Here is a 115343-nt window from a genome sequence, read left to right as displayed (position 1 = left end):
AAATAACGAGGTTTCAATGCCTTGTAATTGTGGTAGCGGTAGCTCGCATAAGGCGATAAAATATTCAATTTCTACGAGTACACGATATTTGATTAAGGCTTCTTCACTAAAAAATGCACTAAGAGATTTGGTCTTTGATGCGTAACGCCCATCTATAGGTGAGATTGCTTGCAAAGGAAATAATGACATAATTTTCTTTTTTTTGAAGCTGCAAAGATAATTTAATTAATTGCGAATTACGAAGTACAGGCTATGAATTTTGAAAGTTTGAGGTTTCCGCCACCCTGAGTTTGTCGAAGGCCTGATTCCTTTACCCAATTTTTTTCAAGACCATTCGAGAGCGTGCTTTATAAGCTGCGCTACCTGTATTGTAATTATTCTCTAGTGTTATTTTAAGTTCGGGATGTACCCATTCGAATTCTGTACCCAATAGATATAAGGATGTCATGGCATATGCTTTTGGAGCCACTTTTTGATCTGTGATGATCCAGTCGAAGCATAGTTCTGTTATTTTTTCGCGATGTACCTTAGTTAGGGATGCTCTCACTTTAGGATTCTTTTTTTGGTAATAGGCAATGCTTAGATATTCAAATATTTTTGCCATTGGTCTTACAGCAGGATGTTGATATACATTAGGCACAATGCTAATCAACCGATCAAGATAAGGGAGGATAGCTATAAGATCGTGCTTACATAAAAATTCGAGTCCCCAGGAAGCTCTACACGAGATTTCATCATCTACCTGGGCACATATGTTTAATAAATCAGGAAGCAATGCCGGATTCTCAAGGATTAAATTAGCAAAATGCTTCCTCTTTTCACGAGAATGATCTACGGTAGTTAATACGTCTTCGAGCAATATCATAAATAATAGATGTCTTCAGAATAGAAGATTATTAGGTACTTTGATGATTCTTTTCAATTTCAAAAATAAGCGAACTCATTTAAATTTTTTGGTTTTAAGTGAAAATTAAATGTTTTTAGTTTTGTTGAAGGCTTTTTTGATTTGCATAGCAGGGCTACGGAAAGAAAAAAAAATAAAAACAGGGCTGAAAACAACAATTTTTTAGCAAATCGAAAAAGTTTAAATGAGTTCAATAAATAAAAATATGGATCCCAAATGCGATCAGCATTCGGTAAGTTAAATACTCTAAAATTGAAACCTTGATCTGGCCTGGGATGATAAGGGGGATTAATCTTCTGCAAACCCGAATTAATAATAATTACTTGTTAAAACCGTTATGTCTTCTATAACAGACAATTATCATCTCATTGGGGTTAAGCCCATATGGAACACTTGTTTTTGGTAAGTGTCTTTTTAAAGAACAACAAAATGATAAAAAGAATTCTTTTTCTATTCGTGTTGGTTTTTTTGATATCACAGTTTTTAAGACCAACTAAAAACGAAGCAAGCTACGATAGTATTGCTACGTTCGAAGCGACTACAACCGTTTCTGCAGAGGTTAAATCAATTTTGCAGAATCAATGTTATGATTGTCATAGTAATGTCACAAGATATCCCTGGTATATGGAGGTTAGTCCTGTTTCGCATTGGATGGCCTATCATATAAAAGAGGGAAAAGAACATTTTAATGTCTCTGAGTGGGAGTTCTATACCGATAAACAAAAGGATCATAAGCTAGAAGAGTTTATAGAAATGATAGAGAAGAAAGAAATGCCTTTAGAATCTTATACCTGGATGCATGGTAAACTACCCGCTAATGATGCAGAAAAACTAATCAATTGGGCCAAAGAAACCCGTGAGACAATAACCAAAGGTAAAGAGAAACCACAGGAAAAAGCAACAGATTCGTTGCCTGTAAAAGTATCAGATTCGACTGTATTGGATAGTATTTAGCACTGTGTTTTGTTGTTTATGTGTCATCAAACTCAGGATACACACTATATTTCATTATTCTTGTCATTCCAGTGTAGACTGGAATCCACTTAGGAATATACAAAATATGGATTATGATCTTTAATTTACCCTGAACTCCTCGACAGGCTCAGGGCAAGGAAAGAAAATGAAAATAAAGTTGAATCAAAGTTATTTAATTTAAACAGGAATAAATAATCACCCTAACAACTCTTCTACCACTTTAGCAACTCCTGTAGTAGCTTTCTCTGATAATATGGAAAGATGCTCTGTTGGAGAAATTGCCGGATTGGGATCGATAAAATAAACAGGTGTTTGATGCCTGGCATATTGTAATAGTCCAGCAGCCGGATATACCTGCATAGATGTGCCAATAATCATAAGAATATCTGCCTGCTCTGTAATCTCTATAGCCAGATCCATCATAGGCACAGCTTCACCAAACCATACAATATGAGGTCTTAATTGAGAATTATGCTCACAATGATCCCCGAGAATCAGGTCGTGTTTCCAGTCGAGTACTAATTGTTCATCAAACTGACTTCGCACTTTTAGTAATTCGCCATGCAGATGTATAACATTATTGCTTCCTGCTCTCTCATGTAGGTCATCTACATTCTGAGTGATGATAGATACGTTAAACTTGTCTTCTAAAGCTACCAGATCAAGATGTGCTTTGTTGGGGGTTACTGTATGAAGTTGGCTACGTCTTTTATTATAGAAATCAAGAACTAATTCTGGATTATTTCTCCACCCTTGCGGAGAAGCCACTTCCATAACATCATGTCCTTCCCAAAGCCCATTGGCGTCTCTAAAAGTATTGATCCCGCTCTCTGCGCTAATTCCTGCTCCTGTAAGTACAACTATGTTTTGCATAAGGTTGATATGATTTGTGATTTTATTGTAACCGCGTTGTGCATTTGAGATTTTTAACTTGAAATTCGTCAATTCGAGTGCTTCGACCAGAGGTAGAAGTGTATCGAGAATAGAATTTTAAATCAAAAAAGCTATTCTCGATAGTCCTGCTGAGCTTGCCGAAGTGCAATTTTTCTTCATTCTATTCCAAAAAACCACTAGAATTGACACTTTTTTATACTATTAATTTCTAAATGTACAACGGATTAATATAATGTAAATCTAATATAAAAATACGTTAATTCGGCTGCCGAGCTTTAGTGCTACACTCTAATTAATGCCTTTTCTTATTTCAAAAACCTTATGTTAAATTCATAAATAGAAGTTAAAAATAAACAGATTTAAGTGATTTATCCTCAAAAAAGAATAATCCACAAGTATTTTATCGCAATTTTTTGACTTCTAAACGTGGTTTTTTGCTTTTTTTAACAAATCCATATGTGTATTGTTAAATTCCTTCATTTAGTTTATTTACAATTTTATCCGATAAAGAGCGTTTATGTATCGATAAAGAACATTATGTAACCCCCTGACACCAAAGGGCTTCCGTAATTTTATTACGGTTTTACCGTATACAATAAAAGTGTAAATACCCTATCTTGTAAGTAGAATAATTCAGCATATATTAACCGACACAAATTTTTTAACTCATACCCTATGAAATATCCTTATGTAATCATTGATAATGATCAGAAAATTGCAGATTCTATCCAAATCTCTTTAGAAGAGCAGCCAGATTATATCTGCACAGGAATAGCAAAAGACGAGCAGGATGCATTGGATTTAATTTTAGAGAGAAGACCCAGACTTGTTTTTTTAGAGCCAGAAGTACCAGGAATAGATACGGTAACGACAAAATATTCTTTGATGACCGAGCTTTCTAAATATATGACTCGGTTACCAGAGTTTATTGTAATCACCAAAACATCAGATTATGCGATAGAAGGCATACGTAATAGAATCATGGATTATATCCTGAAACCTTTTAGTAAAGGGCAGATAAACAGAACCCTAATGAGGTTTGAAAAAGACTTTGGCCAGAGCGGGGATAATACCCTGTGTTTTAAGTCTTATGGAGATTATCGATTTGTAGATGTAGATGAAATATTATACCTAAAAGCAGATAATAATACCACAGATTTTATCATGAGTAACGGTACTAAGGTAGAGGCGTTTAAGACCTTAAAACATTTTCAAAACCTGTTACCAGATCATTTCGTACGTATACATAATAGTTATATTATTAATACCGATTATGTATCCAGGATACATTTTGGAAAAGCAAAATGTGCCATCAAAAATACAGATGATTTGATTCCCTTCTCAAAGTCCTATAAAAACAATGTAGAAGAAATCAAAGACTCCTTAGCAAAGAAAAGTTTGATCTATATATAAAATAGATTGGATTCGTATATATAGCAACCGATAAATTGTAGGATTTATCGGTTTTTTTATGGGATAAAGCCAGTAATAGTATTATAAAACCGTTAGTACTGCGTTTCCTACAAAAAGGGTGAATTTAAAAAAAGGTTCATTTACCCGTATAATCGGTTCATGTACATCTCATAGACGACCAGTTACTAAACACACCTTAATATATTAGGCGCGAGGGAGGTATCGAGCTACATTTGTAGTGTACAATTAGAGATACACATCATAAAAAATGTATATAAAAAGAGTACTCTAAAAAATAAAAGTCGTCTGCGCAACGACAACCAATAATTAAATAAAAATAAACATACCCCGTTAAAGACTTAATGTCTTTTGAAAAGTAAATAAATATTCAAACTAAAAAAACTAACATTATGAAAACTATAAAAACAATATTCGCTATACTATTCTTAAGTACTATGTTTATCGCTTGTGAAGCAAATGCCGTAAATGATGAAGTAGGGATTGAGCTAAATGATACTGTTGGTGATGAAAGTGATGAAGATCATGTAGCACCTGAGAAGGGATAACAAATAAAAAAGATTTTAAAAATATATTTTGATAACTAAAAAGCTAACACTATGAAAACTATAAAAACACTATTTGCCATATTATTTTTAACTACGATGTTTATGGCTTGTGAAACGGATACTATAAATGAAGAGGTAGGATTAGAAATAAATGATCAACTTGCTGATGAAAGTGACGAGGATAATGTTGTGCCGGAAGGTAATCCAACTCCGTAAATAATATATATATATATAAATAAAAAAAGAGCTTTAACTTTAAAGCTCTTTTTTTATACTATTTTTTTGTTGAAGTTAAATTGATTAATTTAGATTGAAAATAACTTAACTATTATAATGATTAAAGGTTTCAATAAATTACTTGGAGTATTTTTGATATTTGTTCTATTATCTTGTGGTAAATCAAATGAAATTATAGAAGATGAAGAATTGAAATCTAATTTGATAACTTCCTATATGGAGGAAGCTCAGAATAGTGAATTTTCAATTGATAAAAGAAAAGCTAATTTAGATAGAGCTTATAATATGAGCTCCACACTTGAAGATGGAGTTTATAAGAGAAGTACAATTCAAGATATTTCCATAGTTTATTATGCATTAAAAGACTATGAAAACTATAAAAAAATGAATCAAAAAGCATTGAGATTATCAATTTTGATTAATGATTCATTAGGTATTGCTACATCGTATGGAAATTTAGGGATTTATTATAGAGCATCAAAAATTGACAGCGCATATTATAATTTTGAGCAATCAGAACAGATTTATTTAAAAATGACTGGATACGATTATAATCATGGAAAGGTACTAATTGATTTAGCTCAAATATTAAGAAAAACTAAAGATTATACTGAGAGCGAGTCTCTAACGGTAAAGGCAATTGAGAAGTTTGAGTCATCCGGGAATAAGAAATATTTACCTTTATGTTATACGAATCTGGGAATACTAGCTAAATCTTTAGAACATTATGATAAGGCTGTTGAATATCAACAAAAGGCAATAGAATATGCTAAAGGAACAAATAAAGAGGTATTACAAACCTTAATATCACTTAATAATATAGGCACGGTTTATAAATCTCAAAAAAAGTATGATAGGGCTAAAGAAACTTATCGTAAAGCATTATCGTATACAGAGTTTTTGAGTAAAAACCCGAAGCGACATTCTCTATTGTTAGATAATTTGGCATATGTAAATTTTTTATCTAAGGATACAGTTGATATCCCTGATTTGTTTTATAAAGCTTTACACATACGAGATAGTATTAAGAATCAATATGGTATTATTACTAATACTTTACATTTGGCAGAATACTATCAATCGATTAATCAAGATAGTATTGCCAAGATATATGCAGAACAATCCCGAGATTTGTCATTAGAATTACAAAATAACGAAGAATTGTTACTGGCGTATCAGCTGCTATCGGAAATTTCAGATAGCAAAGAAGGCTTGGGATATGCTCAAAAATATATAGCATTAAATGATAGTTTGGTCAAAGAAGAACGTTTGTTTAGGGATAAATTTGCTCGTATTAAATTTGAAACAGAGGAAATCGTAGAAGAAAACCAACAAATTAGTAGAGAAAATCAAATTCTAATTATTGCGATCCTGGGCTTAACCGCCTTATTTTTATTAGGGTATATTATCTTTAGACAACAGCAGAGTAATAAAGAACTACTGTTTGCACAAACCCAGCAAGAATCTAATGAGGAGATCTATCGTTTACTGCTTAATCAACAGATCAAACTAGAAGAAGGTAGACAGATGGAGCAGCAACGTATGTCTGAGGAGTTGCACGATGGGGTACTGGGTCGATTGTTTGGAGTACGGCTAAGTCTTGATGGGATCAACCAACGTGCCAATGATGGGTTTACAGAAACCAGGAATAAATATATAGATGAACTTAAAGCCATAGAAAAAGAAATACGATTGATCTCTCATGATCTGGGTGCAGAAACCTTACCGTCTGATGTGGCTTATATCGATGCAGTAGAAAACCTGATCAAGGATCTGTGCGAAGTGCATAAAATAAAGTTTGAGTTTAATAATGATGAGGATATCGATTGGGAGGGCATAGACGACCAGAAAAAGGTAAACTTTTTTAGGATTTTACAGGAGTCTATGCAGAATATCTTTAAACATGCGCATGCAGATCATATAAAAATTAATTTCGAATATGTGGATAGTACCATAAATCTTACTATTTTAGATGATGGAATAGGATTCAAAACAAATAAGGTTAAAAAAGGAATTGGTTTAAAAAACATTACATCAAGGGTCAGTCAGATGAATGGAGAAGTTCAGTTTCTTAGTAATGAAGACATGGGGACAACAGTATCGGTACATGTACCCATAGAAGTCAAAGTCGAAGAAGTGTACTAAATAATCTATGCTCATACTATTTTGAGTAGAATCAAGTTTAAATAGTAAGGGGCTAATTTTAAAACCTAAAACAATAAATTTTAAGATGAAGAAAAAGCTAAAAGTTCTTATGATTGATGATCATCCTATGATTATCGAAGGGTATAAAAATACCCTATTAGGAGAAAATCAAAAAGAATATCAAATTAAGATTGACATCGCGTCTAATTGTGATGATGCATACGCCAGTATTGTAAAATCTTCAGAGACGGTTCCTTATGATATGCTTTTTGTAGATATTAAATTACCTCCTTCTTCTGATGGGTCGATTACCTCTGGCGAGGATTTAGCAAAGCATGCAAAAGAGCTGTTGCCTAAATCAAAGGTGATTATCTTAACTATGCATAGAGAAGATCATAGAATACATAATATACTTAAGAATATTAATCCGGCAGGATTCTTAATCAAAAGTGATCTTACTTCTAGCGAATTGTTATTAGCCTTTAATAACATCTTAAAAGGTAAAGCATATTATAGTGCTACGGTAAATGATCACTTTAGAAAAATGATGACGAACAAATTTTCTTTGGATGAGAAAAACCTAAAGATTTTATATCATTTATCTCGTGGTGTTAAGACCAAAAACTTACCTAATTATGTAAGTTTATCATTAAGTGCAATCGAGAAAAGAAAGAATCAGATTAAAGAGATGTTTTCTATTGCCAAAGCAGATGATCAAATGTTATTAGAAGAAGCTCGAAAAAGAGGATTTATATAAAAGAAATAACTAATACGATATAAAAGAGGCCGAATTCTAAGTTAAAACTTAGAATTCGGCCTCTTCTTTTTATAAGGTGTTTAATACTATAGATAGTTTCAGCGTCAGGTCGAGTGATTTTTCGTAGTATAACGAAGAAAAATAGTACTTCGACGGCCTGTCCTGATTTTATCGAAGGGCTCAGCAGGGCTATCGAGACCCTTTTATGATTATTAAGGATTACCTGTGTTTAACTGGAATCTACATTAAAATAAAATGATTATTTGTAAATACGTATCCTTCTTATTTTTTGGATTTTACTTGTATTCAAGCATATAAATATATGATATACGGTTTTACCCTACTTATTTTGAGGGTTTAAATTGCTCTTAATCAAAGTTTTATACATACATTTATAATGTTAAAAAAAACTTAACATAAATATTGATATCAGATAGTTCATTTAAAGACAATAGTATCTACCCCACTATATAAAGTCTTTTTTTAAGTATGCTATATCATCTGGTATCCAATACAATTGTCATAATGTAAATAATACTAATCATGTACCCAATCTCATGTTTAGGTTAATGAGCTAATTTTTAGATATTAATTAAATTATTCTACTTATGACTAAATTTACTTTTTTCTTAGTAAAGATGATGCAAATGCTTTTTAAGTCATCTTTTTACCTCGTATATAACATCTATGCTATTTGTATTAGATCTGATTCTTTTTCGGATCTAAAAGCAATTGATATGACCGATTATAGCACCTCTTGAAGAATATGAGAGTGTACATGCAGAATTAGAATATGAACCAGTTTGTTATAATTATATAGTGTTAAAAAACAAGATATAAAAAACACTGCAACTGTAAAACTTTGGCGAGCCGACAAAAGCAGTGTCTGGAATAGAAATACTATTTACAATTTTAGAAGTAATACACATCACATGATGTCTTCTAAAAAATAACTCAGATTATTTTTTTGAGTTAGTGGTTTCCCAGACCTGATAATGATTTTCCTTTCTAAGTATAGAATCCTCCCAAAGATCAGTATGATAATATGTTAGTATAGAAGTTACAAGGACTTCGTTTACTACTGCATATACTATTAGTATAAGACTTTGATAAAAAACAAAATACATAAACAACTAATCTATCCAATCATAACGATTGTAAATTTTAAACCATTAATCTATGAAAACAACAACCAAATTTTTATTACTCCTACTCTGTATTGGCATTAGTAGTTCAATCTATTCTCAATCTCCAAATATTGTGGTGATTATTGCCGATGATATGGGGTGGTCACAAGTGAGTACGGGAGCAACTAACCTTAACAATCCCAGTGATTTTTATGAGACACCAACTTTAGAAACACTGGCTACTCAAGGTATTGCTTTTCCACAGGCCTATGTAAACGGAGCAAATTGCGCACCGACCAGGGCAGCAATTTTAAGTGGACAATATGCATCAAGACCAGATAATAATGTATTTGCAGTAAACGGTTTAAATAGAGGAGGAAATTCTACACTATTAGTAGGGCCTAGTCAAGGGCTTTCTAACGGAGAAGATGAAATTCCTGCTAGCGCGATTACCATAGCAGAGACCATAAAAGCAAGTGGATATACAACAGCTCATTTTGGAAAATATCATTCTGGAGGAAGCATGAGTAATGCACCTACCGATCAGGGGTTTGATTTTAATTATGGAGGAGGTTCTCCCGGAAGCCCGGGAAGTTACTTTGCTTCGCAATCTGGTGGGGTTTGGACTTTTCATAATAATATAGGTCCAGAACTGGATCCATACGCAGCACCATATACATTAAGTGAATCGATGGCACTTGCCGGAGATAGCTCTCTAGACGGAACAGCAAAACATGTAACCGATGCAATGGCAGATGCTGCAATCGATTTTATGAATACAAATAATACATCTCCATTTTTTATGCATTTTAGTAACTATGCAATACATGGTCCATGGGGTCAGGCAAACGCAAGGCCTGATTTATATGCCAAATATGTGGCTAAAAACAATACGAACCCTAGCCAGATGGGACATACAAATATTGCTCAGGCGGCAATTGCAGAAGGAATGGATCAAACAATAGATAGACTTGTTGATTATCTAAAAACAACAGCAGATCCCAGAAACCCTGGTCATATGTTATCAGAAAATACATTAGTATATTTTATTTCTGATAATGGTGGTGCGATAGGAACAGATGATAACGGCCCTTTACGAGGAATGAAAGGAGAGCATTATGAAGGAGGAGTACGATCAGTTACTATAGCGTGGTCAGAAGGTTTATTGGCAAATACAGGAACAGTTAATGATACTCCTATTATTGCTTTTGACCTGTACCCAACACTTGTAGAAGCTGCAGGAGGAACATTACCAGTAGGATATGATATCGATGGTGTAAGTCAATGGTCTATGTTAACCGGTACGAATCCTAATCTAAATAGAGATGCTATCTACTGGCATTTTCCCGGATACCTGATTGACTCTAAACGAGATCAAAGACCTGTGTCTATCATACGAAAAGGAGACTACAAATTGATTCATAATTTTGAAACAGCTTCTTATGAAATGTATAACCTAATCACTGATATTAGCGAAGCCAATAACTTATTATCAGGAAGTCCTGATAATGCAACATTAACTATAGCAAATGATTTAAGTACAGATCTTCGTAACTACCTTATTAATATATCGGCTCCTTTACCAACGTATCGAAGCAGTGGACTTACGGTTCCGTTACCAGAAATTATCCAAATCAACCCACCGGTTGTGAGTTGTGTTGAGCCTGATACGTATTTGGCACTTTGGAATTTTGACGTTGGAGTAGATGCAAATGATGCTTCTTCAAATAATAATGATCCCCTTTCTACTATAGGAACATTAACTTATGATGCAGTAGATTTTAAAGAAGGAGATCGATCTTCGGTATTTGATGGAGCAACCAAAATACAGTATAGCCAGAACCCTGGCCCATTTTTGATCGCATCGATGTCGCAAAGAAGTGTTGCTATGTGGATAAAACCAACAGCCTTGTCTGGTATCCAGAATCTTTTTGAAGAAGGAGGAGGGGTTAGTGGAGTTGTATTGAGATTAAATGGATCAAACCTGGAATCTATAGTAAGAAATAGTGCTACTGTTTCTGATAGTCATAGTGTAGCTTTTCCAAATGATGGAGATTGGCATCATGTTGCTGTTGTATATAATGGCGGGAGTACCAGCCATAACCTATATATAGATGGTGTTTCTGCTGCTTCTAGTAGTGCAGCTCCAAGTTCTGTTCCTACGCACATAGGATCTGGAGGAATTGGTGGTGTACAGAAAAAAGATAGTTATGGAGAAACTTTAGATAATTTCTATACAGGAAAAATGGATGCAGTTGTTGTTTATGATTTTGCACTTTCTGCTGCACAAGTTATCACATCAGGATGTCTTCCAGATCCGAACCCTTCACAATGTACATATGCTGTTATTAACTCAGAAGATTTTGAATCTGGATGGGGCGTATGGTCCGATGGCGGATCAGATGCAAGAAGAAGTTCTAGTGATGCAGCTTATGCAAATTCGGGAACATACTGTATAAGATTACAAGATAATACGTCTACATCGGTGATGACTACTTCTAATTTTGATATGACAAGCTATGAAGAATTAACGATTAATTTCTCGTACTACTGTAGAAGTATGGATAATAGTAATGAAGATTTCTGGCTTCAGATATCAACAGATGGTGGAGCTAATTTTACGACTGTAGAAGAATGGAACCAGTCTGATGAATTTGTAAATGACCAACGTTATAATGATCAGGTAATAATCCCAGGTCCTTTTACAACAACTACTCAAATTCGATTTAGAGCCGATGCATCTGGTAATTCAGATTGGGTATATATAGATGATGTGGTGATTAATGGATGTAGTACTCCAGCAGCTTCTATGACTAGTACATCAATAGTTAACGATGTACAACCAGAAGCAGAAGTACAACCAGAAGCATTAGTCGATGAGCAGGCGGTAGAAGAAGAAGAAATGATATCTAAAGAAGATATGTTTTCGATATACCCTAATCCATTTGGAAACCAGATCTATATTACTTCAAAACAAAATAGTGACCAAAATACAGAAGTAGAGATATTTAACAATTTAGGACAATCAATATTCTTGAAATCATATACGAATCAAGAAAGAATAAAAGTGCCTACTCAGGATTTATCTACAGGACAATATTTTATAAAAATAAGTGTTGGCGATACTATAATTCAAAAACGATTGATCAAGATGTAGTGTTAATTATATCTGATCATATGATCCGTAAGGTATGAGTGTGAAGTAAAAGAGGTTATCAATTTGATAACCTCTTTTGTTATTTGATAATTGAACTTCTAATATGTGACTTGAACAACATAATTTAGTTAATAAAATTAGTGTTAGACAGGACCCTTCGATAAACTCGGAATAAGTTTTTTGGAGACCTAATAAAAACTAAATATTAAATACATTTTGATAGCCTTAATTTGGCAATAATAATTCAAAATCTCTTAACTAATTGACATTAAATACGTGTAGATTACTTTTTTTAAAAATAGATCATGAATTCGTAGGATTGCTTTAAATTCTTGCCTTTTATCCCGAAAATTAGTGATTTCAACCTGTTTTTATGGTAAAACCGTAATTATTTTGGTGTTTTAAAACACTCATAATCAAAGTTTTATGTATACATTTATAATGTTAATAAAAGCATAACGTAAACACATTACTTAAAATAGATATTGCTTATAGAAAAAATTACGCTAGACATTTTATTTCTTACCCCTCGATGTCCCAAATGTGTTATTTTTTTGATAGCTATTTAGAACAGAAAATTACAGCAATATGACTGTGATGCATTATAGTATTTATTTGCCCGTAGATATTATAGTTAGTGAACTTTATCAATAAAATAAATTGCTTATGGATAGCACTACTTTTATTTCATTCGTGAAATGTGTGATGATGTTTTTCTCATCTGATTTTTTCATACGCAAAATGTATACTACTATTTTGAAAACACAATATAGGTGATTTTCAAAATCTGTTAATGAACAATGCTTTGTTGTATAGTAATGTAGGAAAAAAAGATATTTTTTGTATTGATAATATACCTAAAATAATAATGAGAATATAGAATAACAAAATAACAATCCCGGAATTGTAAAACTTTTGGCGAGCCAGCAATACCAGGGATCTGAATAACGATCAATTTAATACTAAATTAACCATTATGAGGCTTCATTTTTTTACATCAAAAGATGTTCAAAGGTCTTCTTCTACGAAAGATAGTTTTTCTGGTGTCTATACGAATTATGTTCGAAAAATAGATACCCTATCCAACTACAATATCATAATTTTGATAGGAGCGATTACTCTTCTATTAGTATTATATTCCTTTATTGCATACTCCTTTTTAGAGTCTTCTTCAGTTCTTTTACTTAAAAGCGATTATCGTACCAATATACATACAGAAAATAGTACTGCCTTTAAGGATAGTATAGATACTCATCTATATACGTATAGACATAAAAATAATACATATAGTACTACTCGTATCTTAAAAAATAATGCAGTAGGTACTGTTCATACTTCTTTTCAGAAATATTTAAGATCAATTCAGCTAGACTACACATCGGTGGAGAGGATCAAACTATTATGTATTTCTAAAAGAATAATAGATGTGGATTCTAATAAATCCCTCCAGAATAATAATAAAACAATTTTATCATAAATAGCTTATGAAAATCAATACACGATTCTTGTTTCTAATACAACTCATATTCATCTTGATAAATAGATTGTTAGGTTTTTGTTTAGTGCAAAAAAACACTTTTGAACATAAAAAGAGTAGCAATTTATCAATAGTATATGGAGTTGTCTTTATGCTTGTAGGTTCTTTGGGGTATGGACAGTTTAGCTGTCCTTCTACATTTTATCAGGTCATTAGCGGGGAATTAAAAAGTTACGATGCAATTACAGGTCAATATTCAGCTGCAATTAGTACAAATGATCTCTATAACGCTACTGGTTATAATAGAGTTGACAATTTTGTATATGCTATAGGAAAAGCAGGAGCCATAACGGACCACTTGATACGTATTGATTCAGATGGATCTATAGCCGATCTTGGACTATTAACAAATAAAGGATCAGGAGGTAGATCAGGTGATGTAGATGAAAGTGATAATTTATGGATCGATAGGGGTGATCACTACGACAGGATTGAAAATCTATCAACCCTTCCAATCGGAGGATCACCAGCAGTTGTAACCGTTAACTTTACAGGACCGGTAGGAGAGACTAATGATGTCGCTTTTATTAATGGAAAACTATATGGAGTTAATAATAATGGTGAACTAATTACCTGGGATGTTGGCACTTTAACCAAAACGATAACGGGTGGATTAAGTACTCCCACAGCTACCAATTTTGGAGCAGCATTTACAGATGATCAGGATCGTTTGTATGTGGCATATAATGACGGAGGGTTATATTTAATCAATGATTATACAACAGGAACACCAACAGCTTCTTATTTAAACTCTACAGTGGCTACGCCTAGCAATGATGGATTTTCATGTCCCACAGCATCGTCAGCTATAGATCAGGATGGCGATAATAATCTGGATCCATTGGATTTGGATTTAGATGGTGATGGCCTTACCAATATAAATGAATCACCTTCAGACCCTTTTGCCGATGGTGATACAGATCTGGTTTTTGCATATTTAGATGATGATGATGCAGATGGAGCAACGGGTAATGTGGATGGAGTGGTTGAAGCCGCTTTTGATACCGATGGAGATGGAGTTCCCGATTTTTACGACCTGGATAGTGATAATGATGGAATCTACGATGTAGTTGAAGCCGGACACGGTTTAGCACATACCAATGGTAGAATTACCGGTCAGGATACAGGATCAGGAGCTAATGGACTTTTTGATGGAGTAGAAACTGTAGCAGAATCAGGAACAATTAATTATACAATAGCAGATACAGATACGGTAGGAAACCCTAATTTTCAATCTACAAATAGTGATGGAGATACATGTAGTGATGTTCGAGAAGCTGGTTTTACAGATGAAAGTAGTGACGGTATTTTAGGGCCTCTTGTCGTAACCGTTAATGAAGACGGAGTAGTGACTAGTGCAGTAGATGGATATACCACTCCTAATGCAGATTATATTAATGGTGGAGTAGTGTCAGCATCATGCTCACTTACTCCATTTAGCTGCCCTCAAAACTTTTTTCAAATTATCTCTGGAGAGTTAAAAAGTTACGATGCCATAACAGGAGAATATTCTGATCCCATTGCAGTGAGTCAATTATATAACGCAACAGGGTATAATAGAATTGATGATTATGTGTATGCCATTGGTAAAGGAGGAGGCTCAAGCCCTATTAATAATCATTTACTTCGTATAGGAGTAGATGGAGCTTTTCAGGATTTAGGAGCATTAACTAATATGGGATCCGGCGGTATATCCGGCGATGTTGATGCTAGTGATAACCTATGGATTAATCGAGGAAAGCATTATGACAAGATAGAAAACTTATCCACCTTACCAGTTGGAGGTTCACCCGCAGTAGTTACGGTTACTTTTACAGGAGGAACAAATAAAAATACAAATGATGTAGTTTTTATCAGCGGAAAATTATACGGTGTTAGCAACAATGATAAATTAATTAATTGGGATCTTACTTCACTTGTTAAAACAGAAATATCAGGTCTGGGAACGCCTACAGCAACCAATTTTGGAGCTGCATTTACTGATGCAGAAAACCGCTTATATGTTTCCTATAATAATGGAGGGATGTATCTGGTTAACGATTACACCACTGTAACCCCTTCTGTAACACTTTTAAATAATACAATTGCTACGACCAGTAACGATGGATTTGCTTGTCCTACAGCATCTTCTGCTTTTGATTTGGATGGCGATCTCGTTTTAGATCCATGGGATCTGGATGTAGATAATGATGGAATTCCTAATTTAAATGAATCCCCATCTGATCCATATGCAGATGGAGATACAGATAATATCTTTGCTTATCTTGATGATAATGATGCCGATGCAGGAACAGGAAATGCAGATGGAGCAGTCGAAACTGCATTTGATACCGATGGAGATGGAGTTCCTGATTTTTATGATCTGGATAGTGATAATGATGGTATCTACGATGCTATAGAATCAGGTCATGGATTTGCTACCAGTAATGGAAGAATCAATGGAGCAGATACGGGATCAGGAAATAACGGGCTTTACGACAGTATAGAGACGGTTGCAGAATCCGGAATACTTAATTATACAATAACAAACACAGATGCAGCTGGAGACTTTGATTTTGAGTCTCTTGATAGTGATGCAGATGGTTGTAGTGATGCCAATGAAGCATATAATAACTGGAATGCAGATGGCGCAAATGGAGGGGTCTATAATCCATGGAATGCTGCTACAGAACCACTTACAGTAACTGCGAATACTGTGAATCATGACGGTCTAGTCGTCGCAGCAGCATATACTACAGGAGCAGTAGCTGCTGTAACAAATAATGCAATAACTACAGGTTGTGAGGATGGTGATGGAGTTACGGGAACAGTAGAAGATGCAGGACCTAATGGAGGAGATGGAAATGGAGATGGAATATTGGATTCTTCACAAGGAAATGTAGCTACTATACCAATAGCAGATGGTACAGGGTATGTAACAATAGAAACCACAGGGATTTGTTTTCAGATCTCAAGCATCAGCACTGTATTAGAATCAGAGTTGGCAGCTAATGATGCAACATATCATTATCCTTATGGATTGGTAGATTTTACTTTAGATTGTATAACTCCGGGAGACGATGTAACAGTTACTTACTATTGGCATATCACTAATTCTTTAGCAGGATTTACATATCGTAAATATGGACCAAATACTCCGGGAGGAGCCTCAGATATTTATCAGGATTTTACAACGGCATTAAATACTACTACAATAGGAGCAAGAACAATAGCTACAGCTTCTTATAATCTTACAGACGGTATATTTGGTGATGATACAGTTTCAGATGGACAAATTATTGATCCAGCCGGACCAGCTCTTTTAACCGTAAATTCAGATGGTGATGGTATTATGGATTCTGTTGATTTAGATGATGATAATGATGGAATTCTTGATATAGACGAATGTAATCTGGGCGGAGGATCATTTGGAGTCGAATTAGTAGATGACGCAAATACAACTTTTGAAATTACAGCAGAAAATAATGCTACTACTTTAGCTAATTTATTATTTGCTCCCAACTCTGACCTTACTTTGGTATCTGCTACTGTCAATGAAGGTAGCGGAGCAGTAACACAAATAGGTACATTTAATGATGGAGATCGGGTGACCGATAGTGGAGGAGCTTTAAATGCATTTCTTGGGTTTGATCGGGGAATTATCTTTTCTTCGGGTAATGTTCTTGAATTAGATGATAATTTGTCTAATCAATTCTCATCACCTAATGCATTAGGTGATGGAATTAATGGGACAGGTGCTGCAGGGGGTGGTAAGGATGCTGATTTTGGTGGAGGTAGTACAGAATTTGATGTCTCTAGCCTTGAAATAGTAGTTAATATTCCCGCAGAAACAGTAATCTCAGGTCAGTTTGTTTTCGCTTCAGAAGAATATAATGATTATGTAAACACAGGATTAAACGATGCTCCTAAAATATTTATAAATGGAACCAACTTAGCATTAACGCCTTCTGGTGCACAACTAAGTATTGATACTGTAAATAATACCGTAGATAGTGGATCATATACAGATAATGAAACGGTTCCTACGGCTATAAACATAGAAGCAGATGGTTTTACATCTACAATAACTTTTTCTGCAGTGTTAAATGCAGGAAATAATACAATCAAAATTGGTGTAGCTGATAATGGAGATAATCTTTTTGACTCCTGGTTAGCTTTTAAGGCAAATTCTTTTGTTTTATGTTTTGATAGAGATACTGATGGTGATAACATTGTAGATCGTCTGGATTTGGATAGTGATAATGATGGAATTTATGATGCTGTTGAGGCAGGTCATAATCAAACACATGTAAATGGAGTAGTTTCCGGAGCTGTAGGTGGAGATGGAGTACCAGATGCGGTTCAGGCACCTGGAAGTGAAAGTAGCGGAACCATAAATTATACAATTGCTGATAGTGATACAGATAGTAATTATAATTTTTTAGAATTAGATAGTGATGCCGATGGGTGTAATGATGTTATTGAAGCTGGATTTACCGATGGTGATAATAATGGGTACCTGGGTACCGGTACTTTTGGAGCTGGTCTTACAGTAGATGGAAATGGAGTAGTCACCTCGGGAACCGATGGGTATACTGGTACTAATGCCAATGTGACTACAGCAGGAACAGCACCATCAATTACTACACAACCGTCGAATTCAGCTATATGTACAGGAGCAGATACTACATTTGCAGTGGTGACTTCTAATGCTGATACATATCAGTGGCAATTGTTTAATGGTAGTACCTGGGATGATTTAACAGATACAGGAATTCATAGTACTACCACTACAGCTACATTAACCATTACAAATGCTTTGGTAGCAGATAGCGGTAATCAATACCGTGTTATTGTTTCTAGTTCAACATATGTATGTAATCCAGTAACTTCGGAAATAAGAACACTTACGGTAAATGCTTTACCAACCGCAGCGGCCATCACTGGCCCAACAGCAGTATGTTTAGGATCGACTATAGATTTAACAGAAGGAACAACCGGTACAATAGCCTGGAGCTCTTCTAACCTGGCAGTAGCCACTATAGATGGAAGTGGAGTAGTAACAGCAGTAAGTGCTGGTACGACAGATATTACCTATACCGTAACAGATGGTAATGGGTGTACATCAACGTCTTCAGCGGTGCATACGGTAACGGTAAATACTTTACCAACCGCAGCGGCGATCACTGGCCCAACCGCAGTATGTTTAGGATCAACCATAGATTTAACAGAAGGAACAACCGGTACAATAGCCTGGAGCTCTTCTAACCTGGCAGTAGCCACTATAGATGGAAGTGGAGTAGTAACAGCAGTAAGTGCTGGTACGACAGATATTACCTATACCGTAACAGATGGTAATGGGTGTACATCAGCGTCTTCAGCGGTGCATACCGTAACGGTAAATACTTTACCAACCGCAGCGGCCATCACCGGACCAACAGCAGTATGTTTAGGATCAACCATAGATTTAACAGAAGGAACAACCGGTACAATAGCCTGGAGCTCTTCTAACCTGGCAGTAGCCACAATAGATGGAAGTGGAGTAGTAACAGCAGTAAGTGCTGGTACGACAGATATTACCTATACCGTAACAGATGGTAATGGGTGTACATCAGCTTCTTCTGCGGTGCATACGGTAACGGTAAATACTTTACCAACCGCAGCGGCCATCACTGGCCCAACCGCAGTATGTTTAGGATCAACCATAGATTTAACAGAAGGAACAACCGGTACAATAGCCTGGAGCTCTTCTAACCTGGCAGTAGCCACTATAGATGGAAGTGGAGTAGTAACAGCAGTGTCTGCTGGTACTACAGATATTACCTATACCGTAACAGATGGTAATGGGTGTACATCAACGTCTTCAGCGGTGCATACGGTAACGGTAAATACTTTACCAACCGCAGCGGCGATCACCGGACCAACCGCAGTATGTTTAGGATCAACCATAGATTTAACAGAAGGAACAACCGGTACAATAGCCTGGAGCTCTTCTAACCTGGCAGTAGCCACTATAGATGGAAGTGGAGTAGTAACAGCAGTAAGTGCTGGTACGACAGATATTACCTATACCGTAACAGATGGTAATGGGTGTACATCAGCGTCTTCAGCGGTGCATACCGTAACGGTAAATGCTTTACCAACCGCAGCGGCCATCACTGGCCCAACAGCAGTATGTTTAGGATCGACTATAGATTTAACAGAAGGAACAACCGGTACAATAGCCTGGAGCTCTTCTAACCTGGCAGTAGCCACAATAGATGGAAGTGGAGTAGTAACAGCAGTGTCTGCTGGTACTACAGATATTACCTATACCGTAACAGATGGTAATGGGTGTACATCAGCTTCTTCAGCGGTGCATACCGTAACGGTAAATGCTTTACCAACCGCAGCGGCGATCACCGGACCAACAGCAGTATGTTTAGGATCAACCATAGATTTAACAGAAGGAACAACCGGTACAATAGCCTGGAGCTCTTCTAACCTGGCAGTAGCCACTATAGATGGAAGTGGAGTAGTAACAGCAGTAAGTGCTGGTACGACAGATATTACCTATACCGTAACAGATGGTAATGGGTGTACATCAACGTCTTCAGCGGTGCATACGGTAACGGTAAATACTTTACCAACCGCAGCGGCCATCACTGGCCCAACCGCAGTATGTTTAGGATCGACTATAGATTTAACAGAAGGAACAACCGGTACAATAGCCTGGAGTTCTTCTAACCTGGCAGTAGCCACTATAGATGGAAGTGGAGTAGTAACAGCAGTAAGTGCTGGTACGACAGATATTACCTATACCGTAACAGATGGTAATGGGTGTACATCAACGTCTTCGGCGGTGCATACGGTAACGGTAAATGCCTTACCAACCGCAGCAGCGATCACCGGCCCAACAGCGGTATGTTTAGGATCGACTATAGATTTAACAGAAGGAACAACCGGTACAATAGCCTGGAGCTCTTCTAACCTGGCAGTAGCCACGATAGATGGAAGTGGAGTAGTAACCCCAGTAAGTGCTGGTACGACAGATATTACCTATACCGTAACCGATGGTAATGGGTGTACATCAGCTTCTTCAGCGGTGCATACCGTAACGGTAAATACTTTACCAACCGCAGCGGCCATCACCGGACCAACAGCAGTATGTTTAGGATCAACCATAGATTTAACAGAAGGAACAACCGGTACAATAGCCTGGAGCTCTTCTAACCTGGCAGTAGCCACTATAGATGGAAGTGGAGTAGTAACAGCAGTAAGTGCTGGTACGACAGATATTACCTATACCGTAACAGATGGTAATGGGTGTACATCAGCTTCTTCTGCGGTGCATACGGTAACGGTAAATACTTTACCAACCGCAGCGGCCATCACTGGCCCAACCGCAGTATGTTTAGGATCAACCATAGATTTAACAGAAGGAACAACCGGTACAATAGCCTGGAGCTCTTCTAACCTGGCAGTAGCCACTATAGATGGAAGTGGAGTAGTAACAGCAGTGTCTGCTGGTACTACAGATATTACCTATACCGTAACAGATGGTAATGGGTGTACATCAACGTCTTCAGCGGTGCATACGGTAACGGTAAATACTTTACCAACCGCAGCGGCGATCACCGGACCAACCGCAGTATGTTTAGGATCAACCATAGATTTAACAGAAGGAACAACCGGTACAATAGCCTGGAGCTCTTCTAACCTGGCAGTAGCCACTATAGATGGAAGTGGAGTAGTAACAGCAGTAAGTGCTGGTACGACAGATATTACCTATACCGTAACAGATGGTAATGGGTGTACATCAGCGTCTTCAGCGGTGCATACCGTAACGGTAAATGCTTTACCAACCGCAGCGGCCATCACTGGCCCAACAGCAGTATGTTTAGGATCGACTATAGATTTAACAGAAGGAACAACCGGTACAATAGCCTGGAGCTCTTCTAACCTGGCAGTAGCCACAATAGATGGAAGTGGAGTAGTAACAGCAGTAAGTGCTGGTACGACAGATATTACCTATACCGTAACAGATGGTAATGGGTGTACATCAGCTTCTTCAGCGGTGCATACCGTAACGGTAAATGCTTTACCAACCGCAGCGGCGATCACCGGACCAACAGCAGTATGTTTAGGATCAACCATAGATTTAACAGAAGGAACAACCGGTACAATAGCCTGGAGCTCTTCTAACCTGGCAGTAGCCACTATAGATGGAAGTGGAGTAGTAACAGCAGTGTCTGCTGGTACTACAGATATTACCTATACCGTAACAGATGGTAATGGGTGTACATCAGCTTCTTCGGCGGTGCATACGGTAACGGTAAATACTTTACCAACCGCAGCGGCCATCACTGGCCCAACCGCAGTATGTTTAGGATCGACTATAGATTTAACAGAAGGAACAACCGGTACAATAGCCTGGAGTTCTTCTAACCTGGCAGTAGCCACTATAGATGGAAGTGGAGTGGTAACAGCAGTGTCTGCTGGTACGACAGATATTACCTATACCGTAACAGATGGTAATGGGTGTACATCAACGTCTTCAGCGGTGCATACGGTAACGGTAAATGCTTTACCAACCGCAGCGGCGATCACTGGCCCAACCGCAGTATGTTTGGGATCAACCATAGATTTAACAGAAGGAACAACCGGTACAATAGCCTGGAGCTCTTCTAACCTGGCAGTAGCCACAATAGATGGAAGTGGAGTAGTAACACCGGTAAGTGCTGGTACTACTGATATTGTCTATAGGGTTACTGATGGTAATGGGTGTACATCAAATTTTTCAGCCGCTCACACCGTAACGGTAAATGCTTTACCAACCGCAGCAGCGATCACTGGCCCAACCGCAGTATGTTTAGGATCAACCATAGATTTAACAGAAGGAACAACCGGTACAATAGCCTGGAGCTCTTCTAACCTGGCAGTAGCCACTATAGATGGAAGTGGAGTAGTAACAGCAGTAAGTGCTGGTACTACAGATATTACCTATACCGTAACAGATGGTAATGGGTGTACATCAGCTTCTTCAGCGGTGCATACCGTAACGGTAAATACCTTACCAACCGCAGCAGCGATCACCGGACCAACCGCAGTATGTTTAGGATCAACCATAGATTTAACAGAAGGAACAACCGGTACAATAGCCTGGAGCTCTTCTAACCTGGCAGTAGCCACTATAGATGGAAGTGGAGTAGTAACAGCAGTAAGTGCTGGTACGACAGATATTACCTATACCGTAACAGATGGTAATGGGTGTACATCAACGTCTTCAGCGGTGCATACGGTAACGGTAAATGCTTTACCAACCGCAGCAGCGATCACTGGCCCAACCGCAGTATGTTTAGGATCAACCATAGATTTAACAGAAGGAACAACCGGTACAATAGCCTGGAGTTCTTCTAACCTGGCAGTAGCCACTATAGATGGAAGTGGAGTGGTAACAGCAGTGTCTGCTGGTACGACAGATATTACCTATACCGTAACAGATGGTAATGGGTGTACATCAGCGTCTTCAGCGGTGCATACGGTAACGGTAAATACTTTACCAACCGCAGCGGCGATCACCGGACCAACAGAGGTATGTTTAGGATCAACCATAGATTTAACAGAAGGAACAACCGGTACAATAGCCTGGAGCTCTTCTAACCTGGCAGTAGCCACTATAGATGGAAGTGGAGTAGTAACACCGGTAAGTGCTGGTACTACTGATATTGTCTATAGGGTTACTGATGGTAATGGGTGTACATCAAATTTTTCAGCCGCTCACACCGTAACGGTAAATGCTTTACCAACCGCAGCAGCGATCACTGGCCCAACCGCAGTATGTTTAGGATCAACCATAGATTTAACAGAAGGAACAACCGGTACAATAGCCTGGAGTTCTTCTAACCTGGCAGTAGCCACTATAGATGGAAGTGGAGTGGTAACAGCAGTGTCTGCTGGTACGACAGATATTACCTATACCGTAACAGATGGTAATGGGTGTACATCAGCTTCTTCAGCGGTGCATACGGTAACGGTAAATACTTTACCAACCGCAGCGGCGATCACCGGACCAACCGCAGTATGTTTAGGATCAACCATAGATTTAACAGAAGGAACAACCGGTACAATAGCCTGGAGCTCTTCTAACCTGGCAGTAGCCACTATAGATGGAAGTGGAGTAGTAACACCGGTAAGTGCTGGTACTACTGATATTGTCTATAGGGTTACTGATGGTAATGGGTGTACATCAAATTTTTCAGCCGCTCACACCGTAACGGTAAATGCTTTACCAACCGCAGCAGCGATCACTGGCCCAACCGCAGTATGTTTAGGATCAACCATAGATTTAACAGAAGGAACAACCGGTACAATAGCCTGGAGTTCTTCTAACCTGGCAGTAGCCACTATAGATGGAAGTGGAGTGGTAACAGCAGTGTCTGCTGGTACGACAGATATTACCTATACCGTAACAGATGGTAATGGGTGTACATCAGCGTCTTCAGCGGTGCATACGGTAACGGTAAATACTTTACCAACCGCAGCGGCGATCACCGGACCAACAGAGGTATGTTTAGGATCAACCATAGATTTAACAGAAGGAACAACCGGTACAATAGCCTGGAGCTCTTCTAACCTGGCAGTAGCCACTATAGATGGAAGTGGAGTGGTAACAGCAGTAAGTGCTGGTACTACAGATATTACCTATACCGTAACAGATGGTAATGGGTGTACATCAGCGTCTTCAGCGGTGCATACGGTAACGGTAAATACTTTACCAACCGCAGCGGCGATCACCGGACCAACAGAGGTATGTTTAGGATCAACCATAGATTTAACAGAAGGAACAACCGGTACAATAGCCTGGAGCTCTTCTAACCTGGCAGTAGCCACTATAGATGGAAGTGGAGTGGTAACAGCAGTAAGTGCTGGTACTACAGATATTACCTATACCGTAACAGATGGTAATGGGTGTACATCAACATCTTCAGCGGTGCATACCGTAACGGTAAATGCTTTACCAACCGCAGCGGCGATCACTGGCCCAACCGCAGTATGTTTAGGATCAACCATAGATTTAACAGAAGGAACAACCGGTACAATAGCCTGGAGTTCTTCTAACCTGGCAGTAGCCACTATAGATGGAAGTGGAGTAGTAACAGCAGTAAGTGCTGGTACGACAGATATTACCTATACCGTAACAGATGGTAATGGGTGTACATCAACGTCTTCAGCGGTGCATACGGTAACGGTAAATACTTTACCAACCGCAGCAGCCATCACCGGACCAACCGCAGTATGTTTAGGATCGACTATAGATTTAACAGAAGGAACAACCGGTACAATAGCCTGGAGTTCTTCTAACCTGGCAGTAGCCACTATAGATGGAAGTGGAGTAGTAACACCGGTAAGTGCTGGTACTACTGATATTGTCTATAGGGTTACTGATGGTAATGGGTGTACATCAAATTTTTCAGCCGCTCACACCGTAACGGTAAATGCTTTACCAACCGCAGCAGCGATCACTGGCCCAACCGCAGTATGTTTAGGATCAACCATAGATTTAACAGAAGGAACAACCGGTACAATAGCCTGGAGTTCTTCTAACCTGGCAGTAGCCACTATAGATGGAAGTGGAGTGGTAACAGCAGTGTCTGCTGGTACGACAGATATTACCTATACCGTAACAGATGGTAATGGGTGTACATCAGCTTCTTCGGCGGTGCATACGGTAACGGTAAATGCTTTACCAACCGCAGCGGCGATCACTGGCCCAACAGCAGTATGTTTAGGATCGACTATAGATTTAACAGAAGGAACAACCGGTACAATAGCCTGGAGCTCTTCTAACCTGGCAGTAGCCACAATAGATGGAAGTGGAGTAGTAACAGCAGTGTCTGCTGGTACTACAGATATTACCTATACCGTAACAGATGGTAATGGGTGTACATCAGCTTCTTCAGCGGTGCATACCGTAACGGTAAATGCTTTACCAACCGCAGCGGCGATCACTGGCCCAACCGCAGTATGTTTAGGATCAACCATAGATTTAACAGAAGGAACAACCGGTACAATAGCCTGGAGTTCTTCTAACCTGGCAGTAGCCACAATAGATGGAAGTGGAGTAGTAACAGCAGTAAGTGCTGGTACTACTGATATTGTCTATAGGGTTACTGATGGTAATGGGTGTACATCAAATTTTTCAGCCGCTCACACCGTAACGGTAAATGCTTTACCAACCGCAGCAGCGATCACTGGCCCAACCGCAGTATGTTTAGGATCAACCATAGATTTAACAGAAGGAACAACCGGTACAATAGCCTGGAGCTCTTCTAACCTGGCAGTAGCCACTATAGATGGAAGTGGAGTAGTAACAGCAGTAAGTGCTGGTACTACAGATATTACCTATACCGTAACAGATGGTAATGGGTGTACATCAGCTTCTTCAGCGGTGCATACCGTAACGGTAAATACCTTACCAACCGCAGCAGCGATCACCGGACCAACCGCAGTATGTTTAGGATCAACCATAGATTTAACAGAAGGAACAACCGGTACAATAGCCTGGAGCTCTTCTAACCTGGCAGTAGCCACTATAGATGGAAGTGGAGTAGTAACAGCAGTAAGTGCTGGTACGACAGATATTACCTATACCGTAACAGATGGTAATGGGTGTACATCAACGTCTTCAGCGGTGCATACGGTAACGGTAAATGCTTTACCAACCGCAGCAGCGATCACTGGCCCAACCGCAGTATGTTTAGGATCAACCATAGATTTAACAGAAGGAACAACCGGTACAATAGCCTGGAGTTCTTCTAACCTGGCAGTAGCCACTATAGATGGAAGTGGAGTAGTAACAGCAGTAAGTGCTGGTACGACAGATATTACCTATACCGTAACAGATGGTAATGGGTGTACATCAGCGTCTTCAGCGGTGCATACGGTAACGGTAAATACTTTACCAACCGCAGCGGCGATCACCGGACCAACAGAGGTATGTTTAGGATCAACCATAGATTTAACAGAAGGAACAACCGGTACAATAGCCTGGAGCTCTTCTAACCTGGCAGTAGCCACTATAGATGGAAGTGGAGTAGTAACACCGGTAAGTGCTGGTACTACTGATATTGTCTATAGGGTTACTGATGGTAATGGGTGTACATCAAATTTTTCAGCCGCTCACACCGTAACGGTAAATGCTTTACCAACCGCAGCAGCGATCACTGGCCCAACCGCAGTATGTTTAGGATCAACCATAGATTTAACAGAAGGAACAACCGGTACAATAGCCTGGAGTTCTTCTAACCTGGCAGTAGCCACTATAGATGGAAGTGGAGTGGTAACAGCAGTGTCTGCTGGTACGACAGATATTACCTATACCGTAACAGATGGTAATGGGTGTACATCAACGTCTTCAGCGGTGCATACGGTAACGGTAAATACTTTACCAACCGCAGCAGCGATCACCGGACCAACAGAGGTATGTTTAGGATCAACCATAGATTTAACAGAAGGAACAACCGGTACAATAGCCTGGAGCTCTTCTAACCTGGCAGTAGCCACTATAGATGGAAGTGGAGTGGTAACAGCAGTGTCCGCTGGTACTACAGATATTACCTATACCGTAACAGATGGTAATGGGTGTACATCAGCTTCTTCGGCGGTGCATACGGTAACGGTAAATACTTTACCAACCGCAGCGGCCATCACTGGCCCAACAGAGGTATGTTTAGGATCAACCATAGATTTAACAGAAGGAACAACCGGTACAATAGCCTGGAGTTCTTCTAACCTGGCAGTAGCCACAATAGATGGAAGTGGAGTGGTAACAGCAGTAAGTGCTGGTACGACAGATATTACCTATACCGTAACAGATGGTAATGGGTGTACATCAGCGTCTTCAGCGGTGCATACGGTAACGGTAAATACTTTACCAACCGCAGCGGCGATCACCGGACCAACCGCAGTATGTTTAGGATCAACTATAGATTTAACAGAAGGAACAACCGGTACAATAGCCTGGAGTTCTTCTAACCTGGCAGTAGCCACAATAGATGGAAGTGGAGTAGTAACAGCAGTAAGTGCTGGTACGACAGATATTACCTATACCGTAACAGATGGTAATGGGTGTACATCAGCGTCTTCAGCGGTGCATACGGTAACGGTAAATACTTTACCAACCGCAGCGGCGATCACCGGCCCAACCGCAGTATGTTTAGGATCAACCATAGATTTAACAGAAGGAACAACCGGTACGATAGCCTGGAGCTCTTCTAACCTGGCAGTAGCCACGATAGATGGAAGTGGAGTGGTAACAGCAGTAAGTGCTGGTACTACAGATATTACCTATACCGTAACAGATGGTAATGGGTGTACATCAGCGTCTTCAGCGGTGCATACGGTAACGGTAAATGCTTTACCAACCGCAGCGGCGATCACTGGCCCAACCGCAGTATGTTTAGGATCGACTATAGATTTAACAGAAGGAACAACCGGTACGATAGCCTGGAGCTCTTCTAACCTGGCAGTAGCCACGATAGATGGAAGTGGAGTAGTAACAGCAGTGTCTGCTGGTACGACAGATATTACCTATACCGTAACAGATGGTAATGGGTGTACATCAACGTCTTCAGCGGTGCATACGGTAACGGTAAATACTTTACCAACCGCAGCGGCGATCACTGGCCCAACCGCAGTATGTTTGGGATCAACCATAGATTTAACAGAAGGAACAACCGGTACAATAGCCTGGAGCTCTTCTAACCTGGCAGTAGCCACTATAGATGGAAGTGGAGTGGTAACAGCAGTAAGTGCTGGTACGACAGATATTACCTATACCGTAACAGATGGTAATGGGTGTACATCAACGTCTTCAGCGGTGCATACCGTAACGGTAAATACTTTACCAACCGCAGCGGCGATCACCGGCCCAACCGCAGTATGTTTAGGATCAACCATAGATTTAACAGAAGGAACAACCGGTACAATAGCCTGGAGCTCTTCTAACCTGGCAGTAGCCACTATAGATGGAAGTGGAGTAGTAACAGCAGTAAGTGCTGGTACGACAGATATTACCTATACCGTAACAGATGGTAATGGGTGTACATCAACGTCTTCAGCGGTGCATACGGTAACGGTAAATACTTTACCAACCGCAGCAGCGATCACCGGCCCAACCGCAGTATGTTTAGGATCAACCATAGATTTAACAGAAGGAACAACCGGTACAATAGCCTGGAGCTCTTCTAACCTGGCAGTAGCCACTATAGATGGAAGTGGAGTGGTAACAGCAGTGTCCGCTGGTACTACAGATATTACCTATACCGTAACAGATGGTAATGGGTGTACATCAGCTTCTTCGGCGGTGCATACGGTAACGGTAAATACTTTACCAACCGCAGCGGCCATCACTGGCCCAACAGAGGTATGTTTAGGATCAACCATAGATTTAACAGAAGGAACAACCGGTACAATAGCCTGGAGTTCTTCTAACCTGGCAGTAGCCACTATAGATGGAAGTGGAGTGGTAACAGCAGTAAGTGCTGGTACGACAGATATTACCTATACCGTAACAGATGGTAATGGGTGTACATCAACGTCTTCAGCGGTGCATACCGTAACGGTAAATGCTTTACCAACCGCAGCGGCGATCACCGGCCCAACCGCGGTATGTTTAGGATCAACCATAGATTTAACAGAAGGAACAACCGGTACAATAGCCTGGAGTTCTTCTAACCTGGCAGTAGCCACAATAGATGGAAGTGGAGTAGTAACAGCAGTGTCTGCTGGTACGACAGATATTACCTATACCGTAACAGATGGTAATGGGTGTACATCAACGTCTTCAGCGGTGCATACGGTAACGGTAAATGCTTTACCAACCGCAGCGGCGATCACCGGCCCAACCGCAGTATGTTTAGGATCAACCATAGATTTAACAGAAGGAACAACCGGTACAATAGCCTGGAGTTCTTCTAACCTGGCAGTAGCCACGATAGATGGAAGTGGAGTAGTAACAGCAGTGTCTGCTGGTACGACAGATATTACCTATACCGTAACAGATGGTAATGGGTGTACATCAGCGTCTTCAGCGGTGCATACGGTAACGGTAAATGCTTTACCAACCGCAGCGGCGATCACCGGCCCAACCGCAGTATGTTTAGGATCAACCATAGATTTAACAGAAGGAACAACCGGTACAATAGCCTGGAGTTCTTCTAACCTGGCAGTAGCCACAATAGATGGAAGTGGAGTAGTAACACCGGTAAGTGCTGGTACGACAGATATTACCTATACCGTAACAGATGGTAATGGGTGTACATCAGCGTCTTCAGCGGTGCATACGGTAACGGTAAATACTTTACCAACCGCAGCGGCGATCACCGGCCCAACCGCAGTATGTTTAGGATCGACTATAGATTTAACAGAAGGAACAACCGGTACAATAGCCTGGAGTTCTTCTAACCTGGCAGTAGCCACGATAGATGGAAGTGGAGTGGTAACAGCAGTGTCTGCTGGTACGACAGATATTACCTATACCGTAACAGATGGTAATGGGTGTACATCAGCTTCTTCGGCGGTGCATACGGTAACGGTAAATACTTTACCAACCGCAGCGGCGATCACCGGCCCAACCGCAGTATGTTTAGGATCAACCATAGATTTAACAGAAGGAACAACCGGTACAATAGCCTGGAGTTCTTCTAACCTGGCAGTAGCCACGATAGATGGAAGTGGAGTGGTAACAGCAGTGTCCGCTGGTACTACAGATATTACCTATACCGTAACAGATGGTAATGGGTGTACATCAACGTCTTCAGCGGTGCATACGGTAACGGTAAATACTTTACCAACCGCAGCAGCGATCACCGGACCAACAGAGGTATGTTTAGGATCAACCATAGATTTAACAGAAGGAACAACCGGTACAATAGCCTGGAGCTCTTCTAACCTGGCAGTAGCCACTATAGATGGAAGTGGAGTGGTAACAGCAGTGTCCGCTGGTACTACAGATATTACCTATACCGTAACAGATGGTAATGGGTGTACATCAGCTTCTTCGGCGGTGCATACGGTAACGGTAAATACTTTACCAACCGCAGCGGCCATCACTGGCCCAACAGAGGTATGTTTAGGATCAACCATAGATTTAACAGAAGGAACAACCGGTACAATAGCCTGGAGTTCTTCTAACCTGGCAGTAGCCACAATAGATGGAAGTGGAGTGGTAACAGCAGTAAGTGCTGGTACGACAGATATTACCTATACCGTAACAGATGGTAATGGGTGTACATCAGCTTCTTCAGCGGTGCATACGGTAACGGTAAATACTTTACCAACCGCAGCGGCGATCACCGGACCAACCGCAGTATGTTTAGGATCAACCATAGATTTAACAGAAGGAACAACCGGTACAATAGCCTGGAGTTCTTCTAACCTGGCAGTAGCCACAATAGATGGAAGTGGAATAGTAACAGCAGTAAGTGCTGGTACTACAGATATTACCTATACCGTAACAGATGGTAATGGGTGTACATCAGCTTCTTCGGCGGTGCATACGGTAACGGTAAATACTTTACCAACCGCAGCGGCGATCACCGGCCCAACCGCAGTATGTTTAGGATCAACCATAGATTTAACAGAAGGAACAACCGGTACAATAGCCTGGAGTTCTTCTAACCTGGCAGTAGCCACGATAGATGGAAGTGGAGTGGTAACAGCAGTGTCCGCTGGTACTACAGATATTACCTATACCGTAACAGATGGTAATGGGTGTACATCAACGTCTTCAGCGGTGCATACGGTAACGGTAAATGCTTTACCAACCGCAGCGGCGATCACCGGACCAACCGCAGTATGTTTAGGATCAACCATAGATTTAACAGAAGGAACAACCGGTACAATAGCCTGGAGTTCTTCTAACCTGGCAGTAGCCACGATAGATGGAAGTGGAGTAGTAACAGCAGTGTCTGCTGGTACGACAGATATTACCTATACCGTAACAGATGGTAATGGGTGTACATCAGCGTCTTCAGCGGTGCATACGGTAACGGTAAATACTTTACCAACCGCAGCGGCGATCACCGGCCCAACCGCAGTATGTTTAGGATCGACTATAGATTTAACAGAAGGAACAACCGGTACAATAGCCTGGAGTTCTTCTAACCTGGCAGTAGCCACGATAGATGGAAGTGGAGTGGTAACAGCAGTGTCTGCTGGTACGACAGATATTACCTATACCGTAACAGATGGTAATGGGTGTACATCAGCTTCTTCGGCGGTGCATACGGTAACGGTAAATACTTTACCAACCGCAGCGGCGATCACCGGCCCAACCGCAGTATGTTTAGGATCAACCATAGATTTAACAGAAGGAACAACCGGTACAATAGCCTGGAGTTCTTCTAACCTGGCAGTAGCCACGATAGATGGAAGTGGAGTGGTAACAGCAGTGTCCGCTGGTACTACAGATATTACCTATACCGTAACAGATGGTAATGGGTGTACATCAACGTCTTCAGCGGTGCATACGGTAACGGTAAATGCTTTACCAACCGCAGCGGCCATCACCGGACCAACCGCAGTATGTTTAGGATCAACCATAGATTTAACAGAAGGAACAACCGGTACAATAGCCTGGAGTTCTTCTAACCTGGCAGTAGCCACTATAGATGGAAGTGGAGTAGTAACAGCAGTGTCTGCTGGTACGACAGATATTACCTATACCGTAACAGATGGTAATGGGTGTACATCAGCGTCTTCAGCGGTGCATACGGTAACGGTAAATACTTTACCAACCGCAGCAGCGATCACTGGCCCAACCGCAGTATGTTTAGGATCAACCATAGATTTAACAGAAGGAACAACCGGTACAATAGCCTGGAGCTCTTCTAACCTGGCAGTAGCCACTATAGATGGAAGTGGAGTAGTAACACCGGTAAGTGCTGGTACGACAGATATTACCTATACCGTAACAGATGGTAATGGGTGTACATCAGCTTCTTCAGCGGTGCATACGGTAACGGTAAATACTTTACCAACCGCAGCGGCGATCACCGGACCAACCGCAGTATGTTTAGGATCAACCATAGATTTAACAGAAGGAACAACCGGTACAATAGCCTGGAGTTCTTCTAACCTGGCAGTAGCCACAATAGATGGAAGTGGAATAGTAACAGCAGTAAGTGCTGGTACTACAGATATTACCTATACCGTAACAGATGGTAATGGGTGTACATCAGCTTCTTCGGCGGTGCATACGGTAACGGTAAATACTTTACCAACCGCAGCGGCGATCACCGGCCCAACCGCAGTATGTTTAGGATCAACCATAGATTTAACAGAAGGAACAACCGGTACAATAGCCTGGAGTTCTTCTAACCTGGCAGTAGCCACGATAGATGGAAGTGGAGTGGTAACAGCAGTGTCCGCTGGTACTACAGATATTACCTATACCGTAACAGATGGTAATGGGTGTACATCAACGTCTTCAGCGGTGCATACGGTAACGGTAAATGCTTTACCAACCGCAGCGGCGATCACCGGACCAACCGCAGTATGTTTAGGATCAACCATAGATTTAACAGAAGGAACAACCGGTACAATAGCCTGGAGTTCTTCTAACCTGGCAGTAGCCACGATAGATGGAAGTGGAGTAGTAACAGCAGTGTCTGCTGGTACGACAGATATTACCTATACCGTAACAGATGGTAATGGGTGTACATCAGCGTCTTCAGCGGTGCATACGGTAACGGTAAATGCTTTACCAACCGCAGCGGCGATCACCGGACCAACCGCAGTATGTTTAGGATCAACCATAGATTTAACAGAAGGAACAACCGGTACAATAGCCTGGAGTTCTTCTAACCTGGCAGTAGCCACGATAGATGGAAGTGGAGTAGTAACAGCAGTGTCTGCTGGTACGACAGATATTACCTATACCGTAACAGATGGTAATGGGTGTACATCAGCGTCTTCAGCGGTGCATACGGTAACGGTAAATGCTTTACCAACCGCAGCGGCGATCACCGGACCAACCGCAGTATGTTTAGGATCAACCATAGATTTAACAGAAGGAACAACCGGTACAATAGCCTGGAGTTCTTCTAACCTGGCAGTAGCCACAATAGATGGAAGTGGAGTAGTAACACCGGTAAGTGCTGGTACGACAGATATTACCTATACCGTAACAGATGGTAATGGGTGTACATCAGCGTCTTCAGCGGTGCATACGGTAACGGTAAATGCTTTACCAACCGCAGCGGCGATCACCGGACCAACAGAGGTATGTTTAGGATCGACTATAGATTTAACAGAAGGAACAACCGGTACAATAGCCTGGAGTTCTTCTAACCTGGCAGTAGCCACAATAGATGGAAGTGGAGTAGTAACACCGGTAAGTGCTGGTACGACAGATATTACCTATACCGTAACAGATGGTAATGGGTGTACATCAGCTTCTTCGGCGGTGCATACGGTAACGGTAAATACTTTACCAACCGCAGCGGCGATCACCGGCCCAACCGCAGTATGTTTAGGATCGACTATAGATTTAACAGAAGGAACAACCGGTACGATAGCCTGGAGCTCTTCTAACCTGGCAGTAGCCACGATAGATGGAAGTGGAGTGGTAACAGCAGTGTCTGCTGGTACGACAGATATTACCTATACCGTAACAGATGGTAATGGGTGTACATCAACGTCTTCAGCGGTGCATACCGTAACGGTAAATGCCTTACCAACTATTATTGTAACTAGTGAACCGATTTGTTCTGAAGATTCGGCGACATATTCATTAGAAGTAACTGTAAGCTCAGGAACAGTCACAAGTACTTCGGGTACCGTGACTAATACTTCTGGTAACATATGGAGAATTGCTGGAGTGACATCAGGAGTAAATATTGATATTACCGTAACTTCTCCTAATGGTTGTCAAGGAACGATATCAGTAAATACTGTATTATGTATTGATGCCAATCATGATATTGTAAATATTGATGGAGATATAGGAGGTAGTTCTGTTAATATAGTTGAAAATAATGATACAATAAATGGAAATGTAGCTATTTTAGGTACTAATGTTACGATAACGATTAATGATACGAGTCCTGGAGATGGTGTTAGTTTAGATCCTGTTACTGGGATAGTAACAGTATTACCAAATACTCCCCCTGGAGAATATACAATTACCTATACTTTGTGTAGTGTAGCTACTCCGGTTGTTTGTGATGATGCTATAATAGTTATTACGGTAACAGGTACGAACGATATTTCCAATTTAGCATTAACCAAAACTGCTACTTATGTAGATGCAAATGGTGATGATATCCCTAATGCAGGAGATGAGATACAATACACATTTACAGTAGAGAATACAGGTAATGTAAGTATAACCAATATTATTCTTACTGATCCGCTGCCAGGAGTTGAAGTGACAGGAGGCCCAATTAATTTAGCTGTGGGAGAAATGGATACAGATAGTTTTACGGCAAGATATACTATAACAGAAGAAGATTTACTTTCTGGAAATGTGTCTAATCAAGCTACTGTAACAGGACAGAATCCAAGTGGTCAGGATGTATCAGATATATCTGATGATCCATTGAATGATACCAATGTCGACTTAGATAATGATGGGGATTTTGAAGATGAAACGGTTTTTGTTATTGAATCAGAAGAAATCATTATTTATACTGGAATGTCACCTAACGGAGACGGAGTCAATGATGAATTCAGAATAATGGGATTAAGGGATTTTCCTAAGAATACTTTGGAAATATTTAACCGTTGGGGTGTTAAAGTGTTTGAACAGGAAGGATATGAACAACCAGGTTCAAGATTCTTTAGAGGAGCCTCTAATGGACGACAAACCATAAAAGGGAATGAGGAGTTACCGGTAGGAACTTATTATTATATTCTGAAATATGAAAATGCTATTGGGATTACTAAATCTAAAGCAGGATACTTATACATTAATAGATAATTATCAAAATAAAACATCCACGAGTACGATCAGATCTGCTCGTGGATTATAATTAAAACATTCTACCAAAGCGGATGAAAAAAATAAAGATAATAGTTGTGACATCGTTTTTAAGCGTTATGTTTTTTAATAGTTATGCACAACAAGATGCTCAGTACACTCAGTATATGTATAACACCATAAGTGTTAACCCTGCTTATGCTGGTAGTCGAGGAGTAATGAGTATTATGGGTCTTCATCGTAGCCAATGGGTTGGTTTAGATGGAGCTCCCCGAACCCAGACTCTTACTCTTAATACACCTATTGGCGGGAATGAGCGAGTTGGTTTGGGCTTATCTATAGTTAATGATCAAATTGGTCCTACCGATGAGACGTATTTCGATATTGATTTTTCGTATACGATTCCTACTTCGGAGATTGGAAGGTTAAGTTTAGGTATAAAAGCAGGAGGTCATTTACTAAATGTTGATTTTCAAAAGCTATCACAATTCAATACTAATGATGCTTTGTTTGAGAGTAATATAGACAATAAGTTTAGTCCAAATGTTGGCGTTGGTATTTATTATCATACTGATAAGTTTTATGTAGGTTTAAGTGCTCCTAATTTATTAGAGACGAACCATTTTGATGAGAGTACTACCACAAGTACTAGTGATGCTGTTAGTTTTTTGGCAGAGGAACGTATAAATTATTATTTAATAGCAGGTCATGTTTTTGATTTGAGTGATGATGTAAAGTTTAAGCCGGCAATTTTAGGTAAGTTGGTATTTGGCGCACCATTACAGGTAGATATTTCTGCTAATTTTTTATTGTACGATCGTTTGACATTGGGAGCTGCTTATCGATGGAGTGCTGCATTAAGTGGTTCTATAGGATTTCAGATTTCAGATGCTATGATGATAGGTTTTGCTTATGATCGTGAAACTACCGAGTTAGGTGAGAGTCAATTTAATGATGGGAGTTATGAAGTCTTTCTCAGATTCGAACTCTTCAAAAAATACAATAGAATGTTAACACCTCGTTTCTTTTAACAAAAATAACATTGTACATCAATTATTGTTTTAACTTGATGGGAAAGAGGTTTTTAATAAAGTAAATTCAAAATGTAAATGAGATAGCATCTATTATAATTTTTTAAAACCCAGCCCTCTTTTTTATCAATATTCAATTACATAATATTTATAATGACATTATTGTTAAAATTGTATAATTATATTCCAGTGTTTTTCTTTCCAAATTGAATACACATAAATTATTAATTAAAATATACAAAAAATAACCTAGCAATTGTAAAACTTTTGGCGAGCTAGTAATTGTAAGGGTTTGAATAACGATAATTTTAAACTAAACGACCATTATGAGGTTCTTTTTTTTAGATCAAAAGATATATCTTCTTTTATTTATAATATCTACACAAATTGCATTCAAAAGCAAGTTGATGACTCACCTAATTACAGATCACTATTTCTAACAGGAATGATTACCATTTTATTAGGAATATATTCTTTTATAGTGTACTCCTTTTTAAAAATTTATTGGGTATTAATAGAGGATAGGAAACTATAATAATTTACAGAGAAAAACAGAAAAAATCACTGCTAATTTCAATGATGAATTTGCTTATAGATTTCTTTTGAGATCTAACCTTCACAAAGAGAGTTTTTTACAATAATTCACCAATTTTCCCAAATATTTTACAAGCAGAGTTGTATACCATTTATCGAAAGAAAACTGACTTTCATCGATAATAAATATCTGTTCAACGTAGAATGTTGATTTTTTAACAAAAATAAATGTTAATTCGTATTGATTTAGTCTATTAATCTTTGTGATTTTATTTTAAGTCAATTCAAACAAATATTACAACCAATTTTACCCTAAATGCCTATGGAAATTTCTACTCTTTTTAATTATAAAAAACAAAAAAGAACTCTTTCGGGATTACTCTTTTTTATGCTATTGTTTGTAGGATTAAGTTTTTCTTACGGGCAAGCGACATATACAGCAAATCCTACAGCAGCAGCAATTGCTGCCGAATTACAATCATCTGGTATTATTATAAGTAATCCTGTAATTACTTCAGGAACTGGAACACAAATGGGAATATTTTCTGATGGTGTTTCTAATGGTGCTTTTGAAGTTGATAGTGGGGTTGCTTTAACGACTTCGTCTGTAGCAACAGCTTTTGATAATAGAAATGTGGCGGCTTATACCTCGGAAGGTTTTGATGGTGGATTTCCATATAACGATGAAGATTTGGTAAATATAAATACATCTGCAAATAGAGATGTAGTTGTATTTGAGTTTGATTTTGTTGCACAGCCTAATTATTTAGGAGTATTAGTTGAATACCAGTTTGGTTCAGAGGAATATCCCGATTATGTTGGTTCTGTGTTTAATGATGTATTTGGTTTTTTTGTATCTGATCCTACAGGTTCTGATCCTACTGTACCAGATGGTGATGTGAATAATAATAATGTATATGATTTTGGAGAAACACCTGCTTTAAACTTAGCAGTTGTTCCCGGTACATCTAATTCAGTATCTATTAATAATGTAAATGCTGGTTTCAAAGGATGCGCACAAGATGGTTTTACACCTGTTGATTTAACTCAAAGTTCTTTATTTATTCAAAATGGACATAGTAATGATGATGATGCAAATCCTAATAATTCGGCAGCTTGTAGCTCGAATGACCAAACGAAACCTGTTCATGTAGAATTTAACGGTATAACAAAAAAGTTTTCTGCAAATATATATTTAACGGTAGGAGTTACTTATCGAATGAAAATAGCAATAGCAGATGTAGGAGATCAAAGTTTAGATTCGGGAGTATTTATTTCTAGTGTAGGAGGATTACCTCTTATAACATCTAGTGATGATTCTGGTTCAGTTATTACTACATCAGGAGGAGCTGCTGTGGCCAATGTCTTGACAAATGATATAGTTGGAGGGGTAACAAACCCTTCTGTAGCTGATGTTGAACTGGCTCAGGTAAGTTCTACTCATGCAGGAGTAACTTTAAACACAAGCACCGGAGCTGTAAATGTTACTGCTGGTACCCCGGCAGGTATATATACATTAGTATATAATGTATGTAAACCAGCACCAACTAATTGTGATACTTCAACAGTTACTGTTACTGTTTTAGCAGATATTGATGGAGATAATATAGCAGATATTATAGATTTAGATAATGATAATGATGGGATTTTGGATATAAATGAAAGACCTTGTTATGCTTTTTCTGATAATTTCGGTACAGGTACAGGTAGCCCTGTCACAAGTCATCCTAATGTTCCAGCGGCAAATGTTCAAAATGTTAGGGTTGGAACAAATGCCGATTTCGCCGGTCAATCTTGGTATCAACCAAATTCAGGATTAGATGCTATTGGTGATGCCGAAGGGAAATATTTAGCATTAGACAATCCTATAGGAGTTGCTCCTGTATTGGTTTATCAAGAAAATATTACGGTTCAAGCTAATGAACAGTATTCCTATAGTCTTTTTGCAGTAGCTGCTAAGGAAGAAAGTGGACAACCGGCAAGTGCCTATCCAGATGTTAGAATGCAGGTTAAAGATGGGTTTGGTACTGTTTTACAAACCATTAATACAGGGACTTTAACATTAGCTTGGCAACGGTTTGAATTTTTGTTTACTTCAACAACTACTACAGTTACAGTTGAAATATATAATAATAATGCTAGTGCTTCCTATAATACACTTTTGTTGGATGAAATATCTATTTCTTTAATTTCATGTGATTCGGATGATGATGGAACACCTGATTACCTGGATTTAGATAGCGACAATGACGGATGTTATGATGCTATTGAAGCAAATGAGAACGTTATAGCAAGTCAATTAGACGGAAATGGAAGAATAAATATAGCGAGTCAAGGAGGAGTAGATGGAGATGGAGTTCCAGAATTGGTAAATTCAGGAGGAATAGCAGATATTGGTGGAGATCAAGGACAAGGAATAACAGGAAACGAAATAGAGGCAACCAAAATTCAGATAGATACACAACCGACAAGTAGTACTATATGCTTAGGAAGTAATGCTATATTTACAGCCGTTGGTTCTTCTTTGAGTACTACAACATATACAGGAACACCACCAGCAACATTTCCAGATTATAGTGGTAGTACAGCAACAACGACAGGATTAGAATATCAATGGCAAGAACAGGTAGGTGGAGTTGGACTATGGAATAACATTAGTGGAGCCAATTCGGCTAGTTTAACATTAACAAGCCCAGCACTAAGTGCCTCAACCAATAAATATAGGTTAATATTAACCAGTACAAAGAATTTATGTGTGAGTGTAACCTCAGATGAAGCTACTTTAACCATTGATCCAGTAAATGTTGGAGGAAGTATTGCAGGAAGTACAAATGTTTGTACCGGAACCAACAGTACGACTCTTACCTTAAGTGGTCATACGGGTAGTATTGTAAGATGGGAAAGTTCAACAAATAACTTTGTAACAGATACAGATATAGCCAATACGACGACTAGTTTAACAGCAACGAATCTAACGGCAACTACAAAATATAGAGCAGTACTTCAAAGCGGAGTATGTGCAGCGGTTACATCTTCAGAAGCTACAATCACGGTAGATCCAGCCAGTGTTGGAGGAAGTATTGCAGGAAGTACAAATGTTTGTACCGGAACCAACAGTACGACCCTTACCTTAAGTGGTCATACGGGTAGTATTGTAAGATGGGAAAGTTCAACAAATAACTTTGTAACAGATACAGATATAGCCAATACGACGACTAGTTTAACAGCAACGAATCTAACGGCAACTACAAAGTATAGAGCAGTACTTCAAAGCGGAGTATGTGCAGCGGTTACATCTTCAGAAGCTACAATCACGGTAGATCCAGCTAGTGTTGGAGGAAGTATTGCAGGAAGTACAAATGTTTGTACCGGAACCAACAGTACGACTCTTACCTTAAGTGGTCATACGGGTAGTATTGTAAGATGGGAAAGTTCAACAAATAACTTTGTAACAGATACAGATATAGCCAATACGACGACTAGTTTAACAGCAACGAATCTAACGGCAACTACAAAATATAGAGCAGTACTTCAAAGCGGAGTATGTGCAGCGGTTACATCTTCAGAGGCTACAATCACGGTAGATCCAGCTAGTGTTGGAGGAAGTATTGCAGGAAGTACAAATGTTTGTACCGGAACCAACAGTACGACCCTTACCTTAAGTGGTCATACAGGTAGTATTGTAAGATGGGAAAGTTCAACAAATAACTTTGTAACAGATACAGATATAGCTAATACGACGACTAGTTTAACAGCAACAAATCTAACGGCAGCTACAAAATATAGAGCAGTACTTCAAAGTGGAGTATGTGCAGCGGTTACATCTTCAGAAGCTACAATCACGATAGACCCAGCCAGTGTTGGAGGAAGTATTGCAGGAAGTACAAATGTTTGTACCGGAACCAACAGTACGACCCTTACCTTAAGTGGTCATACGGGTAGTATTGTAAGATGGGAAAGTTCAACAAATAACTTTGTAACAGATACAGATATAGCCAATACGACGACTAGTTTAACAGCAACGAATCTAACGGCAACTACTAAGTATAGAGCAGTACTTCAAAGCGGAGTATGTGCAGCGGTTACATCTTCAGAGGCTACAATCACGGTAGATCCAGCTAGTGTTGGAGGAAGTATTGCAGGAAGTACAAATGTTTGTACCGGAACCAACAGTACGACCCTTACCTTAAGTGGTCATACAGGTAGTATTGTAAGATGGGAAAGTTCAACAAATAACTTTGTAACAGATACAGATATAGCCAATACGACGACTAGTTTAACAGCAACGAATCTAACGGCAACTACAAAGTATAGAGCAGTACTTCAAAGCGGAGTATGTGCAGCGGTTACATCTTCAGAAGCTACAATCACGGTAGATCCAGCTAGTGTTGGAGGAAGTATTGCAGGAAGTACAAATGTTTGTACCGGAACCAACAGTACGACCCTTACCTTAAGTGGTCATACGGGTAGTATTGTAAGATGGGAAAGTTCAACAAATAACTTTGTAACAGATACAGATATAGCCAATACGACGACTAGTTTAACAGCAACGAATCTAACGGCAGCTACAAAATATAGAGCAGTACTTCAAAGCGGAGTATGTGCAGCGGTTACATCTTCAGAAGCTACAATCACGATAGACCCAGCTAGTGTTGGAGGAAGTATTGCAGGAAGTACAAATGTTTGTACCGGAACCAACAGTACGACCCTTACCTTAAGTGGTCATACGGGTAGTATTGTAAGATGGGAAAGTTCAACAAATAACTTTGTAACAGATACAGATATAGCCAATACGACGACTAGTTTAACAGCAACGAATCTAACGGCAACTACAAAGTATAGAGCAGTACTTCAAAGCGGAGTATGTGCAGCGGTTACATCTTCAGAAGCTACAATCACGGTAGATCCAGCTAGTGTTGGAGGAAGTATTGCAGGAAGTACAAATGTTTGTACCGGAACCAACAGTACGACTCTTACCTTAAGTGGTCATACGGGTAGTATTGTAAGATGGGAAAGTTCAACAAATAACTTTGTAACAGATACAGATATAGCCAATACGACGACTAGTTTAACAGCAACGAATCTAACGGCAACTACAAAGTATAGAGCAGTACTTCAAAGTGGAGTATGTGCAGCGGTTACATCTTCAGAAGCTACAATCACGATAGACCCAGCCAGTGTTGGAGGAAGTATTGCAGGAAGTACAAATGTTTGTACCGGAACCAACAGTACAACCCTTACCTTAAGTGGTCACACGGGTAGTATTGTAAGATGGGAAAGTTCAACAAATAACTTTGTAACAGATACAGATATAGCTAATACGACGACTAGTTTAACAGCAACAAATCTAACGGCAGCTACAAAATATAGAGCAGTACTTCAAAGTGGAGTATGTGCAGCGGTTACATCTTCAGAGGCTACAATCACGGTAGATCCAGCTAGTGTTGGAGGAAGTATTGCAGGAAGTACAAATGTTTGTACCGGAACCAACAGTACAACCCTTACCTTAAGTGGTCACACGGGTAGTATTGTAAGATGGGAAAGTTCAATAAATAACTTTGTAACAGATACAGATATAGCCAATACGACGACTAGTTTAACAGCAACGAATCTAACGGCAACTACAAAGTATAGAGCAGTACTTCAAAGCGGAGTATGTGCAGCGGTTACATCTTCAGAAGCTACAATCACGATAGACCCAGCTAGTGTTGGAGGAAGTATTGCAGGAAGCACAAATGTATGTACCGGAACCAACAGTACGACTCTTACCTTAAGTGGTCATACGGGTAGTATTGTAAGATGGGAAAGTTCAACAAATAACTTTGTAACAGATACAGATATAGCTAATACGACGACTAGTTTAACAGCAACAAATCTAACGGCAGCTACAAAATATAGAGCAGTACTTCAAAGTGGAGTATGTGCAGCGGTTACATCTTCAGAAGCTACAATCACGATAGATCCAGCCAGTGTTGGAGGAAGTATTGCAGGAAGCACAAATGTTTGTACCGGAACCAACAGTACGACTCTTACCTTAAGTGGTCATACGGGTAGTATTGTAAGATGGGAAAGTTCAACAAATAACTTTGTAACAGATACAGATATAGCCAATACGACGACTAGTTTAACAGCAACGAATCTAACGGCAACTACAAAATATAGAGCAGTACTTCAAAGTGGAGTATGTGCAGCAGTTACATCTTCAGAGGCTACAATCACGGTGGGAGGTTTAGTAAATATAACAATAAACAGCATTACTTTAGATAACATCTTAAATGCAGCGGAAGCTTTAGGTACAGTTGCAGTGACAGGAATTGTAGGAGGAGATTTTAGTACTGGTGACCTCGTTACCTTAACAGTAAAAGGAAATAGTTTTACAGGAACAGTAGGTGTAGGCGGAAACTTCAGTATTAATGTACCTGGAAGTGATTTAGCTGCTGATGGTGATACTACAGTAGATGCAAGTTTTACCGCAACGGGTACTTGTAGTGCAGTAGATACACAATTATATAGTATTGATACGACTGCACCTACTGCAGATACGTTTACTACCAATGACATTACCCCAACTTTAACCGGAACAGGAGAAGCAAATGAAACCTTAACGATTACTGTTGATGAGAACGGAGATGGTACCCCAGAGGTTACCTATACAGTAACTACAAATGCATCAGGAGACTGGAGTATTGATACCGGAGTTGTTGTTCCTACAAGTGGTAGTTTACCAGTATTAACAGATAATGATACTTTAGATGTTGTATCTACTGATGCCGGAGGCAATAGTGGAAGTGGAGTAGTTACAATTGATACGACTGCACCTACTGCAGATACGTTTACTACCAATGACATTACCCCAACTTTAACCGGAACAGGAGAAGCAAATGAAACCTTAACGATTAGTGTTGATGAAAACGGAGATGGTACCCCAGAGGTTACCTATACAGTAACTACAAATGCATCAGGAGACTGGAGTATTGATACCGGAGTTGTTGTTCCTACAAGTGGTAGTTTACCAGTATTAACAGATAACGACACTTTAGATGTTGTAGCTACTGATGCCGGAGGCAATAGTGGAAGTGGAGTAGTTACAATTGATACGACTGCACCTACTGCAGATACGTTTACTACCAATGACATTACCCCAACTTTAACCGGAACAGGAGAAGCAAATGAAACCTTAACGATTAGTGTTGATGAAAACGGAGATGGTACCCCAGAGGTTACCTATACAGTAACTACAAATGCATCAGGAGACTGGAGTATTGATACCGGAGTTGTTGTTCCTACAAGTGGTAGTTTACCAGTATTAACAGATAATGATACTTTAGATGTTGTAGCTACTGATGCCGGAGGCAATAGTGGAAGTGGAGTAGTTACAATTGATACGACTGCACCTACTGCAGATACGTTTACTACCAATGACATTACCCCAACTTTAACCGGAACAGGAGAAGCAAATGAAACCTTAACGATTACTGTTGATGAAAACGGAGATGGTACCCCAGAGGTTACCTATACAGTAACTACAAATGCATCAGGAGACTGGAGTATTGATACCGGAGTTGTTGTTCCTACAAGTGGTAGTTTACCAGTATTAACAGATAACGACACTTTAGATGTTGTAGCTACTGATGCCGGAGGCAATAGTGGAAGTGGAGTAGTTACAATTGATACGACTGCACCTACTGCAGATACGTTTACTACCAATGACATTACCCCAACTTTAACCGGAACAGGAGAAGCAAATGAAACCTTAACGATTAGTGTTGATGAAAACGGAGATGGTACCCCAGAGGTTACCTATACAGTAACTACAAATGCATCAGGAGACTGGAGTATTGATACCGGAGTTGTTGTTCCTACAAGTGGTAGTTTACCAGTATTAACAGATAACGACACTTTAGATGTTGTAGCTACTGATGCCGGAGGCAATAGTGGAAGTGGAGTAGTTACAATTGATACGACTGCACCTACTGCAGATACGTTTACTACCAATGACATTACCCCAACTTTAACCGGAACAGGAGAAGCAAATGAAACCTTAACGATTACTGTTGATGAGAACGGAGATGGTACCCCAGAGGTTACCTATACAGTAACTACAAATGCATCAGGAGACTGGAGTATTGATACCGGAGTTGTTGTTCCTACAAGTGGTAGTTTACCTGTGTTAACAGATAACGACACTTTAGATGTTGTGGCTACTGATGCCGGAGGCAATAGTGGAAGTGGAGTAGTTACAATTGATACGACTGCACCTACTGCAGATACGTTTACTACCAATGACATTACCCCAACTTTAACCGGAACAGGAGAAGCAAATGAAACCTTAACGATTACTGTTGATGAGAACGGAGATGGTACCCCAGAGGTTACCTATACAGTAACTACGAATGCATCGGGAGACTGGAGTATTGATACCGGAGTTGTTGTTCCTACAAGTGGTAGTTTACCAGTATTAACAGATAACGACACTTTAGATGTTGTAGCTACTGATGCCGGAGGCAATAGTGGAAGTGGAGTAGTTACAATTGATACGACTGCACCTACTGCAGATACGTTTACTACCAATGACATTACCCCAACTTTAACCGGAACAGGAGAAGCAAATGAAACCTTAACGATTACTGTTGATGAGAACGGAGATGGTACCCCAGAGGTTACCTATACAGTAACTACAAATGCATCAGGAGACTGGAGTATTGATACCGGAGTTGTTGTTCCTACAAGTGGTAGTTTACCAGTATTAACAGATAATGATACTTTAGATGTTGTAGCTACTGATGCCGGAGGCAATAGTGGAAGTGGAGTAGTTACAATTGATACGACTGCACCTACTGCAGATACGTTTACTACCAATGACATTACCCCAACTTTAACCGGAACAGGAGAAGCAAATGAAACCTTAACGATTAGTGTTGATGAAAACGGAGATGGTACCCCAGAGGTTACCTATACAGTAACTACAAATGCATCAGGAGACTGGAGTATTGATACCGGAGTTGTTGTTCCTACAAGTGGTAGTTTACCAGTATTAACAGATAACGACACTTTAGATGTTGTAGCTACTGATGCCGGAGGCAATAGTGGAAGTGGAGTAGTTACAATTGATACGACTGCACCTACTGCAGATACGTTTACTACCAATGACATTACCCCAACTTTAACCGGAACAGGAGAAGCAAATGAAACCTTAACGATTACTGTTGATGAGAACGGAGATGGTACCCCAGAGGTTACCTATACAGTAACTACGAATGCATCAGGAGACTGGAGTATTGATACCGGAGTTGTTGTTCCTACAAGTGGTAGTTTACCAGTATTAACAGATAACGACACTTTAGATGTTGTGGCTACTGATGCCGGAGGCAATAGTGGAAGTGGAGTAGTTACAATTGATACGACTGCACCTACTGCAGATACGTTTACTACCAATGACATTACCCCAACTTTAACCGGAACAGGAGAAGCAAATGAAACTTTAACGATTACTGTTGATGAGAACGGAGATGGTACCCCAGAGGTTACCTATACAGTAACTACAAATGCATCAGGAGACTGGAGTATTGATACCGGAGTTGTTGTTCCTACAAGTGGTAGTTTACCAGTATTAACAGATAATGATACTTTAGATGTTGTAGCTACTGATGCCGGAGGCAATAGTGGAAGTGGAGTAGTTACAATTGATACGACTGCACCTACTGCAGATACGTTTACTACCAATGACATTACCCCAACTTTAACCGGAACAGGAGAAGCAAATGAAACCTTAACGATTACTGTTGATGAGAACGGAGATGGTACCCCAGAGGTTACCTATACAGTAACTACAAATGCATCAGGAGACTGGAGTATTGATACCGGAGTTGTTGTTCCTACAAGTGGTAGTTTACCAGTATTAACAGATAACGACACTTTAGATGTTGTGGCTACTGATGCCGGAGGCAATAGTGGAAGTGGAGTAGTAGACATAAAACTTAGTGATACTGATGGGGATGGAATTAATGACCTTGACGAGGAAAATGATGGTACAGATCCATTAGATCCTTGTGATCCAAATCCAGGAGCTGTTTCTTCAGGTGATTGTGATGGGGATGGAGTAATAAATGAATTTGAAATAGGAGATGATCCAGATAATCCTCAAGATACTGATGGTGATGGTATTCCTGATATTCTGGATACCGATGATGATGATGATGGAATTTTAACAGAAGATGAAAATCCTGATCCAGATGGTAATGGTAACCCTGATGATGCTTTTGATAGCAATGGTAATGGTACTCCCGATTATTTAGAACCTAATGGGCCTACTGAAGAAGAAGATAATATTACAGTTTTTTCAGGAATGTCACCTAATGGAGATGGAATTAATGATGTGTTCATAATCAGTGGAATTGAAAGATTAGAGAATACCTTAGAAATTTATAATCGCTGGGGAGTTAAAGTGTATGAATCCAAAAACTATGGAAGAGATGATAATTTCTTCAGAGGAATATCATTAGGAAGAACTACAGTACAAGGGAATGACCAATTACCTGTAGGAACTTATTATTATGTTCTTAATTATACTCTAGAATCAGGAGAACAAAAAAATAGAGCAGGATACTTATACATTAACAGGTAATTATCAAAATAAAACATCCACGAGTATGATTAGATTTACTCGTGGGTGAAATAAAAATATTAAATTAGAGCAGATGAAAAAAATAAAAACAATAATTGTGGTGGCGTTTTTAAGCACTATGTTTTTGAACAGTTATGCCCAACAGGATGCTCAATACACTCAGTATATGTATAATACTATAAGTGTTAATCCAGCTTATGCAGGAAGTCGAGGAGTGATGAGTATTATGGGACTTCATCGTAGTCAGTGGGTTGGTTTAGATGGTGCTCCTCGTACTCAAACCTTAACTATTAATACCCCCATTGGAGGAAATGAGCGAGTTGGTTTAGGATTATCTATAGTAAATGATGCAATTGGTCCTACCGATGAAACATATTTCGATATTGATTTTTCCTATACGATTCCTACATCAGAAGAAGGTCGACTAAGTTTTGGGGTAAAAGCTGGAGGTCATTTATTGAATGTTGATTTTCAGAAATTATCACAGTTTAATACTAATGATGCTTTGTTTGAGAGTAATATAGACAATAAGTTTAGTCCCAATGTTGGAGTAGGGGTGTATTATCACACCAATAAGTTTTATGTAGGATTAAGTGCTCCTAATTTGTTAGAAACTGATCATTTTGATGAGAGCACAACAACAAGTAGTAGTACAGCAGTTAGTTTTTTGGCAGAGGAACGTATAAATTATTATTTAATAGCAGGTCATGTTTTTGATTTGAGTGATGACGTAAAGTTTAAGCCAGCAGTTTTAGGTAAGTTGGTATTTGGTGCACCATTACAGGTAGATATTTCTGCTAATTTTTTATTGTATGATCGTTTGACCCTGGGAGCTGCTTATCGTTGGAGTGCTGCATTAAGTGGTTCTATAGGATTTCAGATTTCAGATGCTATGATGATAGGTTTTGCATATGATCGCGAAACCACCGAGTTAGGTCAGAGTCAATTTAATGATGGGAGTTATGAGGTCTTTCTCAGATTCGAGCTTTTCAAAAAATACAATAGAATGTTAACTCCTCGTTTCTTTTAATTATTATTTAAGGATGATAGACCTTCAAAAAAAATAAAAGCAAAAGATAAGAACCTTAATAAAACCTAGTTTTAGAATTAAGTAAAAACGAAAAACTATGAATTTTACCAAATATTTTATAAATATATCCTTAAGTATACTATTGTCTGGTATTGCTTTTTCTCAAGAAAAACGTTTAGCCAAAGCAGATGAAAGTTTTAGTCGATATGCTTTTGTTGACGCCCGAAAAATTTATCTTCAGGTAGCTGAAAAGGGATATGAATCTGCCGATTTATTTAAAAAAATAGGAGATTCTTATTATTTCAATGCAAGACTCGAAGATGCGATTCCCTGGTATGAAAAACTCACTACGACTTATGTAGATGATATTGATCCTGAATATTTATTCAGGTATTCTCAAAGCTTGAAAAGTGTACAACGATATGACGAAGCTGATAAAATAATGGAACGTTTCAACACTTTAATTGGAAATGATCAGCGAGCAGAATTTTTTATGAATACACGAGATTATCTAAAGTTTATCGAAATGCAATCGGGTAAATATAAGTTGTCAAAACTTAGTGTGAATTCTAAATATTCTGATTATGCTCCAAGTTTTAATAATCAAGGGCAGTTAGTGTTTGCATCTTCTCGTGGTGGTAATAGTGGGATAAGCAGGATTGTACATGAATGGGATGAAATGCCATTTCTGGATTTGTATTCTTCGACTATAACAGAAGAGAAAGGTACTTTACAAGCTCCGAAAAAAATAAAAGGAAAAATAAATACCAAATTTCATGAATCATCTACTTCATTTAGTAATGATGGTCAAACCGTATACTTTACTCGTAATAATTATACCAAAAGAAGATTAGGCTCTAATGAAAAAGGTACAACATTATTAAAATTGTATAAAGCTATAATCGAAAATAATAAATGGGATAATATAGAAGAATTACCTTTTAATAGTAACGAATATTCTATGGCACACCCTGCTTTAAGTGCAGATGGAACCAAACTTTATTTTGCTAGTGATATGCCAGACAGTAGAGGGCTTTCTGATTTATATGTGATTGATATAAATGAAGATGGAACTTTTGGAGAACCAAGAAACCTTGGAGATAAGATCAATACCGAAGGAAGAGAAACTTTTCCATACGTTAGTGATTCGGGACGATTATATTTTGCTAGTGATGGGCATGTTGGTCTGGGAGGGTTAGATATTTTTGTAACCGTTCCCGAAGAATCAGGAACATTTTCTATACCATATAATGTAGGGAAACCAGTAAATAGCTCTGAAGACGATTTTACTTTTGTGTTGAATGAAGATACAAAAATTGGATATTTTTCTAGTAATCGTACTGGAGGAAAAGGAAATGATGATATTTATAGTTTTAAACAAATTGAAGAATTGATCACCACTTGTAATCAATATGTTACAGGAAAAGTTACAGATGCAAATTCAAAAGAAGTTTTGGTAGATGCCGAAATATTTTTATTAGATGATACCAATAGTGAATTACAACGTACTGTAACAGATGCAAAAGGTATGTATAGATTTGATCTGGAGTGTGAAAAACAATATGTTGTAAGAGCAAACAAAACAACATATAACCCTACCGAAACACTTCTTACAACTAATAGTGTATTAGAACATGAATATGACGTTGCTTTACAACTTGATAAAGGTGGATTAGTCGGGAAAGAAGCAAAACCAGGTGATGATTTAGCTAAATTGCTTGATCTGGAAATTATATATTTTGACTTAGATAAATCTTTTATAAGACCTGATGCCGAGGTAGAGTTACAAAAAATCATTGCAGCACTTAAAGAATATCCTAACCTGAAAATTGATATTAGATCTCACACTGATAGTAGAGCAAATAATCAATATAATATGTCTTTAAGTGAACGAAGAGCAAAAAGTACTATTAAATATATTATAGGAAAAGGTAAAATAGATAAATCTAGGATAACAGGTAGAGGATATGGCGAAACGCAATTAGTCAATGCCTGTGCCGATGATGTATCTTGTAGTGAAGAGCAGCATCAACGTAATCGTAGAAGTGAGTTTATTATTCTACAATAGCCATATTATAAAAAGTATTTTGGCTTTGAATTGATTTAATATACCTTTGCTATTCTAAAATTGTATCAATTGTAGCTATATTTTTTATTGTTACAATATTTCAACACAAAATAACACAAATTATAATGGAGAAAGCTCAAGAATGGTTCAATTACGGTATTGAACTGGCAAAAGAATTTGGCCCTAAACTTATTACAGCCATCCTTATTTATATTATAGGATCGTGGGTTATTAAGAAATTAATTAATAGTGCTAGGCAAGTAATGTCTAAAAGTAAGTATGATGAATCTTTACAAAGGTTTTTATTAAACTTAGTGACCTGGTCGTTAAAAGTATTCCTTATCATTATTGTAATTTCAAGATTAGGAGTTGATGTAACTACTTTTGCTGCGGTAATTGCAGCTGCCGGTTTGGCAATTGGTTTGGCATTACAAGGATCTTTATCAAATTTTGCAGGGGGAGTACTTATTATGATTTTTAGACCATATAAAATAGGAGATCTTATAGAAGCACAGGGCGTATTAGGTGTAGTTAAAGAAATTGAAATTTTTACAACCAAATTAACTACTCCACAAAATAAGTTAGCTATCGTTCCTAATGGAGCAATGGCAAATGGTAATATAATTAACTATACAGTAGAAGGAATGATGAGAGTAGATATCACGATAGGTATAGGTTATGATGAAAATATAAAAGATGCAAAAGAAGTATTGCTAGGAGTTTTGACATCAAACCCTAAGGTAATGAAAGATCCTGCACCTTCTGTAAATGTTAGTCAATTAGGGGAAAGCTCTGTTGATTTGGCTGTTCGACCATACTGTACCCCCGAAGATTATTGGGATGTGTATTTTGCTACATTAGAAAACTGTAAACTAGCCCTTGATGCTGCTGGTATAGAAATTCCTTACCCACACGCGGTAGAAATTCAAAAAGAAGGCTAAGCGTAAAAATAAATTAAAATTAAAAATCACTTTCTATTTTCTATAGAGAGTGATTTTTTTGTTTTTGTAAACTGTTTAAGTTTAGAGAGTTAAAAATATCAGAGCCGAGGATAATAATATAACATTTCAAATCTATTATCTATTTTAGTATTGAAAAACAAGATGGATACTTTTATCTTAATAAGAAATTACAGTTTATCTATCAATAATTGACGTTTTTGCAACAGTCTAAAAACAGTTAAAAAGCTTATTATAGCAGTTAAAAGGCAGTATTTGTATAAATTTTATAGAATATTCCTACTTTTTTTAAAGATTTACAACCTTTTATGTGATTTTTTATTAAGTGTAAATATTTGATTATTAGGTAATTGCTGTTTTTTGAACTAATGTAAATGTTAATTTTGTTTACCTTTTTGCAAATATGATTAATCATTTATTTTTTTACGGTAAAACCGGAATAATTATGTGGTATTTCAGTGTTCGGTTTTAACAAATAGTAACTATCTTTAAGTATTGTTTTTGAACAAAACATAATGTAATAATTAAAGAGTAAAAAACTTATTTTCTTACCCCTCCCTGAGTTTTATATTCGATATTGTTTTGTAAAAGAAATATGTAGTTTTTCATCTAAGTAGTAGTTAAATACTTTTGTGAAGAAACAAGCACTTTTATTGTCAAACTGAATTAATAAGAAAATAGAAATGTATTACTTTTATTATATATAAGAGAATACATAATAATTAATATAAAATCAAAAACTTCTGTTTTTGGAAGTGTTTTGATCGTAGTGCTAAAAAAAGAAGTTATAATAAATAAATGTGTAAAGACTGTAGATTTTTAATGTTAGTTTCTTTTATAAATATGTATCATTAAAAATTAAGGTTAAGACAAAAACAACCCCGCAATTGTAAAACTTTGGCGAGCCAACAAAAGCAGGGTCTGAATAGCGATTAATTTAAAATAAATCAATCATTATGAGTAGACTATTATTTCATGTATCTAGAAATTGTCAATTTCGATTTTCAATTGATGGGATGCTTCTTTCCCTTAAGGAAAAATGCATATCGTTTTTCTCCTCTTTTCAAAGGGTGAAATATAGTAATTCTTTATCTTTTTTACGGACTTACCGTACATTTTTTATCACTTTCTTAACACCACATAATACCAGAAAAACTAGCCTTTTATCTTTAGTTAATCTCGTATTTAAGTTTAATGTGCACAGCTACAAGTTGTTAAGATCTTTTTTGATATTTATTTACCACGCCATACAGTATAGTAATGCCAAATTTGATTTTGAGCATAGCTACACTGATACTAAAACCTATTACTATAAATAGCATAACAACAGCATTATAAAGTATGAATTAAGAAATAATGAAAAAGAAAAATTAGGCTAATTATGATACAAATAATTAGTCAGTAAGAAACATTTTGACAATGTGTTTACTTAAACCTTCCGTTTTTAGGGGTAATTTCGGGAGGTTTTTTTTATCTAAAAAAGAATGATTTAATGTGTAGATAGTTATAAAAAAATGTTTGATAGACGATATCAAATTTTAAGTGTTTTTAAATCTGAATTATATATATACTTGAGCCATGTTGTGAATACGTCATAAGTTTTACAACTAAGAAAGCTACGGTGTATGTATTTAAGTTAAATTAAGTAGATTGTAAAAGAGCTATCAGGTATATTATACCAGGTAGCTCTTTTTTTATTTAAAAATAGTCGACGTTTTCATATTTTAGCGGTTATGATAGATATAAAACTTCTCGAATATTTAGAATCATTTCTTACTCCAAGACGACAAGGTTTAAATAAAAAAGTTTTGGAACAACGAACAAACCATTTTACGGTTGCAGTCGAGGATGTGTATCAATTGCATAATACAAGTGCGGTGATACGTAGTTGTGATGTGTTTGGAGTCCAAAATGTGCATGTAATTGAAGAAATAAACGCAAAACGTATAGATCGTGAGATTGCAATGGGCGCTCAAAAATGGGTAGATGTCAATCGATACTCAACTACCAAAGAGTGTCTTGCTACATTACAAAATCAAGGATATCAAATTGTTGCGACTACTCCACATGATGATTCTAAAGTTTTACAGGATTTTAATGTTGATAAACCAGCTGCATTTTTCTTTGGAAGAGAGCAACAAGGGTTAAGTGACCAGGTTCTGGAAATGGCAGATGCCAGATTGCATATCCCAATGGTTGGATTTACCGAAAGCCTTAATATTTCAGTTTCTGCAGCAATCATTTTACAGCATGTTACCTCTACACTTAAAGAAACAAATATCAATTGGCAGTTATCTGAAGAAGAAAAATTAGAAAAACGAATGGAGTGGGCAAAGAAGGTGATTAAAAGTCATGAGCAAATTATTGCGCGATATCATGAGAAAGAGTAACTTTCTAACATCTAACATCTAACATCTAACATCTAACATCTAACATCTAACATCTAATATTATGGTTACTTGGTTCGAAATTCCCGTTATAGATATGAAAAGAGCTAAAACTTTTTATGAAACAGTTTTTGATATTGAAATTAACCTTCAAGATATGGAAGGTGTACAGATGGGGTGGTTTCCCAATCAAAATCAAGTCGGAATTGCTACCGGAACATTAATCTATGCAGGAGAACATTATAAACCTAGTAAAGATGGAGTTTTGGTATACTTTTCTTGTGACAATGTTGCTAATGAAATGAGTAGAGTGGCAGATGCAGGAGGGAAAGTGGTTTTAGGCAAAAAGCAAATCTCTGAAGAGCATGGGTATATGGCATACTTTATAGATTCTGAAGGAAACAGAATTGCATTACATTCGTTACGTTGATAATATGCTCTTGTGTATAGATTACTTTCTGTCTAGTATTTTGTATTCCTCATAACATTCGCTTATCGCATCGAGGATTTGAAGATCGTTTGCAAATTTTATAAAATCAACAGAATAATTACAATTTCGTAAAATCTCATCTATATCCAACCGTCCTACTTGCAGAAGAGCCATTAAAGTCGCACGATCAAATTTAGTCTCTAATAGATTTCTAATCTCATCGTCCTTCTTCATTTTGCGAAGCTTTCTTAATTCCTTTGATCGTTTGCTAAATATATTATATAGAAAATCTGCAGGGTTAAAAATAGCACCCAATACCTTGTTTACAGCTCCAGGCTGCCTGCTACCACCTTCATATCCAGAATTTAACCCAGAAATACTATATCTGTAATTGTTATAGACAGGAATTCTCTTAGCATCGATCTCCAGATAACCAGTAAGTTGTACATCGGCTACAACTACCTCTTCTAGCGCAATTCCTAACTCTGTCATCTTGATCTTAACTTCTCCAAACTTAACCCAATCATTAGTTACTCTAACCTGTAATGGTTTATATCCAATATAAGAGAAATATAGAGTGTCATTTACTTTGGCAGGAATATTAAAATCTCCTTTTTCATTGGTAATTGTTCCTATTACCTGGCTAAGATTAACAATGTGAACATTTTCTAATATCTGATCATTGGCAGCATTTAACACTTTTCCTGATACAGTATTTGAATCATTTACCTGAGCATAAGTAGTTATACCTGCTAATAGTGCTATGTAAAATAATACTCTCTTCATGTATATAATATGACGTTCAATTTTAAATAATATAACATAAAAATCGCGCCAAAAATCATATTTATTTGTTAAGTCTTTATATTCAATGATTTACTGGGGAAATATTTCTTGAATATACAAAGGACAAAACCTCTGATTTATCTACGATCACTACGTTTTCTACGATCTCTTTTTTGATTACCTCCGCTACCTCTATCTTCTTTTGAATCAAAACGTTTTTTACCCTTAGGTTTAAATCCGTCGCTTCTACGTTTTCCTTTAAAACCACCACCATCATTATCACGACGACGTCTTCCTCCTCTACGGCCAGAATCTTTAGATATTTCTACATTAACCTTTCTTCCTTCCATTCTGAAATCTTCAAAAACCTGAAGAACTCGTTCCTGATGCTCAGTATTGGTATTGAAAAAAGAAAAGCTTTCTTTTACATCTACCCGGCTTAAAGAATCACTTCCTATTTCTAACACTTCTTTCAGGAAATCCTTTAAAGTCATCCAGTCAAATCCATCTTTTTCTCCTACATTAATAAAGTAACGCGTACTACCATCTCTGCCAGAATTACTTTCTCTTTCGTTTACAGCATTTAGATCTCTAGATTTTTTGTAATAATTATGAAAACGAGAAAACTCTACCGAAAAGAATTTTTTGATCAATTCTTCTTTAGAAAATTCTTCTAAAACCTCATTAATAGATGGTAAATAACTATCAATTTCATGATTTATTTCTGCTTTTCCGATATCACTGGCTAAATGAAATAGTTGAACTTGGCATATTTCTTCGCCACTAGGAATTTCTTTTTTCTCGAAACTCTTCTTAATAATCCGTTCTACAGATTTAATTTTTCTAACTTCACTTTTAGATACGATAACCATAGAGACACCACTTTTTCCGGCACGTCCTGTTCTTCCACTTCTATGGGTGTAGGTTTCTATCTCATCTGGGAGTTGATAGTTGATTACATGGGTAACATCATCTACATCAATACCACGTGCAGCTACATCTGTAGCAACTAGCATCTGTATTTGGCGATTTCTAAAACTTTTCATCACCAGATCACGTTGATTTTGACTTAAATCACCATGTAATGCTGCGGCATTGTATCCATCACCAATAAGGTTTTCTGCTACTTTTTGAGTATCTCTTTTTGTACGGCAAAAAATCACCGAAAAGATATCAGGATTTGCATCTGCTAATCGTTTAAGGGCAGCATATCGATCACGAGAGTTTACCACATAATATTCGTGAGAAACATTTTTAGAACCGGTGTTTTTATGCCCCACAGTAATTTCTACCGGTGTTTGCATAAATCGTTTTGCAATGGTAGAAACTTCTTTTGGCATTGTAGCAGAGAAGAGCCAAGTACTTTTATCTTCTGGGGTATGAGATAAAATGGTATTAATATCTTCATAAAATCCCATATTTAACATCTCATCGGCTTCATCCAATATACAATAACTAATATTGGTAATGTCTACCATTTTACGGTTGATCATATCCTGCATTCGCCCAGGAGTTGCCACTACGATTTGGGCACCACGCTTTATTTGTTTTGCCTGATCTGTTATACTTGCTCCGCCATAAATTGCTACTGTGTGCAATCCAGGAATATATTTAGAGTAGTTTTTTAGTTCGTTAGTAATTTGTAAACAAAGTTCACGGGTAGGAGAGAGGATTAATCCTTGTGTAATCCTACTGCTACTATCAATCTTTTCGATTAAGGGAAAACCAAAAGCTGCTGTTTTTCCTGTACCGGTTTGTGCTAAAGCAACAATATCCGTATCTTCTTTTAATAAAATAGGGATTGCCTTTTCCTGTACTTCACTAGGGGTTTCAAAACCCATATCATTCACCGCCTTAATAATGGCTTCACCAAGACCTAATGCTTCAAATTTATTCATATAGCTAAAAATAAGCCGCAAAGGTACGGTTTATTATCTGTCTATTACAATAACGAGGAACTTATTATAGTGTTGCAGAAATTTATTGAAAAATGAATCTTTATTGTATCAGAAAATTGAAATATAATGATCAATATTTAATGGTGTATGATTGGTTTTTCTCGAAAAACGCTATGGTTTTTTAATAACTTCAATTTCAAAAAGTTTATCCCAGTTTTTGCCAGTAACAAATAACCGTTTGGTGTCTTTATTATATGCTATACCATTTAGTACATCTAATTTTTCATGTTGGGTTACTTTTTTACGAAGACCACTAAGATTAATTACAGCTTCTAAAGCACCACTATCGGGATTAATTATAGCAATCCCATCCTTTTGCCAGGTATTGGCGTAAATTTTTCCGTCTACCCATTCTAATTCATTAAACCTGGATTTAACACCTTTGTTTGTAGTAACTTCTATATAATCTTCTTCTGCAAGTGTATTAGGGTCAAGTATCCATATTTTTTCTGTACCATCGCTTTTATAGATCTTATTTCCGTTATTACATAATCCCCAACCTTCTTTACTTTGATTATATGCAAAACTTCCAGTTTTCTCTAAGGTACTAAGATTATAGATAAATCCTTCTTTAGATGTCCAGGTCAGTTGAAATATTTTATCATTCATAATCGTAATTCCTTCAGCAAAATATTCCTTTGCGATATCTATTTTTACAAGAACTTCTCCAGTTTTATAGTTAAGTTTTCTTAAAGAAGACATTCCTTTTTTGCCAGTGCTTTCATATAATGTATCCCCAAAAAATTCTAGCCCCTGGGTAAAAGCTTCTTTATCATGAGGATATTCTGCAATAATTTTATAAGAATACAATTTTGGAGATATATTATTAAGAAAAGCAACTTTTTTGCTTATTGTATCTATATTTCCGTCATAAAAAACTTGAGCGGTTAGGATATGATTTCCTAATTTTTCATTATCTATTTTTTCTTCATAACTAAAATCTTTTTTAGAAGCTACTTTTTTATTGTCTAAAAGAAAGGTGACAGAATCAATTTTTATATTTTGAGCGTTTATAATGTTTGCTTTTATCGTCTCACCAAGCATAAATTTTGTTTTATTATCCTCGGTATTGATAGAAAAATATTTTTTTTGCTTATTCTGATTACTTCCACAAGAAAAACTGAGTATGCTTAAAATAATGATGACGAAGGAGTTATGGATCTTCATTGTGATAATTAAATTTTAAGCAAGATATTTATTTTAATTGGGTTTAAAAAATCATTGTTTTATATCCTAAAGATTGTATCTTTGCATCGGCAAGTCCTACACAACTAGCTCCTGTTGAATCCTCCAGGGCGGGAACGCAGCAAAGGTAGACGGTTGTAGCAGTGTGATGTAGGTAGCTTGCCTTTTTTTGTGCCCTAATTTTTGATATTATTTACTAAATATCAACACACAAATCACCATCATCGTTTCCTATCATTTTATATTTTGAGATTAGTAGATCGTTAATCAGAATTGTATATTTGCGATTATGAGCACGAATCAAAAAGATACTGTAGTTTTAATTACAGGTGGGTCTTCTGGGATAGGGAAATCAATAGGAATATTTTTAGCAGAAAGAGGATATATTGTATATGGTACAAGTCGTAATCCATCTCGATTTTCTGATTTTGAGTTTTTTACACTTTTGGAACTAGATGTTGCTAATACCAATAGTATCAAATCTGCTATCGCAACAATAGAACAAAAACATGGGCGATTAGATGTACTAATCAATAATGCTGGAGCAGGTATTACTGGTCCGATAGAGGAAATCCCTAATGAGGAAATAGTACGAAATTTTACTACAAATTATTTTGGTCCAATTAATGTTACTAAAGCTGTTTTGCCAGTAATGCGAAAACAGGGTAGTGGTTTAGTTATTAACATCACCTCTATAGCTGGATATATGGGGCTACCATATAGAGGAATTTATAGCGCTTCTAAAGCTGCATTAGAGATGACTACAGAAGCATGGCGGATGGAATTAAAGAGTTTTAATATTAGAATGACAAATGTGGCTCCTGGTGATTTTGCAACTAATATTGCTGCAGGACGCTACCATGCCCCGGTTATTGAAAATTCTCCATATGAAAAACCATATGGTGATACACTAAAACTAATGGATAGCCATGTAGATTCGGGCAATGACCCTTTAGAAATGGCTGAAGCTGTTTTTAAGATTATAAAAAATAAAAAACCAAAGGTGCATTATAAGGTTGGAGCATTTATGCAAAAATTTTCTATTGTACTAAAAAGAATATTACCAGATAGAGTATATGAGAAAATGCTAATGAATCATTATAAATTATGATTTTTACTTCTGTAATTGAATATAAGAGTTTTATAGATAAAAGATATTTTTTTAATTAACAAAAAGATTTTATTAGCCTACAACGATTATTTTTATATTCGCGATCTATAAAAGTGCAAAATTTATACACAACAATTTTAAAAACAATACTATGAAATTTTTTATTGATACTGCAAATCTTGATCAGATTAAGGAAGCGCAAGATTTAGGAGTTCTGGATGGAGTAACTACAAACCCATCTTTGATGGCTAAAGAAGGTATCACCGGTAAAGAAAATATTATTAATCACTATAAAAAGATATGTGAAATCGTAACCGGAGATGTAAGTGCAGAGGTAATTTCTACAGATTTTGACGGTATTATTAAAGAAGGAGAAGAGCTGGCTAAGCTTCATGATCAAATTATTGTAAAAGTACCAATGATCAAAGATGGTATAAAAGCAATAAAATACTTTAGCGATAAAGGAATTAAGACCAATTGTACTTTGGTATTTTCTGCAGGGCAGGCTTTACTTGCTGCTAAGGCAGGAGCTACATATGTTTCTCCGTTTATTGGTAGATTAGATGATATTTCTACAGATGGACTTAATCTTATCGCAGAGATTAGATTGATTTATGATAATTACGGATTTGATACGCAGATTTTGGCAGCTTCGGTAAGACATACGATGCATGTAATTGATTGTGCTAAGATTGGTGCAGATGTAATGACTGGACCTCTTTCTTCTATTGAAGGATTACTTAAACACCCATTAACCGATATCGGTCTTGCAAAGTTTCTTGCAGATTATAAAAAAGGAAATTAATTTAGTTTTTCCTTGTCCATAAAATTTATAAAAAGCTGCTCTATTGAGTGGCTTTTTAATTTTCTAAACTTGCCAATTGCGTATATTGCATGAGTTGCTTCTCAAAAACAGAAGCAAATAAATCTGTGCTGGGGTTTATTATCTTACCTTCTTGATCTACAAGAATAACTTTATTTCTATAATGAATAACCAATTCTTCTGAAGAACATTTTGGGTATTTAAATTCGTATTCATTATCCAAGTTGTAGTGATGTCTTTTTATAGTTTTTAACCAATTTTTTGTTTGATCAGGGTCAATATTTACAGCAACAAAATCGATACCAGGATACAAAGAACTAAGATATGTTGCTTTTTCATGGGCCTTTACATAATGATCTTTGCTTTCTATCGACCAAAAATATAAAGCAGTAACTGGTTTGCTAAAAAGTGATGATAATTTCACAGTTTCACCTTTTGAAGTAATTAAATCCTGATCAGGAATAATTTTGTTTGGCCTTAATTTTGAAATATGTCTGGCAAGTTTTTTTAATTCCTTTTGCGATCGATTACTGGTGCTTACTGATAGGTAATGTTTTAAAGCTATGTCTGATTCTTTATTATTTTCACTATCATCCAATAAAAAACGAATAGTAGATCTCCTTAATAAGTTATTTTTGATATACGAATGCTCTACAACATTATCAATTAAGTCCAATTTATAAATAAAATTTTCTAAATCATCATTATGTCGTAGTTGATTATCGATATTAGAAAGAGAAGCATTAGTGAAATAACAATTTAAAAACCAATTATAAGAATATAGTCTCTTTAATTCATCATCATTAAAATCAATCTGGTTTCTATAATTAAAAAAAGAAGGAGATAATTCTTTAGTTGCATTGAGACCTCCCATTTCATAACGGCTATTAAAATACAATTCATGCCTCATATAATATTCAAATATAAAACTCGCTTGAGTAAGCTTTTTTGCCAAATTACTCAACTCATTTTTGTTGACTAACTTTTCAAAAGCAGTAGATTTTATATTTAGTAAAGAATCTTGATTTTTTTTAAAATACGAAGAAGACTGCCTAAAACTTGTTCTTTTTAGACTTTCACGCTCAATTTCGTTCTGTAAAAATAAATCGATTAAAAAATTATTTTTTCCCGAACCTTCGCCTGTAAAAACAAGAGATTCGTCAAATTCTAAAGTATTTAATCGAATCAGTACACTATCTCCTTTTTCGAGAAGTACCACCTGGTATTCTGGATTATGTTTAAAAGAATATAACCCATCTTCTAAATTTTCTATTTTGTGTAGAAACCTATTGTTTTTATCCAGCCGAATAGTATCCCTATAATCATAACCCTTAGATAAAATAACATAATTAGTATTTGGGTTTACAATTTCACCTCCAAAATAAGTATATTCTTTATTGTCTTTTTCAGAAGAACCACAGCTACATATAAAGCATGATAAAAAAGAAACTTGAACAAAATATCTTAATACGGAAAACTGCATTTCTGACGCTATAAAATTAACTTACTATTTGCCCAAAAATAAAGGGAAACACCTACTGCGGTTGTTAATTATAAGTTAATTCTATACATATTAACGATTTGGAGCATTTAAATTTTCCAATTTCCAATTTTTTGATGACAAATAGGCTATAGAATAAGTCTTTGAAATTAATGATATATTGTTTCAGGTTCTGAATCCATTTATCTACTTTTGCGGCAAATTTAAATCTTACAATTTTTCATACTCATGCTATCAGTTTCTAATCTTTCTGTTCAATTTGGTAAACGAATTCTTTTTGATGAAGTAAATACTTCTTTTATACAGGGCAATTGCTATGGTATTATTGGCGCCAATGGTGCTGGGAAATCCACATTTCTTAAAATTCTTTCTGGAGTAATGGAAGCTACATCTGGGCATGTACATTTAGAACCAGGGAAACGAATGTCTGTTTTAGAACAGAACCATTATGCATATGATGAGTATACGGTACTAGAAGCTGTAATTATGGGGAATAAACCTCTTTATAAAATAAAGAAAGAAATAGATGCCCTTTATGCAGATTATACAGATGAAAATGCAGAGAAAATAGGTGAGCTACAAGTACAATTTGAAGAAATGAATGGTTGGAATGCTGATAGTGATGCAGCAGCAATGCTTTCTAATTTAGGTATTAAAGAAGAATTGCACTATACCCAGATGTCTGACCTTGATACTAAACAACGTGTTAGAGTATTGATAGCACAATGTTTGTTTGGTAATCCAGACGTTTTAATAATGGATGAGCCAACAAACGACTTAGATTATGAAACCATTTCATGGTTAGAAAGCTTTTTGGCAAACTTTGAGAATACTGTTATTGTGGTATCTCACGATCGTCACTTTTTAGATGCAGTATGTACACATATTTCGGATATTGATTTTAGTAAAATTAATCACTATAGTGGTAATTATACGTTCTGGTATGAATCTTCTCAATTAGCAGCAAGACAAAGAGCCCAGCAGAATAAAAAAGCAGAAGAGAAGAAAAAAGAATTACAAGAGTTTATTGCACGATTTAGTGCGAACGTAGCAAAATCTAAACAAGCTACTTCTCGTAAAAAAATGATAGAAAAACTTAATATCGAAGATATTAAGCCATCAAGTCGTCGTTATCCTGCTATAATATTCGAAAGAGATAGAGAAGCAGGTGATCAAATCCTGAATGTAGAAGGATTAACAGCAAGCCAGGATGGTGATACACTATTTAAAGACATTGATATTAATTTAAATAAAGGAGATAAAGTTGTTATCTTCTCTAAAGACTCAAGAGCCACAACTGCATTTTATCAGGCACTAAATGATAAGCAAAAAGTAGACTCTGGTAAATTTAACTGGGGGATTACTACTACTCAATCATATTTGCCAGCAGATAATAGTGAATATTTTCAAAATGACCTTACACTAGTTGATTGGTTACGTCAATGGGCAACTACAGAAGAAGAAAGAGAAGAAGTATTTATTAGAGGGTTCTTAGGAAAAATGATTTTTAGTGGTGAAGAAGCATTAAAAAAATCAAATGTACTATCTGGAGGTGAAAAAGTTCGTTGTATGTTATCCAAAATGATGATGACAAGAGCAAATGTATTGATGCTGGATGAGCCTACAAATCACCTTGATTTAGAGTCAATTACCGCTTTTAATAATTCATTGAAAAAGTTTAAAGGTACAGTCTTATTTACTACTCATGATCACGAGTTTGCTCAAACCGTGGGTAACAGAGTAATAGAACTAACACCAAACGGAGTTATCGATCGTTATGCTACATTTGACGAGTATATGAGTGATCCAAAAATTAAAGAACTACGAGAAAAAATGTATGGCGTGAATGTTTAATTTTATTGCCAAAATCAGTAAATAACAAGTTAATTTTAGAGTTGTATCTTATAATTCTATACATCTTTCCATATATAGTATTCCCTAATAAGGAGATTAATTAAAACTATTTTAGGAGTATAACTCTGTTTTGAAAAATATAAAAGATAATTTCAAAATACGAGGTTAGCTCTGCTTATAACTTAAGTTGACAAGTGCATTAGTATGATCTTGAAACTATAGTTATGACCATTTGGCAACATATATGTTGTTGAATATTTTGCATGTCTAGATTTTAAATTAAAAAATCACCGTTCAAAAACTTACCTATAGACATGAAATTGAACTACACTTATTTTGTTAAATCAGGTAGTAAGTAGTTGATTTTTAAAAAAATAAAAACTATTTTAGAGGTATGTTATGCGGTTGTCTTTTATTATTTATATAAAAGTATAAGCTTTCACCATATTCTTTCCCCAAAAACCGAAAGTAATTACCGATTTAACGAATAGTTAATAAAACTTTCACAAGCGATTTATAAAATAGTATCGATGTTATTGAGAAAAATTATAAGTATCCTTTTTTTTGGTTTAACCATATTTTCTTTTGCTCAGTGTAAAACTGTAGAAAATAAAACTACGCAAGATAAACCATCACATCAGCCTGTTACACCTATGAAAAATGATATGATTATTTCAAAGCTAAACAGAAATAAGTCGATGGAGCTTCATGTTAAAAAGATAATGAAGCCAGGAGATCCAGCTACTCATTTTGAATATACTGTATATAACGCTGTAACAAAAAAAATTATAAAACAAGGATATTTTAGAGGGTCTAATGTTGATTGGAATGATGATACCTCTATAAAACTTGTTCCTTACATCGGGATGGAACAAAAACCGACTTCTGAAAATCCTGATGATCTACTTCAGTCAAAGACTCAAACACAAATAACAATTATTAATTTAAACAACTAACTCATGACACACAAATTTTATTTTCGAAAATTGGCTGTTCTTATCTTTCTACTAATCGTTTATTCTTCGTGCGATAAAAACCAAGAACAAAAACGCACAGAAATAAGCACTGTAGAAACTTCTAAAAAACTCAAAAAAAAGAAAGATTATAACAAGAAGAAAGGAATTGAAATCATAGCAGAGTATAAGGCAAACCTTTTAAAACCTATAGGAGCCGAAGAATCTACATATAAAGATGGTTTCTTGATGACAGAGCATCAAAAAGCGATGAAAAATAGATCTACTGCTAAGAATTCTAGTATTATTAAATGGACAGAAAGAGGACCTGTGAATGTACCAGGCAGGATACGTGGTATTGTAGTGGCTCCTGATAATGATGATAAGTGGTATGCAGGTACTGTTGGTGGCGGACTTTGGGTAACCGAAGATGCTGGAACTACCTGGGAAAATCTTACAGATTATAAAATACCTAACCTGTCTACATCTACAGTTGCAGTGGGAACAAGTGATCCCGAAACATTGTACCTGGGAACAGGAGAACCTTTTAACAACCTAGATGCAGTTGGAGGAGTTGGAGTTTTAAAAAGCGTAAACGGAGGCCGTAGTTGGGAATATCTTAATAACACCAAAAATTTTGGAGGAATTGGCCGATTAGCCTTAAATCCTGAAGATGAAAATAATCTTGTTGTTGCAAGTAGAAATGGTATATATGTAACCACAGATGGAGGAGTAACATGGCAGAATACGTATAACACAGGAAATGTTCAGGATCTTAACTATGACCCTACAAATTTTAATACGCTTTATGGCGGTGTAAATAGTGTTGGAGTTATAAAAAGTACGGACGGTGGACTAACATGGGATTTAGTGTTGAATAGAGATGATTACAACTCAAACCATTCACGTTTTGAACTTGATGTTTCTCCAGCTAATCCAAATAGAGTTTTTATTTCGGTGTACACAGGTAGTGGTGGAGCAACTACTGCAGTGAATACTGATTTTTACCTTACCAGTGATGCAGGGGAAACGTTTAGATTAATTGGTTATGAAGGAACTCCCGCAGCAGGAAATTTGATTACTGGACAAGGATGGTATGACAATATAATAAGAGCACATCCTTTTAATGAAAATGTTTTTTATGCAGGAGGAGTAGTGATGCATAGAGTACAAATAGTTAAAGCAGGAACTGGAACTAAAACTAAAAGTAAAGATGGGCCAGTGAGTTATACTTTTCAGCCTATCGCAGCAGGTTATAATGGCGAATTAAATAATTATGTTCACGTAGACCAACATGGTTTAACATGGATAAAGAAAAGAAAAGAAAAGAAGTTTAAATTAATCCTTGCTAATGATGGAGGGATATATCATACAGATTATTTATATGAACCGGGAACAACGCTTAATGACTGGTCTACTTCTGCCGTAGGGCTTAACTGTACACAATTTTATGGAGCCGATAAACGTAATGGAACAGAAGATTATATGGCTGGAGCGCAGGATAATGGAACCTGGATATCATTAACGGAAAATGGAGCAAACGATGAAACCGCATACCAGTTTGTCATTGGGGGAGATGGGTTTGAAGTATTATGGAATTATGACAATCCTGATGAGTTTATAGGTGGTTCCCAATTTAATGGTTTTGTACGTTACGAAAATGGTGAAGGATTTAATGCCAGACATGGAGAATCGGGAGCAGGAACATCACCTTTTTATTCAAAAATCACAAATTCAAATAATAACCCTAATGCGCTTTTCAGTCCTTCTATTAGTGGAGTATGGAGATCTCTTGATTTTGCAAAATCATGGGAATTAACTTCTATCCCAAACAATTTTTCAGTAGGAGCTTCAAGTTCATTAGATGTTTCTGTGTCTACAGCTAATCCAGATGTTGTATGGGCTGGTAATGCAATGACAGAATCAGGAAGTTATGTGATTCATGTCTCTAAGAATAATGGAGTGTCTTATGAACCTACGGCGTTATTCTCTGATCCAAGAGATGGTATTAATCATAATTATTTTATTTCCGGAGTAGAAACTTCTTCTACAAATGAGGATAGAGCGTATGTATTATTTTCTGGACAAGGAGCAGCTAAAATATTGAAAACAGAAGATTTGGGACAAACCTGGGTAGATATTTCAGGGTTTTCTACAGGAGAAGATAGAGGATTTCCAGATGTCGCAATTCATAGTTTGGTAGAAATGCCATTTGATGAAGATAGAATTTGGGTAGGAACAGATATTGGAGTATTTCAAACATTAGATGGAGGAGAACATTGGTCGCTACTGGCTGGATTGCCAGCTTTTTCTGTATGGCAAATGAAAATCGTAAATGATGAAGTAGTTATGGCAACTCATGGTAGAGGAGTCTGGACCGCTACTCTTGAAGAACTTGAAGGATATGAGCCACCTAAGTACTATGCACCTCCAACAATTATTGCTGCAGCACAAGAATCTGTAGAAAATCAAAATGCAGAGATTACTTATGTACAGGAAAATGAGGATATTGAGAAAATAGTAGTGTATTTGGGAGGAGAAGAAATAGCTCAAATTACGGATAATATCGAACAAGGTACTGAGTTTTCTTATGTGATAGAGAATTTAGAAGAAGGAAACTATATTGTTGGAATGCAGGCTATTGATAGCGCAGGGGATACTTCTGTTATTTCTTCAGATTCATTTGATATTATTGATTATACTGTTCCAAAAAACCTTGTCTCTATTGAAACTTTTGAGCTATCTGATGTATATACTTTTGGAGGAGAATTTGTGATCAATACAATTAATGAAACGGTAAGTCAGGCAGTTCTCAATAATTCTGCACATCCATATTTAAACGATTCAGAATATCGCACTGTTTTAAGGCATCCTATTATTGTTAATACAGAGAATGGAAGTTTTACCTATGAAGATGTTGCAATTACAGAATTTGATCCTGCACCGGGTCAATTTTATGATTATGTAACGATAGAAGCTTCTAGCGATTTAAAAGATTGGATACGATTAGATACCTATGATGCACAAAGATTTCCAGAGTGGACAGATGCTTTTAACTCTGGGCCCTCTCCATCAATAAGTGATGAATTGTTTAAAGAACAATCTATCAATTTATTAGACTTCTTTCAGGAAGGAGATATTATTGCAGTACGTTTTCGGTTAGTTTCCGATCCTTTATTTACTTCTTTTGGTTGGGCTATTCGCTCTATAAATGCTCCAGAAAAACAATTGGTAGCAGAAGAAGTGGAAGAAGTAGAAAAACCTCTTCGAAGTTCGGAAGGAGCTCTTTTATATCCAACGATTTCTAATGGAGAAGTGCAAATTTCATCCGGAACTGTAATTAACAATAGCGTGGTCGAAATATATGGCATAAGTGGTAGACTTGTATACTCAAAAAATATAGGAACACTCAATGATTCCCAACAAACTTTGTCTTTAGAAAATCTTAAATCTGGAATGTATCTAGTTAAGGTTTTTGGAGATGGAGGAATAACAAATACAACCAGAATTGTGATCAGGTAATCTTATTATGTTAAAACGCTAAAGTAATGGTATACCTATAAGTCTCTACTTATAGGTATACTTATTATAAAAGACAATCTTATACCATTTACACTTTAAATCTACTGAAACAAAAAAATCTTAATTTTCTTTACCAGTAAATTCAAAATACAAATGGTATTATTTTTTTAATCCTTCAAATTTTAAATACATATAGTCTCTCATTGTAGATTCTAATGTTTCTTCGGTCTGGTCAAAGAAATTATCGTCAGTAATTAATTGCCTGATAAAGTATTCATCTAGTTTGATAAGAAGCTCAGATGATATAGGTTTGAAGATATTGTTTTCTATTCCTAAGATGTAAAATTGTTTTAAATCTTCAAGTAATGCGCACAAAAATTCTTCAATAATTTTCCATGCTGTGGGATAATGTTCTTGCAATTGTCTTAAAAAAAATGAAGAAACATCCTTAGCTCCCTCCATAAGAATACGCCCTAGAGTTTCACATCTGTAATCTAATTTCAAAATTTCTTCTGTAATCTGATTTTTATAGGTGTACAAATAATCTATTCTTACTTGTGTGATATATTCAAAAATCTCTTCTTTTGTAGTAAAGTATTGATAGATAGTAGATTTGCTTTTCTTCATTAGCAAAGCCAGATCATCCATGGTTAACTCACCTAAATCAGTAGTCTTTAATTTTGGGAGTATAGCCAGAGTCCATTGCTCTACTTTTTTGTTCTTTTCTTTTCTGTTTTTGAGTACCGACTTTCTTCCCACGTTTGATAAGTTTATCAAAATCAAACTACTTTGTGAAAAGTAGTTCTAATTTTTGTTTTCCATTCCTCAAACTTAATTGTTTAGAACATAAATAACCAAAAAGTTAAGTGAAAATATGTATGGATAATGGCTAATCCTTGTATTGTTTTTGATGTAAACTATATGAAGAATCACAGGATTTACAACAACATAGGATATTATTCATGAGAGAAAATCCAATTCTCATAGTACTTGATGAGTTCAATACTTGTAACAGAACAATATAATTTTAATGATCAATGCCGTAGAAATAAAACTATTTATTTTGACTATTTTATAAGGTTGATTTTTAATTGTTTATGTTTTTTTTGAAATTTTATCATTCTTTAGTTACGTGTCACTTCTTTTCTATACGTCATAGTAATGATTGAACAAAGATGAAGCATAATGCTTTATTCTCTAAAAAGTATAACATATAATTTTTATTAAAATGAAGAAACTTTTATTGGTATTTACATTAATTGGCGTTTTCGGTGTTACTTCAGCACAAAAAAAGACATCTTTTGGATTAAGAGGTGGGGTTAATATTTCTAATCTTTCTGATTCAAATTTAGAAACTAAACCAGGGGTTTATTTAGGAGCACTATTAAATATTAGATTTTCAAAACTTTATGCTCTTCAACCCGAAATAGGATATTCAAATCAAGGAGGTAATACTAAGTTTTCAACAGGGAGTGATGTCGAAATTCATTATCTCTCAATATCAGCAACAAACAAATTTTATGTTAGAAATACAGGTTTACATTTTATAATTGCGCCAAGTATAGATTTTGATGTAGACGATACTCCAGTAGGTATTATAAATAGGGATGAAGGCAATGATATTACTTTTGTAGATGTTTCGATTGCGGTTGGTTTAGGTTATGAATTTAAAAACGGAATAGGAGTAGAGGCCAGATATAAACGAGGAACAGTGGATGTTTTTGATGGTGATTTCCACAACTTTTCACAACAATCCATTTATAAAGAAAAACAACAATTTAATGAAGTTTTGCAAGTAGGTATATCGTATAGATTTAATTTCTAATTGTTTAGTATTAGAGGGGTGTTAGAAGAGGTAAATTTCAATAACCCCTTTATGCTTTGTATAGATTATGAAATAATAAAAGAAGAGGTTGTTTCTTTAATTTTTGTAACATATGGTTGAGTTTTTCGTTCTTTGAGAATAGCAATGTAATTTTATCTTTGTAAGATATTTGATAGCATAATTTTCAAAACTAACGTTTGGGTGATCAACTTATCATAGAACAAATCAAAAACAAAAATGTCAAAGTTTTTGAGTCTGTATTTAGGGAATATTTTAAAGTACTTACGATATATGCAAAAAAATATGTTCAGGATCTTGATACAGCACAAGATATTACGCAAGAAGTGTTTATAAAGTTGTACGAAAGAAAAGATGAGCTTATTATCCATACCTCTTTAAAATCGTTTCTATATACCTCTGTAAAAAACCGATGCCTTGATCATATCAAAATTCATAATATTCGTCAACAACATAAAGATATCATTCAAAAAGAATCTTCTATTCTTGTAGAAGAAGATGATGAAGAGATAGGGAAAACAGAATTACAAGAAAAAATTTACAAAGCCATCAGGGCTCTTCCTGATCAGAATCAAAAAATATTTATTCTAAGTCGGTTCGAAGGAAAAACCAATCAAGAGATTGCCGATGAACTTAATATAAGCAAGAGAACTGTCGAAACTCATATCAGTAATGCCCTTAAAAAAATAAAATCATTAGTTTTGTTTGTTTTTATAATTCTGATTATCAGTTATTTATAATTTATTTTCATTTTTTTTACTTTCCGGTTACGTGTAACTTCTTTTCTATTCGTCATATACATAACTATACAGAGATGATTCAAAACGCTTTGTTATAGTAGAGGAATAACATATAATTTTTATTAAAATGAAATCTGTTATGAATATGCACAACCAAATTAACTTAGAATATGCTTTGATTAAATATTTTTCGGATAAAGCAACTCCAGAAGAAGAAACGTTTGTACAGCAATGGGTTTCTCAGAGTTCTGACAATACTTCATATTATCATAAGATTCAACGATTATGGATTCAAAGAATAGTATTGTGATATAGTTTATAAAATAAAAATTCATGACTTGGTCATAATCGGTATTTTGAATATATAATCATTAAACTTTTTAGAAAATTGAAAACAAGACAAGTAATTCTTGCCCTTTGGGTAGTAGTTATGGGCTTTAGTAAAATATTTAGCCAACAAAAAACATCAGAAAAATATACAATTAGTGGGTATGTAAAAGAATCAGGTAGTCAGGAATATTTACCGGCTGTTTCAATTTATATTCCAGGTAGAGGAGTGGGGACCACTACCAATGACTACGGATTCTTTTCACTTACTATTCCTGGGGGAACACATGAATTAATTGTGTCTTATATAGGATATGGTACCATTAAACAATCGATTGATCTTAACAATGATCTCGCACTTAATTTTGATATGGAGCTAGAAACCGAAAGCTTAGATGAAGTTATTATAGATGGAGACAGAAGAGTAAATGAAAGCCAGGTAACTCAAATGAGTGTCGTATCCATAAAACCTTCAGAAATAGAGGATATACCTGCTATTTTGGGGGAAAAGGATGTGATCAAAGCATTACAGTTATTACCTGGGATTCAGCGAGGTAATGAAGGAAGCGCAGGATTCTTTGTAAGAGGAGGGACTCCGGATCAGAACTTAATTATATTGGATGAAGCTCCGGTATATAATTCTAACCACTTATTTGGTATATTTTCGGTATTTAATGGAGATGCTATTAAATCTATAGAAACCTTTAAAGGAGGGTTTCCAGCAAGATTTGGTGGTAGATTATCTTCTGTACTCAAAATAGACACAAAAAATGGGAATAAAGAAAGGTTGAGTGGTAAAATAAATGTTGGATTAATATCTTCATCTCTATTGGTAGAAGGACCAATCAAAAAAGGAAAAACTTCCTTTATTTTTAGTGGCCGAAGAACATATGCAGATCTATTATCTAAGCCTTTTCAAAAATCAGATTTAAAAGCAGGATATTACTTTATGGATCTTAACTTCAAAATACACCATGTTTTTAATGAAAAAAATAAATTATATTGGAGTAATTATTTTGGACAAGACAAATTTCATGCAGTTGAAAAGGAAGCAGGAGATGACTTGAAAACAAAATTGTTCTGGGGTAACATTACCTCTACGTTACGATGGAATCACCAATTTAGTGATAAGTTTTTTTCTAACACTTCTTTAATTTTTAGTAATTATAATTTCGGGATAAAGGTTGATGAAAAGTTTAATGATGAAATTTTTAAATTAAAAACAAACTCAGGAATCAATGACTATGGTGTTAAAGCAGATTTTGATTATTATCCAAACCCTAAGCATTCTATACGTTTTGGGCTGGCGTCTACGTATCATAATTTTGTGCCAAAACAGTCCAGGATAAGAGAAACAGGAGAAAGTAATTCTGATATTACACAAAGGATTGAATCTCTGGAGAGTGCTTTATATCTAGAGGACGACTGGAAAATCACCAATACATTAAGTTTCTCTCCCGGGTTAAGATTAACTCATTTTCAGTTTAAATCAACAGATTACCTTAATCTGGAACCAAGAGCAACCATTGCCTGGAATGTAAAACCTGATTTGGCATTAAAAGCTTCTTATTCCAAAATGAATCAATACATTCATTTACTTTCGAATTCGGGAATAGGATTACCAACAGATCTTTGGGTATCTTCTACTGATAAGTTGAAGCCTCAGGTTTCTGAACAATATGCATTAGGAGTTGCTAAAGATTTTATGGATGATGGATATTCTATTACTGTCGAGGGGTATTATAAAAAAATGGATGATGTGATAGCATATAAAGAAGGAGCCTCATTCTTGTTATTAGAAGACTTGGGAACAGGAAAAGAAATTGATTGGGAAGAAAATATTACCACAGGCCAAGGGTGGGCTTACGGTACAGAAATACTATTACGTAAAAAAACAGGAAAGCTTACCGGTTGGTTAGGGTATACATTATCTTGGTCAGAAAGACAATTTGATGAACTAAATCAAGGGCGCAAGTTTTTTTCAAAATATGACAGAAGACATGACCTTTCTTTGGTTGGTATATACAAACCTAGTGATCGTATTACACTATCGGGAACATGGTTGTTTTCTTCGGGGAATAACTTTAATCTTCCGGATACCGAGTCTTTATCAAATACAAGTACCTTTCCGATAACAATCCCAGACCTTTCTAATGGTGGAACACCTTTTAGCACAGAGCGAAATAATTTTAGAGGAGAGAACTATCATCGTTTGGATTTAGGAATTCAATTTCATAAAAGATTTTCAAAGAATAGAGAACGTACCTGGGGATTTTCAATATATAATATTTACGGAAGAAAGAATCCTTTCTATTATTATTTTGATGATGCTAAACTTAAAAAAGTATCAATCCTGCAATTTATTCCATCAATTAATTACACCTATAAATTCTAAAAAGTGAAATCAACAAGGTCAACATTATTAGAAAAATATAAAGATACACAGATGAAATATTTTCAAAATATAATATTAATAATTCTAAGCATTTGTTTAGTAAGTTGCGAGACAAGCGTAGATGCAAGTGATTTATTAGAAAAACAACAGCTTGTTGTTATTAATGGCTACTTATCACCACAAGATACAACACTAAAAGTACAAGTGTCAAGGTCTAAGTCAAGAGCATCTAGTACCAATGTTAAGGATATGGTCATTAAAGATGCTACTGTAGTGATAACAGACGAAGAAAAAAATGAGGTAGCACTTACATATATGGATGCATCTTTAAATTATGAAGCACCGGCAAGTGGTTTAACAATCACACCTGGTAAGAAATATTTTTTAAAGGTTACGGCTCTAGGTAAAGAATATAAAGCATCTTGCACAATACCAACAGAATCCGTACAAAGGATAGAGAAGAATATTAAGATAAAAGAAGACGAATTCTCTGGTAATCGCTTATTAAAAGTTACCATAGGAGATATTAAGGATCAAAATAATTTTTACATTATAGGTGCTGTAGTTACTCAGTCTTTTGATAATGGAGGAGGCACAATTAATGACGGAGTAGAAAATGTAAATTTCGAGTTTAGACAGTTTGCAACAGATGTAAGTAGAGAAAATTCTGTAATCACGGCAGAAGGTTTTTTTAACTTATCTGCAAATGCATTACCTAATCCAAAATTAAAAATTAAGGTGGCCAATGCAGAAAAAATATTATACGGAGCTCTAAGGGCAACATACTTAAACGATTTTAATGACGGAGACCCATTTGCAGAATCAGTTATTGCTCCTACTAATATAGAAGGAGAGAATGGATTTGGTGTTTTTGCAGGATATCAATTAGCAGAAGTAGAAGAAACTTTTTAGACAAAAAGATAAAATCGATTAAACTATTATTTAAAAAACGAACTTAAAGTTGTTTTGACAACATAATCTTAATAATTTATTACTTTTAGAGCCAGATTTTAATTTCAGAAATGAATATCGAACAAGAAGATCATATACTACAACTTTTAACACGTTATTTACAAAATAACGTACAAGATGATGAACGAAAGTTTGTAGAAAATTGGATTGCTGAGTCCGAATCGAATACAACCTATTTTGAAAATGTTAAACGCATATGGAATACTTCAGAAGATATAGGGGATTTTGATAAAATTAATGTAGATGAACAATGGGACAAATTTGAATCTGGCATAATTGCTTTAGAAAAGAAAAAACCAAAATTTAATAAGGTTTATCTTAGGATAGCGGCGTCTATTGTGTTATTAATAGGTTTAGGTTTTTATTTTAATTCATTTTTTAATACAGAAGTAACTTTAATAGCAAAGGCAGGAACCGAAAATAGATTTATATTACCTGATAACTCTACAGTATGGCTTAATGAAGGTAGCCAACTTACATATAAAAAAGGCTTTAAAGGAGATAGTAGACTGTTAAATCTAAAAGGAGAAGGTTTTTTTGAGGTTACAAAAAACCCTGATAAACCGTTTGTTGTTATTGCAAATACAACGCAAACTAGGGTTCTAGGGACATCATTTAACTTAAAAAATAACGTTAATACAAAAGAAGTCGAACTTGTATTAGTAACGGGTAGTGTTGAGTTTTTATCAAATAATCATAAAAAAATCTTAGTTCCGGGAGATAAGATAACGGCAATGGCAAGTGGTAAATTGGTAAAAGCTGCAAATGAAAATCTAAATTTTTCTTCCTGGAAATCGGGGATGCTTAGATTTGAAAAAACTTCTATCGAACAAGTAATTAAAGATATAGAACTGTATTACAATAAGAATCTAATCATCGAGAGTCAGGAGTTTGCTAATTGTACGTTAACGACTATCTTTGACAACGAATCGTTTGAAAATGTTCTGGAAACACTTAAAATATTATTTGACCTTACCTATGAAAAAGTAGATTCGAATACTATTACCATAAAAGGAGGGGAGTGTAACTCATAAAAAAACAACATTCTTTTTGCAAAAATCAAATTGCCGGTTCAGTCTAATTGTGAAAATAAAAATGATTTGGGTACTTTTTATAGTGCTCTTTATTGGATTGTTCGATAGTTTTGCCCAGGAAACTATTTTAGATCAAAAAATTAATTTAATTAAAGAAAATACATCTATTGCAAATGTGCTTTCTGAATTAGAAGCTAAATTAGATTTTACAATAGGATACTCAGATAGTGCAATTGATCTTACCAAAGTGATATCTATTAGTGTTAAAGAAAAAACTTTAACTCAGGTTTTAAAAACCCTTTTTCCTTCTAAATTATATCAATTTAAACTTTTAGGTAAAAAGTTACTGATTTATAAACGACCAAAAAAACATACAATTAGCGGTTATATTTCAGAAAAAGGAAGCCAGGAATATTTGAGTAGTGTGTCTATTTATATTCCCGAGCTTAATGCCGGTACAATAACCAATGATTATGGATTTTACTCTCTTTCTATTCCAGAAGGTAGTTATCAAGTATTAATCTCGTTTGTAGGATATAAAAATGTTAAGGAAAATATAGATCTTGTTTCTGATAGAGTGATAAATTTTGATTTAGAATTAGATACTCAATACCTGGATGAAGTTATTATAAGTTCTGATCAGGAAACAAATAAAAGCCAGGTTACACAGATGAGTTCTGAGAGATTAAATCCTTCAATTTTTGAAGATATCCCTACAATTCTTGGAGAAAAAGATGCTATTAAGACCTTGCAATTATTACCTGGGGTACAATCTGGTAGTGAAGGTTCTACCGGGTTTTATGTTCGTGGCGGAACACCTGATCAAAATTTGATCATACTAGATGAAGCCACAGTTTATAATTCAAATCATCTTTTTGGGATTTTTTCCATATTTAATGGAGACGCCATTAAATCGGTAGAAATATTTAAAGGAGGTTTTCCTGCACGGTATGGCGGAAGACTATCTTCTGTAGTAAAAATAGATACTAAAAATGGGAATAAGGAGAAATTTGCCGGCAAAGCAAATATTAGCTTGATTTCATCATCTTTATTGTTAGAGGGGCCTATAAAAAAAGGAAAAACATCCTTTGTAATAAGTGGTCGCAGAACATATGCAGATCTACTACTTTTACCATTTATGTCTAAGGAGTACAAACTTGTTTATTATTTCACCGATGTCAATGCTAAGCTTCATCATGTTATAAATGATAAGAATAAACTGTATTGGAGCACATACTATGGGCAAGATAAATATAGGTATAAAACTGCTGCCGAGAATGAGAAGTCTAAGCAGAAAATTCTTTGGGGTAATATAACCTCTACTTTACGTTGGAATCATGAATTTAATAATAAACTCTTCTCTAATACATCACTAATATTTAGTAATTATAAATTTACAGTTAGTAATAAAAATACAGGGGCAGCAAATCGTATTTCTACTTTTAAGACTAGCTCTGGGATCAACGATTATGGAGTTAAGTTCGATTTTAATTACTACCCTAATCCCAATCATACATTTAGGTTTGGTCTGGGATCAACTTATCATGATTTTACGCCAAAAGAAATTGATATTAGAAATATTAGTGATGATGAAATTGTAAATACACAAAAAATTAAAACCTTAGAGAGTGCTGTATATATTGAAGATGATTGGAGGATTAATGATAAAATTAGCATATACCCGGGTTTGAGATTTAGTCATTTTCAGCATAAATCTAAAGGTTATTTTAAACCAGAGATGAGACTTTCTGTAGCTTACAAGTTATTTCCTTTGTTTACATTAAAGGGATCGTATGCAAAAATGAATCAGTATATACATAGACTATCTAATAGTGGTCTGGGTTTGCCAACAGATCTTTGGGTGTCTTCGACAGAACGGTTAAAACCCCAGCTTTCTGAGCAAATTGCTTTGGGATTGGCCAAAGATTTTGGCAATAATAGTTATGAATTAACGATTGAAGGCTATTATAAAAAAATGAATGATATCATAGCGTTTAAAGAAGGAGTTTCTTTTGCAGGTCTCGGAAGCGAAAAAGAAATCACAGGATCAATCCGAACCGTAGATTTTGTAAATGGTATTACTACTGGGAAAGGTTGGGCATATGGAACAGAATTTTTGTTTAGAAAGAAGAAAGGGAAATTAACAGGTTGGTTGGGGTATACGTTATCATGGTCGCAAAGACAATTTGAAGACTTAAATGGAGGAAAGATATTTAATGAGCGCTATGATAGAAGACACGATTTTTCATTAGTTGGTATATATAAGCCCAGTAAAAAGATAACGATTTCTGGTAATTGGCTATTTTCATCAGGAATTAATTATAACCTTCCAAATACATTGGGAGTTGCTGCTGGGGATAATTTTCCGATAGAAGATGTAAATAATAATGATAATATATTACTGTTTAATACAGAAAAAAATAATTTTAAAGGAGAAAACTTTCATCGTTTAGATTTGGGAATTCAATTTCATAAAATCACAAAGCGTAAGAGAGAAAGAACATGGGGTTTTTCGTTTTATAATGTATATGCCAGAAAAAACCCTTTTTATTATGAAGTTTCAAAGAATGAAGAAAATTCTCGGAATGTTTTATACAGAAGGTATTTATTTCAATTCCTTCCATCATTTAATTACAGTTTAAAATTTTAGCTTATGAGATCTTACATTTTATTTATAATTGGTGGTTTTATCATTTTAGGTTGCGATGATCTAAAAGAAGAAATAAAAAACAAACCAGAAGGAGAGAAGTTAGTTTTGATTAACGGGTTTTTATCTCCTGAAGAAAAAGTGATTAAAGTAAAAGTCTCTAAAACGATATCTGTATTTGATGAACCATTACAAATTGAGCAAGCAGATTTTGAAAACACTCTGCTTATTAAAGATGCTGTTGTAACTATTAGAAATGAAAATCAAGAAGAGATTGAATTGATCTATTCTAATGATAATAAATTATACGAGATTTCATTTGATAATTTTTTGATAGCACCGGGAAAAAGTTATACATTAAACGTTATAGCCGAAGGAAAAGAATTTAAAGCCACTTGTACTATTCCTACTGCCAGAGTAGAAAATGCAATTGTTACAAAGGGGTTAAAAATTTATGAAGGTAACGTTCGGGAAAACCTTATCGTAAGTTTTGATGACCTTAAAGGAGAAAATAATTTTTATATTATTGGTGCTTTGTTTAATACAGTGAACAATACTGGAGAAGACCCCACTATATCAGATTTTGATATTGAAAGATTTGCAACAGATGTAAATGGAGATGGACTTGGTGTATCTGCAAACGGAACGATTTTTAATATAAATACAACTCAGGAAATAACTGTAAAAGTTGCAAACGTAGATGAGATTATTTACACTACTTTAAAAGCATCGTTTCTAAATAAAGATCAAACATCAAACCCTTTCTTTCAGCCTATTATACCTCCTAATAATATACAAGGAGAAGGTGGTTATGGTGTTTTTGCTGGTTTTAGATTATTAGAAACAAAACTAACTCTCGATCCGGTTAACCCTTAGATGAGTTTTGAAAATGTCTATAGATCAGATATCCACCATATCCAATAAACAATATAGTAATAATAGATCTAAAATCCCATTCTGTTTGAGCCTGTAATCTGTTGTATAATCGCAAACTTCCAAATAAGACAAGAGCAATCCCGATCATCAGATCCCAAGTTCTACGAGGTGATTTATTTTCGTTTTCCATAATTTTAAGACAAATTATTGTTGATAATTGTAAAGGTATTTTCTTTATCAATAGAGAAAACCCGAAGTAATGAATTGTACATTTTGTTGGTAATTGGCTTTTATTGATTTGAACTCTCTTCAACTATTTTCCATGTTTCCAAAATTTGATTCAATCTTGATTTAAATTCTGTAGAATCTTTGCTTTTTTCTATGACAGCAAAAACATCATGTAATTCTCCACGAAGTAACGGATATTTATCCGATATTTTTCTAAAATCCAGCCACGCATCAATATGTTTAGAAAATGCTGATTCAAATCCTTCCGGGCAATTAGAATAATCTAATGATTTTGAATTCTTTGAGTAATTATTAATAGCTTCAGTTAATGAAACTTTTTCGGAAGCGTGATTTCTGATGTTGCCAAAAATGCTGTCTTTTTCAAAAATCTGTTTTACACAATTTATACTTTTTCTTTCGATATCTGAAAAGGAACGATTTTCTTTTTTATTAGGACCATTACATCCTAAAAATAAGAGAGACAAAAAAAGATTATAGGTTTTATCATGATCTTATTCAATTTATATTCTAATTGCAGTTAAGGTCTCGTGTATGGTAAGTTGTGTGTTAAATTTACTAAATCTTGGAGAATCACTAACCTTTATAACTCAATTATTAACTTTGATTTACAAGGAAATAGTAATTAGTTACGCATTTTGTAGCCGTTTTACTGTTTTTCAGAGTTAGTTTTATTCGATTAAATTCTGTTTTCCATTTTTCAGTGTTAAAGCAAATTCAGTTTTATTATTTAAAATAGCCCAAAGAGCAGTAGTAATAAAGCAATTGTTGTTAATGCCAAGTATAGTAATACGTTGCCAAATAATTAAGGATTTAATTGTAATTTTAGTGTGTTCAATTAATCAATTAAGAAAATGAAATCAATAAAAAAAATAGCCTTTATATGTTTTCTTACAGTTTGCCTTTTTTCCTGTAAAACAGAAAAGAAACCAGCAACCGAAACTAATACTTATAAAGAGTTTTTGAATGAGCTTCACAAAAAAGGCATAACAACAGGAAACATCTTAGTATACAAAAACGGAGAAGTTGTTTTTAAAAATACTTCGGGATTAAGAAGCATCAATCCTAAAGATTCCTTAACCTTAGATTCACAATTTCGTTTAGCATCAGTTAGTAAGCAGTTTACTGGTATGGCTATCATGAAATTAAAAGAAGCGGGAAAGTTAGATTACGATCAAAAAGTAAATACTATTCTTCCCAATTTTCCATATAAAAATATAACTGTCAAGCATTTATTACACCATACCTCGGGGTTAACCGATTATGAAAGGCTAATTGATTACAATTGGAAACCTGCAGATTCTACTAAAAAGTACATTTTAGGAAACGATGAAATCATTAAAGAAATATATAGAGTCAATCCGGGATTAGATTTTGAAACAGGAGAGAAGTGGGAGTATAGTAACACTGGTTATTTGTTTTTAGCTTCGATAGTAGAAAAAATATCAGGACAGCATTTTAGCACATTTTTAAAAGAGCAAATTTTAGAACCTCTAAAAATGAATAATACCGTTTTGTATAAATACCAAGAGGCAGCAGACCCAAACATGCCAAATCGTGTTTTTGGTTACCAAACTGCATTAAACCAAAAAGATTTAGAACTTAATGATTATAATATTGTTAATGATGTAAGAGGCGATGGTGGTATTTACTCAACATTAGAAGATTTAATGAAATGGAATATGGCACTTTCTAATCATACAATTATTTCAAAAGCATATCTGGATGAAGCATTTACACCAGGGAAATTAAATAGTGGAGAAGAAACTAACTATGGTTTTGGTTGGTTTATAGAATCTAAAACCGAACCAAGGATTGTTTTTCATTCTGGTGGTTGGGTAGGTTTTGGTACTTATTTGTATAATGAAGTCGATGCCAAAAGCGGTTTAATTTTACTAACTAATAATTCAAATAGTAATCTTCGAGATATAGTTGGTGGTTTTGTCAATATTAATAGAAATGAATCATATAAGGTTCCAAGATTAAAAGCCGAAACTGTTTTGGCTAAAAAAATATTGAATGAAGGCATCGATAAAGGTATTGCTCATTATTATGAGATAAAAAAGGATACAATGACTTATGAAGTTAAAGAAGGTAATATTAATCAATTAGGATATTTGTTATTGCAAAATGGTAATCTAGAAGAGTCGTTAAAAATATTTAAGTTAAACATAGACGAATATCCAAACTCTGCAAATGTATATGATAGTTATGGTGATGGATTATTAGAAAAAGGAGATTCTATACATGCTTTAAAGAATTTTAAAAAGTGTTATGAGATGGATAATACTCTAGAATATGCTAAAGATAAAGCTCAGAAATTAGAAATATGGCTTAATAAAAACAAGTAGTTTTTAAATTACAATTTTTCGACTCAGAGTTCGTTTTGCAATGAATGGTAACTTTTAATATGTGTGTCGCAGCAAGGCAAAATATTAACTTGTTTTTCTGTTTTTTTTGGACATTGTTTGCTGTATTTTATTTCCAGATAATTGAAACAACTTTAGAGTTATTGTTTTTAATGTCTTCTAATGAATATTCTTCTTTATCTGGGCCATTAAATTCTCTAATGACATTTGGTATACAATATTAGAGTCTTCTTTATATACATGCAATCTCGATTAAGTACAAAACGTCCTATGTTTTTTATACATTGTTGGCAACTGGCTTTATTCTTTCTCGATTATTGCTGGTAATATATATTCAATCATCATTTTGTCTGCATTAGAGTGGGCACTTGGATTGTTATATGCAGAAGAAGTAATAACGACAACAAAAGGAATGTCTTTGAAGATGAAGATTTTATTTCCACCTCTACCACTGCAAAAAGAAACTTGATGATTTTTACCATTGACGGTATATGTTTTATTCCAGAAAAGGTAGCCATAATACCCGCCTTCTATTCCAGCATAGGCTTGTGATACTTGTTTTGATAAACTTTTTTCTACCCACTTTTCAGTTATAATTTGTTTGCCATTCCATTTTCCTTTGTTTTTGTATAACTGTCCATACTTAGCAAAATCAATTGCTCTTAGCTGTATTCCGCCAGCAGTATTTCCTACTTTTTGTGGTGTATATTGCCATTTATAATTGGTAATATCAAGAGGTGCAAATAATTTTTTATCTGCATATGAAACTAACCCTTCAGGAACAGATTTGTGAATGACATCCCCTAGAATCACTACTCCAGCTGTAAAATATGTAAAGTCTTTTCCTATTGTTTTGTCTTTCTGCATAGGTAAATTAAGTGAAAATTTCACCCAATTATTTGTTGGGTACATGTTTTCTTCATTTCCAGGGCTACTGTAATCACTATCATCACCAAGAAATCCGGAACTCATCGTTAAAAGAGATTTTAATGTTATTGAATCTTTTTTCTTGCTATAATTATTAAAAGATTTTAATTCGTAAAAATCTTTTAATAATGTATTTTCACTTTTAATGTGATTTTCTTCAATAGCAATTCCGAGCATTGTAGAGGCAAGTGATTTCCCTACAGATCTTGAATCATGTAAACTATTTCTATTTTCACCATTAAAGTATTCTTCTATTAAAAGCTTATTTTCTTTTATAACTACAACGCCATTAATATTTTCAAATCTTTTTTCAGCTATTTTTCTATTTAGAGCTTCTATTTTGGGACTATTAAAATTATCTTTAGATAATTCCCAACCACTATTGGGTTGTATTTTTTGAACAGGTATTAGAGTTTCATCTACAAGGATTTTTGCCACCTCTACAGTAATATTTCCTTTGGCTAGAATGGTACCAACTTTTAATGTTTCTTCTTTTATATAAGGCCTTACTTCAATACTTAAAGAATGGTTCCCTTCAGCAAGAACATCTTGTCCCCCTCCTAATTTCATAAACTTTAACCACATAAACCAACCCCAAAAGTCAATTTGTTTGGGATAAACTAAAGGAATCATATGTTTAAGTTGAGTTGTTTTAGAATCAATTGTTCCTGCACCTTTGTTTAAATTTTCTACATAAATTATTTCTCCATCTACTAAAAACGAAAATTGAAAATTCCCTTTATTTAATAATTGGTCTTGTGTTAAGTTTGGAGCCAATAACTTAAGACTCTCGATAAGAGGTTTGTCTAATGTAAAGTGAATGTTTAGAAATTCATCTTTGTTTAGCGTAAAACTATTTGAGTAGTTATCTGATGTTGGTTTATTTTTTTTAAAGTCAATTTTTGAAAAATATAAATTTTCAATTTCTTTTGTTTGAGAATTTTTTTTGGGCGAACTATTGATGGTATTGCAAGATATTATTAAGCAAGCAATAAGTGCTAAGTAATAATTTGATTTCATATTTGATTGTATAAATTGGATTATTCAACAAACATATACTTACTAAGATTACCGAAAGCCCCATATTATAGAATGGTACCCATTTATAGCTATTCAGGGTTGTTTTTTATTGATTTTTTATAATTTATAGGAGTCACTCCTTTGATGTTTTTAAAGACTCTATTAAAAGTTGTTTTTGAATTGAAACCACATTCAAAAGATATACCTAATAAAGTTATGTGATCATAATTACCACTATGTAACTTTTCAATAATAGCATTTACACGATATTCATTTACAAAATCCGAGAAATTTTTATCTAAACCATCGTTTATTACTTTGGACAAGACATTTGGGTGCATATTAAGGTTATCTGCTAAAGACTTTAAGGTCAATTCTGAGTTAAGATAAAAAAGATTAGTTACCATTTGTTCTTTTAACCAAGATGCTTTTTTAAAGATCTCTTCAGATGGTTTTTCTTTGTCAATACTATTTTCTCTATTAGCCTCAAGTAAAATTATTTCTGGCCTTAAAAAAGCTTCAGCACTAATCCAAATAGTTATAATAGAAAGTAATACATAAATTGGATAATAATCACTTATGTTTAACTGGAAATCAAATATTACATAATCAATAATTGTATAAGGTGTCCATAAAAACCAAAGCACAGCGAACACAATAATCAACCTATATAACCATCTTAAACTATATGCGTCATTGTTGCTATAATTTTTGTTTAACCAAGAATGATATGCTTTAATTGCTTTCAGTGCATATAAACAATAGGTTACAACAGAAACAATAGCAAAAAACTGAACGATGGGCATTAATTTATAATAAGTATCAGTTTCAATACCAATGATATTATTAACAAACGCATCACGACTTATAATAAAATGTATAGTGAGTTCAATTACTAATGGCAAAAAATGAATGCTATCTTTTTTAGAAAGATGATAACTAAAGTTGGTTATTTTTTTAACATATAAGTATAATAATGGCCCAAGAGCCAAAGAGTAATTTAATGGTATTAAATAAAAATGTGGTAGATAATTAGTTATTTGAAAATCCAAACTCAATATCCAAATATTCCAAAAAACAATAATGAAAGTAACTAAGCCAAGTAGTACATTAGCTTTTCTGTTTATCCGCCTAGTAAAAATAAGTAGTAGTCCAAATGTTGTTCCTATAAATACAGATGCTATTATTATAAAATTAAAAACATTTAAATTGAATTCGCACATTAATTACATTTTTTTATTCAGTTCATTTGATAAATACTTTGCTTCGACATCATCAACTGCAAGTCCAAAATAATATGTTTTAGATCCAGAATCAAATTTAACAAATACAAACCGAAAAGAAGATCCGCTAAGATTTTGGTAAGTAGGTGAGTGCGAGGCAATAAATTATATACTGGTCTTTTAATTCAAAAGTACGGGAAGAATATACTCTTTACATGCTTTCTTATTTACGTCTAATCCAAATCTATTCTATTATTATCGAATCGTTTTTTTTTTGAAATTCTAGATGAAAACCATTAGCATTTTTAGAATCTATTTTAGAATGAATAGAATAACTTTTGGAGTTAAAAATCTCTCACAAAACTTACAGCACTTATGAGCCCTTTTTCGACTTTATAAATAGAAATATACTTAGTCTTTTTACCATTATTAGAGACTATTTCATGATTAATAACATAAGGACCATTATCCATTTGATTTACAATTTTTACTGCTACTGATTTACTTTCGAAATCTGATTTAAATATAGAAGCCAGCCTGTCTGAACCTGTCCCCATTAAGTTATCTGGATATGTATATACTTTAACATCAGTATTATAAAGTTTAATGAACTCATCATAATTATGTTCATTAAAATAATTCATTCTTTTGTTTACAACTTCTAGTGGTGTTAGGTTTGAATAATTTTGTTTTGTTGTTGATGTATCATTACTCGTACCTTGGGTGTTTTCTTTACATGATGCAACTATAAAGAGAGTGATTAAACTAATCATTGTTATTTTTTTCATCTGTTTATTATTTTTTTGGAAAATTTATGTTTTCTTTAATTTCTTTAATTTGTTCGATATGGCGTTCTGTATGTGCAGACATGTATAGAAAAATTTGATAAGCATCCACAGTCCCAAAAGCCATGAAATGATTCCTTAGATCATCTTTAGTGGTATTGATGTAGTTTATATGTTTTTTTCGTTTGGCTATAAACTCTTCAATAGTGGAGTTATGATTTCCATATGTTCCATTTGGTTCAAGGTCTTCTTGTGTAGTCGCTTTATCTGTTCGATCTAGTATACGAGCCATAAGTTCTTTGTCGGTGTTTTTTACACCTTCTCTTCTTTCTGGATTTGCAGGTAATTCTAGAGATTCTTCAAGTATTTCAAATACTTGATTCTCAAAGATTGTAATATGTTCTGTACATTGAGCAATAGACCAAGATGATTCATCACTTTTATAGTTAAGTTGTAATTCATTCAAATCATCTACGACACTTAATAAATTGTTTTTTGAATTAGTTAACTCATTGATTGCAAAATTTCGTTCTTCTTTCGTAAGTTCATTATTAGAAGTTGAAGTGCATTGTACAAGTAATATTAAAAACGGTATTATCTTTTTCATAATTTTTTTATCTAATTTTTATCATTTTTTTGGTTAACCCTTTTTCCTTAAAATAGTCTTCGAGTTCTAAACACTCACCAATTTGCGCATGATGAAGTAGCGTAAGACCATGAGCGCCTTTTGCAAAAAGTAATTCGGGATACGTCTCGATAACTGGTTTTACTAAGGATGTTTTGCCTAACATTGTTAATACAAAAAGATTAGCTCTTGATCCTTTAGATATAAAGTAGTTTACAATCTCTTTGTTTCCTAAATGGGCCGCACCTTCAATCGCTTCTTCAAAATCACCATTTCCCCAATCATAAGATGTATAAATTAAGTTTGGATGCTCATTAAGCATCTCTTTAACCAGATTTAGTTTTGAATGCCCAGCAATTACAAAATCTTTCACTAATTTTTCATCTAATTGATCCGAATCTTTTTTGGATTGTTGAGCGTTTTCTTTTTGTGGTTTTGTGAGTAAATATGCAGGTATGGCGATTGCTGTACCAAGCCCTACAATTGAACCATAAATGAATTTCTTTCTGTCCATGTATTGAATATTTTAATGATATAATTAAAAATCATTACAAATTTGTATTTGACAATATTCAATAATAAATTGTTAGAATAGTTTAATATACGTGCTTCCTTGAACGAAAAATCTAATTTTTTATCCTTTTCTATAAGCTGAAGGGGTTAGTCCGGTTTTTTTCTTAAAGGCAACATTAAAAGAAGTAACATTTCCAAAACCAGACTCGTAAGCAATTGTAGCTATTTTTTCATTTTTGTATTCTGAATCGTTAAATAATTGCTCTGCTTTTTCAATACGTTGCTGGTTTACAAAATCATAAAAATTTTGTTGGGTGTTTTCATTAATGGCTTGCGAAATTTCTCGAGTTTTCCTGTTTAATTTTTTAGAAACAACAAGTAAAGTTAGTTGGTCATCTAAAAAAAGTTGTTCGGTTTCAAAGAGTTTTTTAATCTCCAAAAATAGATCTCTAGAATTGTTTTTGTCCAAATTAGAATTGCTATATTTCTGTAGATTAAACTTGTGCCGGTTTAAGAAAATGAAACTAAAAGCATATATTAGAAAAGAATAAAATATAGGGCCTCTGATATAGTACATCGTAAAATCAAAAAGATTACCAATATAATGAATCAAAACAAATGTAGTACCAATTAGTATATTACGATACCAAAAGAATATGTTTTTGGATACTTTTACCCGATTTTTATATAGATACGTCCAGGATAGTATTAAATAAAAAAGTAAACAAAAAACAACTATTCCGTAGTTCCAAAAAGATTCAAAATTTCCATTTCTTGGTACAAATGGAATTAAAAAAAGAAACAATATAAAAGGAACAAAATGAAGGTAATCTTTTACTGATAGTATTCTTTTTTTATCAAAAAGTGTAATTCCATACAGCCATAAAGAAGGTGCGGCAAACAAAATGCCTGAAATACCAATGTTGTTTTGCCAATTCTCTAAAGGGATGTAATAATTTAATACAGATTTACCAATTCTAATGGTTAGACCTAATAAGAAAAGTGCTAGAAAAATATTAGATTTTACATCGCCTTTTTTAAGTGTGAATAAGTAAAAACTTAAAAAAAGACCTTGAGCCAGACCAAGAGAAGCAAGAATAAGAATTAATCCCGTTGTTAACATGTAATAAATTTACGGTTTTTGATAACATTGTATTTAGTAATTGTATTAATTCATCAATGATTGATACGAATTTATAATTGGTAAAATAGGAGATTATAGTATTAATATACTTTAAAGAACATGTTTCCTTGAATAAAATATTAGATACTAAGGGTTTTCTGAATGCATTATGACGTTAAGTGTAAAATATGTTTTTATTACATTTTTATATCTTCCTTGTGTGTTTTTATTTTAATTTGTAGTAATGTTTAATATATGTGTTGTAGCAGGGTAAATTGTTACCTAACCCTGGACTTCTGCGCAGATTTCATACCTTATTTAGCTTTAAAATTGCTATGCCATCATAAATATACAAGAACCAATAGATTAATTGCTATTCAGCTATGATCACATTTATAGTGTTAGCTACTGTTTGTTTTTAACAAATACTTTATCCAATTCCATATACATCCTTAGAGATTTATCTCCTTCCGATTTAATATTTTCGTAAAGCGAATTTGCAATTACTCGTATTGCATTTCTTTCAGTTTCATTCAAATTGGGGTATTTGAATTCACCTTCGTTCATATGATTTAAAATTTTATCTCTTTTAGATTCAAAAGTATTCATAGTGTCATTTTCAAGACATATTTCTAACAAGTGATCCTCCCAATCTAAATATTCTTTTTTTTTGTTTTTCCTTCTTTTGTTACAATCGTTACAGACAGGGACAACATTCCCAGGGTGATGTAAACCAAATTGAGTTCTATTGAACATTATTAAGTGTTCAATTTGAAGTTTGGAATTTTTATCTTTGCAATAAGCACATTCTCCATTAAAAATTTCATCTCTAATAGATTCCCATATTCTTTTCGATTTTCCTGAGCCAGTATTAAATGATTTACCCCAATAATATTCTCCGATTTTAGTTAATAATGCTCTTACAGCAGTATTAGAAGAGTCTGAAACAGTATTATATATTGCCATTAAGATTTTTAAGTTGTATTTAATTGTAGTTAACGGTTTTGTGTATGGAACGTAGCGTGTAAAAAGACACTAACTTTTTGGATTAACACAGAGCCGAATTTTTATATTTTGTTTTTAATTTTATCTTTTTTAAAAGCCAAATTAAAAATTTGGCGGACTTTCTAAATATACACAAACCTTTCGGTTTAGAACTTATTAGCTATGTTTTATACACCGTGTTGTAAAACGTTTTTATTCGTCAAATAATCCACGAGCAGTAAAAACTCCTTTCTTTTTGTCTATAAAAAGCTGTTCAATACTTTCACCTTTCAATCCTTTCCAAGTTCCGTTTCTTGTTTTTTCAACTGGGTCAAATTGATATTTTTGATGATAGTAATGTTCTTTTTCTTTGTTAAAGGAAATGTATAAAATCACATTGTCATAATTTTCAAATCCTGGTCTTCCATAATGGTCATAAGCTAGAAATTCAATTGTGTCAGTTTTTATGTCATTAAATACGTTTCTTACTATTTTGTATTTAGCTTTAAATCCGTTATCCATAATATAACTTTTCCGAATCAAAGTATCTCCTGTTATTGAGTCAACTATCTTTCGTTCGTTATTTTCATTTGGGTTAAATTCCGTGACTGATATTTTTTTTCCAATGAACGCATATAAATTTATAGACTTATTATTAATTTCAGATTTTGATGTTACTACATATCGATTGCTTGATATATCCCAACTTTTCTTTCTTTCATTAAATACAAAACGAATGTCCGGTTGATATCCGTTTGTTCCACCGCAACCAATTGTAAATTCCGCTTTTTTAAATTTCAATCCATTATTGAAATGTATTTTTCGTTTGGCTGTCACATTTACCAATCCAAAATTTATATCAATAGTGTCTTTCGCCACAATTTTATGTAAAACTTTAATTACACTAATTGTTTTCTTTTTTTTAATCGATAAATCAATCAATTCATCATTAGTTAGAAATTTGTATCGGTCAGAAACATTCAGACTTTTTATTCGATTGCCATATTCGTTTAGTTCTATGTATTTCCATCCGCTTGATAGTAACAAGTCAATTCTGCTATTAAGTGCACGAACATATAGACTATCTAATTCTGTTGATTTGATTGGATTATTTTGTCCGTTAACCGAAGAACTAGTTAACATTAGAAATAATATGATATTGAATAATCTCATTCTTTTATTTTTAATTACTCAATATTAATTACTTTTTATATTTAAGAAAAATAACAATGAGTGAACTATTCTTTTCGTTGAGTAAAGTTTCTCTTCAAATGTTTTACAACGTTAAGTGTATGTTTTGTTTGGCGATAATCGTTTGCGCAGCGATAGCGAAGACAAACTATTTGCCAAATGGAATATACACAGTGTTGTGTGCTTTATACTTTTTAATTTAATTTCCCTACAAATTAAAAAAATAAAGGCACAGTAGTTCAGATTCGGCAACATTTTTAACTCAACTTTTTCGGGGCTACCCAAACCCATGGAATATACAGAGCTCTGTATGATCTGTTGGTGAAGGGAACTTTAAAATCCGTTTTCCATTCTGATAAGCCACTCCACAATTTCGCCTCAAATTTGACTTTGTAAAAAATTTTCGCGACCTTGATCAAGTATTTATAAACGTGCTAGCGTTTGGATAGTATAACTCTCCACGATACCATCGCTAAATACTTGGCAATTCCTTTTCGCAAAGCATTTGTCCGCCGTTGCTTATCAGAAGAAAACTCCGCAATCCCTGCGTACCCCTCCGAAAAAATTGTCTCCTCGAACTGGACTATTGCATCACAACAATGATATATGTGTACCAGTACACATATATCCATTATATTTTTTCACAAACCTAGAGGGTTTCTAATGAACTTAGAATCATTTATAGCAATTTTGTATTACTATGCGTTTTGAGGAAACATAGTGTTGGTGATTTAAGCATTAAAATATTTACTATCCCATATAGCAGTATTAAAGTTTTTTCCAAGTGCAAACCCATAAAATAATACCACCGCTGCTACTGATTTAAACATAAAGAATAAAATCATGATAAATGTTGATGTAGTATTATGTTTTGTGAACATACCTTCTGGAACCATAAAAGTGAGTAAAAGACTTACTAAAAAGGTGAGTATAAGTAAATTTTCAAAACTTTTAAAAAACCACATCATCAATTTACGCAATGGGTGCAAATCATTTCCCCACTTATGAACTAAATAAAAATAGTCATTACCCATAGGGGCAAAGAGTAGGGGGTCATCAGCATTTTCTAATTTAAATAATTTAGAAGGTGCAATGATTTTAAATCCTTTGAGTTCCGTTTGATGCTTTTTCTCAAGATTTTTAATAGCAGAAACTGCAGATAGCGGTAACTTTCCTTTAAAATATTTAGAATCCAAAAAACGTAACCGATAGGTAATACAGATTTTTTTGATTTGATCCAGATGATAGATTCTTTGTGTTTCTACATGATCAAGATCAAAAATATTCTGAACTATGTGAGAAGAGGTTTCTAAGTTTTTAAGAATTTGATTCTCGTGTTTCTCTTCTTTCAGGAAGACTTTAAGTACTTGTTCTTTCCAGGTAGAGGCATTACATTCTTTATCCCGTAATTTACCAAGTTGTTGCTCTATGTTTGTTCTGGGAAATAACATCTTCTTTTTTTAGCTTTACTAAATTAGTAATTAGGGTTAAGTTATACAAGATTAAAGAGATAGTGTTAAGTTAAAATATAGTTGACAATAGTATATGAAAGTATTTTTTACTGTGGTTTAATAAAAAAACTACAACACGCGATTAACAATGATTCCGGTATTGTTTTTTATCTTTTTAAGATAATCAACCAATGGCAGCGTAGAAATCTCTACCTGGCCTTTTGAAGAGGCATGTAATAAATGAATTCTCCCATCTTTTTTACGTATGGCAATTCCTGTATGTGTAATATCTAATCCTTTAATTGAAGTTGTTAATGCTATAATATCACCAGACATCATTGATTCTTCATGTTCTTTAATCTGACCTTTTGGTAAAAAACATACCGATGATTGGCTAATATTAGTTTCAGATTGTTGTATGCCTTTAAAGTTTTTATCGTCTTTAAGAAAGGGATAAAGTTCTCGATGTGTACTCATAAAATTAATATCTTTCTCTATTTCTATTCCGCCAATATCTCCTGTAATATTTTTTAAAATACCCTTTTGTTCGTTATTGGTAATCCACTCAGAGAAATAGTGTAGTCGTGAAGCGTAACCATCTAATTTTCCATTTTTGTAACGTATCTTTTCAAGGTAAGTGGTATAGGTGTCAAAATCATCTTTTCCATTTTTAAGCATTAGACTTAAAACCAATACATTTTCTACAAAAGTAGTACAATCTAACCCTTGAAAATTGATCACTAGCGACTCTTTTGATCCTATCTCCAGAGTTTTGGCGGCATAAGGAGTTCCTAAAAAAGTTTTTCCGACAAACACCAGAGTTTCTCCAAAAGCAGTTTTTGGAGTATATTCTTTTTTTAGGGTAGTAATCCTTGTGGTAAAGATTTCTTTATCCTTTGCAGAACAGGTAATTTCTTGTGCTTGAATAGAGCATGCTATTAAAAAGAAAAAAAGTATGAGACGTTTACTGTTCATTTGATATATGTGTTAAGTAGGCTTTGTTTTATTTCTATTATTTTCTAAAATACAAAAAGCAACTATATCTGCTGGGGTTTTATTAGATAAGATTTTATGAAGACTAAAAAGAATATCTATTATGATATGAAAAATTATATGGTTCTTAATTATTTTTATTCGCAATTACACATTTTGTAGGAAATATCAAAAGGCTTGATTATGATATCATAATCAAGCCTTTTGATAAAAGGAAATTTAAAGTTTTAGTACTTAAGAATTCTTAATGTTTCCATTTTTGTACTTGTTTGTATTTGAACAAAATAAATCCCGGAAATTTTAAGCTCACTTCCTAAAATTATAGCAGTTGGGTTTTTTGTATATTCTTCTTGTATCAGAAGTTTTCCGTGTATGTCAAATACTTTGATTGTGATATCAGTCTTATCAAGTTTTGAAGTATTGACCACAAATGTATCGGTAAAAGGATTAGGAGACGTAAATGTTTTGTTTTCAGAAATTCCTTTATTTGCTATACTATTTATTGCATTTGAAGATCGGGTATAAATGATCTCATTTGCTTTTTTATTATAAGCATAATCCAGTATCGTATAAGATAAACCATCGCTGGCCACAGATATGTGAAACCATCCATAATGTGTATTTCCATTGATTTTAATCGTAAACCCTATAAATCCTGATTTCCCGTTCCAATTTGTATATGAAGCTGAACTCACGGTATAATTGCCAGATTTCGTGACAAAATTATCAGAGCTATCAATTCCTTCTCCTTCTCCAATAAGTGTTATATTACCTTCATTTCCTTCACACACAATATCTTTGTTATAAGTAACCAATCGTACCGAATTACTAGAGTACCAGGCACCATAATCTTTATCATCTCCAACTTCGATACGGAAAAACTCCCAGGTATTAGAAGAAGTAACTGTAAGGTCTTCGATATCGACATAAACGATTCCATCGGTATTGTTACAAGGAGAGCAAGAACTTCCGCCGCAATCTATCCCGGTTTCATCTCCATTTTGAACCCCGTCAGTACAGGTAGGATTAGATATCGTTCCTTCTATAGAAACAGTATAGTCTTCTACCTCTCCATAATCTATAGCGCCACAAGGAGCAGGGATTTTATTGTACGCCATTGATACTCTCATTCTGGTACTTCCATTTTTTGTTTCATCTGGCACAGTAAACTCTCCTTTTATTGAAGTATCTTTTGAAGGGGTTTTACTAAATACTTGCTCACCAGAATCTTCAAAATCTCCATCTTGATTATAATCAATCCATACACTGTATCCTTCTGAGTATACAGTTGATGACCATGTTGGAGTAATCGTAATGGTTTGAGCCACTCCTTTGGATAATATTGTGGATTCTGATGTGAAATCACTATATCCACCATTCCCAGCTGTTGAAGTTTTATCAATATTGCCTAATTGTACACGACTGATATATTCATCAGAAGTGGTAGTACCATTAGATGAACAATAGGTAGAAGTATTACAGGGCTCACAAGAACCTCCGCAATCTACTCCGGTTTCATCTCCATTTTGAATCCCATCTGTACAAGTTGGATTTGGTTCGCTAGAGGTGGTAACATTTACAGTGCTACTAAACTCAGAAGTGTTACCCGAAGCATCTTTAGCTTTTATCTTATATTGATATGCTGTATTTGCAGTCAACCCGGTAATATTAGCAGTTGTTCCTGTTACAGATGTAGCTATTGCATTATCCTGATATATATCATAGCCAACTACTCCTTCATTACTTGGAGCTGGATCCCAGGATAATGTTAATGACGTTTCTGCTACATTAGAAGTTAATAACCCTGTAGGTATAGACAACGCTACAGCATCAAATGCGAGTTTTATATTATCGATCCAAATTCTGGTTCCATAACCTGAGATATTTTGTAATTTGATCAATACATTAGGGTTTCCTTTAAATTGATCTAAGGATACTTGTTCTGTTCTCCAGTGAGAATCTTGTGTGGGTACCCAAAGGTTGATTTCATTGATCCAGGTATCGGGATCATCTGTTGTTGCTACTGTTTCAAGTTCTGTATGTGTTTTTGAATATACTTCTGTCCACGAACTTCCGCAATTGATAGAAACCAAAATTTTAAGTTGATCTTTACTGTCATTATCAAATTTGGTATATGCCAGATCAAAAGAAAAACTTACTTCACCCGACGACATATCCAAAGGATTTAGTATGATTTCATCTATTTCCCCTATCTCTTTGTTATCTGTATTGTTTATGATCATACAAGAAGAAGAGTTACGACCTGCAGCATTACTTTTTTCCCAGGCTAATTCTCCGTCATTATCTATGATTTCCCATCCCGATGGAGGAAAACTCTCTTCAAACCCTTGTGAAAAAGAGTTTTTTGTTGGACTCGTTACAGTGATATATCCACTTTTTGTTACTGTATTACCTGTTCCATTGGTATTACTTGTTGTAAGTGTTACGGCATATGATCCCGGGTTATTATAGGTTACTTTAGGGTTTTGACTTGTTGAAGAAGAGGGTGTAGCTCCTTCAAATGTCCAATTCCAGGAAGTAGGTTTTCCGGTAGAGACATCTTTAAAAGAAATCTCTGTAGTGTTACAATTAGAAATTCTTTTGCTAGAATAAAAATCAGAAACGGGGACGTTATCATTATTAATTAGAACATTAATATTATCTACCCATATTCTGGTTCCGTATCCTGATACATTCATAAATCTGATTGCTACTTCAGATTCACCTTCATATGCGCTAAGATCAATAATTTCTTTTCTCCAATCAGATTCTTGTTTAGGGATCCAATCGTTAGAAAGGCCTGTGGTTACACTTTTGGTTTCTAATTCTGTATGTGTTTTAGAGTAAACATCTGTCCAAGAATTTCCGCAATCTTTAGATACCTGTACCTTTAACTTATCGGGACTGGCATCATCAAACTTTGTATAGGCAAGGTCAAAATACATTTGACTGTTTTTTGCTGAAGAAAAATTATAATACGGTAATCTAAGGAAATCTTCTTCTCCTACAATAGCATTGTCAGAGTTGTTCATTATGATACAAGAACTATCTCCGTTTCCGGCATCATTTCTCTTTTCCCAGGAAAACCCTTTGTCGGGATTAATGACATCCCACTTGGTTGGAGGGAATTCTCCTTGAAAACTTTCTGATACTCCCGATGACGCTTTTTGATTTATATAAACGTAACTGGTTTTTTCTTCTGTGTTTTCTCCAGAATCATTACTTGCAACAAGGCGAACCTTGTATATTCCAGAGTTATCATACCGTATTACAGGGTTTTTTCCTGTAGACTCAGACGGTGTTCCTCCTTCAAATTGCCATTTCCAGGTAGTAGGTAAACCTAATGAAAGATCTTCAAAAGTGATAGATTTGCCATTACAAACTGCTGTATAATCACTAGTGAAATCTGCTATTGGTGCCCTTTTTAATATTCCTACAGAACTTAGATTGCTATCTTGCCAAAGTAAACGCCTTGAGTATAGGGCTTCATTACTATCTTCTAACCAATAATCCATTGCTGTTACTTGTCCTTTTGTGAACATATTCTGGCAACTGGTATTGTAGTCCATATGGTTCTCAAGGTTTGCGTATACACCACAATTGTTTAGTTTGTTTCTTTCACAGCCTTCTGCTTGCGTAGTTGGGGGAGTATCATCAATTCCATCATTAGTGACATCACAACTTTCATAAAATGTATGTCTCAATCCAAAATAATGACCAAATTCGTGAGTCATTACCTTTTCAAAGCCAGGAGCAGATTGTGATCCACAAGTACTGCCAACGTATCTCCAATTATAAGTTACGTGAGGTACTACATCCTGTATGGGGAGAAATGCATGTCCCGATCCATTAGTGCCCCCTTTTTCATTAGGAGCATCTACAACTACTACATCTAAATAGTACTTGTTTTTTTTACCCCACCACATATACTTATAGATATTAGGGTCGTAACCATATTCGATATTGGCATTAGCTTGCCAATCCATACCTGGAGTATCCATGATATTTCCTTCGGGATCTACAGAGGCAGGGATAAATTCAATATTCATTTTGTCTTTAATAGATTCAAACCTGGGATCGATTTGATTAAACCCAGGAAATGTTCCATTAAAATCCCCATTGATTGTTTTAAAAACATCATCAACCCTACATTTCATATCTGCTTTACTAACAGATCCCCCTCCGTTATGTAAAATATGAAACACTACAGGGATTACATAAGGAGCCGCTGCCGACTTACTTTGTATACCCGTTTTTTTATACCTTTTTATTTTATTGATCGTTTTTTTAAAATTAACTTCTTCTTCGGGAGATAATTTAGTGCCACATCTGTTTTGCGCATGGCTAAAGCTTACCAACATACAAAATAGTATGAGGGTAAATACTGATTGGAGTTTGTGTTTCATTGTAATTTTAAGTTATAAAATTGAAAATATTAGAGTTAGTTTGTATTAATATTAACAATAATACCATCAAAATTATAGGGAATAAAATATGGGGTAATATAGTGTTAGTAATTGATAATTTCGTATTGTTTTAACATGTGGAGCTGTATTTTCGGTGTTTTTTTAGTGTTTTATATATGAATTTATTAATAAGAAGAAGTAGTTGACAATGTTTGGAAATCAAACAATTTGAATCATATTTGTTGAAATAATGATGTGTAGAAAAGCTTTTTTGGAAAGTATTGATAAAACTTCAATTCGAACTATGATTTTATCTGTATAGAAGAAGGTTTATTAATTGAATATAATAAGTTTCATCGTATGCTTATTGTAAGGATTATAAAATCGAAAAAAGCAACCAAAGACACCTCTTTGATTGCTTTTAAAACAGAATCATTATTTAAAATTTATATAATCGTAGATTGTCCTACGTGTATATTCTCAAAATTGATATTAGAATCTTCAGGATTCAATATGTAATCTGAAATAAAATCTCCTACTTTTTCTGTGGTAAGCGGATTGTTAGGGTTTAAATCAGAAGTAGTAAGATTTAATTCTAATGCTTTTTCTACAGCATCTCTAATCGCATTGGCTTCTCCCAATAAATTAAAATGTTCTAATAACATAGCGGCAGATAGAATTGCAGCAATTGGGTTAGCTATTCCTTTTCCTGTAGCCTGTGGATAAGACCCATGAATAGGTTCAAACATGCAACAGGTATTCCCAATAGAAGCAGATGCTAAGAGCCCAATAGATCCACCAATAACACTAGCTTCATCAGAAATAATATCACCAAACATGTTTTCAGTAAGAATTACATCAAATTGACTAGGGTTTAGTATCATTTGCATTGCAGCATTATCAACAAATAAAAAATCTAAAGCTACATCGCTATAATCTTTGGCGATCTCGGTAACTACTTTTCTCCATAGGCGAGATGATTCTAATACATTGGCTTTATCTACCAGAGTAAGTTTTTTTCTTCGCTTTTGGGCAGCTTTAAATGCCAAATGAGAAATACGTTCAATTTCTTCTCTAGAATATTCACAAAGATCAGAAGCAACATTACCATCATCACTTAATTCTTTTTTACCAAAATAGATCCCACCAGTTAACTCACGATAGATAGAAATATCTGTTCCTTCAATAATCTCACGTTTAAGAGGAGATTTATCAATTAAAGTAGAGTAGGCCCTTACAGGACGAATATTAGCATAAAGCCCAAGTTCTTTTCGTAATTTTAATAGTCCTTGTTCTGGGCGAACTGGAGCACTAGGATCGTTATCATATTTTGGAGCGCCAATAGCACCAAATAAAACAGCATCTGTTTGTACACAGAGTTCTAATGTTTCATCTGGTAATGGGTTTCCGGTTTTATCAATTGCAATAGCACCTACTAATCCTTCTTTAAAAATAAAGGAATGATCAAAGTTATGTGCAACTGCTTCTAATGCTTTTATAGCCTGTGCGGTTACTTCTGGGCCAATACCGTCTCCTGATAATACTGCGATATCTAATTTCATAAGTTTTTTCTTTTTGTCACACTGAACACTTGTCGAAGTGTTTTTGTTCTTGATTATAGTTTATAAGGCTTCGACCAGCTCTGCCTGACAACTTATATGTGTTTATATTTTTTCGTTTTCAAATTCTTTTATTTCTGCCTTGTTACTGATTAAAAAATCAATATCATCATATCCATTAATAAGGCAGGTTTTTTTGTATGGGTTAATCTCAAAAGTTGAAGAGGAACCAGTAGCGAGAATAGTAATTTTCTGAGCCTCAAGATCTACTTCAATTTGTGTATTGGCATCTTTTTCGATTTCATTAAATAAATCCTGTAAATATTCGGGAGTTACTTGAACGGGTAATACCCCATTATTAAGAGCGTTTCCTTTAAAAATATCTGCAAAAAAACTAGATATAACTACTTTAAAACCAAAGTCGTTGATTGCCCATGCGGCATGTTCTCTACTAGAGCCACACCCAAAGTTATCTCCTGCAACTAATATTTTACCTTTATAAGTAGTATCATTCAGTACAAAATCCTGATTTATCTTTCCATCTTTATGAAAGCGCCAATCTCTAAATAAATTTTCTCCAAATCCATCACGGCTAGTAGCTTTTAAAAACCGCGCTGGTATGATTTGATCTGTATCTACATTTTCTATAGATAATGGTATAGCAGAGGATGTTAGTTTGGTAAACTTATCCATAATCAATTTAATTGTTTAGTAATATCAATAATTTTTCCTTCTATAGCTGTAGCTGCAGCAACCAGAGGGCTTGCTAAAATTGTTCTTGCACCTTGTCCTTGTCGTCCTTCAAAATTTCTATTAGAAGTAGATACGCAATATTCTCCTTCCGGAATTTTATCGTCGTTCATTGCCAGACATGCAGAACACCCAGGTTGTCGTAATTGAAATCCAGCGTTTTCGAAAACATCTTTTAACCCTTCTTCAACGATTTGCTGTGCTACAAGTTGTGATCCGGGAACAAACCAGGCAGTTACATTGTTGGCCTTTTTCTTACCTTTAATATAGTTTGCTGCAATTCTAAAATCTTCGATTCTACTATTGGTACAGCTTCCTATAAAAACATAATTAACTTCTTGATCTACTAAAGATTGTCCTTTCTCAAAATTCATATACGCTAATGACTTTTCGAATGAAGCATTATCTTGTACAGGTATATTTTCTGAGATTTTGATTCCCATTCCGGGATTGGTACCATAAGTAATCATAGGTTCTATATCTGTTGCATCAAAATGATACTCTTTGTCAAATACAGCATCTTTATCTGTAGGTAATGTTTTCCAGTAGGCTACTTTTTTGTCAAATTCGACTCCTGCAGGAGCAAATTCTTTTCCTTTTATATATTCAAAAGTAGTTTCATCTGGAGCAATCATTCCTCCACGAGCACCCATTTCGATACTCATATTGCAGACGGTCATTCTGCCTTCCATTGACATATCTTCAAATACATTACCAGCATATTCACAAAAATATCCAGTACCGGCATTGGTACCAAGTTTTGCGATCACATATAAAATTACATCTTTAGGTAATACTCCTGGTTTTAACTGCCCATTTACATTCACCCTAAGGCTTTTGGGTTTTTGAAGCAGTAAACACTGACTAGCAAATACTTGCGCCACCTGACTGGTACCTATACCAAAAGCAATGGTTCCAAATGCACCGTGTGTAGAAGTATGGCTATCACCACAAACCATAGTCATACCTGGTTGTGTAATACCTAACTCTGGTGCCATTACATGAACAATACCATTGTACTTGTGACCAAGGCCATATAGTGTAATTTCATTTTTATTACAGTTTTTGGTAAGCTGCTCGAGTTGATTTCTGGATAATTCATCTTTAACAGGAAGATGTTGATCTTCTGTAGGAGTGTTATGATCTGCAGTAGCTACAATCTGATCAGGTCTGAAAACAGGAATCCCACGTTGCTCTAATTCTCCAAATGCTTGTGGGCTAGTAACTTCATGGATTAGATGTTTATCAATATATAATATTTGTGGGCCGTCTTGTATCTCTTTGACTACATGTGCATCCCATACTTTGTCAAATAAAGTTTTCTTCATATGTATATAAAATACCTACAAAAACACTAAAGCTTTTGTAGGTTTTTAGTATTATTTTATGCTACTACAGTAGCTACATTAGTATTTTTCATAATTTGATGAATATCTTCATCGATAACTTCTTTCTTACGATCTGCAAATTTCAAAAATTCTGAATAAACATCATCTAATTGAAGTTTTGATAATTCATAACCAACTTTTTTTGCTCTGTAAGCCAGTGCAGCTCTTCCACTTCTGGCAGTAAGTACAATCGCAGATTCTGTAACTCCAACTTCTTCGGGGTCAATAATTTCATAAGTTTCCCGGTTCTTAATTACTCCATCCTGGTGTATTCCCGAACTATGAGCAAAGGCATTGGCACCAACAATTGCTTTATTTGGTTGTACCATCATACCCATATGATCCGATACCATTTGGCTTGTTCCATATAATAATTTAGAATCAATATCCGTATTTAGATTTAAGTATGGATGTTGTTTCATAATCATGACTACTTCTTCTAGAGATGTATTACCTGCACGTTCACCAATACCATTAATAGTACATTCAATTTGTCGAGCACCATTGATTGCTCCTGAAATAGAATTTGCGGTAGCAAGGCCTAAATCGTTATGACAATGGCAAGAAATAATAACATTATCTATGCCTTTTACATTCTCTTTAAGATATTTAATTTTAGCTCCATATTCTTCTGGTAAACAATACCCAGTAGTATCAGGAATGTTGAGTACAGTAGCTCCGGCTTTAATCATAGCTTCACATACACGAGCTAAAAATTCATTATCAGTTCTCCCAGCATCTTCTGCAAAAAACTCAACATCTTCTACAAAGGATTTTGCATATTTAACAGCAGCAACTCCTTTTTCTATTACCTTATCCTGAGTAGAATTAAATTTATATTTAATATGAGACTCAGAAGTACCTATGCCTGTATGAATTCTAGGTCTTTTAGCATAACTTAAAGCTTCAGCAGCAACTTTAATATCCTTTTCTACAGCTCTGGTTAATCCACATACAGTTGCGTTTTTAACGATTTTTGCTATTTCACTTACCGAAGTAAAATCTCCCGGACTTGAAACAGGGAATCCTGCTTCTATAATGTCTACACCTAAAAGGTCGAGTCGCTCTGCAATAACTAATTTCTGTTGTGTATTTAACTTACACCCAGGGACCTGTTCTCCGTCTCTTAATGTGGTATCGAATATTTGGACTTTATTATTACTCATAGAAATACAGTGAATTTAACTTTTAGTGTTATCTATAAAAACACTATTATTTTAAAATATTCTTAAAAGATGTTTCTTTAATCTCTTACGAATTTATATTTTGGGAATTCAAAAGAGAAGTATTTGATTACAGGTTTTACAATGCTAAAATCTTTTAATATGAACATAACTACTTTTAAATCAGTTAACTATATTATATTTTCATACAATGACTAATGACCAAAAAGATCCATTGTTTGTTTTAGTGAAATCACTTTCTAAATCAGAAAAGAGACAGTTTAAGGTATATGTAGGGCGTTTAGGAATAAATACTGATTCTAAATTCCTTGCTCTTTTTAATCATTTAGATAAACACGATACGCTGGATGAAGATCTTATTGTTTCTAGAGGTATTGTAACAAAACAACAATTTTCTAACCTTAAAGCTCATTTATATAAACAAATATTAATTAGCTTAAGACTAAGTCCATTACATCAAAATATACGATCACAAATACGGGAACAATTTGATTTTGCATCTATTTTATATCATAAAGGACTATACAAACAAAGCTTAAAAATATTAGAGAAGGCAAAGATACTGGCAAAAGAAAATGAGGAGCACAATATTGCGTATGAGATAGTAGAATTTGAAAAAGTTATAGAAACACAATACATAACCAGAAGTATCAATAGTAGGGCAGATGAACTAACTGTGGAAGCCAAGATACTGAGTATGAAAAATGTATTAACCAGTAGACTATCTAATTTATCTCTTCAGTTATATGGCTTAATGCTCAAAAGTGGTTACGTAAGAAACGATAAAGAGCATCAGGAAATCACAAATTACTTTAACGGGAAACTGCCAAAGTATGAATGGAATATGTTGGGTTTTAGAGAAAAACTTTGGTTGTATAAAGCTCATCTGTGGTATAGTTTTATTGTTCAGGATTTTTTATCGTGTTATAAATATTCGAAGAAATGGCTGGATTTGTTTTATGAACATCCAAAGATGATTATTCAAAACCCTGTTTTTTTCCTTAGAGGAAATCATTATTTGTTGGAATCTTTGTATCTAATTAAAGATAAAACGCAATTAAAAACCACCTTGCAGCAATTTGAAAATAGCATTACTAATTCGACTTTTCCTAAAGATGATAATATAGAAGTTTTGTCTTTTCAGTTTATTTATAATAATAAATTGAATGTTCATTTTTTGGAGGGTAGTTTTGATGAAGGAGAATATTTGGTAGAAGAGATTCTTAGTGGAATTTCTGAGTTTAAAAACCGTTTAGATGACCATCATATAATGGTACTTTATTATAAGATTGGTTGTTTATATTTTGGAATGGCGAATCATCGAAAATGTATTGAATACCTAACCAAAATCATTAATAATAAATCTTTGAAGATGAGAGAAGATTTGATGTGCTTCTCCAGAGTACTAAGTTTGGTAGCTCATTATGAAGCAGGCATGGATTATCATTTAGAAAGCCAACTAAAAGAAACATATAGATTCTTAATTAAAATGGATGACCTGCATGAAGTACAAAAAGAAATGATCAAATTTCTTAAAAACCTTGGAGATATTTACCCTCACCAAATTAAAGATGAGTTTAAAAAACTTCATAAAAGGTTAAAACAGTATGAAGATCATCCCTATGAGAAAAGAGCTTTTTTGTATTTGGATATTCTTTCGTGGCTCGAAAGTAATATTGAAGGGAGGCCTGTGGCAGATATAATAAAGGAGAAAGCGAAAGGGCTAATAAGATAACTTAAATTTTATAAAGAGCTGAAAGTTAATTAGTATTTTATATCTTTCGTCCTTTGAAAAATAAATTTGGAATATTTTTTTTGATTAAAATACGAGTATTTTAGTTTGTAGTATCCAATGCACAACTTTCTCTGTGATGGTAGGGAATATTGCATGTGGATTATATTCCATTTAATAGTAAGTCGTAATGAATTTATGGATACCGAAAAACTTAACTGCAAAAGGAGTTTTTTATATTTGTTTTTTTACCACATTATCTACTAATGCTCAGATAACAGTGGATGATAGCTCTTTTACTATAGAGCAGTTAGTAGAAGATGTTTTGATAGATAGCCCCTGCGCAACGGTAGAAAATATATCTTCTTTCACAGGAAACAATTTTGGATTTAATGGTATAGGCTATTTTGAATCCAATAATTCTGGTTTTGAGATTGATAGAGGAGTAATTTTAAGTACCGGAAATGCTAGGAGTGCAGTTGGCCCAAATGGCCCAATAGCATTGTCCGAAGGTGATGCTTCGGGGTGGGGTGGTGATAGTGACTTAGGATCAGTAACTAGCACAGTCAATTTACATAATGCTAGTTTTATTCAATTTGATTTTGTGCCAACTATAGATTTTATTAGCTTCGATTTCTTATTTGCTTCAGAAGAATATACCGAAGCCTTTCCTTGTACATTTTCTGATGTCTTTGCTTTTATCCTTACAGATTCATCTGGGAATTCGAGAAACTTAGCGGTGGTACCAGGAACAAATACTCCTATTAAAGTAACTACCGTTAATGAAGGAGTGGATTTAAATAATGATGGAGATTTTGCTGATGTGATTAATCAGGTTTCAGAATGCCCTCCAAGAAACCCGAATTTCTATAATAGAACAATTCGACCAGGAGCCGCTGCTCCTATAGATTTTAATGGATATACAAAAGTGTTAACAGCCGCCGGAAGTGTGGTTGTTGGAGAAAGATATACAATTAAACTTGTTATTGCAGAAAATCGAGATGGGCAGTTTGATTCTGCGGTGTTTCTAGCTGCAGGAAGTTTTAATATTGGTGGAGATCTTGGAGAAGACAGAACATTGGCATCTGGTAATCCAGGATGTCTTGGAGTACCAATTACCTTAAATGCTACAGTAGGAAATAACCCTACCTATGCCTGGAAGAAAAATGGAGCCCCTTTGGCAGCAGGGGACGGAACAATGCTTATAGCAGGAGGAGCTCAATTAGAAGTTACTCAAAATGGAGTGTATAGTGTAGAAGTAAATATCGCTAGCGGATGTTCATCGTCTGATTCTATTAATGTCGAATTTGTCCCTCCTCCAAATATTTTGAATTCGGTACGACTCCTGCAATGTGATGATGATATTGATGGTTTTTCATTATTTAATTTATCTGAAGCGAATTCTTTGATATCGACCAATGCCGCAAATGAGACTTTTTCATATTATTTAACAGAACAGCTCGCTATAGCAGGAAATCAAGCAGATCAAATCACAAATTTTACAGCATACCCTAATCCAACCATACAGACCAGTGTAGTGTATGCAAGAGTAGAATCTATAGCGGATTGTTTTAGAACATCACGAGTTGATCTCGAAGTTTCAACAACCCAGATTCCTGCTAGTTTTAATCTTACATATACTGCTTGTGAGGCAGATGATGTTGATCCTACAGACGGGATTGCAACATTTAATTTTAGTGACGCTACTCCTCAAATAACCCAGTTATACCCTGGTGGTCAAAATTTAACCATTAGCTATTATGAAAATCAGGCAGATGCATTATCCGAGCAAAATGAGATAACCGATATCTCCAACTATAGAAATAATTCATCTCCTTTTAGGATTAATCTATATGTAAGAGTAGAAAACAAAGGAGCAAATTCTTGTCTGGGATTAGGAGAGCATATCACCTTGATCGTTAATCCCTTTGAGCCCATTACATTTGAAGATGAATATACATTATGTTTACAAAGTGATGGAGGAGTACTTAATCTAGTGCCCGAAGATCGTATTGAAACAGGATTAAATCCTTCAGATTATACGTTTCAATGGTATACAGGAACTGCACCAGTGGCAGGAAATGAAATACCAGGAGAAATAGATGCTTCTTTTTTACCAGACACTCCTGGGCAGTATAGCGTACTAGCTACAAGTATAGTTACAGGGTGCGAAATATCAAAAAGTACATCAGTAGTAACTTCTTACCCTCCAGAAAGTGTTACGGCAGAACTGTTATCAGGAGCATTTTCTGATAATGCTACTATCGAAGTTACAGTGGTCGGAAATGGAACATATGAATTTAGAATAGATAATAGAGATTGGCAAGCATCTAATATTTTTACAGGGGTTTCAAGAGGAGAACATAGCGTATTTGTTAGAGATTTACGTATGTGTGATGAACTAGAATCTAAAGTAGAAATTGTAGTAGACTATCCAAGATATTTTACACCTAATGGAGATGGATTTCATGACTCTTGGGGGATCACAGGAAGTACAAATGTGATAATATCTCAAGTTTTAATTTTTAATAGATTTGGTAAACTCTTAAAAGATCTTGGTGTAAATGGTAATTGGGATGGAACATACAGCGGAAAACAATTACCAGCAAGTGATTATTGGTTTAAAGTACGTTATGTTGAAAATGGTGTACCTAAAGTATTTAATTCTAATTTCTCATTAATTCGATAAATCTTGTCAAAAAGCAACCAACACTTAAAAAACATACTCGAGTTAAATTTTGCTATGTTGCTAATTAGCACCTCGGGAGCATTAGGAAGGTATATCGATATGCCCGTACCTGTGATTATTTGCTTTAGATCTATTCTAGCAGGGATATTGTTATTTATTTTTTGCAGGTGGAAAGGGATTTCTTTTAAAACAGGAAGTAAAGATCGACCGACAATTATTTTAAGTGGCATATTAATGGGACTACATTGGGTGACCTATTTCTATGCTTTAAAGTTATCTAATGTTGCTATAGGAATGCTCTCTATATTTACTTATCCAGTGATTACAGCTTTGTTAGAACCAATATTGTTAAAAACAAAATTTCAGAAAGGACATTTGCTTTTAGCATTGTTAGTATTACTAGGTATTTATTTCCTGGTTCCTGATCTAGATTTTAGTAATTCATATACAAAAGCAGTAATTTTAGGAATAATATCTGCTTTATGTTATTCACTGCGAAACCTTATTATGAAAACCAAAGTTGGTAACTATAACGGTTCGGTATTGATGTGGTATCAATTAGTCGTTATTAGTGTTTTTCTTCTACCTTTCTTATTTATTATGGATAGTTCTGGTATAAAAGATCAATGGTTACCTACACTAACTCTGGCTTTATTAACTACTGCTATCGGGCATACATTATTCCTTGCAAGCTTTAAGCGATTTTCGATTACAACGGCTAGTATTATTAGTAGTGTGCAACCGGTATATGGGATAATTATAGGGATTATTTTTTTAGGAGAAATCCCTGTGTTTTCAACGATTATAGGAGGTGTCCTGATTTTAACATCAGTAGTGATTGAAAGTATACGAACTTACAAGTAGTCAAAAAGGTAATAATCGGAAGCTTAAATCAAGCAATCATTCCAAATAGGATCAGAAGGCGGGGGAGCAGTGACAGATATAGGTTCTTTTTTAACAGGATGAACAAAGGTTAATTTCCGGGCATGTAAATGAATGCTTCCATCTTTATTGCTACGATTTGCTCCATATTTTAAATCTCCTTTAATTATACAACCAATACTAGAGAGCTGTGATCGTATTTGATGATGACGCCCCGTATGAAGGTCAATTTCTAATAAACAGTAATTATCTAGCTTTTTGATTAACTGGTATTCTAAAACTGCTTTTTTACTATCAGGTACTTCGTTTGTATATGCATAGGATTTATTCTGTTTTGGATTACGCTTTAGCCAATGTGTTAAGTTGTCATGTTTTTTAGGCGGACAACCCTTTACTACGGCCCAATATGTTTTTTGAGCTTCTTTGTTTGCAAATAATGCGTTAAGTCTAGGAAGAGCTTTACTTGTTCTTGCAAACACTACGATTCCACTAGTAGGCCTATCTAAACGGTGTACAACACCTAGGTATACTGCTCCTGGTTTATTATGTTTTTCTGCAATATATTCTTTAACAACTTCGCTAAGAGGTTTATCGCCAGTCTTATCACCTTGTACAATATCTCCCGAACGCTTATTGACAACAATAATATGGTTGTCTTCATGCAGCACCTGAAGATTGTTTTTATTTGAAATGATTTTTTTGACCAACTTTTGTAAATAAGGTAATTAAGTATATTCGACTACTAACTAATTAATATTGCTCATCTTCATTAGGGAAATCAACAGCCTTCACATCGGTAACATACTGCTTAAAAGCATTAGTCATTTCTGTATATAAGTCTAAATAACGTCTTAAAAACCGAGGGTTAAATTCATGTGTCATTCCTAACATATCATGAGTCACCAACACTTGTCCATCTACACCATTTCCTGCTCCAATACCAATGATAGGAATAGTAAGGCTTTCGGCTACTTCTTTAGCCAATTTGGCAGGTACTTTTTCAAGAACAATGGCAAAACATCCTGCTTTCTCAAGCATAAGAGCATCTTGTTTTAATTTTTGTGCTTCTTCTTCTTCTTTTGCCCGTACAGTATAGGTTCCGAATTTATATATAGATTGCGGGGTAAGACCAAGGTGTCCCATAACCGGGATACCAGCATTAAGAATTCTTTTAATAGATTCCTTAACTTCTTTTCCTCCTTCAAGTTTTACGGCATGTCCTCCTGATTCTTTCATAATCCGTATTGCAGAACGTAAAGCTTCTTTAGGATCACTCTGGTAACTTCCAAAAGGTAAATCTACAACAATCAACGCGCGATCAATTGCTCGAATTACAGAAGACGCATGATAAATCATTTGATCTAATGTAATAGGTAGTGTAGTTTCATGGCCTGCCATTACATTAGAAGCAGAATCTCCTACAAGAATAACATCGACTCCGGCACCATCAACAATTTTGGCCATAGTATAATCATAAGCGGTTAGCATAGATATCTTTTCTTTGTTAGCCTTCATCTCAATAAGAGATTTAACTGTAACGCGCTTATAATCTTTTTTTGCTGTAGACATTTTGAATTGTTTTTTTTAGGATTGTAAAAGTAATCAATTACCTATATGGTAACAAGTGTAATCTGTTTTTGATTTTTCTTTAATATATTGAAGTGAAAATTATGTGGCACAGAAGTGATTAAAACCTTATTTTTATACCTATCCAAAAATAATGAACATTATGTATAAAGTATCGATATGGGTTATTTTATTCTTCTCATGTAGTATTTTTTCTCAGAAAAATATATCTAAAGATGATCAAAACCGCTATAAAAAAGAAGTGAAACAAACTGTTTTGGACTTTTTTGAAGGGTTTCACGCTGGTGATACTGCTAAGATGAAAACTACTATAGATAAAAATATAGCAGTACAAACTATAGTGAGAACCAAAGAAGGGGAGATAAAAACAGTAAAAACTGATATAGAAAAAATTTTAACAGCTATACAAAATAGGCCAGCAGAACAAAAATGGGATGAACGTTTACTAGCATTTAAAATTGATGCAGATTCTGCAATTGCAAATGCCTGGACTCCTTATGAGTTTTATGTCAATGATAATTTTAGTCACTGTGGCGTAAATGTATTTCAACTGTTTAATGACGGTAAAACCTGGAAAATTATTGCTATTGCAGATACCAGATTTAGAGAGGGGTGTAAGTAAAAATATATTAATTAAATACCAGTAACAATATAAGTTTTGACCTTTGTGTTTTATTACTGGTGATTTATAGATTAACAATCACTAAGATTTACTTTTACTGCCAAACCACCTTCACTGGTTTCTTTATACTTTGTATTCATATCCTGAGCAGTTTCCCACATAGTTTCAATTACTTTATCCAAAGGTACTTTAGCATTGGCAGCATCTGTATCCAAAGCCATTTCGCAAGCATTAATAGCTTTTATGGCTCCCATTGCATTTCGTTCAATACAAGGGATCTGCACCAATCCAGCGATAGGGTCACATGTTAATCCAAGATGATGCTCCATTGCAATTTCACTTGCCATTAATACTTGTTCTGGAGTACCTCCCATAAGCTCGGTTAAAGCGCCAGCCGCCATTGCGGACGAAACTCCAATTTCTGCCTGGCATCCTCCCATAGCTGCAGAAATAGTAGCTCCTTTTTTGAATAGACTGCCAATTTCTCCGGCAACCAGCATAAATTGTTTTACATCATCAAAATTTGCATCATGATTTTCAATAACCATATAGTACATCATTACAGCGGGTATAACACCTGCACTCCCATTAGTAGGAGCGGTGACAACACGACCCAGAGATGCATTTACTTCATTGACTGCCAAAGCAAAACAAGATACCCATTTTAATATTTGACGAAATTTTACTTCAGTATTTCGAATAGCTTCAATCCATTCTGTTGGAGTAGTATAAACAGTAGTACCCATCAATTTTTTATGAGTATCATATGCTCTTCGCCTTACATTTAATCCACCAGGTAATGTACCTTCTGTATGACAACCAGTATACATAGATTCTAGCATTACCTTCCAAACTTGTGCAATTCTTTCATCGATTTCAGTATCGCTTTGTAATGAACGTTCATTGTCGAGAACAATTTCCGATACTTTTTTGTTTTTTGATGTGCAATATTCTAAGAGATCAGTTGCCTTATGAATAGGCATAGGGAATTGTTTGAAAGCAGTAAGCTTTTTTTCTTTTCTTTTTCGTTCTTCTTTTACTACAAAACCTCCACCAATAGAATAGAAAGAAGATGAAACTTTTTTTCCATCTTTCAGTTTGGCATGAAAAGTCATACCATTAGGATGAAATTCTTTGAACTCTCTATTAAAAATAATTTGTGTTTCCGGATCAAAAGATACTTGAAACTCACTATTAAAAGGGAGTTGCTTAGAAGTGTTTATGTTTTCAATAATAGTAGCAATTGTAGAAACATCGATAGTTTGTGGATCATAACCACATAAACCAAGAATTACAGCAATATCTGTTGCATGACCTTTTCCTGTTAATGATAATGACCCAAAAAGATCAATTGTAATAGTTGAAACAGATTCAAAGAGTTCTTTTTCTTTTAGTTCTGCGATCCATCGTCTTCCAGCACGCCAGGGACCTAATGTATGTGAGCTTGAAGGGCCTACGCCTATTTTCAGCATATCAAAAACACTGATGCATTCCATAATACAAAATTATTGATAAAATTTCGGGGGTAAATATAGTTTTTTGGCAACAAAGAAACTCATTTTTTAAAGAATAGTTAATATTGTTTTCTTTTGCCTTTGTGATCAATTCATTAAGAAGACTAAAACAATAATGACATCCTGTCAGATAGATCGTAATGGCATAATCATTGACCTAACAGCAATAAGTTATTAAGAATAATAGTATAACAATTTAAGATAAAAATGAGTAAAATAATAGGAATAGACTTAGGGACAACCAACTCTTGTGTTTCTGTAATGGAAGGTAATGAGCCTGTAGTAATCCCTAATGCCGAAGGTAAAAGAACTACCCCTTCTGTAATAGCTTTTGTAGAAGGAGGAGAAATTAAAGTAGGAGACCCTGCAAAACGTCAAGCGGTTACAAATCCAACTAAGACTATCTCTTCTATTAAGAGGTTTATGGGAAATAAATTCTCAGAATCTTCAAAAGAAGCTGAAAGAGCAGCTTATAAAGTTGTAAAAGGAGATAATGATACACCTCGAGTAGATATCGATGGTCGTTTATATACACCACAAGAATTATCTGCAATGACACTTCAGAAAATGAAGAAAACAGCAGAGGATTATCTTGGTCAGGATGTAACTAGTGCAGTAATTACTGTACCTGCCTACTTTAATGATGCACAACGTCAAGCTACTAAAGAAGCTGGTGAGATTGCAGGCCTTAAAGTAGAGCGAATTATTAATGAGCCTACAGCAGCAGCTCTGGCATATGGACTTGATAAAAAAGGTACAGATCAGAAAATCGTTGTATTTGATTTTGGTGGAGGTACACATGATGTATCTATCCTCGAATTGGGAGATGGTGTTTTTGAAGTGTTATCTACAGATGGAGATACACATTTAGGAGGAGATGATGTAGATCAAAAAATAATCGATTGGTTAGCAGAAGAGTTTAAGGCTGATGAAAATATGGACCTTAGACAAGATCCTATGGCATTGCAACGTCTTAAAGAAGCTGCAGAAAAGGCTAAAATTGAATTGTCATCTTCTTCGCAAACAGAAATTAATTTACCATATGTTACGGCTACAGCAAGTGGGCCTAAGCACTTGGTAAGATCATTAACTAAGTCTAAATTTGATCAATTGATCGATGACTTAGTAAAAAGAACTGTAGAGCCTTGTCGTACTGCACTTAAGGCAGCAGGATTATCTACAAGTGATATTGATGAGATTATATTAGTTGGTGGATCTACTCGTATCCCTGCAGTGCAGGAAGCAGTAGAAAAATTCTTTGGAAAAGCACCAAGTAAGGGTGTAAATCCAGATGAGGTTGTTGCCGTTGGAGCAGCAATTCAAGGAGGAGTATTGACTGGAGATGTTAAAGATGTACTTTTATTAGACGTAACTCCACTTTCTCTTGGTATCGAAACAATGGGTAATGTAATGACTAAGCTTATTGATGCTAACACTACGATCCCCACTAAGAAATCACAAGTGTTTTCTACAGCTGCAGATAATCAGCCATCGGTAGAGATCCATGTGTTACAAGGAGAGCGCCCAATGGCAGCAGATAATAAGACAATTGGTCGTTTTCACTTAGATGGAATTCCACCAGCACAAAGAGGAACACCTCAGATCGAAGTTACTTTTGATATCGATGCTAATGGTATTATCAAAGTTTCTGCTACAGATAAAGCTACAAACAAATCTCAGGATATTCGTATCGAAGCTTCTTCAGGATTAACAGATGAAGAAATTGAGAAAATGAAGCAAGAAGCAGAAGCAAATGCTGAAGCTGATAAAACAGCAAAAGAAACTGCAGACAAGCTTAATGAAGCAGATGGAATGATCTTCCAGACAGAAAAGCAACTTAAAGAATTTGGTGATAAATTATCTGATGATAAGAAAAAGCCAGTTGAAGAAGCTTTAGAAGAATTGAAGAAAGCGTATGAGTCTAAAGATTTAGCTTTAATCCAACCGGCTCTTGATAAAATCAATGAAGCATGGAAAGTAGCTAGTGAAGAAATGTACAAAGCTCAGGCAGATGCACAACAAGATGGACAACCTGGCCCTGATGCAGGAGCAGACCAATCCTCTAATGACGATTCTGAAGGAAGTGATGTAGAGGATGTTGATTTTGAGGAAGTAAAATAAGTATATACGAGTTTATATATAAATTAAAATGCGCAGCCAAAAGCTGCGCATTTTTTGTTTTTCTATATATGAACAAGTACAACCATATATCTTTATCATTAAAATAATATTCTTAAGAATCATTAGTGATAGATAGTTTGTGATTAGTGCCAAAATGTAGGTCATAAATGCCTAATAATTAGAGCTGATTTTTATAATCTTAATTATGTTCAATCATATAGTTATTTTTTGTTGCTTTTCGGTTTTTTGAATTTTGTACTCTGCTAACTGTAACATTATGAGAATAGTTTTGTCTTTTGATTATAAATAGAATCATCCAAAAACATTTAAAATAGATCTAAAATGAAAACACAAAACAATAATTTTGCAGTGTTAATCTGTATGATGGTATCCTTATTAGCCATTAATCCGATGATGGCTCAAAATAAGTTAAGAGGTAATGGTAATGTTGTTACTCAAGAAAGAACAATATCGACTTTTAATGAAATCATCGTAAACGGAGTTTATAATGTATACCTCTCTCAAGGAGAAAATGAATCTGTAAAAGTAGAAACTGATGAGAACCTGCAAGAAGTTGTAGTTGTCAAGAACAAAGGAAATGCATTGGTTTTAAACTGGAAAAAAGGAGTAAACGTAAAGAAAAAAACCAAAATGAACGTTTATGTGACTCTAAAAGATATAACAAAGCTAGAGGTAAAAGGAGTAGGGAATGTCAAAACTTCTTCTAAACTATCCCTAAACGTACTTGATATTGAAGCATCTGGAGTAGGAAATACGTCTTTAGAATTAGATTGTAAAAAGTTAGATGGCGATGTTTCAATGGTAGGTAATTTTACTTTGAAAGGAAAGGTTGCAGAAGTAACCCTGGATAATAATGGTACAGGTGCTTTAAGAGCTTTTGATTTAGTTGCTCAGAAATTAGAGATAAATAACTCTGGTATCGGAAAAGTAGAAGTAAATGCACAGCAAGAAATCAGTATAACTTCTTCTGGTATTGGTAGCGTTTATTATAAAGGAAATGCCAAAACTACAAAATTGGATCACCGTGGGATGGGTAAAATTAAAAAGGTAGATTAAATATAAATAATTTAAGTGTTACTATTCTTTATCTGCCTTATAGAGCCCTGATACCGGGGCTCTGGGCAGATTAATTATGAACGGATTCTTTTTAATCCTTCTCTTTCAGATAAAGGCTTCAGTTTAGTGTTGGTTATAAAGGTAACTACAGCTTCAGGATTTACTTTTGAGTACTCTCGCAACGCCCACCCAATAGCTTTCTTTATAAAGAATTCATTAGAAGATTTATGTTGCTCACAAAGTTTACATAATAATTGATAGTCTGTTTTGTCTTTATATCCTAATTGAAATAAGATTGCACTTCGGTTAAGCCACATCTTATCAGAATTTGAAAATTTCTCAATTACAAGAGGTATTTGATCAGGAAATTGTAATAAATATTTCCCTAAAATATGTTTTGCAATAAAATCAACAGAGTCCCACCAGGAATTGGTGGTAATAAGTTGTTCTATAAAATCAATGTCTGCTATGTTGTATTTCTTTTTTAAGAACTGATCAACTAGCTCCATAGCACAATAATGAAGTTCTCGTTTCGGTTTTTTGTAAAGAGTATTTGCGATAGTAATCACATGATCATGAGACAGCCCAGGAATATATTCACGAACTACATCTTTAAAAAGCGTTTTTCGAATTGGGGCTTTTATACCGTAATAAGAAAAACGATTTTTCATATACGCTTCCATTCTTACCGCTTCTTCTGCATTAGCATTGCTTTCTAGTATAGCCATTAGAGAAGTTGTGAAATCCATATTTCTGTATAGATTAAAACCCTATTGCTGTATCATCACCTCTTTTATCTGCACCACCTTCCAACCTTCCATCAGGAAGTGCAAGGATACCATCAACTTTGCCTATAATTTTAGAATCCTCTTCATTGATTTGATACCCTTTTTTCCGTAAGCTATCTAATAAATCATTATCAAATGATTCTGGTTCAAAGACTACTACATCTGGTAACCATTGATGATGAAAACGAGGGGCATTGACCGCATCTTGCATGGTCATTCCAAATTCTGATACATTCAAAATAGTTTGGAGCACAGAAGTAATAATTGTTGATCCACCAGGAGTACCAACAGACATCCAAAATTTTCCATCTTTCTCTACAATTGTGGGAGTCATAGAGCTTAACATTCT

65 protein-coding genes and 1 other RNA gene (2 of these 66 running past the window's edge) are annotated in these 115343 nt (G+C 35.1%); 36 read left to right on the top strand and 30 right to left on the bottom strand.

Annotated features, from left to right (window positions below):
* A protein-coding gene (purB, locus tag AAFU52_RS24735) for an adenylosuccinate lyase (RefSeq protein WP_024772392.1) crosses the window boundary here: on the bottom strand, positions 1-189 show its start. The gene continues 1155 nt to the left of window position 1, outside the view; 189 of the gene's 1344 nt are visible here — the first part of the coding sequence; it begins with the start codon at positions 187-189; its stop codon lies off the left edge, out of view.
* Between the two features lie 121 nt (positions 190-310).
* On the bottom strand, positions 311-865 hold the full coding sequence (locus AAFU52_RS24730) for a hypothetical protein (RefSeq protein ID WP_024772393.1): 555 nt from the start codon (positions 863-865) through the stop codon (positions 311-313).
* A gap of 468 nt (positions 866-1333) precedes the next feature.
* On the opposite strand from AAFU52_RS24730, the gene AAFU52_RS24725 reads away from it, so the two are divergent.
* Positions 1334-1858: a heme-binding domain-containing protein gene (locus tag AAFU52_RS24725; protein WP_438424136.1), complete on the top strand. Its 525-nt coding sequence runs from the start codon at positions 1334-1336 to the stop codon at positions 1856-1858.
* A gap of 216 nt (positions 1859-2074) precedes the next feature.
* On the opposite strand, the gene AAFU52_RS24720 is transcribed toward AAFU52_RS24725, so the two are convergent.
* Positions 2075-2752 carry an SIR2 family NAD-dependent protein deacylase gene (locus AAFU52_RS24720; RefSeq protein ID WP_024772395.1) on the bottom strand — a complete coding sequence of 226 codons (678 nt, stop codon included), beginning with the start codon at positions 2750-2752 and terminating at the stop codon, positions 2075-2077.
* A 696-nt stretch (positions 2753-3448) separates the two neighbouring features.
* Between AAFU52_RS24720 and AAFU52_RS24715 the strand changes: the two genes are divergently transcribed.
* From AAFU52_RS24715 to AAFU52_RS24650, 14 genes are all read left to right on the top strand, one after another.
* The gene (locus tag AAFU52_RS24715; RefSeq protein WP_438424132.1) at positions 3449-4186 is read left to right on the top strand and encodes a LytR/AlgR family response regulator transcription factor; all 738 of its coding nucleotides are present in this window, start codon (positions 3449-3451) and stop codon (positions 4184-4186) included.
* A 410-nt stretch (positions 4187-4596) separates the two neighbouring features.
* Positions 4597-4752 carry a hypothetical protein gene (locus AAFU52_RS24710; RefSeq protein WP_438424130.1) on the top strand — a complete coding sequence of 52 codons (156 nt, stop codon included), beginning with the start codon at positions 4597-4599 and terminating at the stop codon, positions 4750-4752.
* A 333-nt stretch (positions 4753-5085) separates the two neighbouring features.
* Positions 5086-7134 (top strand): tetratricopeptide repeat-containing sensor histidine kinase, encoded by a 2049-nt coding sequence (locus AAFU52_RS24705; RefSeq protein ID WP_438424128.1) that lies wholly within the window; start codon positions 5086-5088, stop codon positions 7132-7134.
* Positions 7135-7219: 85 nt separating this feature from the next.
* A complete protein-coding gene (locus AAFU52_RS24700; protein ID WP_024772398.1) occupies positions 7220-7891 on the top strand; it encodes a response regulator in 672 nt (223 codons plus the stop codon).
* A gap of 1179 nt (positions 7892-9070) precedes the next feature.
* Complete coding sequence (locus AAFU52_RS24695) at positions 9071-12175, top strand: sulfatase-like hydrolase/transferase (protein WP_438424125.1); 3105 nt, start codon at positions 9071-9073, stop codon at positions 12173-12175.
* A 976-nt stretch (positions 12176-13151) separates the two neighbouring features.
* Complete coding sequence (locus tag AAFU52_RS24690; protein WP_438424123.1) at positions 13152-13652, top strand: hypothetical protein; 501 nt, start codon at positions 13152-13154, stop codon at positions 13650-13652.
* 85 nt (positions 13653-13737) lie between these two features.
* Positions 13738-35655 (top strand): Ig-like domain-containing protein, encoded by a 21918-nt coding sequence (locus AAFU52_RS24685; protein ID WP_438424120.1) that lies wholly within the window; start codon positions 13738-13740, stop codon positions 35653-35655.
* 74 nt (positions 35656-35729) lie between these two features.
* Complete coding sequence (locus tag AAFU52_RS24680; protein ID WP_438424117.1) at positions 35730-36686, top strand: PorP/SprF family type IX secretion system membrane protein; 957 nt, start codon at positions 35730-35732, stop codon at positions 36684-36686.
* Between the two features lie 856 nt (positions 36687-37542).
* Positions 37543-47844: a choice-of-anchor L domain-containing protein gene (locus AAFU52_RS24675; protein ID WP_438424116.1), complete on the top strand. Its 10302-nt coding sequence runs from the start codon at positions 37543-37545 to the stop codon at positions 47842-47844.
* A gap of 73 nt (positions 47845-47917) precedes the next feature.
* Positions 47918-48874, top strand: a complete 957-nt coding sequence (locus AAFU52_RS24670) for a PorP/SprF family type IX secretion system membrane protein (protein ID WP_024772858.1) — start codon at positions 47918-47920, stop codon at positions 48872-48874.
* A 97-nt stretch (positions 48875-48971) separates the two neighbouring features.
* Positions 48972-50942, top strand: coding sequence for an OmpA family protein (locus AAFU52_RS24665; protein ID WP_438424114.1), 1971 nt, complete (start codon positions 48972-48974; stop codon positions 50940-50942).
* A 125-nt stretch (positions 50943-51067) separates the two neighbouring features.
* The gene (locus AAFU52_RS24660) at positions 51068-51883 is read left to right on the top strand and encodes a mechanosensitive ion channel family protein (protein ID WP_024772856.1); all 816 of its coding nucleotides are present in this window, start codon (positions 51068-51070) and stop codon (positions 51881-51883) included.
* Positions 51884-53634: 1751 nt separating this feature from the next.
* Positions 53635-54291, top strand: a complete 657-nt coding sequence (locus tag AAFU52_RS24655; protein WP_024772855.1) for a TrmH family RNA methyltransferase — start codon at positions 53635-53637, stop codon at positions 54289-54291.
* Between the two features lie 61 nt (positions 54292-54352).
* Positions 54353-54718: a VOC family protein gene (locus AAFU52_RS24650; protein WP_438424113.1), complete on the top strand. Its 366-nt coding sequence runs from the start codon at positions 54353-54355 to the stop codon at positions 54716-54718.
* A 21-nt stretch (positions 54719-54739) separates the two neighbouring features.
* Here AAFU52_RS24650 and AAFU52_RS24645 read toward each other — a convergent pair whose 3' ends face one another.
* From AAFU52_RS24645 to AAFU52_RS24635, 3 genes are all read right to left on the bottom strand, one after another.
* The gene (locus AAFU52_RS24645) at positions 54740-55504 is read right to left on the bottom strand and encodes a carboxypeptidase-like regulatory domain-containing protein (RefSeq protein ID WP_024772853.1); all 765 of its coding nucleotides are present in this window, start codon (positions 55502-55504) and stop codon (positions 54740-54742) included.
* 137 nt (positions 55505-55641) lie between these two features.
* On the bottom strand, positions 55642-57402 hold the full coding sequence (locus AAFU52_RS24640) for a DEAD/DEAH box helicase (RefSeq protein ID WP_024772852.1): 1761 nt from the start codon (positions 57400-57402) through the stop codon (positions 55642-55644).
* A 171-nt stretch (positions 57403-57573) separates the two neighbouring features.
* On the bottom strand, positions 57574-58629 hold the full coding sequence (locus AAFU52_RS24635; protein ID WP_024772851.1) for a glutaminyl-peptide cyclotransferase: 1056 nt from the start codon (positions 58627-58629) through the stop codon (positions 57574-57576).
* Between the two features lie 87 nt (positions 58630-58716).
* Here AAFU52_RS24635 and ffs point away from each other — a divergent pair.
* The 3 genes from ffs (at position 58717) to fsa (ending at position 60563) form a co-directional block, all read left to right on the top strand.
* Positions 58717-58815, top strand: an RNA gene (ffs, locus tag AAFU52_RS24630) — signal recognition particle sRNA small type.
* A gap of 121 nt (positions 58816-58936) precedes the next feature.
* Positions 58937-59758: an SDR family oxidoreductase gene (locus AAFU52_RS24625; protein WP_438424109.1), complete on the top strand. Its 822-nt coding sequence runs from the start codon at positions 58937-58939 to the stop codon at positions 59756-59758.
* Between the two features lie 151 nt (positions 59759-59909).
* Positions 59910-60563: a fructose-6-phosphate aldolase gene (gene fsa, locus AAFU52_RS24620; RefSeq protein ID WP_024772849.1), complete on the top strand. Its 654-nt coding sequence runs from the start codon at positions 59910-59912 to the stop codon at positions 60561-60563.
* A 55-nt stretch (positions 60564-60618) separates the two neighbouring features.
* Here fsa and AAFU52_RS24615 read toward each other — a convergent pair whose 3' ends face one another.
* Complete coding sequence (locus AAFU52_RS24615) at positions 60619-62064, bottom strand: TlpA family protein disulfide reductase (RefSeq protein ID WP_024772848.1); 1446 nt, start codon at positions 62062-62064, stop codon at positions 60619-60621.
* 246 nt (positions 62065-62310) lie between these two features.
* Here AAFU52_RS24615 and AAFU52_RS24610 point away from each other — a divergent pair, with 246 nt between their 5' ends.
* The 3 genes from AAFU52_RS24610 (at position 62311) to AAFU52_RS24600 (ending at position 68411) form a co-directional block, all read left to right on the top strand.
* Entirely contained in the window at positions 62311-63936 is a 1626-nt protein-coding gene (locus AAFU52_RS24610; RefSeq protein WP_024772847.1) for an ABC-F family ATP-binding cassette domain-containing protein, read from the top strand.
* A 530-nt stretch (positions 63937-64466) separates the two neighbouring features.
* The gene (locus tag AAFU52_RS24605) at positions 64467-64892 is read left to right on the top strand and encodes a hypothetical protein (protein WP_024772846.1); all 426 of its coding nucleotides are present in this window, start codon (positions 64467-64469) and stop codon (positions 64890-64892) included.
* Positions 64893-64895: 3 nt separating this feature from the next.
* Positions 64896-68411, top strand: coding sequence for a T9SS type A sorting domain-containing protein (locus tag AAFU52_RS24600; RefSeq protein ID WP_438424106.1), 3516 nt, complete (start codon positions 64896-64898; stop codon positions 68409-68411).
* Between the two features lie 159 nt (positions 68412-68570).
* Here AAFU52_RS24600 and AAFU52_RS24595 read toward each other — a convergent pair whose 3' ends face one another.
* On the bottom strand, positions 68571-69170 hold the full coding sequence (locus AAFU52_RS24595; RefSeq protein ID WP_024772844.1) for a TetR/AcrR family transcriptional regulator: 600 nt from the start codon (positions 69168-69170) through the stop codon (positions 68571-68573).
* A 469-nt stretch (positions 69171-69639) separates the two neighbouring features.
* Here AAFU52_RS24595 and AAFU52_RS24590 point away from each other — a divergent pair, with 469 nt between their 5' ends.
* The 8 genes from AAFU52_RS24590 to AAFU52_RS24555 all read left to right on the top strand — a co-directional run bounded on the left by AAFU52_RS24590 (position 69640) and on the right by AAFU52_RS24555 (position 79245).
* The gene (locus AAFU52_RS24590) at positions 69640-70236 is read left to right on the top strand and encodes a porin family protein (protein ID WP_438424104.1); all 597 of its coding nucleotides are present in this window, start codon (positions 69640-69642) and stop codon (positions 70234-70236) included.
* A gap of 197 nt (positions 70237-70433) precedes the next feature.
* On the top strand, positions 70434-70994 hold the full coding sequence (locus AAFU52_RS24585) for an RNA polymerase sigma-70 factor (protein WP_024772842.1): 561 nt from the start codon (positions 70434-70436) through the stop codon (positions 70992-70994).
* A 139-nt stretch (positions 70995-71133) separates the two neighbouring features.
* On the top strand, positions 71134-71304 hold the full coding sequence (locus tag AAFU52_RS24580) for a hypothetical protein (RefSeq protein ID WP_161635342.1): 171 nt from the start codon (positions 71134-71136) through the stop codon (positions 71302-71304).
* Between the two features lie 78 nt (positions 71305-71382).
* Positions 71383-73716, top strand: coding sequence for a TonB-dependent receptor (locus AAFU52_RS24575; protein WP_438424102.1), 2334 nt, complete (start codon positions 71383-71385; stop codon positions 73714-73716).
* A gap of 51 nt (positions 73717-73767) precedes the next feature.
* Complete coding sequence (locus AAFU52_RS24570; protein ID WP_438424100.1) at positions 73768-74628, top strand: DUF4249 family protein; 861 nt, start codon at positions 73768-73770, stop codon at positions 74626-74628.
* A 110-nt stretch (positions 74629-74738) separates the two neighbouring features.
* On the top strand, positions 74739-75722 hold the full coding sequence (locus AAFU52_RS24565; RefSeq protein WP_438424098.1) for a FecR family protein: 984 nt from the start codon (positions 74739-74741) through the stop codon (positions 75720-75722).
* A 61-nt stretch (positions 75723-75783) separates the two neighbouring features.
* On the top strand, positions 75784-78372 hold the full coding sequence (locus AAFU52_RS24560; protein WP_438424096.1) for a TonB-dependent receptor: 2589 nt from the start codon (positions 75784-75786) through the stop codon (positions 78370-78372).
* Positions 78373-78375: 3 nt separating this feature from the next.
* Positions 78376-79245 carry a DUF4249 family protein gene (locus AAFU52_RS24555; protein ID WP_438424094.1) on the top strand — a complete coding sequence of 290 codons (870 nt, stop codon included), beginning with the start codon at positions 78376-78378 and terminating at the stop codon, positions 79243-79245.
* Here AAFU52_RS24555 and AAFU52_RS24550 read toward each other — a convergent pair.
* Together AAFU52_RS24550 and AAFU52_RS24545 are read right to left on the bottom strand one after the other, a co-directional pair.
* The gene (locus AAFU52_RS24550; protein WP_438424092.1) at positions 79235-79435 is read right to left on the bottom strand and encodes a hypothetical protein; all 201 of its coding nucleotides are present in this window, start codon (positions 79433-79435) and stop codon (positions 79235-79237) included. The genes AAFU52_RS24555 and AAFU52_RS24550 overlap by 11 nt on opposite strands.
* Before the next feature lie 100 nt (positions 79436-79535).
* Positions 79536-79958: a hypothetical protein gene (locus tag AAFU52_RS24545; protein ID WP_438424090.1), complete on the bottom strand. Its 423-nt coding sequence runs from the start codon at positions 79956-79958 to the stop codon at positions 79536-79538.
* Between the two features lie 387 nt (positions 79959-80345).
* On the opposite strand from AAFU52_RS24545, the gene AAFU52_RS24540 reads away from it, so the two are divergent.
* On the top strand, positions 80346-81842 hold the full coding sequence (locus tag AAFU52_RS24540; RefSeq protein WP_024772833.1) for a serine hydrolase: 1497 nt from the start codon (positions 80346-80348) through the stop codon (positions 81840-81842).
* Positions 81843-82160: 318 nt separating this feature from the next.
* On the opposite strand, the gene AAFU52_RS24535 is transcribed toward AAFU52_RS24540, so the two are convergent.
* The 15 genes from AAFU52_RS24535 to AAFU52_RS24465 all read right to left on the bottom strand — a co-directional run bounded on the left by AAFU52_RS24535 (position 82161) and on the right by AAFU52_RS24465 (position 101964).
* Positions 82161-83807 (bottom strand): serine hydrolase domain-containing protein, encoded by a 1647-nt coding sequence (locus AAFU52_RS24535; protein WP_024772832.1) that lies wholly within the window; start codon positions 83805-83807, stop codon positions 82161-82163.
* Positions 83808-83896: 89 nt separating this feature from the next.
* Positions 83897-85030 carry a helix-turn-helix domain-containing protein gene (locus tag AAFU52_RS24530; RefSeq protein WP_024772831.1) on the bottom strand — a complete coding sequence of 378 codons (1134 nt, stop codon included), beginning with the start codon at positions 85028-85030 and terminating at the stop codon, positions 83897-83899.
* A 344-nt stretch (positions 85031-85374) separates the two neighbouring features.
* Positions 85375-85818: a hypothetical protein gene (locus AAFU52_RS24525; RefSeq protein WP_438424086.1), complete on the bottom strand. Its 444-nt coding sequence runs from the start codon at positions 85816-85818 to the stop codon at positions 85375-85377.
* A gap of 7 nt (positions 85819-85825) precedes the next feature.
* Positions 85826-86422 carry a DinB family protein gene (locus AAFU52_RS24520; RefSeq protein WP_438424083.1) on the bottom strand — a complete coding sequence of 199 codons (597 nt, stop codon included), beginning with the start codon at positions 86420-86422 and terminating at the stop codon, positions 85826-85828.
* 7 nt (positions 86423-86429) lie between these two features.
* Positions 86430-86954 carry a hypothetical protein gene (locus AAFU52_RS24515; protein WP_024772828.1) on the bottom strand — a complete coding sequence of 175 codons (525 nt, stop codon included), beginning with the start codon at positions 86952-86954 and terminating at the stop codon, positions 86430-86432.
* Positions 86955-87074: 120 nt separating this feature from the next.
* Positions 87075-88076, bottom strand: coding sequence for a helix-turn-helix domain-containing protein (locus tag AAFU52_RS24510; RefSeq protein ID WP_024772827.1), 1002 nt, complete (start codon positions 88074-88076; stop codon positions 87075-87077).
* 405 nt (positions 88077-88481) lie between these two features.
* Positions 88482-89042, bottom strand: a complete 561-nt coding sequence (locus AAFU52_RS24505) for an HNH endonuclease (protein WP_438424080.1) — start codon at positions 89040-89042, stop codon at positions 88482-88484.
* Between the two features lie 231 nt (positions 89043-89273).
* A complete protein-coding gene (locus AAFU52_RS24500) occupies positions 89274-90233 on the bottom strand; it encodes a hypothetical protein (protein ID WP_438424078.1) in 960 nt (319 codons plus the stop codon).
* 749 nt (positions 90234-90982) lie between these two features.
* Positions 90983-91702, bottom strand: a complete 720-nt coding sequence (locus tag AAFU52_RS24495; protein WP_438424076.1) for a hypothetical protein — start codon at positions 91700-91702, stop codon at positions 90983-90985.
* A gap of 129 nt (positions 91703-91831) precedes the next feature.
* The gene (locus AAFU52_RS24490; protein WP_438424074.1) at positions 91832-92677 is read right to left on the bottom strand and encodes an N-acetylmuramoyl-L-alanine amidase-like domain-containing protein; all 846 of its coding nucleotides are present in this window, start codon (positions 92675-92677) and stop codon (positions 91832-91834) included.
* A 245-nt stretch (positions 92678-92922) separates the two neighbouring features.
* Positions 92923-97056, bottom strand: coding sequence for a M43 family zinc metalloprotease (locus tag AAFU52_RS24485; RefSeq protein WP_438424070.1), 4134 nt, complete (start codon positions 97054-97056; stop codon positions 92923-92925).
* A gap of 491 nt (positions 97057-97547) precedes the next feature.
* On the bottom strand, positions 97548-98663 hold the full coding sequence (gene leuB, locus AAFU52_RS24480; protein WP_438424067.1) for a 3-isopropylmalate dehydrogenase: 1116 nt from the start codon (positions 98661-98663) through the stop codon (positions 97548-97550).
* A 102-nt stretch (positions 98664-98765) separates the two neighbouring features.
* Complete coding sequence (leuD, locus tag AAFU52_RS24475; protein WP_438424065.1) at positions 98766-99353, bottom strand: 3-isopropylmalate dehydratase small subunit; 588 nt, start codon at positions 99351-99353, stop codon at positions 98766-98768.
* A 2-nt stretch (positions 99354-99355) separates the two neighbouring features.
* Positions 99356-100738 carry a 3-isopropylmalate dehydratase large subunit gene (leuC, locus tag AAFU52_RS24470; RefSeq protein ID WP_438424064.1) on the bottom strand — a complete coding sequence of 461 codons (1383 nt, stop codon included), beginning with the start codon at positions 100736-100738 and terminating at the stop codon, positions 99356-99358.
* Between the two features lie 56 nt (positions 100739-100794).
* Positions 100795-101964: a 2-isopropylmalate synthase gene (locus tag AAFU52_RS24465; RefSeq protein WP_438424062.1), complete on the bottom strand. Its 1170-nt coding sequence runs from the start codon at positions 101962-101964 to the stop codon at positions 100795-100797.
* 208 nt (positions 101965-102172) lie between these two features.
* Between AAFU52_RS24465 and AAFU52_RS24460 the strand changes: the two genes are divergently transcribed.
* The 3 genes from AAFU52_RS24460 (at position 102173) to AAFU52_RS24450 (ending at position 107267) form a co-directional block, all read left to right on the top strand.
* Positions 102173-103717 (top strand): hypothetical protein, encoded by a 1545-nt coding sequence (locus AAFU52_RS24460; protein ID WP_438424060.1) that lies wholly within the window; start codon positions 102173-102175, stop codon positions 103715-103717.
* 187 nt (positions 103718-103904) lie between these two features.
* On the top strand, positions 103905-106403 hold the full coding sequence (locus AAFU52_RS24455; RefSeq protein WP_438424058.1) for a choice-of-anchor L domain-containing protein: 2499 nt from the start codon (positions 103905-103907) through the stop codon (positions 106401-106403).
* A 54-nt stretch (positions 106404-106457) separates the two neighbouring features.
* The gene (locus AAFU52_RS24450; RefSeq protein WP_438424056.1) at positions 106458-107267 is read left to right on the top strand and encodes a DMT family transporter; all 810 of its coding nucleotides are present in this window, start codon (positions 106458-106460) and stop codon (positions 107265-107267) included.
* A 23-nt stretch (positions 107268-107290) separates the two neighbouring features.
* On the opposite strand, the gene AAFU52_RS24445 is transcribed toward AAFU52_RS24450, so the two are convergent.
* Together AAFU52_RS24445 and panB are read right to left on the bottom strand one after the other, a co-directional pair.
* Entirely contained in the window at positions 107291-107992 is a 702-nt protein-coding gene (locus AAFU52_RS24445) for an RluA family pseudouridine synthase (protein ID WP_438424053.1), read from the bottom strand.
* 43 nt (positions 107993-108035) lie between these two features.
* Positions 108036-108854, bottom strand: a complete 819-nt coding sequence (panB, locus tag AAFU52_RS24440; protein ID WP_438424052.1) for a 3-methyl-2-oxobutanoate hydroxymethyltransferase — start codon at positions 108852-108854, stop codon at positions 108036-108038.
* A 160-nt stretch (positions 108855-109014) separates the two neighbouring features.
* Here panB and AAFU52_RS24435 point away from each other — a divergent pair, with 160 nt between their 5' ends.
* Positions 109015-109494 carry a nuclear transport factor 2 family protein gene (locus AAFU52_RS24435; RefSeq protein ID WP_024772677.1) on the top strand — a complete coding sequence of 160 codons (480 nt, stop codon included), beginning with the start codon at positions 109015-109017 and terminating at the stop codon, positions 109492-109494.
* 71 nt (positions 109495-109565) lie between these two features.
* Here AAFU52_RS24435 and AAFU52_RS24430 read toward each other — a convergent pair whose 3' ends face one another.
* Positions 109566-110990: an L-serine ammonia-lyase gene (locus AAFU52_RS24430; protein ID WP_438424050.1), complete on the bottom strand. Its 1425-nt coding sequence runs from the start codon at positions 110988-110990 to the stop codon at positions 109566-109568.
* A 225-nt stretch (positions 110991-111215) separates the two neighbouring features.
* Here AAFU52_RS24430 and dnaK point away from each other — a divergent pair, with 225 nt between their 5' ends.
* Together dnaK and AAFU52_RS24420 are read left to right on the top strand one after the other, a co-directional pair.
* Complete coding sequence (dnaK, locus tag AAFU52_RS24425; protein ID WP_438424049.1) at positions 111216-113129, top strand: molecular chaperone DnaK; 1914 nt, start codon at positions 111216-111218, stop codon at positions 113127-113129.
* Between the two features lie 342 nt (positions 113130-113471).
* The gene (locus AAFU52_RS24420) at positions 113472-114206 is read left to right on the top strand and encodes a head GIN domain-containing protein (protein WP_438424048.1); all 735 of its coding nucleotides are present in this window, start codon (positions 113472-113474) and stop codon (positions 114204-114206) included.
* 74 nt (positions 114207-114280) lie between these two features.
* On the opposite strand, the gene AAFU52_RS24415 is transcribed toward AAFU52_RS24420, so the two are convergent.
* Both AAFU52_RS24415 and ggt read right to left on the bottom strand, forming a co-directional pair.
* Positions 114281-114934: a DNA alkylation repair protein gene (locus AAFU52_RS24415; RefSeq protein ID WP_438424046.1), complete on the bottom strand. Its 654-nt coding sequence runs from the start codon at positions 114932-114934 to the stop codon at positions 114281-114283.
* A 34-nt stretch (positions 114935-114968) separates the two neighbouring features.
* Positions 114969-115343 carry the end of a gamma-glutamyltransferase gene (ggt, locus tag AAFU52_RS24410; RefSeq protein WP_438424043.1) on the bottom strand. The gene runs 1350 nt beyond the window's last position, so the window shows 375 of its 1725 coding nt (coding positions 1351-1725); its start codon lies off the right edge, out of view; its stop codon occupies positions 114969-114971.

Source organism: Aquimarina macrocephali, assembly GCF_051627225.1.
GTDB classification, from domain to species: domain Bacteria; phylum Bacteroidota; class Bacteroidia; order Flavobacteriales; family Flavobacteriaceae; genus Aquimarina; species Aquimarina macrocephali.
Note: the sequence above shows the minus strand (reverse complement) of the source record. Positions and strands in the feature narration are given on the sequence as shown.

What these genes read in the sequence shown, in the direction of transcription:
- AAFU52_RS24505 (WP_438424080.1), bottom strand. Translation starts at nt 89,042, where the DNA reads ATGGCAATATATAATACTGTTTCAGACTCTTCTAATACTGCTGTAAGA.
- AAFU52_RS24645 (WP_024772853.1), bottom strand. Translation starts at nt 55,504, where the DNA reads ATGAAGAGAGTATTATTTTACATAGCACTATTAGCAGGTATAACTACT.
- AAFU52_RS24535 (WP_024772832.1), bottom strand. Translation starts at nt 83,807, where the DNA reads ATGAAATCAAATTATTACTTAGCACTTATTGCTTGCTTAATAATATCT.
- AAFU52_RS24650 (WP_438424113.1), top strand. Translation starts at nt 54,353, where the DNA reads ATGGTTACTTGGTTCGAAATTCCCGTTATAGATATGAAAAGAGCTAAA.
- AAFU52_RS24570 (WP_438424100.1), top strand. Translation starts at nt 73,768, where the DNA reads ATGAAATATTTTCAAAATATAATATTAATAATTCTAAGCATTTGTTTA.
- AAFU52_RS24540 (WP_024772833.1), top strand. Translation starts at nt 80,346, where the DNA reads ATGAAATCAATAAAAAAAATAGCCTTTATATGTTTTCTTACAGTTTGC.
- leuD (WP_438424065.1), bottom strand. Translation starts at nt 99,353, where the DNA reads ATGGATAAGTTTACCAAACTAACATCCTCTGCTATACCATTATCTATA.
- AAFU52_RS24550 (WP_438424092.1), bottom strand. Translation starts at nt 79,435, where the DNA reads ATGGAAAACGAAAATAAATCACCTCGTAGAACTTGGGATCTGATGATC.
- AAFU52_RS24670 (WP_024772858.1), top strand. Translation starts at nt 47,918, where the DNA reads ATGAAAAAAATAAAAACAATAATTGTGGTGGCGTTTTTAAGCACTATG.
- AAFU52_RS24555 (WP_438424094.1), top strand. Translation starts at nt 78,376, where the DNA reads ATGAGATCTTACATTTTATTTATAATTGGTGGTTTTATCATTTTAGGT.
- leuC (WP_438424064.1), bottom strand. Translation starts at nt 100,738, where the DNA reads ATGAAGAAAACTTTATTTGACAAAGTATGGGATGCACATGTAGTCAAA.
- AAFU52_RS24705 (WP_438424128.1), top strand. Translation starts at nt 5,086, where the DNA reads ATGATTAAAGGTTTCAATAAATTACTTGGAGTATTTTTGATATTTGTT.
- AAFU52_RS24695 (WP_438424125.1), top strand. Translation starts at nt 9,071, where the DNA reads ATGAAAACAACAACCAAATTTTTATTACTCCTACTCTGTATTGGCATT.
- AAFU52_RS24450 (WP_438424056.1), top strand. Translation starts at nt 106,458, where the DNA reads ATGTTGCTAATTAGCACCTCGGGAGCATTAGGAAGGTATATCGATATG.
- AAFU52_RS24675 (WP_438424116.1), top strand. Translation starts at nt 37,543, where the DNA reads ATGGAAATTTCTACTCTTTTTAATTATAAAAAACAAAAAAGAACTCTT.
- AAFU52_RS24490 (WP_438424074.1), bottom strand. Translation starts at nt 92,677, where the DNA reads ATGAACAGTAAACGTCTCATACTTTTTTTCTTTTTAATAGCATGCTCT.
- AAFU52_RS24615 (WP_024772848.1), bottom strand. Translation starts at nt 62,064, where the DNA reads ATGCAGTTTTCCGTATTAAGATATTTTGTTCAAGTTTCTTTTTTATCA.
- AAFU52_RS24730 (WP_024772393.1), bottom strand. Translation starts at nt 865, where the DNA reads ATGATATTGCTCGAAGACGTATTAACTACCGTAGATCATTCTCGTGAA.
- AAFU52_RS24565 (WP_438424098.1), top strand. Translation starts at nt 74,739, where the DNA reads ATGAATATCGAACAAGAAGATCATATACTACAACTTTTAACACGTTAT.
- dnaK (WP_438424049.1), top strand. Translation starts at nt 111,216, where the DNA reads ATGAGTAAAATAATAGGAATAGACTTAGGGACAACCAACTCTTGTGTT.
- AAFU52_RS24665 (WP_438424114.1), top strand. Translation starts at nt 48,972, where the DNA reads ATGAATTTTACCAAATATTTTATAAATATATCCTTAAGTATACTATTG.
- AAFU52_RS24510 (WP_024772827.1), bottom strand. Translation starts at nt 88,076, where the DNA reads ATGTTAACAACGGGATTAATTCTTATTCTTGCTTCTCTTGGTCTGGCT.
- AAFU52_RS24495 (WP_438424076.1), bottom strand. Translation starts at nt 91,702, where the DNA reads ATGTTATTTCCCAGAACAAACATAGAGCAACAACTTGGTAAATTACGG.
- fsa (WP_024772849.1), top strand. Translation starts at nt 59,910, where the DNA reads ATGAAATTTTTTATTGATACTGCAAATCTTGATCAGATTAAGGAAGCG.
- AAFU52_RS24465 (WP_438424062.1), bottom strand. Translation starts at nt 101,964, where the DNA reads ATGAGTAATAATAAAGTCCAAATATTCGATACCACATTAAGAGACGGA.
- AAFU52_RS24500 (WP_438424078.1), bottom strand. Translation starts at nt 90,233, where the DNA reads ATGAGATTATTCAATATCATATTATTTCTAATGTTAACTAGTTCTTCG.
- AAFU52_RS24580 (WP_161635342.1), top strand. Translation starts at nt 71,134, where the DNA reads ATGAATATGCACAACCAAATTAACTTAGAATATGCTTTGATTAAATAT.
- AAFU52_RS24610 (WP_024772847.1), top strand. Translation starts at nt 62,311, where the DNA reads ATGCTATCAGTTTCTAATCTTTCTGTTCAATTTGGTAAACGAATTCTT.
- AAFU52_RS24455 (WP_438424058.1), top strand. Translation starts at nt 103,905, where the DNA reads ATGAATTTATGGATACCGAAAAACTTAACTGCAAAAGGAGTTTTTTAT.
- AAFU52_RS24420 (WP_438424048.1), top strand. Translation starts at nt 113,472, where the DNA reads ATGAAAACACAAAACAATAATTTTGCAGTGTTAATCTGTATGATGGTA.
- AAFU52_RS24435 (WP_024772677.1), top strand. Translation starts at nt 109,015, where the DNA reads ATGTATAAAGTATCGATATGGGTTATTTTATTCTTCTCATGTAGTATT.
- AAFU52_RS24640 (WP_024772852.1), bottom strand. Translation starts at nt 57,402, where the DNA reads ATGAATAAATTTGAAGCATTAGGTCTTGGTGAAGCCATTATTAAGGCG.
- AAFU52_RS24415 (WP_438424046.1), bottom strand. Translation starts at nt 114,934, where the DNA reads ATGGCTATACTAGAAAGCAATGCTAATGCAGAAGAAGCGGTAAGAATG.
- AAFU52_RS24715 (WP_438424132.1), top strand. Translation starts at nt 3,449, where the DNA reads ATGAAATATCCTTATGTAATCATTGATAATGATCAGAAAATTGCAGAT.
- AAFU52_RS24460 (WP_438424060.1), top strand. Translation starts at nt 102,173, where the DNA reads ATGACTAATGACCAAAAAGATCCATTGTTTGTTTTAGTGAAATCACTT.
- panB (WP_438424052.1), bottom strand. Translation starts at nt 108,854, where the DNA reads ATGTCTACAGCAAAAAAAGATTATAAGCGCGTTACAGTTAAATCTCTT.
- AAFU52_RS24560 (WP_438424096.1), top strand. Translation starts at nt 75,784, where the DNA reads ATGATTTGGGTACTTTTTATAGTGCTCTTTATTGGATTGTTCGATAGT.
- AAFU52_RS24635 (WP_024772851.1), bottom strand. Translation starts at nt 58,629, where the DNA reads ATGAAGATCCATAACTCCTTCGTCATCATTATTTTAAGCATACTCAGT.
- AAFU52_RS24660 (WP_024772856.1), top strand. Translation starts at nt 51,068, where the DNA reads ATGGAGAAAGCTCAAGAATGGTTCAATTACGGTATTGAACTGGCAAAA.
- AAFU52_RS24590 (WP_438424104.1), top strand. Translation starts at nt 69,640, where the DNA reads ATGAAGAAACTTTTATTGGTATTTACATTAATTGGCGTTTTCGGTGTT.
- AAFU52_RS24725 (WP_438424136.1), top strand. Translation starts at nt 1,334, where the DNA reads ATGATAAAAAGAATTCTTTTTCTATTCGTGTTGGTTTTTTTGATATCA.
- AAFU52_RS24720 (WP_024772395.1), bottom strand. Translation starts at nt 2,752, where the DNA reads ATGCAAAACATAGTTGTACTTACAGGAGCAGGAATTAGCGCAGAGAGC.
- AAFU52_RS24430 (WP_438424050.1), bottom strand. Translation starts at nt 110,990, where the DNA reads ATGGAATGCATCAGTGTTTTTGATATGCTGAAAATAGGCGTAGGCCCT.
- AAFU52_RS24515 (WP_024772828.1), bottom strand. Translation starts at nt 86,954, where the DNA reads ATGGACAGAAAGAAATTCATTTATGGTTCAATTGTAGGGCTTGGTACA.
- AAFU52_RS24690 (WP_438424123.1), top strand. Translation starts at nt 13,152, where the DNA reads ATGAGGCTTCATTTTTTTACATCAAAAGATGTTCAAAGGTCTTCTTCT.
- leuB (WP_438424067.1), bottom strand. Translation starts at nt 98,663, where the DNA reads ATGAAATTAGATATCGCAGTATTATCAGGAGACGGTATTGGCCCAGAA.
- AAFU52_RS24710 (WP_438424130.1), top strand. Translation starts at nt 4,597, where the DNA reads ATGAAAACTATAAAAACAATATTCGCTATACTATTCTTAAGTACTATG.
- AAFU52_RS24625 (WP_438424109.1), top strand. Translation starts at nt 58,937, where the DNA reads ATGAGCACGAATCAAAAAGATACTGTAGTTTTAATTACAGGTGGGTCT.
- AAFU52_RS24525 (WP_438424086.1), bottom strand. Translation starts at nt 85,818, where the DNA reads ATGAAAAAAATAACAATGATTAGTTTAATCACTCTCTTTATAGTTGCA.
- AAFU52_RS24530 (WP_024772831.1), bottom strand. Translation starts at nt 85,030, where the DNA reads ATGTGCGAATTCAATTTAAATGTTTTTAATTTTATAATAATAGCATCT.
- AAFU52_RS24700 (WP_024772398.1), top strand. Translation starts at nt 7,220, where the DNA reads ATGAAGAAAAAGCTAAAAGTTCTTATGATTGATGATCATCCTATGATT.
- AAFU52_RS24485 (WP_438424070.1), bottom strand. Translation starts at nt 97,056, where the DNA reads ATGTTGGTAAGCTTTAGCCATGCGCAAAACAGATGTGGCACTAAATTA.
- AAFU52_RS24520 (WP_438424083.1), bottom strand. Translation starts at nt 86,422, where the DNA reads ATGAAAAAGATAATACCGTTTTTAATATTACTTGTACAATGCACTTCA.
- AAFU52_RS24680 (WP_438424117.1), top strand. Translation starts at nt 35,730, where the DNA reads ATGAAAAAAATAAAGATAATAGTTGTGACATCGTTTTTAAGCGTTATG.
- AAFU52_RS24655 (WP_024772855.1), top strand. Translation starts at nt 53,635, where the DNA reads ATGATAGATATAAAACTTCTCGAATATTTAGAATCATTTCTTACTCCA.
- AAFU52_RS24605 (WP_024772846.1), top strand. Translation starts at nt 64,467, where the DNA reads ATGTTATTGAGAAAAATTATAAGTATCCTTTTTTTTGGTTTAACCATA.
- AAFU52_RS24600 (WP_438424106.1), top strand. Translation starts at nt 64,896, where the DNA reads ATGACACACAAATTTTATTTTCGAAAATTGGCTGTTCTTATCTTTCTA.